Below are 113,927 nucleotides of genomic sequence, written 5' to 3' on the forward strand. Positions count from 1 at the left end.
GGGGGTCGTAGTGCCCCTTCCCGTCGCGGCCGTTGTAGGAGTCGGCCAGCCGGAGGAGTCCGTCGCCCGTGCCCTTGTGCTCCGCCTCGTCGAGTGCCGCCGTCAGGGTGGGCCAGCCGCTCTTCGAGTAGAGGGGGGCCACGATGCCGGTGACGGCGAGCGATTCGTTGAGCTCGCGCCCGGAGGAGGTCGGCAGCGGGTCCTGGTCGATCCGCTCCAGCAGCCGCGCTATCCGCCGGGTGCCGGCCGCCGGGTCCTGGCCGCGGTCCTTCAGATAGTTCTCCAGGGCCCGCTGGAATCCCGTCGCCTGATTGCGGGCGTGTCCCACCGAGTCGGCCGTCGGGTCGACGACGGCGTCCAGCACGACCCTTCCCACGGTCTCCGGGAAGAGGTGCGCGTAGGTCCCGCCGAGCTCCGTGCCGTACGAGATGCCGAAGTACGACAGCTTCTCGTCGCCGAGTGCCCGGCGGATCGCGTCCATGTCCCGGGCGGCGTTCACCGTGCCGACGTGGGCGAGCACCGCGGGGGAGAGGCGCTCGCAGCCCGCGCCGAAGTCCCTGCCGTCCTCGATGAACGCGGCCTCCTCCGCCGGGGTGTCCGGGGTCATGTCGATCTCCCGGTAGGCCGTCTCCTGCTCCTTGTCGCCCCGGCAGCGGACCCCCGCACTGGCCGCGACCCCGCGGGGGTCGAAACCCACGAGGTCGTAGCGGGTGTTGAGCTCCCTGTACGAAGCGGCGGCGCGCGGCAGGATGCCGACCCCTGAGCCGCCGGGGCCGCCGAAGTTGAACAGCATCGAGCCGAGCCGCTCGCTCTTCCTCGTGGCCGCCTTGCGGATCAGCGCGATGCCGATCGTCCTACCGTCCGGCCGTGCGTGGTCCAGGGGGACGTCGAGCGTGGCGCACCGCCAGGCGGGGCCCGGCGCGGTTCCGCCCTCGGGGGCGTCGCAGCGCTTCCAGTCCAGGGGCCGGGACGGGGCGGGCGCCCGGGACGAACCTCCTGAGGCTCCCGGCGAGGAGCCCTTGGACGACTGCGGTGGTGCCGGGCCGTCGTCGCACCCCGTGAGGACCGCCGTCGTCAGCAGCAGAGCCGCCCCGGCGAACGCCGCGCCTCCACGCGCCCGTCCATGTACGCGCATGTGCGCTTCCTCCCCCGTGCCCGAAGGCCAATGCCCGAAGGCCCCATGCCCGAAGGCCCCGTGCTCGAAGGCCGCCAGGCGGCGGCCGGACCGTCACCGATCCGTCCGTTCAACGAGCGGTCACTCGCAGACCGTTCCCGACTTCGGGACCTTCCCTTCGAGCAGGTAGGCGTCCACGGCCCGCTGCACGCAGGTGCTGCCGCCGTTGTACGCCCCGTGGCCCTCGCCCTTGTACGTCAGCTCGACCCCGACGCCCTTGCCGAGCTCGGCGGCCATCGCCTTCGCGCCGGCGTACGGCGTCGCCGGGTCCCCGGTGTTGCCGATCACCAGGATCGGGGCCGAACCGGGCGCGCTGACGTCCGGGGTGTCCCAGGCGCCCGCGACGGGCCAGCCGGTGCAGGCCATCAGCCCCCAGCCGAGGTAGTCGCCGAACACGGGGGAGGCCTCGCGGAATTCGGGGAGCGCCTTCCTGGTCTGCTCCAGGGTGAAGCGCTGCTTGGAGTCCGCGCAGTTGATGGCGGCGTTGGCGGCGTTCGAGTTGTCGTAGTGCCCGTCCTCGGACCGGCCGTTCAGAGAGTCGGCGAGAGCGAGGAGCAGGCCGCCGTTGTTGCCGTCCGCCTCGTCGAGGCCCTGCTCGAGCAGGGGCCAGGTCTCCTTGGAGTAGAGCGCCGACGCGATGCCGGTGGTGGCCTGGGTCTCGGTCAGCTTCCGTTCGCCGAGCCCCGGGACGGGCTTCTTCTCCAGCTTGGCCAGCAGAGCGACGATCCAGTCCTGGACCTCCTTCGAGGTGGCCCCGGGGAGCTTGCAGTCGTCGCGCTCGGCGCAGTCGGCGGTGAAGTTGTCCAGGGCGAGCTGGAAACCCTCCGTCTGGCCGAGTGAGGACTTCAGGGAGTCCTCCGTCGGGTCGACCACCGCGTCCAGGACGGCCCGTCCGACCCTCTGGGGATACAGGTGGGCGTAGACGCCGCCCAGTTCGGTGCCGTACGAGATCCCGAAGTAGTACAGCTTGTCGTCACCGAGCACCTGGCGCAGCAGATCCATGTCCCGGGCCGCGTTCGTCGTGCCGACGTAGGGCAGCTCGTCCCCGGAGTTCTCCTCGCAGTCCGCGATGTAGGACTTCTGGTCCTCGACGAACGCCTTCTCCTCCTCGGCGTCGTCCGGGGTCCCGTCCTGCTCGTAACGCTCGTCCAGTGTGCTGTCGTCCGAGCACTCGACGCCCTCGCTGCGGCCGACCCCGCGCGGGTCGAAGCTCACCAGGTCGTAGCGGGTGCGGAGCGCGTCGTACGCGGTGCCGAACGACGGCAGCGTGGCGACACCGGAGCCTCCGGGGCCGCCGAAGTTGAAGATCAGCGAACCGATCCGCCGGTCCTTGTCCCGGGCCGCGGCGCGGATGAGTGCCAGTTCGATGGTCCGGCCCTCCGGGTCCGCGTAGTCGAGAGGTACGTCCATGAAGGAGCACTCCCAGGACGTCCCGCCCGGCAGCGGTGAGGGGGACGTGCCGCTGCCCTGGGCCTGGTTGGGGGGCGGGCACGGCTTCCAGTCGAGCTTCTGGGAGGACAGCTTCTCCGCCGTCGCCGTGGGGGACGCCGTCGACGCGGCCGAGGGCCTTGCGCTCCCCGTACCTCCGTCGTCCCCGTCGTCCGAACAGGCGGCCAGGGGCAGCAGCACGGTGGCGGTGGCAGCGAGGGCGGCGGCACGCAGAGCGGGGGAGGTCCTCATGACCCCATCGTGCGGTGGGGCGCCGTGGACCGCGCGGGGCGTCGTCCATGCGAGTGGCGCGCCCTCGCGCGTACGTTCTAGAGCTCTTCCTTGCGGGTCAGCTGGTTGAAACAGATCCAGCCGGGAAGGACCGGCAGCCAGAGCGTCATCACGCGGTACAGCAGTACGGCCGGCGCCGCCACCTCCTTCGGCAGCCCCACGGCGATCAGACCCAGGGTCAGCGCACCCTCGACCGCTCCCATACCGCCCGGGGTGGGCGCCGCGGACCCGATGGCGTTGCCCGCGAGGAAGACCACCGCGATGCTGGCGTAGCTGAGCTGGGGGACGTCGGGGCCGCTGAACGCGCGGATCGACGCGTCGAGGCACAGCACGAACAGCCCGGTCAGCAGCAGCATGCCTCCGATGCCGGTGACCAGCTTCTGCGGGCGCTGCACCACGTCGAGCATGCGGGGGACGACACCGGCGAACAGTGACCGCACCCGGGTGACGACGAACTTCCGCAGGAACGGGATCGCCGTCACGACCAGCACGAGCACGGCGACCGTGAGCAGTCCCGCGATGACCGTCCTCGACGGGGTGAGCGAGTCCGGGGTCTTCTCCGTGCCGGTCAGATAACCGAACAGGGCGAGCAGCAGGATGTGGCAGCCGAGACCGAACAGCTGGGAGGCGCCCACGCTCGCGACGGCGAGCCCCGGGCGTACCCCGGCGCGTTGCAGAAAGCGCGTGTTCAGCGCCACACCACCGACCGCGGCCGGTGCCACGATCTTCACGAACGACCCGGCCACCTGTGCCAGCACGGTCTTCCCGAAGGGCACCCGTTCGGGCACGAAGCCGAGCAGGCTCATGGCAGCGGCGACGTAGCTCAGGGCCGAGAAGCCCAGCGCCGCCGCCACCCAGCCCCACTCCGCCTGCTCCACGACCGTGCCGAAGTCGGCCTCGGTGACCTGGGAGATCAGGAAGTACGCGGCGATGGAACCCGCGATGAAGCTGAAGAGGGTGCGCGGCTTGATGCGCTCCAGACGGACCGGCTCGACCGGCGCCTGCGGCCTGATCAGCAGCACCTGGCCGCGGATCTGGGCCAGCATGTCCTCCTCGCGGGCCTCTTCCAGCGCGTCGTCTATCGCCCGCTTCTCGGCCTGTTTCTCCGTGCGCAGCGACTTGCGGACGGCCTTGCGGTCGTTGGTATCCGCGCCGTGTTCCTCCGCCTTGTCCTGCTTCGCCGCCTGCGAGGCCTCCAGCACCGCCTCACGCTCGCGCTGCGAACGCTCCCGGGCGAGTCTGCGCAGCGTCGCCCGGGTGGAGCGGCTCAGCGCGATCGGCTGGAGCAGCGGCAGGCAGTCGGCGACGGCGTCGGGCCCGAGCACGGCGAGCGCCCCCTCGACGGCCCGTTCGGCGCCCACACGCAGACCGGTGGTGGTGAGCAGCTGGGCGACGTCCATGCGCAGGACCAGGTCACCGGCGGCGATCTCGCCACCCCGGAGATCGGTGACGAACACCGTGCCGGAACCGTCCACCAGAATGGCGTCCCCGGTGAGCCTGCGGTGCGCGATCCGGCGCGACTGGAGCGCCTTCACCTGCCGCCAGGCACCCCGCACGAGGTCGTCGGTGATCTCCTCGTCCTCCATCGCGTCCAGCGATCGCCCGCCGATGTGCTCGTACACGAGCATCACGGCGTCGGGGCCGAGCTCGGACGTGGCGATCAGCTTGGGCGCGTTGGCTCCGGCGGCGATCGCCGCGTACGCGAGGAGTGCCTCCTGCTCCAGGGCCTGGCGCAGGGACAGGATGGAGCGGCGCTGGGTGATGCTGCGCAGGGTGAGCCTGCGCCACACCCGGTAGAAGAACCCCTGGGCCTGCTGTTCGCGGTCGACGACCGTGACGTCCAGCGGTGGCCCGTCCTCCAGGGTCACCAGATAGCGGCGGCCCCGGTCGCTCTGGTCGATGTTGTCGGGAGCGTCCTCCGTGCGCATCGCGGCGACCGGACGGAAGCCGACGTGGCGCAGACCGGCCATCAGGTGCTGACCGGTCGGACGGACGTTCGGTGAGCCGACCGCGTACAAGGTGCCGTACGCCACGGTCCAGCCGATCAGCACGGTGAGGACGATCGAGAACGGGGTGGTGTAACCGCCGACCAGCATCGCGAAGGCGTCCAGGAGCAGCACCACCCACAGGACGACCCGCCAGCGCGGTCTGCGCGCCATCCCGACCGCTGTCATATAGGCGATGACGGGAGCGAGATAGCCGTGCACCGGGTCGGTGAGCGCGTCACCGGGCTGGGGCTGGGTCAGGGCGTCCCGGATCGTCCCGGACGCCGACCTGGCGACCCACAGGTCGGTGGCCAGGGTCACCCCGTGCGCCAGTACGGCGGCGAGCACCCCGTCCGCGATCCGCAGCCCGTCGCGTTTCACCAGACGCTCGATCGCGAAGGCGACCGGCACGAGCAGCACGGCGATGCTGGACACCAGGCCCGCGAGCTTGATCAGAAGATCGGGGGCCTGGTCCGTGCCCTTGGAGATGTCGTCCTCGAGGCCCGTGGTGGTCCCCTGGGCGAACGCGGCGATGGAGAACAGCAGAGCGATCGCGACGACCCCGACGAGGAGCCGCAGAAGATCGGAGGGGCGGTGGACCCGGGCGGGCAGCAGGGGCTCGTCGCCGGATACGCGGTCCGTCAGTCCCGTGCCGGCCGATGCCAGTGTCGAACCCGCGAGGTGCTTCCCGGACGCTCCGGGGGTCTCCTCCGACGTCCCGGGGGTCTTCCCCGACGCCCTGGGGGTCTTCTCAGCGTCGGGTGCACCTGGGGCGCCGGCACCAGGGGCGTCGGGCGCGTCCGGGCGCGGCTCGGCGTCAGAGGCGCCCGCCGCCTTCGGTGGCTGCACGCCCTGCTCCTTAGCCTCTGACGAATCTTCGTGTTCTCGTATCACCGGTCACCGCCCGCATGATGGTGGCACGGCCTGCAGACAGAGGGGGGCATCAGGGTGCATTGCGCGGGCGCGATGCGCAACATACGCGGCTTCGCCGCCCCGCGCGCGGTGTACGACCGGGACGACCCGGCACAGGCCCGGCTGTCGGTGGCGTACGGCAGGATGGGGCGGATGAGCGAAGACCGGACGAGAGGCAGCGGCCGGACCGGGGACGTCCCGCCCCGCCCCGTGACCGCCGAGCTGCCCGTCTACGCCGAGCGGGTCCTGGACGTGGCGGACCTGATCCCGCCCGGCCGGGTCATGACGTACGGCGATGTCGCGGAGTGGCTCGGTGACGGCGGGCCGAGACAGGTCGGCCGGGTGATGGCCCTGTACGGCTCCGCGGCGCCCTGGTGGCGTGTCGTGCGCGCCGACGGACTGCTGCTGCCGGGCCATGAACTGCGGGCGCTCGGCCACTACCGCGAGGAGGGCACACCGCTGAAAGTGCCCCCGCGCGCCGCGGAAGGGCATGTCCCGCGCCTCGACATGAAGCGCGCCAGATGGGACGGCGTGACCGGTGGTCCGGGCGACGAAGCTCACATCTGACAGCTTCCGCCATCGTGCCCCGCCGGGACAGGCGACCGGCCGGTGAGCGGGGCGCACCGGTGGGTCCGTATGTGACGGGCGACGCGCCCCACCGCCCGCTGTCCGCCTCGCCGCTGGCGTAGCGTCGTCCACACGCGGCACGCTCCGCTCCCTCATCCGTCCGTCCGTCTCCGTCACGACCGGGCCGCCCGCACCCGGGACCCGTCGGACACCCACCAGCAGGCGTCACACCCGGGCCGTCACCCCATGGCCGGCCACCGCGCAGACCCAGTACACCCACCAGGACCGGCGATCCACGTGAGCTCCTCCTTCACCACCCGGAACAGCCCGCACCGTCAGGCACGGCGGCGGGCTCCGGGCGCGTACCGGCTGGTGCGCACGCCGCCGGGATCCGTGGACCCCCCTCTCCTGGACGCGCCGCAGCGGGCCGTGGTTGACCACCGGGACGGCCCGCTGCTGGTCCTCGCCGGTCCCGGCACGGGCAAGACCACGACGCTGGTCGAGACGGTGGCCCGGCGTGTGGCCCGTGGGACCGACCCCGCGCGCATCCTCGTCCTCACCTTCAGCCGCAAGGCGGCGGTCGAACTCCGCGACCGGATGGCCGCCCGGCTCGGCGGCACCCGGGGCCCGCAGGCCACCACCTTCCACTCGTACTGCTACGCCCTGGTCCGCGCCCACCAGGACGCCGACCTTTTCGCCGATCCGCTGCGCCTGCTCTCCGGACCCGAGCAGGACGTCACCGTCCGTGAACTCCTCGCCGGACAGCTCGGCCTCGAGCAGGCGGGACTGGCCCATGTCCGCTGGCCGGACGAGCTGCGGGCGTGCCTGACCACCCGGGGCTTCGCCGACGAGGTGCGCGCGGTGCTGGCCCGCAGCCGCGAGCTGGGCCTGGGCCCGGACGCGCTGGCCGCCTTCGCCCGCCGCACGGGCCGCCCGGACTGGAGCGCCGCCGCCCAGTTCCTCGCCGAGTACCTGGACGTCCTCGACGCCCAGGGCGTCCTCGACTACGCGGAGCTGGTCCACCGGGCGGTCCTGCTCGCCGAACGGCCCGAGGTGGCGGCGGAGCTGGCCCGGAGCTACGACGTGGTCCTCGTCGACGAGTACCAGGACACGGATCCCGCCCAGGTGCGGCTGCTGCACGCGCTGGCCGGGAACCAGGGCGGCGCCGCGCCGGGCACCGGCGGCGGCCGGACGCTGATCGCCTTCGGCGACCCCGACCAGTCGATCTACGCCTTCCGGGGCGCCGACGTGAACGGCATCCTCGACTTCCCGGACACCTTCCGCCGTGCCGACGGCGCTCCCGCACCCGTCGGGGTCCTCACCACCTCCCGCCGTTCCGGTGCGAAGCTGCTCGAGGCCACCCGGCTGCTCACCCGCCGGATGCCGCTCACCCGCCTGCCCTCGGCCAAGGTCCGCGCCCACCGCGAGCTGTCCGCCGTACGCGGAGGCGGCCGTGTCGAGGCGTACACCTATCCGACGCCTTCGACCGAGCTGGAGAACATCGCCGACCTGCTCCGGCGCGCGCACCTGGAAGAGGGCGTGCCCTGGAGGGACATGGCGGTCCTCGTACGCGCCGGCGGACGTTCGATCCCGGCCGTGCGCCGGGCGCTCACCTCCGCGGGGGTCCCTCTGGAGGTGGACGGCGACGATCTCCCGCTCCGTCACGAGCCGGCGGTCGCCCCGCTCCTGACCGCCCTGCGCACCGTCGCCACGGCGGCCATGCACCCCGCCGCGCCCGAGGACCCGGACGACGGGGCCGGGACCGGCGGGGAAGCGCGCGGCCCGCTCGACACCGAGACCGCCCTCGCCCTCCTCACCTCGCCCCTCGGCTCCATGGACGCCGCCGACCTGCGCCGTCTCGGCCGGGCCCTGCGCGACGAGGAGCGGGCCGCCGGGAACCGCGTACCGCCGCCGTCCGGGGAACTGCTGGCCCGGGCACTCTCCGAGCCCGAGCGCCTGGCCACACACGATCCGGCGTACGCCCGCGGAGCGCAGCGGCTCGGCGCGCTCCTGCACAAGGCCCGTGAACTCCTGGAGAGCGGCGGCACCGCCGAGGAGGCCCTGTGGACCCTGTGGAACGGCACCCCCTGGCCCGGCCGTCTCGAGCGGGCGGCGCTGCGGGGCGGTGCGGGCGGCCGGAACGCCGACCGGGACCTCGACGCCGTATGCGCCCTCTTCGACACCGCGGCACGCGCCGAGGAGCGCACCGGCGGACGCGGCGCGCTCAACTTTCTGGAAGAGGTCGACGCCCAGGACATCGCCGCCGACACCCTGTCCCGGCGGTCCGTGCGGCCCGACGCCGTACGCCTGATGACCGCGCACCGCTCCAAGGGCCTGGAGTGGCGCCTCGTGGTCGTCGCCGGGGTCCAGGAGGGGCTCTGGCCGGACCTGCGCCGCCGGGGGTCGCTCCTGGAGGCGGACCGGATCGGGCGCGACGGCCTGGCCGAACCGCTCACCCCGGGGGCGCTCCTGGCCGAGGAGCGCCGCCTGTTCTACGTGGCCGCGACCCGGGCCCGTGAACGCCTGATCGTCACGGCCGTCAAAGCACCCGCCGACGACGGCGACCAGCCCTCCCGCTTCCTCACCGAGCTCGGCACCGAGCCCCGGGACGTCACCGGCCGCCCTCGCCGCCCGCTCGCGGTGGCCTCGCTCGTCGCCGAGCTCAGGGCGACGACCGTCGACCCCGCCGCCTCGGAAGCCCTGCGCGACGCCGCCGCACAACGGCTCGCCCGGCTCGCGGCGCTCACCGACGACGAGGGCCAGCCGCTCGTGCCCGCGGCCCACCCGTACCGCTGGTGGGGTCTGGACGAGCCCACCCGCTCCGAGGTCCCGCTGCGCGACCGGGACCGCCCCGTCGCGCTCTCCGGGAGCGCGCTCGACCAGCTGGCCAACAGCTGTGCCCTGCAGTGGTTCCTGGGCCGGGAGGTCAAGGCCGACGCCCCGGCGACGGCGGCCCAGGGTTTCGGCAACGTGGTGCACGTCCTCGCGGACGAGGTGGCCTCCGGACGCACGGGCGCCGACCTGGACGTCCTGATGGAGCGCCTGGACTCGGTGTGGGACGGTCTGGTGTTCGACGCGCCCTGGAAGTCGCAGCAGGAGAAGGACCAGGCGCGCGACGCCCTGGAACGCTTCCTGCGCTGGCACGTCATGGACCGCGGGGGCCGCACCCCCACGGCGAGCGAACACGATTTCGACGTCACCCTCGAAGCGGGCGAGTACGCCGTACGCATCCGGGGCTCCATGGACCGGGTCGAGCAGGACACCGAGGGCCGGGCGTACGTCGTCGACTTCAAGACCGGCAAAGGGGCGCCGACCAAGGACGAGGTGGCGTCACACCCCCAGCTCGCCGTGTACCAGCTGGCGGTCAGGGAAGGCGCCGTCGACGAGGTCTTCGACGGCCGCCGTCCCGACGCCGGCGGCGCCGAACTCGTCCAGCTGCGCCAGCCCGCCCCCAAGAAGGAGGGCGGGGACGCCCTTCCCAAGGTGCAGGCGCAGGAACCCCTCTCCGGGGAATGGGTCTCCGACCTGCTGGCCACGGCCGCCGGCCGGGTCCTGGACGAACGGTTCACCCCCACGACCGGCCAGCACTGCACCCACTGCGCGTTCAAGGCGTCGTGCAGCGCGCAGCCCGAAGGCCGGCAGATCATCGAATGACCGTTCCCGCCGGATCCGTGCGGGACCGCGTTGTCGGTGCGTCCGGTTAGCCTCTCTGGAGTGTCCTCGCGTATCACCGATCCCGAGCAGCTCAAGGAGCTCCTGGGGATTCCCTTCACCCCGGAGCAGACGGCCTGCATCACCGCGCCGCCCGCCCCGCAGGTGATCGTGGCCGGAGCCGGCTCGGGGAAGACCACGGTGATGGCCGCCCGGGTCGTCTGGCTGGTCGGGACCGGGCAGGTCGCCCCGGAGCAGGTCCTCGGCCTGACCTTCACGAACAAGGCCGCCGGTGAGCTCGCCGAGCGGGTCCGCCGGGCCCTCGTCGCCGCCGGGGTCACCGACCCGGACGTCATCGACCCGGACAACCCCCCGGGCGAGCCCAGCATCTCCACCTACCACGCGTTCGCCGGACGGCTCCTCACCGACCACGGCCTGCGGATAGGCCTCGAACCCACCACCCGGCTCCTCGCCGACGCCACCCGCTACCAGCTCGCCGCCCGGGTGCTGCGCGAGGCCCCCGGCCCGTACCCGGCTCTCACCCGGTCCTTCCCCACCCTCGTCAGCGACCTGCTGGCCCTGGACGCCGAGCTCGCCGAGCACCTCGTACGGCCGGAGCAGCTCGCCGAGCACGACACCGAGCTGCTCCACACCCTGGAGACGGCGAGGCTCACCAACGCCGAGCTGCGCAAACTCCCCGAGACGGCGGAGGCCCGCCGCGAGCTCCTCCAGCTGACCCGGCGCTACCGCGCGGCCAAGCGCAGCCGGGACCTCCTCGACTTCGGCGACCAGATCGCCCTCTCCGCCGAGCTGGCACTCACCCGGCCCGAGGTCGGTGCCATCCTCCGCGACGAATTCCGGGTGGTCCTGCTCGACGAGTACCAGGACACCTCCGTGGCCCAGCGGCTGCTCCTGGCCGCACTGTTCGGCGGGGGCGGCGGGGGCGGCGGGAGCGGCGGGAGCGGCACAGCGGGACACGCGGTCACCGCCGTCGGCGACCCGTGCCAGGCGATCTACGGCTGGCGCGGCGCCTCCGTGGCCAACCTCGACGACTTCCCGCACCACTTCCCGCACGCCGACGGCACCCCCGCCACCCGCTACTCCCTCAGCGAGAACCGCCGCAGCGGCGGCCGTCTCCTCCATCTCGCCAACGGTCTCGCCGAACCCCTGCGCGCCATGCACGAGGGCGTCGAGGCGCTGCGCCCCGCACCCGGAGCCGAGAGGGACGGCACGGTCCGGTGCGCCCTCCTGCGCACCCACGCCGAGGAGATCGACTGGCTCGGCGACTCGCTCGCCCACCTCGTGCGGACCGGGACGGCACCCGGGGAGATCGCCGTCCTGTGCCGGACCGCGGGAGACTTCCCCCGCATCCAGGCCGCCCTCGTCGCCCGGGACATCCCGGTCGAGGTCGTCGGCCTGTCCGGGCTGCTCCACCTCCCCGAGGTCGCCGACCTCGTCGCCGTCTGCGAGGTCCTCCAGGACCCCGGGGCCAACGCCTCCCTGGTCCGGCTGCTCACCGGGCCGCGCTGGCGCATCGGGCCCCGGGACCTCGCCCTCCTGGGGCGCCGCGCCCGCCTCCTCGTCCACCGCTCCACCGCCGGTGACGACGCCGACCCGGACCAGCGCCTGGCGGAGGCCGTCGAGGGCATCGACCCCGCCGAGGTGATCTCGCTCGCCGACGCCCTCGACACCTTCCTGGAGTCCGGCGGGTCCGAGGACGACCAGCTGCCCTTCTCCGCCGAGGCCCGCGTCCGCTTCGCCCGCCTCGCCACCGAGCTCCGCGACCTCCGCCGCTCGCTGGCGGACCCCCTCATGGACGTACTGCACCGGGTCCTCGCGACCACCGGCCTCGAAGTGGAGCTCTCCGCGTCGCCGCACGCCCTGGCCGCGCGCCGCCGCGAGACCCTCGCCAACTTCCTGGACGTCGCGGCCGGCTTCGCCGCGGTGGACGGGGAGGCGACGCTGCTCGCCTTCCTCGGCTTCCTGCGCACCGCCGCGCAGTACGAGAAGGGCCTGGACAACGCCCTGCCCGGCGGCGAGAACACCGTGAAGGTCCTCACCGCCCACAAGTCCAAGGGGCTGGAATGGGACGTCGTCGCCGTCCCCGGCCTCGTCGGCGGCCAGTTCCCCAGCACACAGTCCCGGGACGCGTGGACCTCGCAGTCCCAGGTCCTCCCGCACGCCCTGCGCGGCGACGCGGCCACGCTCCCCGCCCTCCACTCCTTCGACGCCAAGGGCCTCAAGGCGTTCAAGGAGGAGCTGAAGGCCCATCAGCACACCGAGGAGCTCCGCCTCGGCTACGTCACCTTCACCCGCCCCCGCAGGCTGCTGCTCGGCTCCGGTCACTGGTGGGGCCCGTCCCAGAAGAAGCCCCGCGGCCCGTCCGCCTTCCTGGACGCGCTGTACGAGCACTGCGCGGCCGGCTACGGCGAGATCGAGGCATGGGCGGACGAGCCCGGGGAGGACGAGGAGAACCCGGCGCTCCAGGAGAAGGACGCCGACCAGGCCTGGCCGCTCCCGCTCGACGACACCGCCATGGCCCGCCGCCGCGCCGCCCGGGACACGGTGCTGGCACACCTGGAGGCACTGGCGGCCACGCCCGTACCGGATGTGTACGAGGCGCAGGAACCGCCCCACGGCGCCGAGCACCCGTACGAGGACGAGCCTCCGTACGAGGACGAGCCTCCGTACGAGGACGAGCCTCCGTACGAGGACGAGTATGTGTACGAGGACGAGGTGCCGCCGTACGACGAGGCGGCCGCCCCGTACGACGACCCCTTCCCGGACGGCGAGCCCGTCGCGCCCACCGGGCGGGCCTCGTCGCCGGACGGCGGCCAGGGCCCGGACGGCGCCGGGCCGCCTCCGCACGGATCGGCCCCCGCCCCGCACGTCCCGGCCGCCCGTGCCCCGGCGGACGAGGCTCTCACCCCGGAGGAGTCCCGCGCCCTCGCCTCCTGGGACCGGGACCTCGACGCCCTCGCCGGTGAGCTGCGCCGCGCCCGCGCGGCCGTGCGCGACGTCGTCGTACCGGCCACGCTCTCCGCCACCCAGCTCCTGCACCTCGCCGACGACCCCGACGGCTTCGCCCGTGAGCTCGCCCGCCCCATGCCGCGCCCCCCGCAGCCCGCCGCCCGCCGGGGGACACGCTTCCACGCCTGGGTGGAGTCCCGGTTCGAGGAGCTGCCCCTGCCCATGCTGGGCCCGGACGAACTCCCCGGGGGCGACGAAAGCGACGCGGAGATCGCCGACGAGCGTGACCTCGCCGAGCTCAAGGAGGCCTTCGAGCGCACCGAGTACGCCCGGCGCACTCCGTACCGCGTCGAGACACCGTTCCAGATCACGCTCGGAGGCCGGGTGATCCGCGGACGGATCGACGCGGTCTACCGCACAGGGGACTCGTACGAGATCGTCGACTGGAAGACCAGCCGGCACCGCACGGCCGACCCGCTCCAGCTCGCCGTCTACCGCCTGGCCTGGGCCGAACTGCACGGGCTGCCGCTGGAGGTGGTCACCGCGACCTTCCTCTACGTGCGCACCGGGGAGACGTCCCGCCCCACCGGGCTGCCGGGCCGGGAGGAGCTGGAGAAGCTCCTGCTGGACGAGCCACCTCCCCAGGGCCGATAGGCTCATAAGTATGAGCGACACCCCGGACAGCGCCGTCCGTACGTACACCGAGCAGCACCGCGCGGCCTTCCTCGACGACCTCGCCGAGTGGCTGCGCATCCCGTCCGTGTCCGCCCAGCCGGAGCACGACGGGGACGTACGGCGCAGCGCCGAGTGGCTGTCCGCCAAGCTCGCGGAGACCGGGTTCCCGGTCACCGAGATCTGGGAGACCCCCGGCGCTCCGGCGGTCTTCGCCGAGTGGCCCTCGGAGGACCCGGACGCACCCGTCGTCCTCGTCTACGGCCACCACGACGTGCAGCCCGCTGCCCGCGAGGACGGCTGGAGCAGCGACCCGTTCGACCCGGTGATCCGCGACGGCAGGATGTACGGACGCGGCGCGGCCGACGACAAGGGCCAGGTGTTCTTCCACACACTGGGTGTCCGCGCCCACCTCGCCGCGACCGGCCGCACGACCCCCGCCGTTCACCTCAAGCTCCTGGTCGAGGGCGAGGAGGAGTCGGGCTCGCCGCACTTCCGCGCGCTGGCCGAGGAGCGGTCCGCCCGTCTCGCGGCCGACGCCGTGATCGTCTCCGACACCGGCATGTGGGACGAGAACACCCCCACCGTCTGCACCGGCATGCGCGGCCTGGCGGAGTGCGAGATCGAGCTGTACGGCCCGGACCAGGACATCCACTCCGGGTCCTTCGGCGGTGCGGTGCCCAACCCCGCGACCGCACTCGCCCGCCTCGTCGCAGCTCTCCACGACACGGAGGGCAGGGTCGCGGTCCCCGGCTTCTACGACGGCGTCGCCGAGCTCACCGAGACCGAACGCGCCCTCTTCGCCGAGCTGCCCTTCGACGAGGACGTATGGCTGCGCACGGCCGCCTCCCACGCCGCCGCGGGTGAGGCCGGCTATTCCACCCTGGAGCGCGTCTGGGCCCGCCCCACCGCCGAGGTCAACGGCATCGGCGGCGGTTACCAGGGGGCGGGCAGCAAGACCGTCATCCCCTCGTCCGCCCTGGCGAAGCTGAGCTTCCGGCTGGTCGCGGGCCAGGACCCGGAGCGGATCCAGGAAGCGGTCCGCACCTGGGCCGAGGCCCTGATCCCGGCCGGTATCCGCCACCGGATCACCTTCGCCCCCGCCACCCGCCCCTGTCTGACGCCTCTGGACCACCCCGCCCTCCAGGCGGTGGCCCGCGCCATGGGGCGGGCCTTCGGGACGAAGATCCTCTTCACCCGCGAGGGAGGCTCGGGCCCCGCCGCCGACCTTCAGGACGTGCTCGGCGCACCCGTCCTCTTCCTGGGCATCTCCGTACCGTCCGACGGCTGGCACGGCCCCGACGAGAAGGTCGAACTCGATCTCCTCCTCAAAGGCGCGGAGACCACCGCCCATCTGTGGGGCGAGCTGGCCGACGCACTCCGCTGAATCTCTGAACGCCCGATCCACCCCCGGGGGAGTAGGAAGCACCTGTGAGCACCTTCGACAACGCCACGGCAGACCGCCCGATCGGTCTCACCGCGCCCAGTGGCATCGACCGCGCGGCGCACCACCGGCTCGACGAGGCCTGGCTCGCCGCGGCCTGGAGCCACCCGACGACCAGAGTCTTCGTAGTCTCCGGGGGCCAGGCGCTCATCGACGACACCCCTGACGGCGGCACCGAGCTCGTCATGACACCCGCCTTCGAGGCGCCCGTCACCGAGACCCACCGCTACTTCCTGGGCACCGACGAGGACGGCGTACGCTACTTCGCGCTCCAGAAGGACTCCCTTCCGGGCCGCATGGACCAGTCCGCACGGCCCGCCGGTCTCCGCGAGGCCGGAATGCTCCTCGGCCCGCGTGACGCCGGACTGATGGTGCACGCGGTGGCTCTGGAGAACTGGCAGCGGCTGCACCGCTTCTGCTCACGCTGCGGCGAGCGCACCGTCATCGCGGCGGCCGGGCACATCCGCCGCTGCCAGGCCTGCGGGGCGGAGCACTACCCGCGTACCGACCCCGCCGTGATCATGCTGGTCACGGACGACCAGGACCGTGCCCTGCTGGGACGCCAGGTGCACTGGCCCGAGGGCCGCTTCTCCACCCTCGCCGGCTTCGTCGAGCCGGGGGAGTCGATCGAGCAGTCCGTGGCCCGCGAGGTTTTCGAGGAGGCCGGGGTCGTCATCGGCGAGGTCGAGTACATCGCCAGCCAGCCCTGGCCGTTCCCCTCCAGCCTGATGCTCGGCTTCATGGCGCGTGCCACCTCCTTCGAGATCGACGTGGACGGCGAGGAGATCGAGGAGGCCCGCTGGTTCTCCCGCGAGGAGCTGACCGCCGCCTTCGACTCGGGTGAGGTGCTGCCCCCCTTCGGCGTCTCGATCGCGGCGCGTCTGATCGAACTCTGGTACGGCAAGCCGCTCCCGCGGCCAGGCGGCATCGGCTGACGGCCCGGGCGGACACGACGACGGCCCCGGGGGTTCCGCCCGGGGCCGCTCGGACCGAGTACACGAAACCCCCGATCAGCTCCAGGCCGATCAGGGGTTGTGCGTGCGTCACGCCGTTCAGACGCCGAGCGCCTGCTTCACCTGCGCGAGGCTCGGGTTCGTCATGACGACCTCGGAGCCTCCCTCCGCGGGAACCACCAGAACCGTCGGAACCGTCTGGTTTCCGCCATTCGCCTTCTCGACGAAGGCTGCCGAGTCCGGGTCCTGCTCGATGTTGACCTCGGTGTACGCGATGCCTTCGCGGTCCATCTGCCCCTTGAGCCGGCGGCAGTAGCCGCACCACGTGGTGCTGTACATCGTCACAGTGCCCGGCATGTCGTCGGCGCTCCTTCGTCTTGTCCGTCTGAATGCGGGACCGTCCGCACGCGCACGTTCCCGCATGGAGGGAACGCACGGGACCTGACCACCATTCCCGTGCGGTCCCCGGCCGGTATGACGAACGGCACCCCCTGTGGACAACCGCCGCGGCGGTCCCTCACGACCTGGCAGCATGGCAGGGTGACAGCAGCAACGCATTCCACCCTCTTCCCACAGGTCCCTGACTCCGCGGACGCCGTGCTGGACGGGCTCGACCCCGAGCAGCGCGAGGTCGCGCTGGCCCTCGGCGGACCCGTGTGCGTGCTCGCCGGAGCCGGGACGGGCAAGACGCGGGCGATCACGCACCGCATCGCGTACGGGGTGCGTGCCGGGATTCTCCAGCCGACCACCGTGCTCGCCGTCACCTTCACCAACCGGGCCGCCGGGGAGATGCGGGGCCGGCTCCGTCAGCTCGGAGCCACGGGTGTCCAGGCCCGTACGTTCCACTCCGCGGCCCTGCGCCAGCTCCAGTACTTCTGGCCGAAAGCAGTCGGTGGCGATCTTCCACGCCTGGTGGAGCGCAAGGTCCAGCTGGTGGCCGAGGCCGCGGCCCGCTGCGGGGTCCGGCTCGACCGCAACGAACTGCGGGACACCACCAGCGAGATCGAGTGGGCCAAGGTCACCCAGACCGTCCCCGCCGACTACCCGGCGGCGGTGGCCAAGACCCAGCGCGACGTCCCGCGCGACCCGGCCGAGCTCTCCCAGATCTACGCGATGTACGAGCAGCTGAAGCGCGACAGGTCGGTGATCGACTTCGAGGACGTGCTGCTGCTCACCGTCGGCATCCTCCAGGACCGCCACGACATCGCCGAGCATGTGCGACGCCAGTACCAGCACTTCGTCGTCGACGAGTACCAGGACGTCAGCCCGCTCCAGCAGCGGCTCCTCGATCTCTGGCTCGGCGACCGGGACGATCTCTGCGTCGTCGGCGACGCCGGCCAGACGATCTACTCCTTCACCGGTGCCACCCCTGACCACCTGCTGAATTTCCGCACCCGTCATCCGGACGCGACGGTGGTCAAGCTGGTGCGCGACTACCGCTCCACACCCCAGGTCGTCCACCTGGCCAACGGCCTGCTGAGCCAGGCCCGGGGCCGGGCGGCCGAACACCGGCTGGAGCTGGTCTCCCAGCGGGACAAGGGCCCCGAACCCGTCTACACGGAGTACGCGGACGAGCCCGCCGAGGCCGAGGGCACCGCACGCCGGATCCGTGATCTGATCGCCGCCGGCGTCCCGGCCGGTGAGATCGCCGTGCTGTACCGGGTCAATTCCCAGTCCGAGGTCTACGAGCAGGCACTGGCGGACGCGGGCGTGCCCTACCAGCTGCGCGGCGCCGAGCGCTTCTTCGACCGGCCCGAGGTGCGGGAGGCGGGCGTCGCCCTGCGCGGTGCCGCCCGCGCGGGAGGCAACGACGCGCTGCTCGACGGCGCCGACGACCTGCCCTCAGAGGTGCGGGCGGTGCTCTCCACCAAGGGATGGACCTCCAAGCCGCCGGCCGGCTCAGGAGCGGTGCGGGACCGCTGGGAGTCCCTCGCCGCCCTGGTGCGCCTGGCCGAGGACTTCGAACAGGCCAAGCCGGGGGCGACGCTCTCCGATCTCGTGGCCGAGCTCGACGAGCGGGCCGCCGCCCAGCACGCGCCGACGGTCCAGGGTGTCACCCTCGCGTCGCTGCACTCGGCGAAGGGACTGGAGTGGGATGCCGCGTTCCTCGTCGGGCTGACCGAGGGCATGATGCCCATCGCCTACGCCAAGACGGACGAACAGGTCGAGGAGGAACGCCGCCTGCTGTACGTCGGTGTCACCCGGGCCCGCTTCCACCTCTCGTTGTCCTGGGCACTGTCCCGGTCGCCGGGCGGGAGGGGGAACCGCCGGGCGACCCGCTTCCTCAACGGGCTGCGGCCCGGCTCGGCCGCGCTCGGCACGCGGGGCGGCGCCGGGGGAGGAGGCGGCATCGACCGCGGCTCCCGCGCGGGCACGGGCGCCGCCGGCACGGAGAGGCCGGTCCGGGCCGGCCGGAGGGGCCCGGCCCGGTGCCGGGTCTGCGGCAAGACACTCACCGAGGCCGGCGAGATGAAACTGATGCGCTGCGAGGACTGTCCCTCGGACATGGACGAGGGACTGTACGAGCGGCTTCGCGAGTGGCGCGCGGACCGGGCGAAGGAGATCAGCCAGCCCGCGTACTGCGTCTTCACCGACAAGACACTGATGGCGATCGCCGAGGCCGCGCCGGTCAGCGAGGGGGAGCTCGTCGTCATCGCCGGTGTCGGAAACCGGAAGCTGACCAGGTTCGGGGCCGACGTGCTGGACATCTGTGCAGGTCGGACGGTGGGTCAGGAGCTCGGCGAGGGTGACGGCGACGTGTGAGGAAAACTCGTCGAAAAAATAGTTTGCGCCCACAGCAGTCATCACCATAGGTTCTTAACCACGGGAACAGCGACTTCTCTGAAGCCCTGACTCCGTGCTGTACTTATCCGAATACCGCAGGACCGGCCCCGGCCGGTCCCTTGAGACGCCGAGAGGAGGCGATTGTCGTGATCAGCATCATCAACACCATCAAAATGACCGATCCGTCGGTCGTCTCCACCTGCTCGCTCGGCCTCACCCGCTCTTCGGAGCTCTCGCTTCATGGCACCGGTGTGTCCGGCGTCTCCGTGGTCAGCCCGCTGTCCTTGGCGAGCCTGCCCGTGCGGGAGCGCAATGAGCGACCGACCGAGGCACCGGAAGCAGCAGTAGCGAAGGGACAGGCCTCGGCCTATGCCTTTGCGGCAGCCGCAGCCGGTGCCGGAGCCAAGAAGCAGACGACGCAGCACCACACGATGTGGGCCTTCCGTGGGCCTGAACCCTGGAGTGATCCAGCCTGAGAGCAATCAGGCCGGCGCCTTCAGGGCCGCGGAACCCCACTCGGGATCCGCGGCCCTTTTGTTTTGTCCGAACGGATGAGACGAGACGAAGGAGCCTCGGGACAGCAGGACCTGGTACCAGCCGCCAACCGGCCAACAGGCCGGCACGACCAGACGAGGACAACGCCACCGTGCAACTCGAGACGCACGCCCCGTCCGTACCGCCTTCCGACACGATCTCCCCGCCCGGCCTCACGGAGGACTCCACCTTGATCCCCCTCACCGCGCTCACCGCGCTCGACGACGCCATCGAGAACCTCGGCGTACCCGTCCCCTGTCGTTCCTACGACCCGGAGGTCTTCTTCGCCGAGTCCCCGGCCGACGTCGAGTACGCCAAGTCCCTCTGCCGGACCTGTCCGCTGGTCGAGGCCTGCCTCGCCGGCGCCAAGGAGCGGCGCGAGCCGTGGGGCGTCTGGGGTGGCGAGCTCTTCGTCCAGGGCGTCGTCGTCGCCCGCAAGCGGCCGCGTGGCCGCCCGCGCAAGAACCCGGTCGCGGCGTGACTCCCGGCCTGGGGGTCATGTCCCCCACACGAACGAAGCGCATCGGAACCATCGACCGTCCCCAGACCCATGACCCCCGGAATCAGGCACCAATGACCACCACGACGAGGGAGCCCGTCGGCTCCGCCACCCCGGACGTCACCATCATCGGCGCGAACGACTCGCGTCAGAACAGGACCCGCGAGATGCAACTCATCCCAGAAGCCCTGGCTCGTGCGCATATGCACGACCGCCTGAGGGAAGCCGAGGAGGGACGTCAGGCACTGCGCCTGGTGGCCGCCCGGCGGATGCAGCGCCGTGCGGAGCGTGCCTCGATGCGCGCCCGCCGCGCGCTCGCCATGGCCGTCATGCACTGACAGCCGAACCAGCAGTACGGCGCACCACGGCTGCCGGGCCACCGCTCGGCCCCTGCGGCAGCCACCCTCCCCATCAGCGGGGCCGGCCTGAACAGGCCGGCCCCGCAGTGCGTTGCGGCGCGCGCCGTCCGGGCGGCGGCGTTATCGTCGCGACGTGGACGAGGAGACCCATCACCCCGCGGATCCGGCCGACGGTCACGTGGCGTGTGCCCGCTGCGGCACCGTCGCCGACTCGGACCCACCGCCTCCGACGTGGCTCTGTTCCGTGGAGAACGGCGGACGCCAGTACTTCTGCGAGGATTGCGCGCGTACCCACATCAGGGCCATCGAGAGCAGGCTCGACTCAGCCTGGTGGTGACCCCGCTACACCTCGACCGCCTCCTCCTCGGCGCCGTCCTCGTCCGGTTCGTACTCCAGGAGGAACCCCGGCAGCCAGGACTCCAGTTCGTCGCGGAGACGGACCGTCGCCCCCAGCTGGCAGAGCACCCCGATCGTGCTCAGCGTGACCCGGTGTATCAGCAGGTACGAAGGCGGAAGGTTCAGCTGCTTCCCCAACTGGTGTGCCGGAGAACGCGGATCGGCGATCCGGGCGGCCTGGCTGCGCAGCCAGGAGCGGGTGAAGGTGAACTCTTCCGCCTGCGCCGGCTCGATGATGGGGATCAGGTAGTCGAGCACGGCGTCCGGTTCGAGATCGATCGACTCCTTCACGAAGCCGGCCTCACGCAGCATGGCGTAGACGGCGTCGGCGTCCCCGTCCAGCGTCATCCGCAGGGCATCGCCGATGGTCTGCGGCAGACCGCCCGGAAGCCGGTCCACCGTGCCGAAGTCCAGCACTCCCAGGCGCCACAGGTCCGCGTCCCCGCCGGGCCCGTCCGCGTCCCCGGCGGTCGCCTCCGTCGGGGGCAGCAGCCGGAAGTTGCCCGGATGAGGATCCGCGTGGAGCAGACCGGTGCGCGCCGGCCCCGAGAAGAGGAAGCGCGCCAGAAGCTGGCCCGCCCGGTCCCGCTGCTCCGTCGTGCCGTCAGCGATCACCTCCGACAGCGGAATTCCGTCGATCCACTCCGTGACCAGCACCTGTTCGGACTGGTGGACCACGCCCGGGATCACCACATCGGGATCGTCCTCGAACTCCGCCGCGTGCTCCTGCTGGGCCCGTGCCTCGAGCTCGTAGTCCAGCTCCTCGGACACCCGGTCGCGGAGCTCCGTGATGAGCGGCTTGATGTCCATCCCGGGGACGAGCGGACCGAGCAGCCGTGCGAAGCGGCTGAGTTGGGTGAGATCCGACAGCAACGCCTCACCGGCGCCCGGGTACTGAACCTTCACGGCGACGTCCCGCCCGTCGTGCCACACGGCGCGGTGGACCTGCCCGATCGACGCGGCGGCAGATGGCAGGTCCTCGAACTCGGTGAACAGCTCCCGCCAGTCCTCGCCGAGCCGCTCCGCCAGGACCCCGTGGACCGTGCGGGTCGGCATGGGTGGCGCCGCCTCCTGCAGCTTGGTCAGGGCCGCCCGGTAGGGCCCCGCGACATCTTCGGGCAGCGCTGATTCGAAGACGGACAGCGCCTGTCCGAGCTTCATCGCACCGCCCTTCAACTCTCCGAGGACCTTGAAGAGCTGGTCCGCCGTGCGCTGCTGGACCTCGCGGGCCACTATCTCGGCGGACTTCCCGCCGATCCGTTTGCCAAGACCCCATGTGGCACGGCCGGCGAAGCCGAGCGGCAGGGCTGCCAGCTTCGCGGTACGGGTGACCGCCTTCCGGGGAAGATCAGACATGTGCCCCTCCATTTCCCAGACTGCCGTGCGGCGTGCGTATCCGGCTCCGCTCCGGCGGCGGCGGTCACCCGGCCATTGTGTCCTGCGTGGCGCCGGCCGCGGAGGTGAGCTCCACCTCAGTGTGCCCGGCGGCACCGCAGTCGCAGTCGGGGTGGGGCTCCAGTCGCTCCGACCGCCAGTCCAGCATCGGCATGGCGGCCTCCCACCGCGCCCCCGTGCTGGCAGGCAGCTCTCCGTCGAGAAAGGAGAGTGCGTGGGCCGCGGCGAGGCCGGCCACGGCGGTCGCCACACCCAGATCGCAGGCCTGCACGCATGAGCGCCGCCCGGACCTCCACTGCGCGAGCATCCGTGGCCACTGGGGATCCGCCTCCGCGCGGCGCAGCGCCAGACAGCCCGCACAGCCGGTGCCTCCGGGCAGCACCAATGGCCCGACCACTCCGGTGGCTTCGATCACTCCCGCGTAGAGGTGCGGCGTACCCGAGGCGATCCACGGCGCGGCGGTATTCGGATCGGGGGCGTACACGGAGAGGCCGTCCCTGGGTGCCACCACGATCAGGGACAGCGCGGGTTCGCCCCGCGCCGGAGCCTCGGACGCTCCGCCCTGCCGCGGAGGGCCACCGACCGCGGACCTGCGCACCAACTGCCGTGCCGCCGTGTCACGGCGTTCGCCGACCGACGACACCGGGAGGCCGCCGGGCGCCACGTCCCAGGGCTCGGTGCGGCCCCCGTCGAGCACCTCGACGTGGCCCACCCCTGACCCGGACAGCACCGCGGCGACCGCCGCGCCGACCCTGCCCGCTCCGCGCACCTGCACCCGCATCGCACGCCGGGCCGCGAGCGTGCGCAGCCCGCCGCCGGGCGTCGGATGGACCACGGAGAGCGCCGCGGCGTCGGGGCGTTGCCGCTCGAGGGTCTCGGCCCGCCGGCGTAAGGCGTCGGCCTCGGGTCCGCCCGCATCCGGATCGTCCAGCAGACCTGCCTCCGTGAGGCGCGATACGAGAATGTCCACGTGACGGTCCGACAGATCCAGAGCCCTGGCCTCTTCGCGGAGCAGAGGAAGTCCGCGTGTTCCGTCGAGGAGTTCCAGAAAGCTTCCGGTGGCGATATCCATCGGCCCCAGCGTTACCGCGTGTGCGGGTGTCACGCCGAATTGAACGGTGTTCCGTCCACGCCAGGCGCGGCGGAGTGCGGGCTTCAGCATCGGATGCATGACTTCTCCCAGGTCGGTGTCGGGATCCGTTGCCAGAATGCAACATGGCGGCGAAACGGGCGGAAAGTTATCCACAGGCTGGGGTATTAGTCGTTCAAATGGTGCAAGCCGAGAAGTGGATCAACGTCGGACCGTCGAGGAGGCGGGACTTCCCGCACCGCCAGCGGGTAACGTCGAGTCGTGCCCGCCGACCCCTCTCCCGGTCTCGCCGGGGAGACCCCTGCGCGCAGCGCCGGACGCCAGCAGCGCAGCGCAGCCACCAAGCAGCCCCGCGCGTCGGTGACGAGCGCGGTCGAGGTCCGCAGAAGCGCCCGGCGCAGCAGAACGGTCTCCGCGTACCGCGAGGGCGACCGCACCATCGTGCTCATCCCGGCCCGGATGTCGGAGGCCGAGGAGCAGCGCTGGGTCGGTGTGATGCTCGACAAGCTCGCCGCGCAGGAGAGCAGACGCGTCATCGGCGACAGCGAGCTCGCCGACCGGGCCGAGCGGCTCTCCGGCCAGTACCTGGAGGGCCGGGCGCGGCCGGCCTCCGTCCGATGGGTGACCAACCAGAACACCCGTTGGGGCTCCTGCACCCCGGCCGAGGGCAGCATCCGCCTCTCGCACCGCCTGCAGGGGATGCCGGAGTACGTCCTCGACTACGTCCTCCTCCACGAGCTGGCCCATCTGCTGGTCCCGGGCCACGGGCCGCGTTTCTGGCGGCTCCTGGAGGCTTACCCCCGGACCGAGCGAGCGCGGGGCTATCTCGAAGGAGTCGTGGCGGCCGACCGGCTCCCGCATCTGCCCGCCGCCCGCGAAGAGTGACGTCGCCGATTCTGTACCGGGTCTGTACCGGCTTGGCTCGATGTCGTGGTTTGCGGTTAGCCTGACGCGACGCATTCACCTTCGGGATGGGGGACGGTCGTTACGCATGGCCAGGGAATTTCAGCGCGGCCACAAGGCCAAGATCAGTGATCTCACGTCAGGGACGGATCTGTACGTAGGTGTGCAGATCGCGGGCCCCGGCCTGACGTTCGACATCAGCTGCTTCGGTCTCGACGCCAATGAGCAGCTCTCCGACGACCGGTATTTCATCTTCTTCAATCAGCCGAAATCGCCGGAGGAGTCCATTCAGCTTCTCGGTGCCCAGGCCGGTGACACCGAATCGTTCCGCGTCACCCTCGACCGCATTCCGGCGAACATCCACAAGCTGTCCTTCACTGCGACTCTCGACGGTGCCGGGCAGATGTCGCAGGTCGGCCCCGGATACATCCGGATCGTCGCGGGCGGCGAGGAAGTGGTGAAGTACGCCTTCACGGGCTCGGAGTTCACCACCGAGCGTGCGGTCATGCTCGGCGACTTCTATCTCAAGGACGTCTGGCGGTTCGCCGCGGTCGGCCAGGGCTTCGACGGCGGACTCGACGCGCTGCTCAAGAACTTCGGCGGGGAGGTCGCCGAGGAGGCCCCCGCCGCGCCGCCCCAGGGCACCGCCCCCGCGTTCGCACCGCCCGCCCAGGCCTCCGCACCCCCTGCTTTCGGTGCTCCGGCCGGACCCCAGGCACCGCAGCCCGCACCGGCATTCGGCGCTCCGGCGGCACCGGCTCCCGCACCGCAGCAGCCGGTGCACGCCGCGCCGACCATCGCGGCCCCTATGGCGCCGGCACCGCACCCTCCCGCGCCGTACGGGCAGCCGCCCCAGCAGCCGCAGTTCGGACAGGTCCCGGGCCAGGGTGCTCCGCCCGTCGCCCCGCCGTACGGACAGCAGCCGCCGGCCGCGCCGCAGTTCGGCCAGCAGGCTCCGGGTCCGTTCGGCCAGCAGCCCCCCGGCATGCAGCCTGGTATGCCGCAGGGCGTACCCCAGGGTGTTCCCGCAGGTGGCGCGGGCCTCCAGGCCGCACTGCAGCCCTACAAGGAAACGGCCACCGGGCAGCGCTGGACCTCGCAGAACCAGCAGCTCATGCGCGTCGACCTCACGATGGGCGGCACACCGGTGCTGGCCCGTCAGGGCAGCATGGTGATGTATCAGGGCAAGGTCGACTTCGGCTACAAGGGAGCCGGCTTCGCTGGCCGCATGGTCGGTAACGCGACGGGCCAGGAGATGCAGCTGATGCGCTGCAGCGGCCGTGGCCAGGTCTTCCTCGCCGAGGACGGATCGCATCTGCATCCCATCGAGCTGCAGGGCGACGGCATCTGCGTCTCCGCCGAGAGCGTGCTCGCCTTCGACGAGTCCCTGCAGTACGAGGTCCGCAGGATCGAGGGCCACGGGATTCCCGGCGGCGCCCTCTTCACCATGCAGTTCCAGGGCACCGGCACCGTCGTCGTCAAGACCCACGGTGTGCCGGTCGTCCTGCCGGTCACCCCGACCACCTTCGCCGACTGCAACGCCGTCGTGGCCTGGTCGTCGGCGTCCCAGGTGATCATCTCCAGCCAGGTCCGGCTGCGCCGCAACGCGTACCCGGGGCACAGCGGGGAGACCGTGAACCTCCAGTTCCGGGGAGCACCCGGCAACTTCATCGTCGTCCAGCCCTACGAGGTCTGAGGGAGCCCGTCATGAATCAGCAGCTCGCGGGCTTCGCCCCGACCCCCGTCACGGCCCGCATGGAGAACCACGGCCGCACGATGCTCAAGGTCGCCATGGCCACCGGCCAGGACCTCTACGCCCGCACCGGCTCGATGGTGGCCTACGAGGGCTTCATCCAGTACGAACCGAACCCGCCGGCCGTCCGCCAGATCGCGTCCCAGTGGATCACCGGCGAGGGCGCACCCCTGATGAAGTGCGCCGGCGACGGACTGCTCTACCTCGCCGACTACGGCGCCGACGTGGTCGTCATCAATCTCAACAACGACTCGCTGTCGGTCAACGGCACCAACCTCCTGGCCTTCGACGGTCACCTCACCTGGGGCGTGGAGCGGGTCAAGGGACTCGCCAAGTTCACCGGCCAGGGCCTGTGGAACGTCGGGATCCAGGGCACGGGATGGGTCGCCATCACCTCGCGCGGCACACCGATCGTCGTCGACTGCGGGCGTGGCGAGGACGAGACGTACGTCGACCCCGACGCCCTCGTCGCGTGGTCCCCGAACCTCAAGGTGAAGGGCAAGCGCAGCTTCAAGGCGAGCTCGCTCATCGGGCGGGGCAGCGGAGAGGCGTACCAGATGGCCTTCTCCGGTCAGGGCATCGTCGTCGTCCAGCCGAGCGAGGACAGTACCGACCGCCTGCGGATCCGGAACTGAGCGGGGGAGAACACATCATGCAGAGTCCGCTTTTCAGCTACACGGAACAGCAGTCGCAGGACCGCTACACGGTCCAGAACCCGCAGCTCCTGCGGGTCGCGCTGACCGGCCACGACGACGTCCTCGCCCGTAAGGGCGCCATGGTCGCCTACCAGGGGCTCATGGAGTTCGACGGTGAGTACCAGTCGCACGGCCAGCGCCGCGCCCGCAGGAACACGGGTGAGGGCCTCGACCTCATGCGCTGCTCCGGTCAGGGCACGGTCTACCTGGCCAACCTCGCGCAGTACATCCATGTGGTCGACGTCGACCACGAGGGCATGACGGTCGACAGCGCCTACGTCCTGGCGCTGGACTCCTCGCTGCACACCGAGGTCATCGCGGTGGACAGCCAGTACGGGATCTCCGGCACCGGCAAGTACCAGCTCAACATCTCCGGGAGCGGCAAGGTCGCCCTGATGACCTCAGGCCAGCCGCTGATGATGCAGGTCACTCCCGAAAAGTACGTCAATGCCGACGCCGACGCGATCGTCGCCTGGTCGAGCGGGCTGCGGGTGCAGATGCAGGCCCAGACGCACTCCTCGGGAGTCTTCCGGCGCCGTGGCAACACGGGGGAGGGCTGGGAGCTGAGCTTCCTGGGCCAGGGTTTCGCCCTCGTCCAGCCGAGTGAGGTGCTGCCGCCGCAGAACGCCCAGATCGGCCAGGGGGCCGCGGCGCAGTTCGGTATGGGGCAGCAGGGCTCGCACGGACAGAACCAGAACAACTCCTGGAACTGAGCCGCACCGCTACGGCCGGGCGCAACGGGTGAGGGGCGGCTTCCCGCGGGAAGCCGCCCCTCACCCGTTGTCTAGCGGCCCTGCTCCAGCCGTGTGCGGGTGCTCGCCAGCAGCCGCTCGACCGAGGCGTCCGCCACCCGCGCCACCTCGTCGTAGGGGAACCAGCGCAGATCCAGGGACTCCTCGCTGATCCGCTCCACCGCCCCGGTCGACGCCGTCGCCGCGTACTGCACGTCGAGGTGCCAGTGGCACGGCCCCGGGATGGGATGCCGGTCCAGCCGCACGGGCCCGCCGGGCAGCAGGGTGAGCCCGGGGATTCCCGACTCCTCAGTGGCCTCGCGCAGGGCCGCCGCTTCCAGAGTGGTGTCCTGGGGCTCGCAGTGCCCGCCCATCTGCAGCCACATCCGCAGCTTCCTGTGCAGCGTCAGCAGGACCCTGCCGCGCTCCGGGTCGACGACCAGCGCGCTGGCCGTCAGGTGCCCCGCTCCGCACGCCTTCCACATGCCGTCGGGATGCCCGGCCAGATGGTCCAGGTACGTCCGGCGCAGCGCGGCCTGCTCCGTATCGCCGTCCTCGTAACCCTTGAGTACCGAAACCGCGTCGTCGTGCAGGCTCACCGGCCGGAGTCGTCCTTGCCGTCGCTCTTCGGGTCGTCGTCGCCGGGTTCGTCCTGGACCTGCTCCTCGGCGGCGGGCTTCTGCGGGCCATTCGCCGCTTCGCCGAGCATCTTGTCGAGCTCGGAGAAGTCCAGTTGCTCGTGGTGGACGAAGCCGTCCGGGTCGTCCAGGTCCTGGGCCGTCGGCAGCATGTCCGGGTGCTCCCAGAGGCCGTCGCGCCCGTCGACGCCCCGGGCGTCCGTGAGCGAGGCCCACAGCCGCGAGGCGTCCCGCAGCCGGCGCGGGCGCAGCTGGAGTCCGATGAGCGTGGCGAAGGTCTGCTCGGCGGGACCGCCGGAGGCCCGGCGCCTGCGCATCGTCTCGCGCAGCGCGTCCGCCGAGGTCAGCCGTGACTTCGCGGCCTCGTGCACCACCGCGTCCACCCAGCCCTCGACGAGGGCGAGAGCGGTCTCCAGACGAGCCAGCGACGCCTTCTGTTCCGGGGTGTCCTCGGGCTGGAACATGCCCTGCTGAAGAGCGTCCTGCAGTTGCTCGGGCTGGGACGGGTCGAACTGGCCGACGACGTCCTCCAGCTTGCTGGTGTCGACCTTGATGCCGCGCGCATAGGCCTCGACCGCGCCGAACAGATGCGAGCGCAGCCACGGAACGTGGGCGAAGAGCCGCTGGTGGGCCGCCTCGCGCAGCGCCAGATACAGCCGCACCTCGTCCTGGGGCACGCTCAGGTCCTTGCCGAACCGCTCGACGTTCAGCGGAAGCAGCGCCGCCTTGCCGGCCGGTGCCAGCGGGAGGCCGATGTCGGTCGAACCGACGACCTCGCCGGCGAGCACGCCGACGGCCTGCCCGATCTGCTGGCCGAACATGGCGCCGCCCATGGACCGCATCATGCCGATCAGCGGGCCGGCCATGGCCTGCATCTCCTCCGGCAGGACATCGCCCATGGCCAGGCCGACGCGCTCGGCCACCGGGTCCACCAGCTGCTGCCAGGCGGGAAGCGAGGCCTCGACCCACTCGGCGCGGCTCCACGCCACCGTGGAGACGGAACCCGAGGGCAGCGAGGTCACACCGTCGAGCCAGAGGTCGGCGAGACGCAGAGCCTCATCGACGGAGGCCCGCTCCGCGGGTCCGACACTCGCGTCCTTGCTGCCGTCGGTGGTGCCCTGCGACACCGTCTGGCGTGCGATCTGCTTGGCCATGTCCCAGTTGACCGGGCCGCCCTCGTAACTCAGCATCTGGCCGAGCTGCTGGAAGGCCGCACCCAGGTCGTTCGGGTTCATCGAGCCGAACATCGCGGCGAACGGGTTGTCGCCGCCCGCCCCGGGCGGGAAGCCGAACGGGTTCGCCGGCCCGCCCGAGCCCTGCCCAGCACCGGTGGGGTCCTTCTTCTTGCCTTCGTCGCCGTCTTCCGGCTCCTCCGGCGGAAGGCCGAATCCGAATGGGGTGTCACTCACGGGTTTCCTCGGCTCGTAGGGCCGCCGGCTCGAACCGACGGCGACTGCCCGACATCACCATCCAGCGTAGACACCGAAGACCGCTTGGGCCCTCAGTGCTCCGCCGGCTCCCGGCCTGCGGCAGGATGGACGCCACCTGGTACGTACGCGTCATTCGGGTACGTACTGAAGACAACCGCTGGAGACGCCCGGTGAGTTCCCCAGATCCGCAGGTTCGCGCAGCGCGAAACCTGACCGACCCCACGACCGAGAGCAAGCCCACGAAAAATCTTTCCCGGAACCGCGGCCCCGTCGTCGCGGTCACCGGTGCCGCGACCGGCGTCGGTGAGCTGCTCACCGCCCGTCTCGCCGCATCGGACGAGATCAAGCAGGTCATCGCCATCGACGAGCGCCGGGGGGACGTCTCCGAGGCCACGTGGCACATCCTGGACGTACGGGACCCAGCCATCGCCGAGAAGCTGCGCGGCGCTGACGTCGTCGTGCACATGGCGCTCGACCTCGACCTGGAGACCGACCCCGCGGCCCGCACCGCGTACAACGTCCGCGGTACGCAGACCGTGCTGACGGCGGCGGCGGCCGTGGGCGTCCACCGGGTGGTGCTGTGCACCTCGGCGATGGTCTACGGCGCTCTGCCCGACAACGACATCCCCCTCTCCGAGGACGCGGAACTGCGGGCCACGGCCGAGGCCACCGGTGTCGGAGACATGCTGGAGATCGAGCGGCTCGGCCGCCGAGCACCCCGTGCCCACCCCGGCCTCAACGTCACGGTCGTACGGCCCACGGTCCTGGTCGGCGGTACGGACACGGCGCTCACCAGGTACTTCGAGTCCCCCAGGCTCCTCGTCGTCGCCGGCTCACGCCCGGCCTGGCAGTTCTGCCACGTCGACGACCTGGTCAGCGCACTGGAGTACGCGGCTCTCGAAAAGATCGAGGGAGAGTTCGCGGTCGGCTGCGACGGCTGGCTCGAACAGGAAGAGGTGGAGGAGCTCTCCGGTGTGCGCCGGATGGAGCTGCCGTCCGCCGTCGCCCTCGGCGCGGCCGCCCGCCTCCACCGGATCGGTCTCACCCCGTCACCCGCGGGGGATCTCGCCTACACCATGCACCCCTGGGTGGTCAGTGTGAGCCGGCTCCACGACGCGGGATGGCGCCCGAGGTGGACCAACGAGGAGGTCCTGGCGGCGCTCCTGGAAGAGGTCGAGGGGCGCCACACCGTCGCGGGACGGCGGCTCGGCCGCAAGGACGCCACCGCAGCCGGTGCCGCGGGAGCGACCGTCGCGCTGCTCGGCACGGCGGCACTGGTCCGGCGGGCGCGCAAGGCCCGACGGCGTTTCTAGGCGGCCGTCGGCCCGGTCGGCCCGCCCGGGCGGAAGTCCCGATTCCCCCGCCTGGTAGGAGGCTCCAAGCGGACCGGCAGGCCACCGGTCGAAAACGCTATTCCGGGATGTGCCCGCCGTGCGGCACGATGGCCCCATGGCACGCACCCACGACCACCCCGGCGAGCAGGCTGCTCAGGACCCCATCCGGCTCCTGGACATCCGTGACACACCGCTGTCCGTCGACGAGATCTTCCGCGCGGTGGGGGACGACGCCGCGGGAGGCATGGCGCTCTTCGTCGGCACGGTGCGCAATCACGACGACGGGCAGGACGTCGGCTCCCTCGGATACTCCTGCCATCCGACCGCCGGCGACGAGCTCCGCAGAGTGGCCGAGAAGGTGGTGGCGGAGTTCCCGGTACGGGCTCTGGCCGCCGTCCACCGGGTGGGTGAACTGGGTGTGGGCGATCTGGCGGTGGTCGTCGCCGTGTCCTGCGCCCATCGGGGTGAGGCCTTCGAGGCCTGCCGCAAGCTGATCGACGACCTCAAGCACGAGGTCCCGATCTGGAAGCACCAGCGTTTCTCCGACGGCACGGAGGAGTGGGTCGGCGCCTGCTGAGCGCAAACCGCCCCAGGGGGCATCAGCCCCGATTTGCGTAACCGCACCCCTGCCATGAGCGTTGCTCCTGCAGGTGGTTAATCTTCTGATCGTCGGTTGCGGTCGCTCATGGGGTAGGGAGGTCGTGATGGCAGCACTCGCTTGGCTCTTGATTCCGCTTATAGCTGCTCTTGGCGCGGCGATATGGGGAGGGTGGGCAGCCCGCAATCGAACGACCGGCGACGTCACCGAACTCGCCGGCTACGCCAGGTTCCGTGAGGCGATGGAGAAATCGCACTCCGGTTCCGAGGCCGCCTGAGGCTCCGCAGCTGTACGCAGTTGCCAATTCCGCACCGCACCCGCTCCCCGTAGGCGCAGTCCGCGCAGCGAGCGAATCCGCGATGCCCCCGGCCCTTCCGGATCCCCCGCCGTCCGCCTCGTACGGACCGGCCCCGACGGTGCACTGACAGGCCGTTCCCGTACTGTCGTTCCATGCCACGCCGCACCGCGACGATGCTCGCCTCCACCCTCATCCTCATCGCGCTGCTCTGCGCAGGCGTGCTGATTCGTGTGCCGTACTCGGAGATGTCCCCCGGTCCGACCGTGAACACGCTCGGCGACGCGCGTGGCGAGCCGGTGCTGCACATCAGCGGGCGCAAGACGTATCCCACGTCCGGGAACCTCAACATGACGACGGTGCGCGTCACCGGTGCGGACTACGACATGAACATCGTCGAGGCCGTCTACGGCTGGCTGGCGCACGACAGTGTCGTCGTGCCCCACGACACCCTCTACCCGGACGGGAAGACCGAGGAGGAGTCGACGCAGGAGAACGCCGAGGAGTTCAGCCAGTCCCAGGAGAGCGCGAAGGTCGCCGCCCTGGAGGAGCTGAAGATCCCCGTCACCTCCCGCGTGGTGGTCTCCACGGTCGTCAAGGACAGCGCCGCCGAGGGAGTGCTGCACGCGGGCGACGTGATCAGGGCGGTCGACGGCAAGGCGGTCGAACAGCCGGAGGACGTCGCGAAGCTCGTCACGAAGCACAAGCCCGGCGAGGACGTCGTCTTCACGGTGATCCCGGCCAGGACCGCCGCCGCGGCGGAGAAGGCGGGCAAGGAGCCCGAGGGCTCCCGCGACGTCACCCTGACCACGCGGAAGGCACCCGAGGACCCCTCGAACCCCTCGGAGGACCGGGCGATCGTGGGAATCCAGGCGGGGACGGACCACACGTTCCCGTTCGAGATCGACATCAAGCTGGCCGACGTCGGCGGACCGAGCGCCGGACTGATGTTCTCGCTCGGCATCATCGACAAGCTGACCCCCGACAAGCTGACGGGCGGCAAGTTCATCGCCGGCACCGGCACCATCGACGACGACGGCAAGGTCGGCCCCATCGGCGGGATCAACATGAAGCTGGTCGGCGCGCGCGACGCGGGCGCCCGGTACTTCCTGACCCCGGACGACAACTGCTCCTCAGCGGCCTCCGACACCCCGGACGGCCTCACCCTGGTGAGGGTGAAGACCCTCGACGACGCCAAGAAGTCCCTGGAGAAGATCCGGGCGGGGGACACGACCGGCCTGCCGAGCTGCTCGAAGGGCTGAGAGGCAGCCGGCCGGCCCGGGACCGGGCGGAGGCCGACAGCCTCTGAGGCCGGCCCCCGCCGGAGGCGTCAGGACTCGAAGGTGGCCGCGAGTGCCTCGGCGAGCCCCGGAACCAGGCCCGCGCCGGTCAGGACCTCGGTGGGGGAGTCCTTCTCCCGCAGGCGCACGGCGGAGTCCCGTGCGCCGTCCCGCAGAACCGCCACGGTCATCCGCACCTCCTGCCGGTCGGGGTGCTCGGCGACCCACTTGGTCAGCTGGGCGTCGGACAGCCCCTCCGGCACGGACGCCTCCGCCGAGGGCGGCAGCATCAGCCGTTCGACGGTCATGGCGCAGCCGACCACGGCGTCCGGCCAGGCGATCGTGGCGAGGAACTCGTCCAGCGCGGTGCCGTCGGGCAGCTCCTCCTGCTCGACGGGGGTGAGGGTGGCGGTCGTGGAAGCGGTGTCGTCGAGACCGAGCTGGGCGGCGAGGCCGGGCTCGTGGGCGCGCAGCCGGGCGGTGTCGACGAGGGCGAACAGCCGGGCCGGCTGGTCCCAGCCGAGACCTGCGGCGTAGGCGTCGATTTCGAGGACGGCGACGGTGAGGGGGCTCGCGGCCATCGGAGGGCCTGAGGGGGAAACGTTGGGCATACCCAACATCCTGCCTCCTTCTGCCCCGGGAACGGGAACTAGGTAAAGCCTCAGTAAGTTGCATAGGTGGGCTCTACGATCGCTGGGCCTGCTTCACACGACCGCGAACTTCGAGGTGCGCACGTTGGCTTTCCAGATGCCGGACCGCGGCGGAGGCCCGACCGGGCCACGGATCAGAGTCGGCCGCCCGTCCCGGCGCGTCCGTACCCTGCTCATGACATTGGGTGTCCTGGCGGTTCTCGCCATGGCCTTCGTCATGTTCGCCGGGTTCTGGACGGACTGGCTCTGGTACAGGTCGGTCGCGTATTCGTCTGTTTTCACCACCACTCTGTGGACCAAGATCGGGCTGTTCCTCGTCTTCGGACTGCTGATGGCCGTCGCCATCGGTGTGAACATCTGGCTCGCGCACCGGCTCCGGCCGCCGCTGAGCGCGATGTCGCTGGAGCAGCAGAGCCTGGACCGCTACAGGATGAGCGTCGCCCCGTACAAGAAGTGGGTGCTGCTCGCGGTCACCGCTCTCGTCGGTCTGATCGCCGGCGCCTCCGCGTCCGGTCAGTGGCGCACCTGGCTGATGTACGTCAACGGCGTGCCCTTCGGGCAGAAGGACCCCCAGTTCAAGCTGGACGTCGCCTTCTACGCCTTCGACCTGCCGTGGTACCGCTTCCTGCTCGGATTCGGCTTCGCCGCGGTGGTGCTGTCCCTGATCGCGGCGGCGCTGACCCACTACCTCTACGGCGGGCTGCGGATCACCAGCCCCGGCGCGCGTGCCACGGGTGCCGCGACGGGTCATCTCTCCGTTCTGCTCGGCGTCTTCGTCGCGCTGAAGGCCGTGGCGTACTGGCTCGACCGGTACGGCCTGGCTGTGAAGTCCAGCGACTTCAAGGCCACGGACAACTGGACCGGTCTGCGGTATGTCGACGCCAACGCGTACCTGCCGGCGAAGACGATCCTCTTCTGCATCGCGGTCATCTGCGCCGTGCTGTTCTTCGCGACGCTCTGGCGCCGCACCTGGCAGCTGCCCGTGATCGGCTTCGGCCTGATGGTGCTCTCGGCGATCCTGATCGGCGGGCTCTACCCGGCGATCGTGCAGAAGTTCCAGGTCCAGCCGAACGAGCAGGCCAAGGAAGCGCCGTTCATCCAGAAGAACATCGACGCGACGCGCGACGCCTACGACATCGACGACGCGAAGGTCGACGACTACACGGGCACCAGCACGACCGATGACAGCACCAAGCTGAGGGCGAACGCTGACGCCGCCGCCAGTTACCGCGTCATGGACCCGAACGTCGTCTCGCCCGCCTTCCAGCAGCTCCAGCAGAAGAGGAACTACTACCAGTTCCCCAAGACCCTGGACGTCGACCGCTACAAGGGCGAGGACGGCAAGGAGCAGGACACCGTCGTCGGCCTGCGCGAGCTGAACCTCCAGGGCCTCCCCAAGAGGAACTGGATCAACGACCACTTCACGTACACCCACGGCTACGGCGTCATCGCGGCGCGGGGCACCACGACGGGCACCAACCCGGCGGGGTCCCCCGACTTCACGGAGTCGGGCCTGCCCACCACGGGCGAGCTGGGCAAGTACGAGCAGCGGATCTACTACGGCGAGAAGACCGAGCAGTACTCCATCGTCGGCGGGCCCCAGAAGGAGCTCGACTACGAGGAGGACGGCGAGAAGACCACCAGTTACGAGGGCGACAGCGGGATCAGTCTCTCCAGCGCCTTCAACCGGGCGGCCTACGCCGTGTCGTTCAGCGAGCCGCAGATCCTGTACTCGGGAGCCATCGGCGACGGTTCGCGGATCCTCTACAACCGAACCCCCAAGGAGCGCGTCGAGGCGGTCGCACCCTGGCTGACGATCGACGGCGACGCCTACCCGGCGGTCGTCGACGGCCGGATCCAGTGGATCGTCGACGCGTACACCACGACCAACGGTTATCCGTACGCCTCGCGTACGACGCTCGGTGACACCACGGCCGACTCGCTGACCACCAACCAGCGCGCGGTCGTCGCCCAGCAGAACCAGGTCAACTACATCCGGAATTCGGTGAAGGCCACCGTCGACGCGTACGACGGCAAGGTCAAGCTCTACGAGTGGGACACCGAGGACCCGGTGCTCAAGACGTGGCGCAAGGCGTTCCCCGGCACGGTGGAACCCCGGGCGGACATCCCGCAGGAGCTCATGGACCACCTGCGCTACCCGCAGGACCTGTTCAAGGTCCAGCGTGAGCTGCTGACGCGGTACCACGTCGAGAACCCCGCGCAGTTCTACAGCGGCAGTGACGCGTGGCAGGTGCCGGACGACCCGACCAACAAGGAACCCGGGTCCGTCCCGCCGTACTACCTGAGCATGAAGATGCCGGACCAGGACGCGCAGAAGTTCTCCCTGACCACGACCTTCACCCCCAAGGGGCGTCCCAACCTGGGGGCGTTCATGGCGGTGGACGCGGACGCGGCCAGCAAGGACTACGGCACGATCAGACTCCTGAGAGTCACCAGCACGGTCAAGGGACCAGGCCAGGTACAGAGTGAGCTCAACGGCAACGACGACGTCGCCGAGTTCGTGAGAAACCTGAAGGGCACCGACTCGGACATCGAGTACGGCAACCTGCTGACGGTGCCGCTCGACGGAGGCTTCCTCTACATCGAACCGGTGTACACGCGCGGTGGTACGCAGAACTATCCGCTGCTGCGCAAGGTCGCCGCTTCGTACGGGTCGAAGATCGTGTTCGAGAACAGTCTCGGCGAAGCGCTGAACGCGGTGTTCGGGGTCGAGGGCTCCGATACGACGACACCGCCGACCGAGCCGGACGAGCCACCGGGTGACACCACGGAGCCCCCGGCCACCGGGGACGCGGCTCTGAAGAAGGCCATCGCGGACGCCCAGAAGGCGTACACGGCCGGCGAGACGGCTCTCAAGGAGCAGGACTGGGAGGCCTACGGCAAGGCCCAGGCGGACCTCCAGGAGGCTCTCGAGCGGGCGGCGGCGGCTCAGCCCGACGGGGCAGGCGGCGCTGCTTCGAACGAAGGCGCCAAGAAGCCGGAGGGCGACGACCAGGGCAGTTGAGAAATGTTCACCCCGCGTCGTGGTACGGTTTGAACACAACGACGCGGGGTGGAGCAGCTCGGTAGCTCGCTGGGCTCATAACCCAGAGGTCGCAGGTTCAAATCCTGTCCCCGCTACTGAAAGGCGCAGGCCCGGATCCTTTGGGATCCGGGCCTTCGCCATGTCATGGGCCTTTTCTCAAGTTGTCGGAGTGAAGTGCGGTTCACGGGGCACGAGTTGGAGCCAGTCGTGTTTCACTTGTCTCTCTGTGGGCATGTCGACAAAACGCCGAAGTGACTTCACTGGCCGCGGTATACCAGGTGTACGCGGGTAGCAGGTGGTGCGACGATGGTATTTATGGGGGACAGGGCAACTCTGTTGGAGACAGGGCGGTTTGTGCAGCGACGCGGCCGGACGAGGGAAAGCACCGCAGATGCGGCATTCGCCGCTGCCCTGGCCGGGACCGCTGACATCGCCGACGGCGTCCGCGAGGACGCCGCCTTCACCGTGGACACCACCGGCACGGCCGATGCCGTCGAGAGCGCCGAGGCGGCCGGGGGCGCGGACACCACCGGGAGCGCGGACACCGGGGACGGCACGGATCACGCCGACGAGACCGAGGCCCGGCACCGGCGCGCCGCAGAGGCCGGCGACACGGCGTCGATGAGCGTCCTGGGCGCTCTCCTGCTGCGCCGTGGTGACCTGGACGGCGCCGAGGTCCACCTGCGTGCGGCTACCGCCGAGGGCGACCGGGCCGCGGCCAACAACCTCGGCGTGCTCCTGCACCAGAGGGGATACGCCGACGAGGCGGCAGGGTGGTGGCGCATCGCCGCCGTCGCCGGCTCCGCCGCCGCGGCGCACGCCCTCGGACGCCACTTCCGGGAGCGCGGGGACGAGCCCGCCGCCGAGTACTGGCTGTGCCAGTCCGCCGAACAGGGCCACGCACTGGGCGCGTACGCGCTGGCCGACCTGCTCGAGCACCGCGGTGACGCCGGGGCCGAGCGCTGGCTGCGCGCCGCCGCGGAGCAGGGGCACAGGGAGGCCGCGTACCGCCTGGCGCGGACGATCGAGCGCAACGCCGTCGGCGACGCCCACGACGCCTTCGGCCTGGGCCGTGTCGTGGGCGACGGCCGCAGGGGGCTGGACGCAGGTGCGCCGGTGAAGCCGGACAGCCCCGTCGCGGGCCCCGACTCGGGACGCGTCGGCGAGGCCGAGCAGTGGTACCGCCAGGCCGCGGCGCGTGGCCACCGTCGTGCCGCCCTGCACCTCGGCTCCATCCTCGAGCAGCGCGGCGAGCTGAAGGAGGCCGGCCGCTGGTACCTCACCGCCGCCAAGGACGGCGAGCCCCGTGCGGCCTGTGCCCTCGGTTTCCTGCTGCGTGACGCGGGCGACGAGGAGAGCGCGGCCGTGTGGTGGCTGCGGGCTGCTCAGGGCGGCGACGGAAACGCCGCCAATGCCCTGGGCGCCCTGCACGCGGCCAGGGGCGAGCAGCAGACCGCGGAGCGCTGGTACCGCGCCGCCATGGACGCCGGGGACGTCAACGGCGCGTACAACCTCGGGCTGCTCTGCGCCGCCCAGGACCGGATCCCGCAGGCCGAGCAGTGGTACCGCCGGGCCGCCTATGCCGGGCACCGGGAGGCCGCGAACGCGCTGGCCGTGCTGCTGCTCCAGGCCGGGGACGCGACCGGGGCCGAGCCCTGGTTCTCCAAGGCTGCGGAGGCCGGCAGCGTGGACGCCGCGTTCAACCTCGGCATCCTGCACGCCGGACGGGACGAGGACCGCACGGCGCTCGGCTGGTACCAGCGGGCGGCGGCGGCCGGGCACACCGATGCCGCGCTCCAGGTGGGCATGGCCCTGCTGCGTGACGGCGACGAGCGGCAGGCGGAGCGCCATCTGCGCTGCGCCGCGGGCGGTGGGAGCGCCGAGGCCGCCTTCCGGCTGGCCGGCGTCCTCGACCTGCGCCAGCCGGCACCGGGGCCTCCCGGGCTCGGGGAGCAGATGCCGGAGAAGACCGAGTGCGAGGAGTGGTACGAGAGGGCGGCCGAGCAGGGCCACCGCCGTGCCCAGGTCAGGGCCGGGATGCTCGCGGCCGCGCGCGGTGACATGGCTAGTGCCGCGCGCTGGTACCGCGAGGCCGCCGAGTCGGGCAGCCGCAACGGTGCCTTCAACCTCGGGCTGCTGCTCGCGCGTGAGGGCAGTGAGCGCGAGGCGGCCCTGTGGTGGAGCCGTGCCGCCAACGACGGGCACGGCCGCGCGGCACTGCGTCTCGCGCTGCTCGCCGCCCGCCGCGGCGAGCTGACCGAGGGGCAGCGCTGGTGTGCCCGGGCGGTCGAGCTGGGGCCGGCGGAGGTGGCCGAGCGGGCGGCGCGTCTGCTGGAGGCGCTGCACCAGGAGCTCACCGCGTGACGCCGGGGCCGGCCGGCTCGTGGGGCGCACGGGTGTCCGGCGAATGAATTTGCTCCGGCCGGTGTGGGTGCCGTAGTGTTGCACTCACAACGGCGCGGGGTGGAGCAGCTCGGTAGCTCGCTGGGCTCATAACCCAGAGGTCGCAGGTTCAAATCCTGTCCCCGCTACTGAAGAACGAGGCCCGGATCCTTCCAAGGATCCGGGCCTCGTTCGTATGCCTGTGCAAAGGCCGCCGCGGCGAAGCTCCGCCGGGCGCCGGGGGCTCAGGCCGTGGCGGAGCAGTTCGGACAGATGCCGCGGTAGGTCACCTCGACGTCCGAGACGGTGAAGCCGAAGCGCTCGTCGTCAGGCAGGTCGGCCAGCGGGTTGCCGGACGGGTGTACGTCCCGGATCGCGCCGCAGCGCCCGCACACCAGGTGGTGGTGGGGGCGGTGGGCGTTGGGGTCGTACCGCTTCGCCCGGCGGTCGGTGGTGACCTCGATGACCTCTCCGAGGGACACCATCTCGCCCAGCGTGTTGTACACGGTGGCACGGGAGATCTCGGGGAGCCGGTCGACGGCCTTCGCGTGGACCTCGTCCGCCGTCAGATGTACATGGTCCCCCTCGAGAACCTCGGCCACCACGCGCCGCTGTGCCGTCATGCGCCAGCCGCGTCCACGAAGTCGTTCCAGGAGGTCACTCATGGAGCCCAGCGTAACAGTGGAAGGGCCCGAGTCCCGAGTAGGTGTGACTTTAGATCCTTGCTTAACTTGGACTAAGTCCATTGTAGGATCATTTACGTACTGGCCAAGGACAGGCTGCGGCCGAGAAACACGCTGTGCAGGGAACGACGCTGTGCAGGACATGACGCAGGAGGCGCGCGTGACTCAGGGACCGCTCACCACGGAGGCCGGCGCTCCGGTGGCCGACAACCAGAACAGTGAGACCGCCGGCCCGGGCGGACCGGTTCTCGTCCAGGACCAGGCGCTTCTCGAGAAGCTCGCCCACTTCAACCGCGAGCGCATCCCGGAGCGCGTGGTGCACGCCCGCGGGGCCGGCGCGTACGGCACGTTCACGCTGACCCGGGACGTCTCGCAGTGGACCCGGGCGAAGTTCCTCTCGGAGGTCGGCAAGCAGACCGAGACCTTCCTGCGCTTCTCCACCGTGGCGGGCAACCTCGGCTCCGCCGACGCGGCACGCGACCCCCGCGGCTGGGCGCTGAAGTTCTACACCGAAGAGGGCAACTACGACCTCGTCGGCAACAACACCCCGGTGTTCTTCATCAGGGACGCCATCAAGTTCCCCGACTTCATCCACACCCAGAAGCGCGACCCCTACACCGGCTCGCAGGAGGCGGACAACGTCTGGGACTTCTGGGGTCTGTCGCCCGAGTCCACGCACCAGGTGACCTGGCTCTTCGGTGACCGCGGCATCCCCGCCTCGTACCGTCACATGGACGGCTTCGGCTCGCACACGTTCCAGTGGAACAACGAGGCCGGCGAGGTCTTCTGGGTCAAGTACCACTTCAAGACCGACCAGGGGATCAAGAACCTCACCACCGAGGAGGCCGTCCGCCTCTCCGGCGTGGACCCGGACAGCCACCAGCGCGACCTGCGCGAGTCCATCGAGCGCGGTGACTTCCCGTCCTGGACGGTGCAGGTCCAGATCATGCCGGCGGCGGAGGCGGCCACGTACCGCTTCAACCCGTTCGACCTGACCAAGGTCTGGCCGCACGCCGACTATCCGCCGATCGAGATCGGCAAGCTGGAGCTCAACCGCAACCCGGAGAACGTCTTCGCCGAGGTCGAGCAGTCGATCTTCAGCCCGGCGCACTTCGTGCCCGGCATCGGTCCGTCCCCCGACAAGATGCTCCAGGGCCGTCTCTTCGCATACGGCGACGCGCACCGCTACCGCGTCGGCATCAACGCCGACCACCTGCCGGTGAACCGCCCGCACGCCACCGAGGCGCGCACCAACAGCCGTGACGGCTACCTGTACGACGGCCGGCACAAGGGCGCGAAGAACTACGAGCCCAACAGCTTCGGCGGCCCCGCCCAGACGGACCGACCGCTCTGGCAGCCCGTCCCCGTCACCGGCGGCACGGGCAACCACGAGACGCCGCTCCACGCGGAGGACGACGACTTCGTACAGGCCGGCAACCTCTACCGGCTGCTGTCCGAGGACGAGAAGGTCCGGCTGATCGACAACCTCGCCGGCTTCATATCCAAGGTCTCGCGCGACGACATCGCCGAGCGCGCGATCGGCAACTTCCGTCAGGCCGACGGAGACTTCGGCAAGCGGCTCGAGGCCGCGGTCCAGGCCCTGCGCGGCTGACACGGGGCGCTTGCCGTAGGTGGTGGGCCGGATTCCCGGGAGGTGCTCCCGGGGGTCCGGCCCACTGTCGTCCGCGGGCCGGGGGTGCCGGTCAGAGGGCCATTTCGGCCCGGGGTCGCCGGGCCGGCGCCCAGCACCTGATGATGTCGCGCACCGAGACGATGCCGACGGGGCCGTCGCCGTCCAGCACGATCAGATGCCGGAAGCCGCCGTGCGTCATGGCCTCGGCGGCCTCCTCGAGGGTCCAGGCGGGAGAGGCGAAGACCACGTCGGTGGTGGTGTGGGTGGACGCGGTCTCGACATCGGGATCCAGTCCGGCGCCGACGGCGTCGAGGATGTCGCGCTCGGTGATGATGCCGAGACCGCAGGTGTCGGGGTCGTGGACGACAGCCGCTCCGATACGGCGGGCCGACATCAGCCGGGCCGCCTGCCGGAGCGTGTGGGCCGGGCCGATGGTGAGGACCAGGGTGGTCATGGCGTCGCGGACAAGCATGCGGGGAGCCACCTCCTTGAGTGAGCGATCCTGCGAAGCGGTCTTCGTGAGCCGATTCACAAGTTCACAAGTGGGGGGACTCTCAGAGTCGCACCCAGGAGGAGACTCAACAAGGGGGGCGCCCGCCGGGGATTGCGGGACGTGCCTCAGCAGCCCTCGGCGGCGTTCAGTAGCGCTGGTTGAGATAGCCCAGCAGCTCGTGGTGGAGCAGGCCGTTGGACGCCGCGGCGTTGCCGCCGCCCGGGCCGGAGACCCCGTCCAGGCTGGTGAACTGTCCGCCCGCCTCCTGGACGATGATCGCGTTCGCCGCCATGTCCCACAGCGAGAGCTCCGGCTCCGCGCAGATGTCCACCGAACCCTCGGCGACCATCATGTACGGCCAGAAGTCCCCGTACCCGCGCGTGCGCCAGACGGCCCGCGTCAGATCCATGAAGCCGTCCAGGCGGCCCTGCTCCTCCCAGCCGGTCATCGAGGCGTAGGCGAACGAGGAGTCCGCGATCCGCTCGACCTTCGACACGTGCAGCCGGGTCGCGGACGTCAGGCTCCGGCCGGAGAACGCGCCGGCGCCCTTCGCCGCCCACCAGCGGCGGTTCAGCGCGGGAGCCGACACCACACCGACCACGGGCTGGAAGCCGTCCTCGCCCGCCTCCATCAAGGAGATCAGCGTCGCCCAGACGGGGACACCCCGTACGTAGTTCTTCGTGCCGTCGATCGGGTCGACGACCCAGCGCCGCGGACCGGTGCCCTCGATCCCGTACTCCTCGCCGAGGATCGCGTCACGCGGGCGCGCCCGGTGCAGGTGCCCGCGGATCAGCTCCTCCGCGTGTTTGTCGGCCTCACTCACCGGGGTCATGTCCGGCTTCGTCTCGACCTTGAGGTCCAGAGCCTTGAACCGGTCCATCGTCGCCGCGTCGGCGGCGTCCGCCAGTACGTGGGCCAGGCGCAGATCATCGTGGTAGTCGGGCATGCCGTCACAGTATCCACAGCCACCCACCCGGGCTACACGGCCCCGTGCGGGACGGCCGCCCCGCACGGGGCCGTGCCCGCCGTGCGCGGGCCCTTGACAGTGCCACCGGGCGCCTCGACTCTGATGCGCAGGTCCCCGGCGTGGGAGGCGACGATGCCATCGGCGCGAGAAGCACTGCTGGACTCCGCACACTCGGCGCTCTCCACCCTTCCCTGGACGGCCGTGCGCATGGTCGACGTGGCGGCCCGGGCAGGGGTCTCCCGGCAGACCCTCTACAACGAGTTCGGCAGCAAGGGCGGCCTGGCCCGCGCGCTGGTCCGGCGGGCGGCCGACGGCTATCTGGCCGGCGTGGAGCAGGCGCTCGGCTCCGCCCGCGCCCGCGGGGAGGGGCCCGCGGAACTCGCTCGCTGGACGGTCCGGGCGGCTCGCGCGAACGTCCTGGTCAAGGCTCTCCTCACGGGCGTCTGGGGGGAGCACTTACCCGGACCGGGGGACCCGCCTGTCGGCAGGGGCACCGACGCGGTACCGCCCACGGCCACCGAGCTGCTCACGCTCGTCCGGGACCGGGCCGTGGCCGCGCTGGAGGGAGGTCCTTCGCCGCGCGACCCGGCGGAGCTGGAGCTGAGCTGCGAGATCGCGCTGCGGCTCGCCGTCTCCTACGCGCTGGTGCCGGCGCCGGCGCTCAGTGCGCGGAACCGGACAGCTGCAGACCGATCACACCGATGATCACCAGCGAGATCGACACCAGCTTGAGGGCCGAGACCACGTCGTCGAGGAAGACCATCCCGTAGATCGCGGTCCCCGCCGCTCCGATACCCGTCCACACCGCGTACGCCGGGCCGACGTCGAGCTTCTTGAGGGCCAGCGTCAGCAGGCCGAAGCTGCCGAGGGCGAACGCGCAGAACGCGATCGTCGGCCAGAGCCGGGTGAATCCGTGCGAAAGCTTCAGGCACACGGCGAAGCCGGTCTCGAGCAGTCCAGCGACCACGACCAGCAACCACGCCATCGTCAGGTGCCTCCCACGTAGGTGATGCTTCGTCTCGCTTGCGCGATTATGCCCTTACCAACCGTGTGAGGCCGCAAACGTGCGCGAGTCGGGCGGCGCCGCGGCTCAGTCGCCCTCGCGCCGCTCGCGGGTCGCCAGCAGCCTTCGCAGCGAGTCGAGCCGTGCCGGGTCGGCGTGCCCCTCGGCGACCCACGCGTCCAGGGCGCACTCCGGCTCGTGGCTGTCGTGGGTGCAGCCGCGCGGGCAGTTCTCCGTGCCCGGCTGAAGATCGGGGAAGGCGTTGATCACCCGGGAGGGGTCGACGTGGTGCAACCCGAAAGACCGTACGCCCGGGGTGTCGACCACCCAGCCGCGGCCGTCCGGCAGCGGCAGGGCGAGCGCCGACGTGGTGGTGTGCCTGCCGCGCCCCGTGACGGCGTTGACCACTCCGGTGGTCCGCCGCCGGTCCTTCGGCACCAGTGCGTTGACGAGCGTGGTCTTGCCGACCCCGGAGTGACCGACGAAGGCGGTCACCCGGTCGTTCAGCAGCTCCCGCACGTGCTCGGCGGCGTCCCCGTTCTCCAGCTCCTCGCGGCTGGTCACGACGTACGGGACACCCAGCGGGGTGTACGCCTCCAGGAGCTTGTCAGCCGAGGCGAGGTCGGACTTGGTCAGCACCAGGAGCGGAGTGAGCCCGCCGTCGTAGGCCGCCACCAGGCAGCGGTCGATCATGCGCGGGCGGGGCTCCGGGTCGGCGAGCGCGGTGACGATCGCCAGCTGGTCGGCGTTGGCGACGACCACTCTCTCGAACGGGTCGTCGTCGTCCGCCGTGCGGCGGAGCACCGACGTGCGCGCACCGATCCGCACGATGCGCGCCAGGGTGTCCTTGGCCCCGGAGAGGTCACCCACCAGGGAGACCCGGTCGCCCACCACGGCGGCCTTGCGGCCCAGTTCGCGGGCCTTCATGGCCGTCACCGTACGGTCCTCGACCAGACAGGTGAGCCTGCCCCGGTCCACGGTGAGGACCATGCCGTCCTGGGCGTCCTCGTGCTTGGGGCGTGTGTGTGTACGGGGCCGGTTGCCCTTGGGGTTGGGGCGGACGCGGATGTCGTCCTCGTCGGGGTTCTTCCCGTAGCGGCGCATGTCCTCAGACCCCGCGCCCGCCGGCCGGGGCGCCGAGCGCCCCGGACGAGACGCCGACGGCGCCGGAGGGTTCCCCGAGCATGCCGGTCCACATGTCCGGGAAGTCCGGCAGCGTCTTGGCCGTCGTGGCGACGTTCTCGATCTCCACCCCGGCGACGGCGAGGCCGATGATCGCGCCGGCGGTCGCCATGCGGTGGTCGTCGTACGTGTGGAAGGTGCCGCCGTGCAGCGGGCGGGGTTCGATCCGCAGGCCGTCGGCCGTCTCCGTGACGTCGCCGCCGAGTGCGTTGATCTCCTTGGTGAGCGCCGCCAGCCGGTCCGTCTCGTGCAGCCGCAGGTGGGCCACGCCGCTCAGGGTGGACGGGGAGTCCGCGAGGGCGGCGAGGGCCGCGATGCCCGGGGTCAGTTCGCCGACCTCACCCAGGTCGACGTCGATGCCGTGGACCGAGCCCGAGCCCGTGAAGGTCAGGCCACGCTCGGTCAGCTCGCATGCGCCACCCATTGCGGTGAAGATCTCGCGCAGCGCGTCACCCGGCTGGGTGGTCCGCAGCGGCCAGTCGGGGATGGTGACCCGGCCTCCGGTCACCAGTGCGGCGGCCAGGAAGGGCTGGGCGTTGGAGAGGTCGGGCTCGACGGTCAGGTCGCGGCCCAGCAGCGCGGAGGGAGAGACCCGCCAGACATTCGGCTCGCCGCCCGACTCCGGCTCGTCGACCTGGGCGCCGACCGAGCGCAGCATGTCGACGGTCATCCGGATGTGGGGCATCGAGGGCAGCGCCGAGCCCGTGTGCCGCACTTCCACGCCCTGGTTGAACCGGGGTGCGGACAGCAGTAGCGCGGAGACGAACTGGGAGGAGGAGGAGGCGTCGATGGACACCGGTCCGCCGTCCAGCGCGCCCGCCCCGTGCACGGTCAGCGGCAGCGTCCCCCGGCCGTCGTCGTCGATCCGGGCTCCCAGGGACTTCAGCGCGCCGATCACGCCGTGCAGCGGGCGCTCGTACGACCGAGGGTCCCCGTCGAAGTGGACCGGGCCGTCCGCGAGGCAGGCCACGGGCGGCAGGAAACGCATCACCGTTCCCGCGTTGCCGACGTCCACCCGCGCCGGGCCGTGCAGACCGGCGGGGATGACCCGCCAGGCCTCGCCCGAGCCGTCCGGGCCCACGCCCTCCTCGATGCCGACACCCATCGCGCGGAGAGCCTGCGCCATCAGGAGGGTGTCACGGGAGCGCAGCGGGCGCCGCAGCCAGCCCGGCTCGGAGGAGAGGGAGGCGAGGACGAGGGCGCGATTGGTGACCGACTTCGATCCGGGCACGGTGACGGTCGCGTCGACAGCCCCGGTCGCTCGAGGGGCGGGCCAGAGGGCAGGGTGCACGGAACTTTCGGTCATGCCCCTCACTTTAGTGGCTCAGCGCAATCCCAGATCCTGAACAAAAGGGAAGAAACCGGGGCGTAATACAAGGGTGGTACAGGCGGGTTCCCGACCGCGACACCCGGTCAGGCGTCCTCACAGCCCGAGGAGCCAGCGTCCGCCGCCGATCAGCGAGCAGAGCGACACGGCGTGGAAGAGGAAGAGCCAGATCGCGGCCGGCGCGTGCGTGAGCCGGGCGAGCTGGTCGGCATCGGAGTCGGGGGCGCCGCCGTACCTGCGCTTGGACTGCAGCTCGAACGCCGGGCGCACGCCGCCGAGCAGCAGGAACCAGACCACGGTGTACGCGAAGGCCGACTGGACGTCGGCCGAGGTCAGCCAGGACACCAGCAGGAAGGTCGTACCCGTGAGGATGACCGTCAGCGCCCCGTACAGATTGCGGATCATCACCAGCATCACCGCCAGCAGCGCCGTCGCCAGCCACAGGAGCAGGGTGATCCGGCCGTTGGTCAGCAGCCAGGCGCCGCCGAGGCCGAGGAGCGGTGGCGCCGTGTAGCCGGCCGCCGCGGTGAGGATCATGCCGATGCCGGTGGGCTTGCCGCGGCTGACGGTGAGGCCGCTGGTGTCCGAGTGCAGCCGGATGCCGGACAGCTGGCGCCCGGTGAGCAGGGCGACCAGGCCGTGCCCTCCCTCGTGCGCGATGGTGATCGCGTTGCGTGAGAGCCGCCATATGAGGTTCGGAACCACCGCGACGAGCGCCGCCGTGGCCGTGACGATCACCAGCCACTGCTCGGGCGCGGGCTGGGTTCCGAAGACGCGATCCCACAGATCGCCGAGGTCGGTGCTGTCCATGGTGAGGGCGGCTCCTTGAGGTGCTCGAGGGAATCGGCATCCACTCGACTGGCGGGTCGTGGCAGTCTGGCACTTATGTGCGGACGGTATGCAGCGAGCCGGCGGCCGGAAGATCTGGCCGGGCTCTTCGGCGTGGAGAAGTGGGAACCCACGGAGACCTTGGAGCCCGACTGGAACGTCGCGCCGACCAAGGAGGTCTACGCGGTTCTGGACCGTCCTGTTAAGGACGCGGACGATCAGCGGCCGGTTCGCCAGCTGCGCACCCTGAAATGGGGACTCGTGCCGTCCTGGTCGAAGTCGCCGGAAGGCGGCGCCCGCATGATCAACGCCCGCGCGGAGACCGTCCACGAGAAGCCGTCCTTCCGCCGCCCCTTCGTGTCGAGGCGCTGCATCCTGCCCGCCGACGGCTACTACGAGTGGGTCACGGGTGCGGACGAGCGCCGGCTGGAGGAGAAGGGCACGAAGAAGCGGCCCCGCAAGCAGCCGTACTTCGTGACGCCCGCCGACGGCTCCGTCTTCGCCATGGCGGGCCTGTACGAGTTCTGGCGCGACCGGACACTCCCCGACGACCACCCGGGGGCCTGGTGGGTGACCTGCTCGGTGATCACCACCGAGGCCGAGACGGCCCCGCTCGCCGTCGCCCCCGCCGAGGGACCCTCGTCGCTCTCCGACATCCACCCCCGGATGCCGCTGATGCTGACCCCTGACCGCTGGGACGACTGGCTCGACCCCTCGCACACCGGCATCGAGGAGCTGAAGGCGCTGCTGGAGCCGCCGCCCGGCGGGCTGATGCGGGCCTACCCGGTGGCCACCGCAGTCAGCAACGTCCGCAACAACGGCCCGGAACTCCTGGAGGAGCTGGCCGCGCCGGAGGAGAGCACGCTCTTCTGACCCGGCAGGATGGGGGCTGTGAGCCGTACTACAGCGACAGAGCGGAAGACCGAGAGCGTCACCACGGACGCCGGTGAGGCTAGGATCACATGGCTCCCCGCCAAGAGGGCCCGCCTGGTGCTCGCCGTCAGCCATGGTGCCGGAGGCGGCATCGAGGCCCGCGACCTCCAGACACTGGCCGCCGTGCTGCCGGGCCGCCGGGTGACCGTGGCCCTGGTGGAGCAGCCCTGGCGGGTGGCCGGGAAGAAGCTGGCGCCCGCCCCCCGGACCCTGGACACCGGCTGGCGGGGCCTGTGGCCGGCTCTGAAGGCCCCGGGGCTGCCCGTCGTCTCCGGGGGACGCAGCGCGGGGGCCCGGGTCGCCTGCCGTACGGCGGCGGAGCTCGGCGCCCGCGCGGTCCTCGCCCTGAGCTTCCCGCTGCACCCGCCGGGCAAGCCGGAGAGGTCCCGCGCGGACGAGCTGCTCGGCGCGGGCGTCCCCACCCTCGTGGTGCAGGGCGGCCGTGACCCCTTCGGACGGCCGGAGGAGTTTCCTCCCGGGGAGCACGGTCTCGTCGAGGTGCCGTACGCGGATCATGGCTTCGCCGTGCCGAAGAAGGCCCCGCTGACCCAGGATCAGGCGATGGACGACCTCGCCGGCGCGGTTGCCGAGTGGCTCGACGGGCTCTCCTGACGACGTCGTTCCCCTCACACTCCCGGCGCGCGCCCTCCCCCTGGGAATGCGCCGTGAGGGGCGGCTGTTGTGGCTGGTGTCGGTACAGCAACGTCGTACGTGGAGAGGGAGTCCGTCGCATGGGTTCGACCATCTGCCCGAGCCGCTCGAACGCCGCAGAACTGGAGTGGACGGTGCTTCACGCGGCCAAGAGCACTCCGGCGCGCGCCCCGGGCGGAGCCGATCGACAGCCCGCGCAGAAGCAAGGTCGACTATTCTCCGATGCGAGCGGGTCCGGTTTCGGCTCCGCCACATCGTTGGAGGAGGTGGGTCCGGTCACTGGGACCGACACAGGGACCGACGACGGCCGTGCGCAGGAGACGACTGCCGAGCGCAACGCGCGCTTCGAGCGGGACGCCCTCGGATATCTGGACCAGATGTACTCGGCCGCCCTGCGCATGACGCGCAACCCTGCGGATGCCGAGGATCTGGTGCAGGAGACGTACGCGAAGGCGTACGGCTCCTTCCATCAGTTCCGTGAGGGCACGAACCTCAAGGCGTGGATGTACCGCATTCTCACCAACACCTTCATCAACTCGTACCGCAAGAAGCAGCGCGAACCCCAGCGGAGCGCCGCCGAGGAGATCGAGGACTGGCAGCTGGCGCGTGCGGAGTCGCACATGTCCACAGGTCTGCGTTCGGCGGAGTCCCAGGCGCTCGACCACCTGCCGGACTCCGACGTGAAGTCCGCGCTGCAGTCGATCCCCGAAGAGTTCCGCATCGCCGTGTATCTCGCCGATGTAGAGGGCTTTGCCTACAAGGAGATCGCGGACATCATGGGGACACCCATCGGTACGGTCATGTCCCGGCTGCACCGGGGACGCCGTCAGCTGCGCGGCATGCTGGAGGACTACGCGCGTGAGCGCGGGCTCGTCCCGGCCGGAGCCGGTGAGTCGGACGACACGAAAGGCTCGGCCTCATGAGCTGCGGAGAGCCGCACGAGACGGACTGCTCAGAGGTTCTCGATCATCTCTACGAGTTTCTCGACCATGAGATGCCCGAGGGCGACTGCACCAAGTTCGAGGTGCACTTCGAGGAGTGCTCCCCGTGCCTGGAGAAGTACGGCCTGGAGCAGGCCGTGAAGAAGCTGGTCAAGCGCTGCTGCGGACAGGACGACGTCCCGGCCGACCTGCGCTCGAAGGTGATGGGACGGATCGACCTGATCCGTTCCGGGCACGCCGTGCCCGAGCAGGACGTGTCCGTGGGCGCCGACCGTCCGGCCACCGCCGAGTGACGGCTCTCCGCAGGCGCGCCGCGCGCTGAACCCCGGTCGTGTCACCCGAATGTGCTAATCCGGCCCGTTCGGGCCCCGCCCGAACCCCAACTCGCTAGCCTGGCGCCTCCATTGAGCAGGCTGGGGGGCGGGCGGTTCGGGTGAGGGGCACACCGGGGGCGGCACGCGTCCACATCCTGTGCGCGGCGGTCGGCGCAGTGATCTGCGCCCTTCCCGCGCTGTCCCCGGGGGCCGCCACGCCCTGGGGGACCCTCGCGCTCCTCGCCGCGCTCTACCTGGCCTGTGAACTTCCGGGCCGCTGCCCCTTTTTCGGCAGCTCCGTGCCGATCGGTGCCGGATCGTTCTTTCCCCTGCTGCTCGCCGCGGCGTTTCTGCTGCCTCCGTCCGCCGCCGCGCTCGTCGCCGTACCCGGCGCGCTCGCGGGCCGGGTGGAGCGACCGCCCGCCACGGCCCGCCGTGTCTGGCGGGCCGCCCAACTCGTGCTGACCGTGGGGGCCGCTTCATGGGCGTACGCGCGTCTGGGCGGCCCCGCCACGCTCGGCGGGGCCTCGGGAGGTGCCGCGCCCGATCTTCCGTACGCCCTCCTCCCGGCCTGTGCGGCGGCTCTCGTCTTCAGTCTGGTGCTGGCCGCGCTGGACGGCTCGATCCTCGTCACGGCCGAGCGCGTGGCCGTCAGGCACGCCTGGCGCGGACTGCCGGCCCGCTCCGTGGGGCCGCATCTGGTGCACGCGCTCGCGGGGCTGATGATGGCCGTCCTGTGGCACAGCTCCTACGGTCCGCTGTCCGCGCTGGTCGTCCTGCTGCCGATGTACATCTCCTGCTGGGTCTTCGCGCAGTACCACCGCCAGCACGCCGCTCACCGCGCCACCATCAGGGCGCTCGTCCAGGCCGTCGACATCAAGGACGGCTACACCCGAGGACACAGCGAGCGGGTCGGCCGCGCCTCCGAGCTGATCGCCCGCGAACTGGGCATGGAGGAGGACCGGATGGAAGCGCTCCGCTTCGCCGGCATCCTGCACGACGTCGGCAAGCTCGGCGTCCCCACCCGGGTCCTGCGCAAGGACGGGCCGCTCACCCCGGAGGAGCGCCGTGTCATCGAGCTGCACCCGGAGTACGGCCACGAGATCGTCCGGGGCATCGGCTTCCTGGACGAGGCGCGCGCCGCGATCCTGCACCACCACGAGCGGCTCGACGGCAGCGGCTATCCGTACGGCCTCGCCGGGGACAGGATTCCCGAGTTCGCCCGGGTCGTCGCCGTCGCGGACGCCTTCGACGCGATGACCTCGACGCGCTCCTACCGGCGCGGGCGTCCCGTCCCCGCGGCCGTGGAGGAGCTGCGGCGCTGCGCGGGGAGCCAGTTCGACCCGCGCATGGTCCGTGCGCTGGCGCGCGCCCTGGAGCGCCACGGCTGGTCCGCGGCGGCCAACACGGTCACCTCGGAGGAGGAGCCGGCCGGGCTGCCGCGGCAGCGGGCGGGGGCCCGGCCGCCCGCCACGGGATCGCCGGACCTGCCCGGGCAGACCCGGTGACCCCGCTCCACCCGTCGCCGGCCGTACTCACGGTCCGTGGCGCCGCACTGGTCCTCGCGGCCTTCGCGCTCGGGCACACCCTGTGGAACGGCGTCGTCGAGCCCGGCCACGCCCTCGCCTTCGGAGTCCTGGTCACCGTGGGTGAGCTGGCCCGCTGGGGCGCCCTGCCCGGTGAGCGGGAGCCCGCGCCGCTAGGGGCGGCCGGGGCACTGGCGTACGCGCTGCTCGGGCGCAGCGCGGGACAGGAGACGGCGCACGGCGTGCTCCAGGTGGTCACCGTCGTGGTGGCGGCGCAGCTGCTCGCCTCCGTGCCCCACATGGCGCGGGGCAGCGGCCCGGGGCCCGACCAGGCGGCCCGCCGTGTGCTGGCCGCGGCCTTCGCCGCCGTGTGCTTCCAGCCGCTCCACCACGCGGGCCTGTCGGAACGCTGGTTCGGCGAGGGGCCGTACTTCGCCCTCTTCCTGCTCGTGCTGCTGGTGCTCACCGCCCTCTGCGACGCCGTCCTCGCGGCTCTCACGGCCGGGACCTCCCGTCCGTACGGGCCGCAGCTCCGCGACGAACTCCGCGCGCTCAGCGGTATCGGTTCCGCGGTCTGCGCGACCGGTGCCGTGATGGCGCTCGGGGTCGCCGTCGCGGGGCTGTGGGCCCTGCCCGTCCTGTGCGTACCGCTGCTGCTCACCCAGGTCTCCTTCCGCAGGTACGCCGCGGTCCGTACGACGTACCGGCAGACCATCGCGTCGCTGGCCCGGTCCACGGAGATCGCGGGCTACACCCCGCACGGCCACGCCCGCAGGGTGGCCGGGCTCTCGACGGCCGTCGGGCGTGAGCTCGGGCTCACCGGCCCCGAGCTGACCGTGCTGGAGTACGCGGCGCTGATGCACGACATCGGGCAGCTCTCGCTGGTCGACCCGGTGGCGGACGGGGCCACGGCCGTTCTCCCGGCCGCCGAGCAGCGCAGGATCGCACTGCTCGGCGGGGCGGTGGTCCGTCAGACCGGTGTGGACCCCGCGGTCGCCGTGGTGGTGGAACAGCAGGCGGATCCTTACCGGGAACAGCAGACCTCCGCGCGGATCGTCCGTGCGGTCAACGCGTACGACGACCTGTGCGGGGAAGGCGTCAAGGGGTCCCTGCGGGCCCTGGAGCAGCTCAGGCTCGGCACCGGCCGCGACTACCAGCCGCAGGTGGTGGAAGCACTGGCCAGAGTCCTGGCGCGGGGCGGTCCGGCCCCGGTCGGGGCCGGGTAACCCATGGGTAATGAGCGAGCGTCCGGCCGGGCATGGTTGGATGCGAAGAGAGCGGAAAACGAGGGTGTCCAGTCGGGACAGGCGGGAATCGTGAGGATCTTCGGGAAGGTACGGCATCGGCCGTCCGCCTCTTGGCGGCAGGCCACGGACCGCGCGTTCACGCTGATCGGCGACGGCCGGTACGAGGACGCGGGGGCGCTGCTGACGCGCGCGGCGGACCTGGAGCCCTGGCTCTCCGAGTCCTGGTTCAATCTGGCGCTGCTGCACAAGTTCCGGCACGACTGGGAACAGGCGAGGGCCGCGGGCCTGCGCGCCGTCGCCCTGCTCGACCGGGAGTCCGGGGCCCCGGACTGGTGGAACGTCGGGATCGCGGCCACCGCGCTGCAGGACTGGCCGCTGGCGCGCCGGGCCTGGCAGGCCTACGGGCTGCGGGTGCCGGGCAGCGGTCAGCACAACGCGGCGGCCAACAGTGAGCCCACGGGCATGGAGCTGGGCAGCGCCGCCGTGCGGCTCTCGCCCGAGGGTGAGGCCGAAGTCGTCTGGGGCCGCAGGCTGGACCCGGCACGGCTGGAGGTGCTGTCGATCCCGCTGCCGTCCTCGGGACGGCGCTGGGGCGAGGTCGTCCTGCACGACGGTGTGCCGAACGGTGAGCGGATCACGGCGGCCGGTCCCTCGTACCCGGTCTTCGACGAGATCGAGCTGTGGGCTCCCTCACCCGTCCCCACCTGGGTGGTCCTCCTGGAGGCCGCCACCGAGGCCGACCGGGACGCGCTGGAGAAGCTCGCCTCGGACGCCGGATTCGCCGCGGAGGACTGGTCGTCCTCCGTGCGGCTGCTCTGCCGCGCGTGTTCGGAGAGCCGGATGGAGAGCGACGAGGGCGACGGCGAACACCTGGATCCGCACGACCACAGTGAGCCGGGCCACCCCGGGCCCTTGGGCCACCGCACCGCCGGTGACCTGTGGGTGCCGGAGCGTGAGTGCGGCATAGCGGCCCCGGCCGGGCTGGTGCGCGGCCTGCTGGACGGCTGGGTGGCGGACAGCCCGGACAGCCGCGAGTGGCGGGATCTGGAAGAAGTCTGCTGATTCGTGCCCGTAGGCTGTACGGGCACCGATTCAGGTGCGGGTACTCACGGGTTCAGGGTTGCAGGAAGGCGAACGGCGGACATGTCGCAGCAGGAGACGGACGAGCAGACCGGTGTGGACGACGAGGGATTCCTCGTGGACACCGAGGACTGCGAGGCGCGCGAGGCGGCGCACCGAGAGCGCGGCACGTCCCGCCCCATCACGGTGGTCGGTAACCCGGTTCTGCACAAGGAGTGCGCCGACGTCACGGAGTTCGACGACGAGCTGGCGCGGCTGATCGACGACATGTTCGCCAGCCAGCGGACGGCGCAGGGCGTGGGCCTCGCGGCGAACCAGATCGGCGTGGACCGCAAGGTCTTCGTCTACGACTGCCCGGACGACGACGGGGTCCGCCACGTCGGCGCGATCTGCAACCCGGTGCTGGAGGATCTCGCCCCGGAGCAGCGCAACCTCGACGACTCCAGCGAGGGCTGCCTCTCCGTGCCCACGGCGTACGCCGCGCTCGCGCGCCCCGACTACGCGGTCGTGCGCGGTCAGGACGCCCAGGGCAACGCGGTGAAGGTCCGGGGGAGCGGCTACTTCGCGCGCTGCCTCCAGCACGAGACGGACCACCTGTACGGCTACCTCTACATCGACCGGCTCTCGAAGCGGGACCGCAAGGCGGCGCTGAAGGAGATGGCCGAGGGCACCCCGCGCTACGAGGTCGTCCCGAACGACTGATTTCCCTCGCTGCACGGAGGAGGGCCCCGCCGCAGGTGGGGCCCTCCTCCGTGTCCGGAGGTGCGGGCGGACGAAGGGGCTTCGTGCGGGCGGACGAAGGGCATCCGTCAACCAGCGTTCCCCGTCGCGTAGTTGACGCGCGTCGACCCGTCCGCCAGGCTCGTCCCCACGCCACGCCTCTACGCCTCACCGTGCAGGGAGACCCCCATGCTCAGACGTACCGCACATCTGCTGCTCGGCCTTGTCATGACCATGGCCTTCGCCATCGGCGGAGCCGTCGTCACCGCGGGCACCGCGCAGGCCGACGGCTGTTTCACCTGGACCCGCACCCTGTCGTCCGGCGCCACCGGCAACGACGTCACCCAGCTCCAGATCCGGGTGGCCGGTTATCCGGGATACAACTCCGTGCTCGCCATCGACGGCTCCTACGGCCCCGCCACCACGGCCGCGGTCAAGCGCTTCCAGTCCGCGTACGGCCTCGCCGCGGACGGGGTCGCCGGGCCGGCCACGCAGAACAAGCTCTACGCGCTCCAGGACGACGACTGCACCCCCGTCAACTTCACCTACCCCGAGCTCAACACGTGCAACAGCACCTGGGCGGGCGGTGCGGTCGCCGCGGGAACGGCCAAGGCCAACGCCCTGAGCAGCATGTGGAAGCTGCAGGCCCTTCGGCACGCGCTGGGCGACCAGCCCCTCCGGGTCACCAGCGGCTTCAGGTCCACCTCCTGCAACTCGGCGGTCGGCGGAGCAACGAACAGCCGTCATCTGTACGGTGACGCCGTCGACCTCGGTTCCGGGCCGCACTCGCTGTGCACCATCGCCCAGCAGGCCCGTAACCACGGCTTCAACGGGATCCTCGGCCCGGGCTACGCCGGGCACAGCGACCACATCCACGTGAACCAGGGGCCGAGCCACTTCTGGTCCGCCTCGCAGTGCGGCATCTGAGCGTACGTACGCGGTGACCGCGCCTCGCGCGGCGAGCCCCGTCCGGGATGTGCGTCCGGACGGGGCTCCGTCGTGACAGAAAAGCGGGGACGTCAGGCGTTGCGAGCCCGCAAGGACGTCCCCCGCAGCGTCTGGACCGCGGCGCCGTCGGACGCCCGCTCCGCGAGCCTCAGCTGCGAGACGGCGTTACGCAGGATCAGCGACCCAGGTGCGGAGTCCAGCTGCCAGCGCTGGGTGCGTGCGGTCGCCGAGCAGGTCCCGAGCGAGAGCTCCGCCCCCACCTCCAGCGGTGCGCCCAGGTACTTCTTGCCGCGCGTGGCGTCCAGGCACAGGCCGTTCCCCGTGGAGCGGACCGTGTAGTAGCCGTCGTCGGTCGCCGTCAGCGTCCAGGCGGCGTCGCTGCCCCTGGCCAGCCCGGCTCCGCCGTCCGCCGCCGGGGCCAGCGACTCGGCGCCCGCGGTCAGCCGGTAGGTACCGTCGGGGAGCGGGGTGCGGTCGGTGTTCGACCAGCCGGGGGCGTGGCCCGCCTTCCGCGCCAGGGCTTCGAAACCGGCGTACGTCTCGCTGGGCTTCGGGCCGCCCCAGGTGGCCTGGGCGATGAAGCGCAACGGCATGAAGGCCTTCTCCTCGACCTCGTTCTCCGTTTCGGCGGACGCGGTGTCCGGCCACAGGCTGATCTTGGCTCCGGTGAGGTTGTCGGCGCCGGCGGGCAGTGTCTGCCCCTCGAAGCGCAGAGGCGTCCAGTCGCTCTCGTACAGCTTCCGGGTCTGCATGGTGTAACCGCCGCGCACCAGGTAGAGCGCATAGGCGGAGTTCATGACCGGGCGGCCCTCGGCGAGCAGGGCGGACGGCTGCTGGATGGCGCCGCCGCCGAGCCAGTGCTCGACGGTGATGTCACGGTCCAGCGGGACGACGGTGTTCCCGCCCAGCAGCCCGTCGTTCCAGATGCGCAGCGACCGGCCGTCGGCCTTCACATGTGCGTTGACCTGGTTGATGAAGTCGACGAACAGGTCGTCGGGGGTGGCGCCCTCACCGAACTTCGCGACCGCCGCGGACCCCAGCTGCGGATAGTCGGGGTAGGAGGAGCCGAGCATGTACTCGTCCGCGCCCATGTGCCAGACGTCGCCGCCCCACACGTCGAGCGCCTCGTCGACCAGGGAGGTGTAGTACTCCAGGGCCTCGGGCCGGGAGATGTCGAGTCTGGGCGGGGAGGCGGCACCGGACCTGTCCTTGAGCTGGAGCTCGGGGTGGTTCTCCAGGTAGGTGTCCATGTGGCCGGGGGAGTTGATCTCCGGGATCAGTTCGATGTGGTACTTCTTCGCCATCGCGACCAGGGTGCGGACCTGGTCCTTGGTGTAGTAGCCCCAGAACGCCGACTCCGGGTCGACGTCGCTCCTCACCTTGGCCTCGATCCAGAGCTGGTTGAGCTTCTGGGACGCCATGTCCTTCATCAGCCGCTCGAACCACGGGACGGAGACGTTGATGTAGCAGGCGCAGACACCGACCCCGCGCTCCCGGTAGGCGGGCACGTCGGTCGCCGAGCCCCGGGTGGCGCGGCCGTCGTCGTCGATCAGCTGGAGGACGGTCCGGGTTCCGTAGAACACACCGGTCGAGGTCGCGCCCGTGACGGTGACCTGGTCGCCCACCACCAGCCGGTATCCCTCCGGGCCCAGTTCGTCCTTCAGGGACGGGTCCTGGCGGAGCACGATGTCGCCGCGACGGTCCGCACCGGCGACGACCGGTGGCCGGGCCGCCAGCTCACCCGCGAAGCGGCGGGCGTCGGCGGCCGTGCGGGCGTCGGTTCTGCCCTGCGTGACGACCCGGGCCCGGTCCGTGAGGGTGAACTCCCCCTCCCCGCCCTGCCAGTCGCGCAGGGTGGGCAGCACCTGGGGCGGAGGAGCTGCGACCGGGCCCTCCTCGGCCACCGCGTCCTGCCAGGGCAGCAGGGCGGCGGCGAGCGCGGCCACCGCCGCCACAGCGGTCCTTCGTCCTGCCTTGTGTATGTCCATGCGCCAGACCATCGTCCGCCGGCCGGGCGGCAGTCCATGGACGGGCCAGGGCGGTGCTTGGACAATCGGCCGGACGCCGGATCACGTACGCATCAGGCGACTTCCGGCATCAGGGTCGGGCCGCGGAAGGTGCGGCGGTAGGCGTTGGGGGTGGTGCCCAGCGAACGCACGAACTGGTGGCGCAGAGCCGCCGCGTTCCCGAATCCGGTCTGTCCCGCGATCGTGTCCATGGTCTCGTCCGAGGTCTCCAGCAGGTGCTGTGCCAGCAGCACGCGCTGCCGGAGCAGCCAGCGGTACGGCGTGGTGCCTGTCTCCTGCTGGAAGCGGCGGGCGAAGGTCCGCGGTGACATGTGGGTCTGGGCGGCCAGCTGTTCGACGGTCATCTCCTGGTCGAGATGGCCCTCCATCCAGGCGAGCGTCTCGCCGACCGTGTCGCACCGGGTGCGGGGGAGCGGACGCTTGATGTACTGCGCCTGGCCGCCGTCCCGGTGCGGGGGGACCACCATGCGGCGGGCGACGGCGTTCGCGACGGCCGGCCCGTGTGCCTGGCGGACCAGGTGCAGTGCGGCGTCGATCCCCGCGGCCGTACCCGCCGACGTGATGACCGGGCCCTCGTCCACGTAGAGCACGTCCGGCTCCACACGGGCCTTCGGGAAGCGGCGGGCCAGTTCCTCGGCGTGCCGCCAGTGGGTGGTGCAGCGGCGGCCGTCCAGCAGCCCGGCCGCGCCGAGGACGTAGGCGCCGGAGCAGACGCTCAGCACCCGCGCACCGCGCTCCACGGCCCGGCGCAGGGCGTCCAGGACCTCCTCGGGGTAGGTCCGCTCCACGAAGCGGGTCCCCGCCGGTACGGCGATGAGGTCGGCCTCCTCCAGGCGGTCCAGGCCGTAAGGGGTGCTGATGGTGAACCCGGCGTGCGTCCGCAGCACCGGACCCTCGGCCGACACGACCGCGAAGTCATGGACCGGCAGCCCCTCGTCCGAGCGGTCGAGTCCGAACACCTCGCACAGGACGCCGAGTTCGAAAGGGTTGACCTCGTCGAGCAACAGGGCGGCGACATTCTTCAGCATGACGACAGTGTGGCAGCATTTCGATGGTGTGTGACAGTCCTGCCACTGCCGGAATCCGGGCGCGAGGACGACAGTAGAGCCATGAACACATTCCTGAGCTACCTGGCCATAGCCGCACTTTTCGCCCTCGTCCTGCTGCCCGCCCTCCTCGGCCTCGCACGGGAGCGCAGGATCGACCGCGAACTGAGGGACGCGCAACGGGGCCGGGGGGAAACACCCCCGGAAACGGCAGGCGCCGCGCAGCCGCTCACGGCCACGCGGCGCCCGTACATCAGGTCCTGGGCGCGGATCTAGAAGTCGTCGTCGAAGCCGACCGAGCCCTCCACCGCCACCTGGTACGCGGAGGGGCGCCGCTCGAAGAAGTTCGTCAGCTCCTGCACCCCCTGGAGCTCCATGAACGAGAACGGGTTCTCGGAACCGTAGAGCGCGGGGAAGCCGAGCCGGGTGAGCCGCTGGTCGGCGACGCACTCCAGGTACTGGCGCATCGACTCGGTGTTCATCCCCGGCAGGCCCTCGCCGCACAGGTCGCGGCCGAACTGCAGCTCCGCCTCGACGGCCTCCCGCAGCATGTCGGTGACCTGCTGCCGGAGCTCGTCGTCGAAGAGGTCCGGCTCCTCCTTGCGGACGGTGTCGACGACCTCGAAGGCGAAGTTCATGTGCATCGTCTCGTCACGGAACACCCAGTTGGTGCCCGTGGCGAGACCGTGCAGCAGACCGCGCGAACGGAACCAGTAGACGTACGCGAACGCGCCGTAGAAGAACAGCCCCTCGATGCACGCGGCGAAGCAGATCAGGTTGAGCAGGAAGCGCCTGCGGTCCGCCTTCGTCTCCAGCCGCTCGATCTTCTCGACCGAGTCCATCCACCGGAAGCAGAACTGCGCCTTCTCGCGGATCGAGGGGATCTCCTCGACCGCGTCGAAGGCCGCCGCACGGTCCTCCGGGTCGGGCAGATAGGTGTCGAGCAGCGTCAGATAGAACTGGACGTGCACGGCCTCCTCGAACAGCTGACGCGACAGGTAGAGCCGCGCCTCGGGCGAGTTGATGTGCTTGTAGAGCGTCAGCACCAGGTTGTTGGAGACGATCGAGTCACCCGTCGCGAAGAACGCGACCAGCCGGCCGATCATGTGCTGCTCGCCGGCTGAGAGCTTGGCGAGGTCGGCGATGTCGGAGTGCAGGTCGACCTCCTCCACCGTCCAGGTGTTCTTGATCGCGTCCCGGTAGCGCTCGTAGAAGTCCGGGTAGCGCATGGGACGCAGGGTCAGTTCGAAGCCCGGGTCGAGCAGGTTCTTGTTCTCGGACGTGGTCATTACTGGCAGGCCTCGCAGGACTCGGGGTTTTCGAGGGAGCAGGCGATCGCGTCCGCGTCGGGAGCCGTCGCCTGCTGTACGGGAACGGTGGCGGTGGCGGCCTTGCCGGACGCCGCGCGGGCGATCCGGGTCGCCGGGCGCGACCGCAGGTAGTACGTCGTCTTCAGCCCCTGCTTCCAGGCGTACGCGTACATCGAGGAGAGCTTGCCGATCGTCGGCGTCTCCAGGAAGAGGTTGAGCGACTGGCTCTGGTCGAGGAACGGCGTACGGGCGGCCGCCATGTCGATCAGGCCGCGCTGCGGGATCTCCCACGCCGTGCGGTACAGCGCCCGCACGTCCTCGGGGATCCAGGCGAAGCCCTGCACGGAGCCGCTCGCCTCGCGCAGCGCCTCACGGGTCCGCGCGTCCCAGACGCCGAGCCTCTTCAGCTCGTCCACCAGGTAGGCGTTGACCTGGAGGAACTCTCCGCTGAGCGTCTCGCGCTTGAAGAGGTTGGAGACCTGCGGCTCGATGCACTCGTACACCCCGGCGATCGAGGCGATCGTCGCCGTCGGCGCGATGGCGAGCAGCAGCGAGTTGCGCATGCCGGTCTTCGCGACCCGGGCGCGCAGTGCGTCCCAGCGCTCAGGCCAGTTCAGCTCGGTGTCGTAGTGGTCCGGGTGCAGTACGCCGCGCGCCGCGCGGGTCTCGGACCAAGCGGGCAGCGGGCCCGACCGCTCGGCGAGGTCGCAGGAGGACTCGTACGCGGCGAGCATGATCCGCTCGGAGATCTTCGTGGACAGCGCGCGGGCCTCGGGGGAGTCGAACGGGAGGCGCAGCTGGAAGAAGACGTCCTGGAGGCCCATCGCGCCCAGGCCCACCGGGCGCCAGCGGGCGTTGGAGCGGCCGGCCTGCTCGGTCGGGTAGAAGTTGATGTCCACCACGCGGTCGAGGAAGGTCACCGCCGTGCGGACGGTGGCGTCCAGCCGCTCCCAGTCGATGGTGCCGTCGGCGACGAACGCGCCCAGGTTGACCGAACCCAGATTGCAGACGGCCGTCTCGCCGTCGTCGGTGACTTCGAGGATCTCCGTGCACAGGTTCGAGGAGTGCACGACGCGGCCCGGCTCGGCGGTCTGGTTCGCCGTGCGGTTGGAGGCGTCCTTGAACGTCATCCAGCCCTGCCCGGTCTGGGCGAGGGTCCGCATCATCCTGCCGTACAGCTCCCGGGCCGGCAGGGTCTTGCGGGCCAGCCCCTTTGCCTCGGCGGCGCGGTAGGCGGCGTCGAACTCGTCGCCCCACAGGTCCACGAGCTCGGGGGCGTCGGCCGGGGAGAACAGCGACCACTCCGTGTCCGCGTCGACGCGGCGCATGAACTCGTCCGGGATCCAGTGCGCCAGGTTGAGGTTGTGCGTACGCCGCTGGTCCTCGCCGGTGTTGTCGCGCAGCTCCAGGAACTCCTCGATGTCCGCGTGCCACGTCTCCAGGTAGACGGCTGCGGCACCCTTGCGGCGGCCGCCCTGGTTCACCGCGGCGACCGAGGCGTCGAGCGTCTTCAGGAACGGCACGATGCCGTTGGAGTGCCCGTTCGTGCCGCGGATGAGCGAACCCCGGGCGCGGATACGGGAGTAGGAGAGCCCGATGCCGCCCGCGTGCTTGGAGAGGCGCGCCACCTGGTGGTAGCGGTCGTAGATCGAGTCCAGCTCGTCCAGCGGCGAGTCCAGCAGGTAGCAGGACGACATCTGCGGGTGGCGGGTACCCGAGTTGAAGAGGGTGGGGGAGGAGGGCAGGTAGTCGAGCCGGTTCATCAGGCCGTACAGCGCGGCCACTTCCTCCAGAGCCCGCTCGGAGGTGTCCTCGGCGAGCCCGGCGGCGACGCGCAGCATGAAGTGCTGCGGGGTCTCGACGACGTCGCGGGTGAGCGGGTGGCGCAGCAGGTACCGGCTGTGCAGAGTCCGCAGCCCGAAGTAGCCGAAGCGGTCGTCGGCGCCGTCGGCGAGCGCCTGGTCGACGAGCGCGTCGAGGGCGGCGGCGTGCAGCGTGACGAACTCGGCCGTACGGTCCGCGATCAGGCCCTCGCGATGTCCGACGGCGACCGACGCGGAGAAGGAGACAGCGCCCTGGCCGGCGGCCTCGTCCGCGATGGCCCGGGTGAGGAGCCGGGCGGCGAGCCGGGAGTAGGCGGGGTCCTCGGAGATCAGGCCGGCGGCGGCCTCGGTGGCCAGCGAGCGCAGCTCGGCCTCGTCCGACCGGGCGTTGCGGCCGCGCAGTGCGGCGGCGGCCACCCGTCCGGGGTCGGTGTCGGGCAGATCGGCGGTGAGGCCGGTCAGGGTCCGCAGCAGTGCGGTCCCGGGCGCGTCGGTCGTGCGGCCTTCGGATTCCGTGACTGAAACCGGGTCGGCTGGCGCGATGGTCACTGGGGCTATCCCTCGCTCGGCTCGGGGCCTGCGGGAGCGGGGCAGCCGGGCACGGCGGCGCCCGGGGAAGGGCAGCACGGCGCGCGGCGTCCACCGGCCCTCCGCGGGGCCCGGACGTATCGGCACCCGGTTCGGTCGAGCCGGGCGCACTGTCGACAGGTCTTCGGACTTCGGGATGCGGATAAGCACACCGATCACACCGTTGCGGGACAGTTCCGGATTCTCACCGGATTCCCCTGCGGCGACAGCGAGGTCGAGCATACATGTGGGGGCTCCCGATTGGAGAAGCCCCCACATCTTGTGTCGTGAAGGGTCAGAGCTCCAGGCGGAATGTCAGGAGCGCGAGGCCCGGCAGCGGGTACCAGTCCCGCTCCGGAGTCCGTACGAAGCCGAGGCGGCGGTAGATCCGATGGGCGCCCAGCATGGCGGACTGCGTCGACAGGACGATCCCGGAGAGCCCTCCGGCGGCCCGTGCCCGCTCGATACAGGCCCGTACGAGCGCCTCGCCCGCGCCCCGCCCACGGGCCTCCGGAGAGACGGCCAGCATCCGGAACTCGGCCTCGTCCTCCCCGGCGATGTCCGCCCACGGGGTGCCCGGCGCGACGTAGGTGACACCGCCCAGCAACCGGCCGTCGGCGTCCAGCGCGACCAGCACCTCGGCCTCGGCGGCCCGCCGCCCGACCGCGCGGAGCTGCTCCAGGTACGGGTCGTCGGCGCCGAAGTCCAGGAGTCCGTCGCCCAGATACGCCTGCGCGGTGATCTCGCCCAGCTCCTCGAACTGGGTGTGCCGGGCCGGCCTGATCGATACGTCCATGGGCGGCAGTCTGCCCCAGGCGCCGGGTGCGGCGCGCCCCGGTTTCGGAGGCCGACGGCCCCGGGAGCCCGGCCCTGACACGACTCCGTCCCGGCAGGGAGACCCTGCCGGGACGGACGTTCGTGCCTCGGAGCGACCGCTGTGGGATCAGTGGCCGCCGGGTGCACCCACCGTGGCCGGCGGGAGCTCGACCTTGACGCCGGGGTCGCCCGCGTCCGCCGTGTAGTCCGACGGGGAGGTCTCGTCCACACCGGCCGGCGCCTTCACCGCGTTGAGGACGACGGTCAGCACGAGCACGACGACGACGTTCAGCACGAACGCGGTGAGACCGATGTAGCCGATCTCGCCGAGCCCCGGGATCTCCTTCGAGGATCCGCCGAAGTGCTTCTGGGTCGGGCTGGCGACGCCGTACGCGGCCGCCGTGCCGTAGATCATGCCGACCGCCCAGCCGGCGATCAGGGCCCAGCGGTGGAACCACCGGGTGAAGAGGCCGCCCACCAGGGCCGGCATCGTCTGGAGGATCCAGATGCCGCCCAGCAGCTGGAAGTTGATCGCGACCGTCTTGTCCATGGTGAGGACGAAGGCGAGCGCGCCGACCTTGACCAGCAGCGAGACCAGCTTGGACACCTTGGTCTCCTGGGCCGGGGTCGCGTCCGGCTTCAGGAAGTCCTTGTAGATGTTGCGGGTGAAGAGGTTCGCCGCGGCGATGGACATGATCGCGGCGGGCACCAGGGCGCCGATGCCGATCGCGGCGAAGGCCACACCCGCGAACCAGTCCGGGAACATGTTCTCGAAGAGCTGCGGAATGGCGAGCTGGCCGTTGTCGACCTTGATCCCGGCCGCGATCGCCATGAATCCGAGCAGTGCCAGCAGACCCAGCATCAGCGAGTACAGCGGCAGGATCGTGGTGTTGCGCCGGATCACCTCACGGCTGCGGCTGGAGAGCGTCGCCGTGATCGAGTGCGGGTACATGAAGAGCGCCAGCGCCGAGCCCAGGGCCAGGGTGGCGTAACCCCACTGGCCGGAGACCCCGGGCGCGAGCCCGGCCACCGGTTTGCCGGCCGCCTCGTTGGCGGCGGAGAACTTCTCGCCGGCCGCGGCGAAGATGTCGTCGAACCCGCCCAGCTTGATCGGGATGTAGATGATCGCCACCGCGATGACCAGGTAGATCAGCCCGTCCTTGACGAACGCGATCAGCGCCGGCGCGCGCAGCCCCGAGGAGTAGGTGTACGCGGCGAGGACGGCGAAGGCGATGAGCAGCGGCAGGTCCTTGATGAACCAGTGCGTGTTCTCACCGCCGCCGACGCCCATGACGTCCAGGACGGCCTGGATGCCGACCAGTTGGAGCGCGATGTACGGCATCGTGGCGAGGATGCCGGTGACGGCGACCGCCAGCGAGAGCCCCTTCGAGCCGAAGCGGCCACGGACGAAGTCCGAGGTGGTGACGTAGCCGTGCTTGTGCGACACCGACCACAGACGCGGCAGGAAGGTGAAGATCAGCGGGTAGACGAGGATCGTGTAGGGGACGGCGAAGAAGCCGGCCGCGCCCGCCGCGTAGACCGCCGCGGGCACCGCGACGAAGGTGTACGCCGTGTAGAGGTCGCCGCCGAGCAGGAACCAGGTGACCCAGGTGCCGAACGACCGGCCGCCCAGGCCCCATTCGTCGAGGCTGGCCTCGTTCTCGGCCTTGCGCCAGCGCGCGGCCATGAAACCGATGACCGTGACGGCCACGAAGAAGAAGATGAATACGGCCAGTGCGATGCCGTTGACGCCGTCCTTCATGCTGACGCACCCCCCTTGCGGGCGCGCTGGTCACGCTGCCACAGCTTGTACGCGATCATGGTGAGAGCGGTCGAGATGAGCACCCACAGCATCTGGTACCAGTAGAAGAACGGGATGCCTATGAAGGTCGGATCGACCTTCGCGTACGACCCGACCCAGAGCATCGCCACGAACGGAGCTATCAGGCAGAGCCCGATGACCACCCTCATGGGTGTCACCGTCGGCGCTGTTGGTGGGTTCGCATCGGTATCTTCTGGCATGTGGCGACTCCGTCCCCTCGCTGATCACCTGGTGTAATGCGCAGGAAATCTAAGCGAATGCCCCGTCCACCGTCACCCCCGTCCGCATTGCGGTCCTGCAACGGTCCGGTGTCGCCCGAAATGCCTGATCCCCCTGCGTGTGCAGGGGGATCAGAGGTTTCGGGGCCCTGAAGGCGCTCAGTCCGCGGGACGCTTCAGACGGGCGACGAACTTGTACCGGTCGCCCCGGTACACCGAGCGCACCCACTCCACCGGTTCGCCCCCTCCGTCGACCGAATGCCGGGACAGCATGAGCATCGGGAGGCCGACGTCCGTGCCGAGCAGTCCCGCCTCGCGCGGCGTGGCGAGCGAGGTCTCGATGGTCTCCTCGGCCTCGGCGAGCCGGACGTCGTACACCTCGGCCAGCGCGGTGTAGAGCGAGGTGTACTTCACCAGTGAACGGCGCAGCGCGGGGAAGCGCTTGGCCGAGAGGTGGGTGGTCTCGATGGCCATCGGTTCACCGCTGGCGAGCCGGAGCCGCTCGATCCGCAGCACCCGGCCGCCCGTCGTGATGTCCAGCAGCCCGGCGAGCGTGTCGTCCGCCGTGACGTAGCCGATGTCCAGCAGCTGGGAGGTGGGTTCCAGGCCCTGGGCGCGCATGTCCTCGGTGTAGGAGGTGAGTTGCAGGGCCTGGGAGACCTTCGGCTTGGCGACGAAGGTGCCCTTGCCCTGGATGCGCTCCAGCCGGCCCTCGACCACCAGCTCCTGGAGGGCCTGACGCACCGTGGTGCGCGAGGTGTCGAACTCCGCCGCCAGGGTCCGTTCGGGCGGCACCGGGGTGCCGGGCGGCATGGTGTCCGTCATTTCGAGGAGATGGCGCTTGAGCCGGTAGTACTTCGGGACGCGTGCCGTGCGCGCTCCCGCACCGGTCTCGCTCGTACTGCTGCCCCCGTCGGCACCCATGGCCCGCCTTCCCGACTGCTGCGTTGCTGCCGTCACCGGCTCCTCCGTCTGTCGCGGCTCACATGGTGGCACGGTCCGGTCACGGGTCGTCGCCCTCCCTCAGGTGTCGGTCCGATAACGGACGCGAGTGCACTTCTTATACACCCTTGACACCCCTAAAGGTCTAGGCCAAGCTCCCGGTACTGGTCTAAACCATTAAAGACCAGGTCCCAGACCCACAGGTAGCGCCAGGCGTACGTCTTCGCGGTGGGCGGGGGGTTGCTGGTATCCCTGAGGAGGGTGTGGCATGAAGCGCAAGCTCATAGCGGCAGTAGGCGTCGCAGCGATGATGACCGGAATCGCGGCGTGTGGTGGGGACAGTAATGACAACGCTTCGAAGGACCCGAAGGACCGTACCGAGAGCCTGACGGTCTGGCTCATGGTCGACGCGCAGAGCACCTGGCCGGAACTGGTCAAGGACGTCAACGCGCAGTTCAAGAAGAAGTACCCGAAGGTCAAGGTCAACGTCCAGTACCAGCAGTGGGCGGACAAGGCCAAGAAGCTCGACACGGCTCTCGGTGGCGACAAGTTCCCGGACGTCGTCGAGCTCGGCAACACCGAGACGATGCAGTACATCCTCAACGGTGCCCTGGCCGAGATCGACCCCGAGAAGTACGACAACTCGGATACCTGGATCAAGGGTCTGAAGGACACCTGCACCTTCGAGGGCAAGCAGTTCTGCGTGCCGTACTACGCGGGCGCCCGTGTCGCGGTCTACAACAAGGACATGCTCAAGAAGGGCACGGGCAGCGACGCCCTCCCGCAGACCGAGGACGAGATGCTCGCCGCACTCGACAAGGTCTCGGCCGAGTACAGCAAGAAGGACAAGCGCTTCTCGTCCCTCTACCTGCCGGGCCGTTACTGGTACGCGGCCATGTCCTACGTCGCGGGCTACGGCGGCTCCATCGCCGAGTACGACGAGGGCGCGAAGGAGTGGAAGGGCAACCTCTCCTCCCCCGAGTCCCAGAAGGGCATCGAGCACTTCGTCAACCTGGTCAAGAAGTACAACAAGGCCGACCAGACCAAGGACGAGCAGGACCACGCCAACGTCATGGCCAACGAGAAGGCGGCCCTGATCTACGGCAACGGCTGGGAGGCCGGTTCCGTCGTCGACGGCGCCAACAACGGCAACCCCAAGCTCGAGGGCAAGATCGGCACGGCCGGCATGCCCGGCCCGAACGGCAAGGCCCTCCCGTCCTTCATCGGCGGTTCGGACCTCGCGGTGACCGCCAAGTCCAAGGTCACCGACCTGGGTGAGGAGTGGGTCTCCCTCTTCACCAGCGAGAAGTCGCAGGAGGTGCTCACCTCCAAGAACATCCTCCCGAACAACGAGAAGCAGCTCGAGCCGCTGAAGTCCAAGCCCGAGACGGCCGCCGTCGCCAACGCGGTGCCGGACGCCTGGTTCACGCCGATCGCGCCGGGCTGGACCTCCATCGAGAAGGAGGAGGTCCTGGAGAACATGCTTCTGGAGATCCTCAAGGGCGGTTCGGTCGCCGACGCGGCCAAGAAGGCCGACGACAAGATCAACGAACTGATCAACAAGTAGTCCCCGGGCCTTCGGCTCTCCAGGCGGGGGTCCGGCGAACACCGGGCCCCCGCCCCCTTTTTCTCAGGTAGAACGCCGTGATTCCCGGGTGCAGATCCCCGGAATCCCGATGGAAGGTCAGTCACGTGACTGCTGCCGACACCAAGGCCGCCGGTCCACCGGTCCCCGTACCGAGTGTCCCGGAGAAGACCGGGACCTCGCCCTCCGAGCAGGAAACCGCCGGGCCGCGCCCGAAGAAGCGGCGGAAGAAGGGGGAACTCCTCCCCTACCTCCTGATCCTGCCGGCGATCCTGGCGATCGCCGCCGTCTACGTCTACCCGCTGGTCAAGACCGTGATCATGTCCTTCCAGGACCTGGGACGGGCGGCCCTCTGGGGCAACGGCGAGGCCCCGTGGGTCGGCTTCGAGCAGTTCACCAACATCCTCGGCGACCCGGAGTTCTGGTCGGTCGTCGGGAGAACCGTCGTCTTCATGACCGTCTGCGTCGTGCTGACCATGGGTCTCGGCCTGCTCATCGCCCTGATGATGCTGAAGGTCTCCACCTGGGTGCGGCTCGTCCTCACGGTGGCGCTGATCGCCGCCTGGTCCATGCCGCTCATGGTTGCCGCGTCGGTCTTCCGCTGGCTCTCCGACTCCGACTACGGCCTGATCAACACGCTGCTCGCCGACATCACGGGCAACGAGGACCGGTGGCTCGGCCACAACTGGTTCCTCGACCCCTGGCAGGGCTTCGGCATCATCACGCTCCTGGTCGTCTGGGGCGCCATCCCGTTCGTGGTCATCACGATGTACGCCGCCCTCACCCAGGTCCCCAAGGAGCTGGAGGAGGCGGCCGCCCTCGACGGAGCCACCGCGTTCGGGGTCTACCGCTACGTGACCTGGCCCGTCATCAAGCCGGTCTTCACGATGGTCGCCACGCTCTCCGTCATCTGGGACTTCAACGTGTTCGGCCAGATCTGGCTGCTGCGCGGCAACAAGCCCGAGCCCGAGTACGAGACCCTCGGCCTCTACTCCTTCTCCAAGGCGTTCGAGTCCACCTCCTTCAGCCAGGGCAGCGCGATCGCACTGATCACCGTCCTGATGCTCTCCGGCGTCGCCGTGTACTACCTGCGCCAGCTGATCAAGACGGGAGAGGTCGAATGAGCGCCTCCACGCCCACGAACACGCCGGCCCAGGTCCTGCGGCCCGACCGCAGGAGGAACCGCCTCGGCTACAACATCCTGGCGCTGGTCACGGCCGGGATCATGGCCTTCCCGGTCTACTGGCTGATCGTCAGTTCGCTGCGCCCCAACCACGAGATCCGGTCCTACGACCAGACCCTGTGGCCGTCCTCCCTCACGTTCGACAACTTCGCGCGCGCGGTGAAGCAGGACAACTTCTCCACCGCCATCCAGTCGAGCCTCATCGTCTCGGTCACGGCCGTCGTCGGCGGCATGATCATCGCGACCCTCGCGGCCCTCGCCATCGGACGTTTCCGCTTCTTCGGACGGAAGGCGCTGATGATGGTCATGATCCTGGTCCAGATGCTGCCCCCGACCGCGATGCTGATCCCGATCTACCTCCAGCTCAACGCGATGGGAGGCATCGACGAGTACTGGGGCCTCATCGTCGTCTACCTGGTCTCCACGCTGCCCTTCGCGACCATCATGATCCGCGGATTCGTGATCAACATCCCCGTGGAGCTCGAGGAGTCCGCGATGGTGGACGGCTGCACCCGCATGCAGGCCTTCCGCCGGGTCATCTTCCCGCTGCTGGCGCCGGGGCTCGCGGCCGCGTCCATCTTCGCGCTGGTCAACGCCTGGAACGAGTACCTCTTCGCGTACATCCTGATCAACGACAACTCCAAGTACACGCTCAACGTGTGGCTGATGACCTTCACGACGGAACGCGGAACGGACTACGGGGCGCTGATGGCGGCCTCCACGCTCATCTCCATCCCGGTCGTCATCTTCTTCATGATCATCCAGGGGAAGATGGCTACGGGGCTCACCTCAGGCGCCGTGAAGGGATAACGCAGCCCCATGACCACCCTCGTATCCACCATGGACACCGTCACCCGCGACGCGCTCGCCGTGCTCCAGCCAGGCTTCACCGGGACGACCGCCCCGGACTGGCTCCTGCGCAGGGTCGGGGAAGGCCTGGCCTCCGTCGGGCTGTTCGGCCGGAACATCCACTCGCCCGAGCAGCTCTCCGCGCTCACCGCCCGGCTGCGCGCCGAGCGGGACGACGTACTCGTCGCGATCGACGAGGAAGGCGGCGACGTCACCCGGCTTGAGGTCCGCAACGGCTCGTCCTTCCCCGGCAACCTCGCCCTCGGCTCCGTCGACGACACCGACCTGACCCGGGCCGTCGCCCGGGAGCTCGGCCGCCGGCTGGCCGAGTGCGGGGTCAACCTCAACTGGGCGCCGTCCGCCGACGTCAACTCCAACCCGGGTAACCCGGTCATCGGCGTCCGCTCCTTCGGCGCCGGCACCGGGCTCGTCGCCCGCCACACCGCCGCGTATGTCGAGGGCCTCCAGTCCGCCGGTGTCGCGGCGTGCACCAAGCACTTCCCGGGGCACGGCGACACGGCGGTCGACTCGCACCACTCGCTGCCCCGCATCGATGTGGACCTGGACACCCTGCACGCCCGTGAGCTGGTGCCTTTCCGCGCGGCCATCGCAGCGGGTTCCAAATCAGTGATGAGCGCACATATCCTGCTTCCCGCACTCGACCCGACGCGGCCCGCGACTCTGAGCCCCCAGATCCTCACCGGTCTGCTGCGCGAGGAGCTGGGCTACGACGGGCTGATCGTCACCGACGGCATGGAGATGGACGCCATCGCCGGCACGTACGGCATCGAGCGGGGATCCGTCCTCGCCATCGCCGCGGGCGCCGACGCCATCTGTGTCGGCGGCGGGCTGGCCGACGAGGACACCGTGCTGAGGCTGCGCGACGCGCTGGTGACGGCGGTGCGGACCGGTGAACTGCCCGAGGAGCGGCTGGCCGACGCGGCCGCACGTGTACGGGCCCTCGCGTCCTGGACGCAGGGGGCCAGGGGGGCTGCCCCGGAGCCGGGCGCGGACACGCAGGAGGGGACCGCGCCCGGCCCCGGAGCCGACGTCGGGCTGGTCGCGGCCCGGCGGGCGGTGACGGTCACGGGCACCGCCGAGCCGCTGCGCGAGCCGGCCTACGTCGCGGCCTTCACCCCGGTGGCCAACATCGCGGTGGGCGACGAGACCCCGTGGGGCGTCGCGGCCGAACTGGCCCGGCTCCTGCCCGGCACGGAGACGGACACCTACAGCACCGCGAGTGCCTCGCCGGCCGTCGAGGTGCTGAGGGCGGCGGGGGAGCGGCGCATCGTCGCCGTCGTCCGCGACGTCCACCGGCACGCGTGGATGCGCGAGGCGCTGGACGGCGTACTGGCCGCCCGTCCCGACACGGTCGTGGTCGAGATGGGCCTGCCCTACGCGCCGCCCCGAGGCGCCCTGCACATCGCCACGCACGGCGCGGCGCGGGTCTGCGGGGTCGCGGCCGCGGAAGTGCTCACGGGCTCCTGAGCCCGGGGGAGCGACGCGTGAGGGCCGGGTCACCGTCACAGGTGCCCGGCCCTCACGCGTACGGGGTCCCTACAGACCCTGCCACCGCGGCTTCGCGGCATATGTGGCGCGGAAGTAGTCCGCCAGCTTCAGCTTGGACGCCGCCGCCTCGTCGACCACCACCGTGGCGTGCGGATGCAGCTGGAGCGCCGAGGCCGGCACGACCGAGGCGACCGGGCCCTCGACCGTCCGGGCGACCGCTTCGGCCTTGCCCTCGCCGGTGGCGAGCAGGATCGGGTGGCGCGACTCCAGGATGGTGCCGATGCCCTGGGTGATGACATGGCGGGGCACCTGCTCGATGTCGTCGTCGAAGAAGCGCGCGTTGTCGATCCGCGTCTGCTCGGTCAGCGTCTTGATGCGGGTGCGGGAGGCGAGCGAGGAGCACGGCTCGTTGAAGCCGATGTGCCCGTCGGTGCCGATGCCGAGCAGCTGGAGGTCGACGCCGCCGGCCTCGGCGAGCGCCTTGTCGTACTCCTCGCAGGCCGCCTGGACGTCCTCGGCGGTGCCGTCCGGGCCCATGAAGGACTTCTCGGACAGGCCGAGCGGTTCGACGACCTCGCGCAGCACGACCGAGCGGTACGACTCGGGGTGGCCCGCGGGCAGCCCGACGTACTCGTCGAGCTGGCAGATGCGGACGCGCGAGGCGTCCACGGCGCCGGAGCGGACCTTCGCGGTGAGGGCCTGGTAGATGGGCAGCGGGGTCGAGCCGGTGGCCACGCCGAGCAGGGCGTCGGGCTTGCTGCTCAGCAGGGACGCGATGGCCTCCGCGATCAGTTCGCCGCCTGCTGTGGCGTCCGGGACGATGACAACTTCCACGCTGTGCCTGCCGATCTGGAGAGTGGCGTCATGTGGTATAGACCAATCTGGAAGCCAATCTAGCAGAACGGCACGGCTGTGAGGTGAACCGTCCGCCGGTGGGTCATCGGTTGTCGCCCTGTCGGCGGACCGTCCCGGCCGCGGGGGGAGCGCCCCCGGAAACACCCGCGGGCCGCGGCGCCGGGACAGGACCCTCAGCCTGTCCGGCACCGCAGCCCGGAGCTGCGGGCCTGCCTTTCGGAACGGGCCGGGGCTCGCGCGCCCCGGTGCGCACATCTGCCGCGTTGTCGTCAGTCGCCGACGCTCCGCGCCGACTCCTTCCTCCGCCTTGCAGCTGCACGCACCGGACCCCGCTCGCTGATCCGGCCTGTTCCAAAAGGCAGGCCCTGCCTGGCCGGCGGTGTGCGGTGCCTCCGGCCACTGGAGGCACCGGCGCAGTCAGGGCAGAGAGCGCCGGTTACCTCGATCCGCTCTCCTGTGCGGGGAGAGCGGAGGTCTGTCTCGCAGGGGACACGTCCTGACCGTGTCACCCCTACGTGGTGCATTGTGGACTAGACCAATAGTCTGTGTCCATCCATGTGCGCGGACAATCTCCCGCCCGCGCACGCGCCCTCACAGTGTCACGTATCCGGGGACCGAACGGTTCGGAACCTCTTCGTCTGCACAGGTACGCTCGCCATGTGCCCTCCATGAACGACCTCGTCCGCCAGCACACAGCCCTGAGTGACACCGACCTCGAGTGGCTCCATCTGCTGGTCTCGGAGTGGCAGCTGCTCTCCGACCTGTCCTTCGCCGACCTCGTCCTGTGGGTGCCCACCCGCGACGGGACCCGCTATGTGTCCGTCGCGCAGATGCGGCCCAACACCGGCCCCACCTCCTACCAGGACGACATGGTCGGCCACCTCGTGCCGCGCGGCCGCCGGCCGCTGCTCGACGCCGCCCTGGACGAGGGCCGCATCGTGCGCGAGGGGGATCCGGAGTGGCGGGAGGAAGTGCCTGTCCGGGTCGAGTCGATCCCCGTGCGGAGAGAGGGCCGGATCCTCGGGGTCATCGCCCGCAACACCAACCTGCTCACCGTGCGCACGCCGTCGAGGCTGGAGCTCACCTACCTCCAGTCCGCCTCCGACCTGGCCCAGATGATCGCGGCGGGCTCCTTCCCGTTCCCCGGCCAGCAGGTCGACATGGACGCGTCGCCGCGCGTCGGTGACGGGCTGATCAGGCTCGACGCCGACGGCGTCGTGCAGTACGCGAGCCCCAACGGCCTCTCCGCCTACCACCGGCTCGGCCTGGCCTCGGACCTGGTCGGCCACAACCTCGGGGCGACCACCGCCGAACTCGCACCGTCCCGCGGCCCGGTCGACGAGGCCCTGGTCAAGGTGGCGAGCGGATACGCGCCCCGGGAGTTCGAGGTCGAGGGTGCCGGCGGGGTCATCCAGTTGCGCGCGATCCCGCTCAAGCCCAAGGGGGTGCGCATCGGTTCGCTGGTGCTGCTCCGCGACGTCACGGAACTGCGGCGTCGCGAGCGGGAATTGATCACCAAGGACGCCACCATCCGGGAGATCCACCACCGGGTGAAGAACAACCTCCAGACCGTGGCCGCCCTGTTGCGGCTCCAGGCGCGCCGGATGGACTCCGAGCGGGGCCGGGAGGCGCTCAACGAGGCGGTGCGGCGCGTCGGTTCGATCGCCATCGTCCATGAGACGCTGTCCCAGAATCTGGACGAGCGGGTCGAGTTCGACGAGATCGCCGACCGGGTGATCGCGATGGTCGCGGAGATCTCGCCCGGAAAGGTCACCTGCCGGCGCACGGGGCGCTTCGGGATTCTCGACGCGGAGGTGGCCACGCCGCTCTCCATGGTGCTGACCGAGGTGCTGCAGAACGCCCTGGAGCACGCGTTCACCGTGGCCGAGCAGGGCACGGTGGAGGTGTCCGCGGTGCGCGGCGGCTCACCGACCGAGGGCCGGCTGCTGATCACCGTGACGGATGACGGGCGCGGGCTGCCCGAGGGGTTCGACCCGCAGCGGGCCGGCAATCTCGGACTGCAGATCGTGCGGACCCTGGTGGAGGGTGAGCTGGGCGGCACCTTCGGCATGGTCCCGGCCCCGGAACGCGGCACGCAGGTGGTGCTCGACATCCCCGTACAGCACGACAAGTAGCGCGGCGGCGACGGCCGCCGCACAGCAGTGGGCCCGGACCGTTGTAACGGTCCGGGCCCACTGCGTGGTGCTCACGGTGCGATGCGCTTCGGGGGTACTGCGCGCTGCGACTCGAAGGCGGGGCTGTGCGTACGCTCTGTACGCGCCGCCTGGCTGAGGCTCGTTGTGGGGGGCGTCGGTCAGGCGCTGGCGTTACGCGCCCGGTTGCGAGCGGCACGGCGCTTCATTGCGCGGCGCTCGTCCTCGCTGAGGCCACCCCAGACGCCGGAGTCCTGGCCGGACTCGAGCGCCCACTGCAGGCACTGCTCCATGACGGGGCAGCGACGGCAGACGGCCTTGGCTTCCTCGATCTGCAGCAGCGCAGGACCGGTGTTGCCGATGGGGAAGAACAGCTCGGGGTCTTCCTCACGACAAACGGCGTTGTGACGCCAGTCCATGGCTGCTACCTCTCCTTGGTATTACATGCTGGTGCTTGTGAATGTGAACGCTTTCACGAATCCCCCCGCAGACGAAGGTCCGACGCCCAGATGAACTGGATGTGGTCCTGTTGTGGTGAGGAGGGGTTCTGGCTCTCAGTGGAGGCCGATGTTGCGGGCCGTCCCGATCGCCATGTAGAGATTCGCAAACCTCGGCGGCGGATACAACCCCTTCTGGAAAGTTTTTTTTGATTCCTCGGTGTCGACTAGGTCACAGCCGTACTTCTAAGGGGTGGGGGCCAGCCCAAACGTTCGAGTTAAAGGACTTTCGCCCCTTCTACTCACACAATCACACGCAGTGCACGGCGTACGCCTGTGAACGTCACGCTCGTACGCAGTCCCAGGTGGTCGCCGTCCATCTGGAAGGGCAGTGGAGCCTTGGAATGCAAGGTGAAGTCCGTGAGGTCGTGCAGGGACACGGCGTGCTTGCCGTGCGGGCCTCTCTCCGGGCTCGAAGTGAGCAGCTGAGTGGCGTACCGGGCGACGGCGGGGGTGGAGAGATGCTTCAGGCCGAGGACGTCCAGGGCGCTGTCGAAGGATGCCTTCGGGGAGGCGTATATCGGACGGTTCCCCAGGTAGGTCCAGGGTGCGGTGTTGCAGATTATCGACAGCGCGAGGTCGGTGACCGGGTCCTGTCCGGGGACCTCCAGCGTGATCATTCCGTTGCGCCGGTGCGGGTCGTCCATGAACTGCCGCAGCACCTGGCGCACGTACAGCGCATGGGTCGAGCGCTTGCCCCGCTCGCGTTTCTGTTCGACCCGGCCGATGACGCCCGCGTCGAAACCGAGCCCGGCGCAGAAGGTGAACCACCGGCCGGGGACGGCCTCGTCCGCCGTGCCTGGGGTGCCGGCCGCCAGGCCGAGCCCCACCGTGCGCTCGCTGCGGGCCTCGAGGGCGTCCAGGATGGCGCCCGTCGCCTCCACGGCGTCGTTCGGGATGCCCAGGGCCCGGGCGAAGACGTTGGTGGAACCGCCGGGGACCACGGCGAGGCTCGGCAGACCCTCCGGGTCCGGGCCGTCGTGGAGCAGTCCGTTGACCACCTCGTTGACCGTGCCGTCGCCTCCGAGCGCGACCACCAGGTCGATGTCGTCGGAATCGGCTGCCCGTCGCCCCAGGTCCCGGGCGTGCCCGCGGTACTCCGTGGTCACGGCCTCGATCTTCATCTCGCTCGCCAAGGCGTGGATCAGCACGTCACGCGTACGCGCGCTGGTGGTGGTGGCAGCTGGGTTGACCACGAGAAGTGCGCGCATGCCCGCCAGAGTACCTACCGCGCGGTACCTCCCTGAAGTCCCGATCCGCCGGGTCCACGCGTGGTCACTCAGAGTGATCCGTCCCCGTGCCATGTGCGCCGGCGCCCCGGCTTCGCGTTCGAGGGGCCGGGATGCGAATCTGAAAGGCGTGAGCACTCAGCAGAACACGCCCTCTCCGTCGCCCTCGGCCGGCCAGGAGAAGCCGGGGCGGATCGCCGCACTGGCCGGACTCAACGCGCTCGAAGGCGCGGCGCTCGCCGTCGGCGGGATCTACATGCTGGCCGTCGGTCTTTTCGGCCGGCCCGACAGCATCCAGCAGGCCGAGATGGGCGGACTCACGCTGGTGGCACTCGGCCTGATCCCGCTGTTCGCGGCCCGTGGCCTGCTGCGGCGCCGCAGCTGGAGCCGGGGCCCCGCTCTCATCACCCAGCTCATGGCGCTGCCGGTGGCCTGGACGCTGCTGCGTGCCCAGGGCGCCCTGATCCCGGCGGGCATCGCCCTCGCGGCGGTCGCAGTGACGGCGCTCGTGCTGTTGTTCGATCCCGCGACGACGGAGGCCCTGGGCATCCGTCGGGGGCCGCGGACGACCCCCGACGCCTGATCTGCCGCGCAGCGCGACCGGTCCTGCCGGCCGTGCCACGGCTCCGTACGCCCAGGGGCGGCTACTCCTCCACGAGCAGCCGCTCGCGCAGCTGAGCCAGCGTGCGGGCCAGCAGGCGGGAGACGTGCATCTGGGAGATGCCGACCTCCTGCGCGATCTGCGACTGGGTCATGTTGCCGAAGAAACGCAGCAGCAGGATCCGCTTCTCGCGGGGCGGGAGATCCTCCAGCAGCGGCTTGAGCGACTCGCGGTACTCGACGCCTTCCAGCGCCTCGTCCTCGGAGCCCAGTGTGTCCGCGACCGCCGGCGACTCGTCGTCCGTGTCCGGGACGTCGAGCGAGAGGGTGCTGTAGGCATTGGCCGATTCCAGCCCCTCCAGGACCTCCTCCTCGGAGATACCGAGGCGCTCCGCCAGCTCGTGCACGGTGGGGGAGCGGCCGTGCTGCTGAGAGAGCTCGGCGGTTGCCGTGGTCAACGACAGCCGCAGCTCCTGGAGACGCCGCGGGACCCGCACCGCCCAGCCCTTGTCCCGGAAGTGGCGCTTGATCTCGCCGACGACCGTGGGGGTGGCGTACGTCGAGAACTCGACGCCGCGGTCCGGGTCGAACCGGTCGACCGACTTGATCAGCCCGATCGTGGCGACCTGCGTCAGGTCGTCCAGCGGCTCGCCGCGGTTGCGGAATCTGCGGGCCAGGTGCTCCACGAGCGGCAGATGCATGCGCACCAGCCGGTTGCGCAGCTCGGCCTTCTCCGGCGACCCGTCGGGAAGCTCCCGGAGCTCGATGAAGAGCGCCCGTGCCCCACTGCGGTCGTGCGGATCGTGGTGCCCGTGCTCGCTCATCCGGCCCGCCCGCTCCGTCTGCGACTGCTCCGGCGCGGTCGGTCGGCCCTGCGCGCCTTCCGCCCCGCCTTCCGGATGCGGCCGGGCCTGCTGCTCCGGAAGGGCGGCCGGGCGCACCGGCTCCGACCGGATCGTCTCGTCCCGCACAGGACCGTCCCCGTTCCCGTCGCTCACGCCGGCCCGGGTCCCGCGCCGCGCTGTTTGTAGAGGCTGATGCTGACCGTACGGTCGTCGGCGACCGTGGAGTCGACCTTGCCGGCCAGTGCGGAGAGCACCGTCCAGGCGAAGGTGTCGCGCTCAGGGGCGCGGCCGTCCGTCGTGGGGGCCGAGACGGTCACCTCGAGGGAATCGCCGACGAGTCGGAAGACGCAGCTGAGGACGGAGCCGGGCACGGCCTGCTGGAGCAGGATCGCGCAGGCCTCGTCGACCGCGATGCGAAGATCCTCGATCTCGTCGAGAGTGAAGTCCAAGCGCGCTGCGAGGCCGGCCGTGGCCGTACGCAGCACCGACAGGTAGGCACCCGCAGCGGGCAGCCGGACCTCTACGAAGTCCTGGTTCCCGGGCTCGCCTGCGATCTGGGACACCCTCACCTCCAAGGTGGCACAAACTCGTTCGAGGCTCCGGGACGGGTGCCCGGGGCCATGCGGTGCGTCGTCGGTTCTGTGGTTCGGCGACGCTGTCGCGACCCATGATGCCGTGTCGCCGAGACCGCAAGCCGCTGATTACTCATGGTAGGCACATGAGTACACACAGTGGCTAGGGGTCTGCGGCGGTCAATTGCGAAGAACCGGCGCCGGTTTGACGTACCCAGACGTCAGACGATCGAACCGTCCACGAAGCACCAGCGCCAGCTCTCCGCGCATTCGAAGCTGCGCATCACCGGATGACCGGTCGCCTCGAAGTGCCCCGTCGCGTGCTTCAGCGGCGAGGAATCACAGCACCCGACGTGACCGCAGACGAGGCAGAGCCGCAATTGCACGGGATGGGTGCCGGCCGCCAGACACTCGGGGCAGGTGTCGCTGAGCGGGGCGGGTTCGGGGCGCGGCAGTTCGGATACGTGGAGGCACTCACTCATGATGGCCACGTTACGACGGGTGAGGTCGTTACGTCGGATGTGAGGACAGTGAGATGGACGCATTGCCGCTGGTGGCGCTGGTCGCGGCAAGCGCGGCGGTCGCGGGGGCCGCCCGCCGGACACCGGTGCCCCCGCCGCTGCTGCTGGTCGCCGCCGGTCTGCTGGCCTCCTACCTGCCGGGAGTGCCGAGCTACACGCTGGACGCGCACATCGTGCTGCCGCTGCTCCTGCCGCCGTTGCTCTACACGGCGGCGGTCGACAGCTCGTACCTCGATCTGCGGGCCAACCTGCGGCCGGTCGCCCTGCTCTCCGTGGGGTACGTGCTCTTCGCGACGGTCGCGGTGGGATGGCTGGCCTATCTCCTCGTCCCGGACCTGCCGCTCACCGCCGCACTGGTGCTCGGCGCGGTGGTCGCCCCGCCGGACGCCGTCACGGCCGCGGCGATCGCGCGCAGGGTGGGACTGCCCGCCCGGGTCACCACGATCCTGCAGGGTGAGTCCCTGGTGAACGACGCCACCGCGATCACCGCGTTCAAGGTGGCCCTCGCGGCTGCCGTCGGCGAGGGCATGAGCTGGGGCGCCGGGATCGGTGAATTCGTGCTGGCGTCGGTCGGCGGCATCGGTGTCGGCCTGCTGCTGATGGTGCCGCTGCACTGGCTGCGTACGCACCTCAAGGAGGCGCTGCTCCAGAACACCCTGTCGCTGCTGATCCCTTTCGTCGCCTACGCGGCCGCGGAGCGGGTGCACGCCTCCGGGGTGCTCGCCGTCGTGGTCGTCGCGCTCTACCTGGGGCACCGCTCCTGGCAGGTCGACTTCGCGACGCGGCTCCAGGAGGCGGCGGTCTGGAAGATGGTCGCGTTCGTCCTGGAGTCGGCGGTCTTCGCCCTCATCGGGCTGCAGCTGCCCTTCGTGCTCCGGGGGCTCGGCTCCTACAGCGTGTCCGAGGCCTTCGGATACGCGGTCCTCGTGTTCGTGGCCGTGGTCGTGGTGCGCTTCGTCTGGGTGTACCCGGCGACCTACCTGCCGCACTGGCTCTCCAGACGCATCAGGGAGCGCGAGGGGGAGCTCTCCTGGAGCTCGCCCCTGATTGTCGGGTGGGCCGGGATGCGGGGCGTCGTCTCGCTCGCCATCGCCTTCTCCATCCCCATGGTCACGCACGACGGGGAGGACTTCCCCGCTCGCAACCTGGTGCTCTTCCTGACCTTCACGACCGTCATCGGGACGCTGGTCGTCCAGGGGCTGAGCCTGCCCCTCCTGGTACGCGTACTGAAGCTGCCGAGGCGCAGCGAGCGGGCCGCGACGCTGGCCGAGGCGCAGGCGCAGAACGAGGCCTCCACGGCCGCCGACGCCTCGCTGGAGGCGCTGCTGGCCGATCCGCGCAACGCACTGCCCGATCCCCTCGTCCAGCGGCTGCGCGCCGTCATGGAACGGCGCCGCAACGCGGTCTGGGAGAGGCTCGGCGCGGCCAATCCGGTCACCGGGGAATCGGCGGACGACACCTACCGGCGGCTGGCGAGGGACATGATCGCCGCCGAGCGCGAGGTCTTCGTACGCCTCAGGGACGAGCGGCGGATCGACGACGAGATGCTGCGTGTCCTGCTGCGGCGGCTGGACCTGGAGGAGGCCGCCGCCTACCGGGAGTCGGACGGCGCGTGATCACGCCCCGGGCGGTTCCGGACGGCCCGTGACGACCGCGGTGACCGTGGAGCCCGGAGCGAAGGCGCCCTCCCCGGCCCTCACCGTCAGCCCGTACAGGAGTTTGGCCACGTAGAGCCGCTCGACGGGCAGGCCGTGGCGGTCCTCGAAGTCGTCAGCGAAGGCGTGCAGTTCCGGAGTGGTGCGGGCGTACCCGCCGAAGTGGAAGCGTTCGTCCAGGGACCACTGTCCGGTCGGGGCGCCGAAGGCCTCCCGCTGCAGATCGCGCACCGCCGCTCCCAGGAAGCCCCCACGCAGGACGGGGATGCCCAGGGCGCGCTGTCCGTGGCCGAGTCCGGCGGCCAGCCCCGCGAGGGTGCCGCCGGTGCCACAGGCGACGGCCACCGTGCCGGTCCGGCCGAGCAGCTCCCGGCCGAGCCCTGTGCAGCCCTGTGCGGCGAGCGCGTTGCTGCCGCCCTCCGGGATGACCAGGCACTCCCCGAAGAGGCCCAGCAGGCCTTCCAGGACGTCGGGAGAGGCCTTCGCGCGGTAGGTCGCCCGGTCCACGAAGTGCAGACGCATGCCGTCGGCCGCACACCGCGCGAGTGAGGGGTTCAGCGGACGGTCGGCCAGTTCGTCCCCCCGTACGACGCCGACGGTGGGGAAGCCCAGCAGGCGTCCGGCGGCGGCCGTCGCCCGGAGGTGGTTCGAGTAGGCGCCGCCGAAGGTGAGAACGGTTCGGCCGGCGGCGGCCCGGAGATTGAGGGCCAGTTTGCGCCACTTGTTGCCCGGGAGGTCCGGGTGGATCAGGTCGTCGCGCTTGAGGAGCAGCGTCACGCCGTGCCGCGCGAAGCGCTCGTCCTCGGCCGGCTGCAGGGGTGAGGGGAGCACCGGCTGCAGCCGGGAGAGGTCGAGCTCTTCGTCGGTCATGCCCTCATTGTCCGCCGCCCGGGGATCTCCTACTTCAGCCGGTCGTGGATGCGGTTGCGCATCCCCGTCATCGAGAAGCCGCGCGGGTCGACCTTGCCGGGCTGCCACTCGAGGTGCCCGATGACCGACGGAGCGTCCCAGCCGTGGAAGCGGCAGACCGCCGCCGCCGCCTTCTCGATGGCCTCGAGCTGGACGGCGGGCCACGGGTCCTTCCCGTCGCCGAGGTTCTCGCACTCGAAGCCGTAGAAGTGCCGGTTCCCGTCGGTGTTGGACTCGTTGTCCGACGGCAGGCGCTTCTCGGCGATGACGGCGCGCAGGACGTCGTCGTCGCCGAGCCCGGCGTGGTTGGCGCGGCCGTAGCCGACCAGGTGGACCCGGCCGTCCTTGGCGATCACCCCGTGGCAGAGGGGGCCCGGAAGCCCCGAGTAGCCGTCGCGGCAGATCTCGACGGTGCGGGCGGTCCCCTTCGTGACGGTGTGGTGGATCATCACGCCGTGCACCGGCCCCCAGGGGCCCTTGTGGTTGCGGTTGTGCGTACGCCAGTCGCCCACCTGGACGACGGTGAGCCCCTCGTTCTTGAGGGCCTTGAGGAAGTTGCTGGCGGACATCGGTGAGGACATTGCCGACTCCTTCGTTAGCGGGGGAGCGTGTCCGTACAGCGCTTGTACCGGAACACGAGGCTCCGGCAAACCTGTTCGAGCACTGTTCGCGTCGTGTGCGATTCGATCCGGACAGTCCGCGAGTGCCCCGGGCGAGCCGTGCTCAGTCCTGGGCGAGCCAGAGATCGGGGCCGAACACCTCGTAGTGGATGTCCGCCGACGCCACTCCCTTCGCGAGGAGTTGTGAGCGGACGGCGCGCATGAAGGGCAGCGGACCGCAGAGGTAGGCACGGGTGCCCGGGGCGACCGGGAGGCCGCTCAGGTCCACGGTGCCGGTGCGCCCGGCGGCCCGGCCGGGCTCCGGGTTCTCGTACCAGAAGTGGGCGGACGCTCCGGGGAGCACGGCGGTGAGCGCCTCGTGGTCCGTACGGAGCGCGTGGTCGGCCGGGGACCGGTCGCCGTGCACCACGGTGACGGGCGAACGGTGACCCTCCTCGGCGAGGTGCTCCAGCATCGACATGATCGGCGTGCAGCCGATGCCGGCCGAGGCGAGGAGCAGCGGGGCGTCGGAGCCGTCGAGCACGAGATCTCCGTACGGCGCCGAGACGCGCAGCCGGTCGCCCGCGCCCAGCCGGGCGTGCAGGTGCGCGGAGACCTCGCCATCCGGGCCGTCCGTGCCGCGTACCCGCTTGACAGAGAAGGAGCGCAGGGCGGCGCCGGGCGCCCCGGTGAGGCTGTACTGGCGTATCTGCCGGGCGCCGTCGGGGAGTTCCACCTGGACGGAGATGTACTGGCCCGGCCGGAAATCGGGGGCCGGTGCGCCGTCGGAGGGGGTGAGCCGGAAGGTGGCCACGTCAGGGGTGTCCTCGACGCGGGAGACCACCGTCCACTCGCGCCAGACATCACCCGCCGTCACGCCCCGCTGCGCGTAGAGCCGCTCCTCGATCGCGATCAGGGCGTTGGCCATCAGCCAGTAGACCTCGTCCCAGGCCGCGGCGACCTCGGGGGTGACGGCGTCGCCGAGCACCTCGGCGATCGCGGCGAAGAGGTGCGTGTGCACGATCTCGTACTGCGGGGCGGTGATGCCGAGCGAGGCGTGTTTGTTGGCTATGCGGCTCAGCATCACATCGGGCCGGGTGTCCGGGTGCTCGACGAGTTGGGTGGCGAAGGCGGTGATCGACCCGGCGAGCGCCTGGCGCTGTGTGCCCGAAGCCTGGTTGCCCCGGTTGAACAGGTCCCGGAGAAGCTCAGGGTGGGCGTCGAAGAGCTTCCGGTAGAAGAGGTCCGCGATGTCCCCGATGGCCGCCCCCACGGCGGGAAGTGTCGCTCGGACAGTGGCGGTCGACGTCTCGGAGAGCATCGGGTGACTCCTGGGGGTGAGGGCCCGCCGGATCGCGGCCGGGCAGATAACTGGTATATGAGATGCGTATTTTTGGGCGGGCGTGACCGCCTGTCGCGCGCAGTGGGGTGCGTGGGGGCGGGCGCGCGGCGGGTCAGCCGGGCGAGGGGCGGCCGCGGCTGATGCCCATCAGCAGCGGGCCGGTGGGGGAGGAGACGAGATCGCCGACCGTGAGCGGGTCGAGCGAGGCGTAGAACGCCTCCTCGGCCCGGCGCAGCGCGGAGCGGAGCAGGCAGGCGGAGCGCAGGGGGCACGGTGTGCCGCCCTCGCATTCGACGACCTCGCCCGGCCCCTCCAGCTGCCTCACCAGGGCACCGATCGAGGCCGCCCGGCCGGCGGTGGTGAGGGAGAGGCCTCCGCCGCGGCCGCGCCGCGCTTCGACCAGGCCGAGGTGCTGGAGGCGGGCGACGACCTTCGCCGCGTGGGTGTACGGCACCTGCATGGTGGCCGCCACCTCGCGGGTGGTCGGCGGGTCCTCGCCCTCCGCCGTGACGGTCAGGCGCATGAGCACCCGCAGCGCCACATCGGTGAATCGCGTCAGCCGCATGGCGGCAGCGTAGGTAAGTTGCATCGCGGATGCAACTTAGGGTGCCCGTCCGCCGTGGGAGGGGCCGCGTCATCATGGGAGGTGCGGCCCCGTGACGGATGCGGGGTGCGCGCGGGCAAGAGAGGTGGTCAGCGGCAGTGCCGAAGCCGAACGCAGCCGACGGGATACCGGCGGACAAGGTCATCACCGACCCGGACAGTCTGGGCCGCTACGCGCACGACGAGGCGGAGTGGGCCCCGGCCGGGCAGCCCCTGGCCGTCGTGCGGCCCCAGGACACCGAAGAGGTGCGGGCGGTCGTCGCGTACTGCGTCGAACACCGCATCCCGGTGATCCCGCGCGGGGCGGGCACAGGCCTCTCGGGCGGGGCCAACGCGGTGGACGGTGCCGTCGTCCTCTCCTTCGAGGACATGAACCGGATCCTGCGCATCGACCCGGTGGAGCGCATCGCCGTCGTCCAGCCGGGCGTCGTCAACGACGATCTGCGCGCCGCCTGCGCCGAACAGGGGCTCTGGTACCCGCCGGACCCGGCGAGCTCACCCTGGTCGACGATCGGCGGCAACACCGCCACCAACGCGGGCGGCATGTGCTGCGTCAAGTACGGCGTGACCCGCGACTACGTGCTCGGACTCGAGGTGGTCAACGGCCTCGGCGAGACCGTACGGGTGGGCCGACAGACCGCGAAGGGGGTGGCCGGGTACGACCTCTGCGGTCTGCTCGTCGGCTCCGAGGGAACCCTCGGCGTGATCACCGAGATCACCGTGAAGCTGCGCGGCGCACGGCCCGCGGAGCGCACCGTGGCGGGCTTCTTCGACTCCGTCGTCGCGGCCGGAGACGCGGTGAGCCGGGTGACGGCGGCGGGCATCGTGCCCTCGGCGCTCGAACTCCTCGACCGGCACTGCCTGAAGGCCGTCGACGAGTGGAAGAACATGGGCCTGTCGGCGGACGCGAACGCGATCCTGCTCGGCCGCGTGGACACCCCGGGAGCCGCGGGCGACGCCGAGGCGGAGGCCGTACGGGCCTGCTTCGCGGAGGCCGGCGCGGCCTGGGCCGAGGTCTCCACCGACCAGGCCGAGGCTGACGCCCTGTTCCAGGCCCGCCGGCTCGCCTACCCGGCGCTGGAGCGGCTGGGCCCGGTGCTCACCGAGGACGTCGTCGTGCCGCGCTCCCGGGTGCCGCAGATGCTCGCGCGCATCGAGGAGATCGCCGGCGCGCACGACGTCCTCATCGCCAACATCGCCCACGCCGGCGACGGGAACCTCCACCCCCTGATCATCACCGAACCGGGCGACGACGCCGCCAGGGCCCGTGCCCAGCTCGCCTTCGAGGACATCCTCGACGCCGCGATCTCCTTCGGCGGCACGGTCACCGGTGAACACGGCGTGGGCCTGCTGAAGATGGGCGGCATGGACCGCGAGGTCGGCCCGGTCAACCTCGCCATGCAGCGAGCGGTGAAGGCGGCCCTGGACCCGCACGGCATCCTCAATCCGGGCAAGGTCGTCGTGTCGGGGGCACCGCTGGCGCACCGAACGGGCCGCTCTACCGAAGAGGTTCACTGAGTTCGACGGCGCGCAGGGCCGCCGCGAGCGACTGCTCGTCGCCGAAGTGCATGGCCGTGTCGGTCAGCTTGATGACGTGCTCGTCGCCGTGGGCCAGGGCGCGTTCCATGACCTCTTCGGGCGCGATCCGGCCCGGCGGTACGTAAGCCACCGGGGCGTCCGGCGCGTACATGGCGGTCACCGCCGCGGACGCGGTCCAGGCCGCCCGGAGGCTCGGCACCCACAGGGCCTCCGGGAGCGCGGGGAGGGTCCGCAGGACGGCGTTGGGGGCCGTGGCCGCGTGGACCAGCATCGTCTCCTCGCCGTGGCCGTGGGTGGCGTACCGGTGGGTGGCGGCCCGGACCAGTTCGGTGAGCCGGCGGCGCGCATCGGCGGGGTCCGTCACCCCGGCGGCCCACACCGGCAGGCTCCTGACCCTGCCGAGCCGGGCGGGGAAGCCGCCTTCCCGCTGGTCGACGGGCGCCACCGCGTCCAGGGCCGCGGCGGCGCTGCCGGCGCCGGGCGCGGGGGCGAGGCCGGTGACGGGGTGGTGGCGGGCCGCCCAGTATCCGAGGCCGTGGGCGAGTTCGGTCAGACGCGGCCCGGTCTCCTCACCCGCCAGGAGCGTGCGCACGGCGTGGCCCACGCGGATCACCGGATGCGTCGATCCGCCGTACATGCCGGGCAGGAGGCGGGGCCACCACAGCGTGAGCACCTCGCGCCAGGGGTGGTCGGCGAGCTCCCGGCCGAAGTAGCCGATCCAGTCGGCGGCGCGGCGCGGGTCGCCCAGTGCGGAACGCCAGTCGGCGTCCGTGACCGGCTCCACGCCGGCCGGGAACTCCTCCAGCCTGGAGGCGTACAGGTCGAGCCAACGGTGCACGGCGGAGGACCGGCCGTTGGCGGCGAGGGCCTCCACGGCCATCGGCGCGTGGTTGGTGAGCCGCCCGAGCCGCTCGGGACCCGAGATGTGCAGCCGCTGGAGGGCCTCGTCGAGAGTGCCTGTCGTATCCATGGCGGGAACGCTAGGCGCCCGTGCGCGGCGCCGTAACGGGCGGAGGACCGGACGCGGAGTGGGCCGGAGTCCTAGGACCAGGGCCCTGAGCGCCCTGCATCCGGCCGGGCCCGGCCCTGCTGATCCGGCCCGGTCCGGGCTGAATGCCTGCGCCTGGTGTGGGCAACGTTCCCGCCCCAGGCCCGAATAGTCACACTCTTTTGTGTAATAGCGCGCCGTGTCCCCGGCTGGGAGTCTTCTTCTCGCAGGTCAGCCCATGATCGAGAGGATGTCGGATGTCCGTTGGTGAAGAGGTTCGCGACACGCAGCCGCCGCAGCAGAGTCTCGGCACAGCGGCTGCGCGGAACCTCGCGACGACGACCAAGTCCGCCCCGCAGATGCAGGAGATCACCTCGCGGTGGCTGCTGCGCATGCTTCCGTGGGTGCAGGTGCAGGGCGGCACATACCGGGTGAACCGGCGACTGAGCTACTCCGTCGGAGACGGCAGGGTGACCTTCGTCCAGACGGGCGACCGGGTCACGGTCATCCCCGCCGAGCTCGGTGAACTTCCGGCCCTGCGCGATTTCGGTGACGAGGAGGTGCTGGCCGAGCTGGCCCGCCGGTGCGAACAGCGCGACGTCGCGGCCGGCGAGGTGCTCGTCGCGTCGGGCGAGGCGGCGGACCGGGTCCATCTGCTGGCCCACGGCAAGATCGAGAAGATCGGGGCCGGGCCGTACGGAGACGAGACGGTGCTCGGAGTCCTCGCCGACGGCGCGTACTTCGGCGACCAGGTCCTGCTCGACGGCGACGCCACCTGGGAGTACACGGCCCGTGCCGTCACCGCCTGCACGCTGCTGACCCTTCGCCGGTCGGACGTGCTCAACCTCGCGGCCCGGGCGGACTCGCTCCGCGACCACCTCGCGGGACTGCTCGCCATCCCGCACCAGCGGACCAACCGCTACGGCGAGGCGGAGATCGACCTGTCCGCGGGACATGTGGGGGAGACCGTCGTCCCGCACACCTTCGTCGACTACGAGTCGGCGCCCCGTGAATACGAACTGAGCGTCGCCCAGACCGTGCTGAAGGTCCACAGCAGGGTGGCCGACCTCTACAACCAGCCGATGAACCAGACCGAGCAGCAGCTGCGGCTCACGGTCGAGGCGCTGCGCGAGCGCCAGGAGCACGAGCTCATCAACAACCGGGAGTTCGGTCTGCTCAACAACTGCGACTACGGGCAGCGTCTCCAGCCCCACGACGGAGCGCCCGGCCCCGACGACATGGACGAACTCCTTTCGCGGAGGCGTGGATCGAAGCTGTTCCTCGCCCACCCGCGCGCCATCGCCGCGTTCGGCCGCGAGTGCAACAGGCGCGGTCTGGTGCCGGAGAGCGTCGAGGTCGGCGGGCACCACGTGCCGGCGTGGCGAGGGGTGCCGATCTTCCCGTGCAACAAGATCCCGGTCACCGACGCCCGCACCACATCGATCATCTGCATGAGGACCGGTGAGGCGGACCAGGGCGTCATCGGGCTCCAGCAGAGCGGCATCCCGGACGAGATCGAACCGAGCCTCTCGGTCCGCTTCATGGGCATCGACGAGCAGGCGATCATCTCGTACCTCGTGACCGCGTACTACTCCGCCGCCGTCCTCGTGCCGGACGCCCTGGGTGTCCTGGAGAACGTGGAGGTGAGCCGCTGGCGGTGACGCTCCCCCGGGCCCGGGCGGCGGTACCGCCCGGGCCCCGGCAGGCCCGAGGCCGCGATCAAGGCGCCCCGAGGCGCCCGGAAGGAGTGACCGTGACCATGACCAGTACGGATGCCGCGATGGAGGGGCACAAGGCCGCCGCGCTCCTGGAGCACACCCGAAACACCGTCGACCCGCACCTCCGGGCGGCCGTCGAGACGCTGCCCGGGGCGATCCGCCGCGTCGCCATGTATCACTTCGGCTGGCAGAACGCCGACGGGACGCCCGCCTCCGGGCAGGCAGGCAAAGCGATCAGGCCGGCGCTCGTCCTGGCCTCCGCCCGTGCGCTGGGAGGGGACCCGGAGGCGGCGATGCGGGCGGCCGTCGCCGTCGAGCTCGCGCACAACTTCACCCTGCTCCACGACGACGTCATCGACGAGGACACCACCCGGCGGCACCGGCCCACGGCCTGGGCGGTGTTCGGTGTGCCGGACGCAGTCATCACGGGTGACGCCATGCTCTCCCTCGCCCTGAGACTGCTGGCGGACGACCCGCATCCGGCATCCGCGCACGCCGCGGTGCGGCTCTCCACCTGCGTCATCGAGCTCTGCGCGGGGCAGCAGGCCGACTGCGCCCTGGAGGACCGCGGCCCCGACGACGTCACGCTGGACGAGTGCCTGGCCATGGCCATGGCCAAGACGGGCGCTCTGCTCGGCTGCGCCTGCGCCCTCGGCGCGCTCTATGCCGGCGCGGGGGAGCGGGCGGTCCGCGCCATGGACGGCTTCGGCCGGGAAGCCGGTCTCGCGTTCCAGCTCATCGACGACCTGATCGGGATCTGGGGGGACACGGACCGCACCGGCAAACCTGTCGGGGCGGACCTGACCGCGCACAAGAAGTCCCTTCCGGTGGTCGCGGCGCTCACCTCGGACACCCCGGCCGCCGCCGAGCTCGCCGCGCTCTACCGGGGGGCCATGAACACGCCGGGGGAGGTGAGTGGTGCCGCCGACGCGGTCGACCGGGCCGGCGGGCGTGACTGGGCACAGACCGCCGCGGCCGACCGGATGGCCAGAGCGGTCCACCACCTGTCCCGCGCGGTGCCCGCGCCGGCCGGGGCCGGAGAACTGCTCGCCCTGGCCGAATTCGTCACCCGCAGAACGCACTGAACCAGGCCGCCCGTGACCGGCCCGGAGGGCCAACTCTAGGATTCCGTAGGTCGGTTGGCACCAATCACGGGACGAAGGGGGCGGGGCGGTCATGGGCGTACGAGTGCGGCGGGCGGACCAGCGGGACAGGGATCAGGTCGTACAAATCCTGGAGGAGGCGTTCCACCACGATCCGGTGAGCAGCTGGGTCTTTCCCGACGAGGAGCACCGGCGTGCGGTGCACGGGAGGTTCCTCGGCGTCTTCGCCGACATCACGCTGGAAGAGGGCCGTGTCGACCTCCTGGAGGACGGCACGGCGGTGGCCCTCTGGCTCTCCGTGCCGGCGGGCGCGCCGGAGGAGGGCGACGACACCCCCGCGCTCATGCGGGAGACCGCTGATCCCGACAACGAACGGGCCGAACTGGTGGGGAGGCTGACCGGCGCCGTCCACCCCCACGACCGCGCGCACGAGTACCTGCTGATGATCGGTGTCTCCCCGGAGCGCCAGGGGGAGGGGATCGGTGAGGCGCTGATGAGGGGGGTCCTGGAGCGGTGCGACCGGGAGGGGACCCCCGCCTATCTGGAGGCGAGCAGCGAGCGCAGCCGCGGTCTCTACGAGCGGCTCGGCTTCACCTTCATGGGGAGGACCGTCGACCTCCCCGAGGGGCCGCCGATGTGGCCCATGTGGCGTGAACCGCAGGCCGGATGACCGGGGCCCCGTCATCGGAAGCACGGAAGGGGAGGGTGCCACAGGGCGTGCGCCGGGGCACGGGCTACAGTCCCTGCTCATGACAGATGAGTCGTGGGCAGGCTGGTACCGGGACCGCCATGGTTCCGAGGCCGTCATTCTCACCACGGACGGACAGCAGCTCCGTATTCGCGTCCGGGGCACGGACTTCGAGGGCGCGAGCTTCGACGGTCTGGGCCCCGTGGCCGGTGTGCCGGTTCCGGAGGGGCTGTTCGGGCTGGTGGACGGCGTGCTCGACGACTGCGTCCTGGAGTGGGACCTCCCGCTCCCGGTCCTCGTGTCCGGGACGGTCCGTCAGGCGACGCTCAGCTGTCTGCTGTCCCTGCGCAGGGCGGATCCGGATCTGTATCTCGCCCTCCATCTGGACGGGGCGGTCTACGAGTCGAACCGTGCCGAGGGCGACTTCGCGGCCGCGCTGGCCACGGTCCAGCGGATGCTTCCGCCGGGCATGCATCTGCAGACGTGCATAGCCTGTGCCTTCTCCGACTACTTCCCGGTCCCGGTCCGCGGTCTCTCCGGCGGGCTCGCCTGCTTCCGTGGCGCGAAGGACGCCTACCGCGACGTGGCGGGCGGGGACGACCTCGCGGGCCTCTGGGACCGGCGTACGGGATTCGTCCAGGAGATATGGAGCTGCCGGGAGTTCGAACCGCGCCCGGCGCACGGCGCCGGCACGGGCCACCGGGGTGCCTTCCCGCTCGAACTCGCCTGACCCGCCGCCGAAGCCGTGGGGGCCGCCCCGCTTCCGCGGAACGGCCCCGTGCCGGGCGGCCCCGGTGTCAGGACGTGGTGCGGGCGAGAGCCGCGAGACCGTTCTGCCAGAGGGAGTTCACCCGCGAGCGCTCCGTGGCGTCCGGGTACGCGTTCGTGCAGGACGTGCCGGGACCGCCGCCCGACATGAGCTCGCTGCACGGCCCGGTGTAGTGGTCCGGAAGCCCCAGCACGTGCCCGGTCTCATGAGCGGTGACCCGGGTCGAGTTGTACTGCTGGTTCTGGGCGTAGTCGAGGAAGATGAATCCGCTGCCGTGCCCGTCCGTGCTCGCGTACGAACCCCGGGAGTCGTTGCCCTCGCGGTAGTCGAAGTCGGCGTTCGAGCCCTCCTGCAGCTTGACGTTGCTGACCGAGCTGTTCCAGATGCTGGTGCTGCTGGCTATCTGGCTGCGGAAACTGGGGGCGTTGGCGGTGCTGTAGACCACGGTGACCGCCTGGGCGCCCGGGTTCGCGGCCCGCTTCTCGGCGACCGACTTCATGACGGCGTCGAAGAACGCCTTGTTCGCGGCGGCGTTCTCGCTCGAACCGGCGTACGCGGCGTAGCCGGACTGCGCCGCGGGCACGGTGGCCGTGGACGCGGGGGAGGGAGCGGCGGCGACCGCGGGGGTGGTGCCGAGCGACGCGGCGAGGCCGAGTCCGAGACCGGCCACGGCCGACATGACGGCTGTCCTGGATTGTCTCATGGGGGGTGTTCTCCTGCCTGTCCGAAGAACCCCGTCCGGAGACGGACGGGGAACGGGTGGGGGGTACGGCAAGAGTGTCGGGGCAGCCGGGCCCGCAGCGGATGATGTCAACCGGCGATAGCACCGCCCTATCACCGGGACAGGAAGCACACAGAATCAGCACGTGCCGGTCGCCCCGACACCCCCTGAATCGGCCCGGTTGGTGGCGGTTGGGGCATCTGGTGCTCGGCGTGCGAACAGCCATACCCTCGCCGTCATGGAGCTCGAGGTGAGGCACCTCAGGGCGCTCTGCGCCATCGCCGACACAGGCAGCCTGCACCAGGCCGCACGGCAGCTGGGCGTCAGCCAGCCCTCGTTGACCACCCAGCTCCAGCGGATCGAGAAGACCTTGGGCGCGGAGCTGTTCCGCCGCGGGAGGACCGGCTGCCGGCCGACCCTCCTGGGACGTTCGGTCCTCAGCCGCGCCCGCCCTCTGGTGGACGGCATGTCCGCCCTGGTCGGCGCCGCGACGGCGGAGGCCGCGGCCGCGCGGGCCGGCGGCCCCGGCCTGCGGATCGGATCCACCGCGAGCCGGGTCATCGGCGGCTGGCTGCGCGGACTGCGGGTGCGGCTGCCCGGCACCGACATCTCGCTCCGTGTCGACGTGTCGGCCCGGGCGCTGCTCGGAGCGGTGGCGGCCGGCCGGCTCGACGTGGCCTTCGTGCACGAGGTGGAGGGCTGCCCGCTCGCCGTTCCGGACGGACTGGTCCAGCGCGTACTCCTGGAGCGCGAACCGCAGTTCATCTCCCTGGCCCGGGACCACCCGGCGGCCGGACGGCCGGTGGTGGACCTCGACGACCTGGCGGGCGACCGGTGGATGGTCGACCCGTCGGTGGACGGTGAGTGGGACGGTGTGCGCCGGGTCCTCGGCGCCGCGGGTCTCGACCCGCCCGTCCTGCACGGCGACTACCTCACCGCGGCCTCCCTCGTCGTCCTCGGCGAGGCGGTCGCCCCCTGCCAGCCGACCTCCGGCCCCCGCGAGGACATGGCGATCCGCCCCCTGCGCGGTGACCCGCTGGCGGTCCGTCTGCTGCTGGTCTCACGGCCGGGCGCGGACATCGACGCCGTGTACGAGGAGCTGGAGGCGGCCTACCGCGACGCGGCACGGAGGGCCGAGGAGTACCACCGGTGGCTGCTGCGCCACCGCAGCCCCCTCGCGCACACGTCCTGAAGCGGAGAGTTCCCCGTTCTGCCGACAGCGACGTCCCGTTTCCTCCGGTCCTCCGGCTGGCACGATCACCTCATGAAGCTCTTGATGCTGGGCGGCACGGAATTCGTGGGACGCGCCGTCACCGTCGCTGCTCTCGAACGCGGTTGGGAAGTCACCGTCCTCCACCGCGGACATCACGCGGCGCCGGCCGGGGCCCGGTCCCTGACCGGCGACCGGACGACGGGCGGGGCGGGCCTCGCCGTACTCGCCGACGGCGCCTGGGACCTCGTGGTCGACACCTGGAGCGGCGCTCCGTCCGCCGTGCGGGACGCCGCCCGGCTGCTGTCGGACAGGGCCGGCCACTTCACCTACGTCTCCAGCAGGTCCGTCTACGCCTACCCCGCCCCGGCCGGGCTGACGGAGGACGGGCCGCTGGTGGACGGGGCGTCCCAGGACGCCGGAGCTGACGTCCCGTACGCCCTGGCCAAGCGCGGCGGGGAGCTCGCGGCGCTCGACGCCTTCGGCGACCGGGTGCTGCTCGCCAGGCCCGGGCTGATCCTCGGTCCCGGGGAGAACATCGGCCGTCTGCCGTGGTGGCTCACTCGGACGGCCCGGGGCGGAGAGGTCGTCGCGCCGGGGCCGCCGGACGCCGCGCTCCAGTACATCGACGCCCGCGACCTGGCCGACTGGCTGCTGGACGCCGCAGAGGGGGGCCTGTCCGGGGCGTACAACACCGTGAGCCACCCGGGGCACACGACCATGGGTGAGCTCCTGGACACCTGTGTCCGTGTCACCGGCTCCCGCGCCCGACTGCGCTGGACCGACCCCGGGGTGCTCCTCGCGGCGGGCGTGGAGCCATGGACGGACCTGCCGGTCTGGCTTCCCGCCGGAGAGCTCTACGACACCCTGCACCAGGGGGACGTGACCAAGGCGCACGCCGCCGGCCTGCGCTGCAGACCCGTCGGCGAGACCGTCGCCGACACATGGGCCTGGCTGCGCGAGCTCGGAGGGACCGTCCCGCACCGGCCGGACCGCCCCGCCGTCGGTCTCGACGCGCGAACGGAGGCGAAGCTCCTGGCCGCGCCCGGCAGCCCTTAGCGTGACCCCATGACCGAACAGCTGCTGCACCTGACGGAAGAGCCCCTGTGGGAGGCCGCCCGCAGAGCGGGGACGTACGAGATGTCCACCCGGGGCCGCACCTTGCGGGAGGAAGGATTCATCCACTGCTCGCTGCCCCATCAGCTCCCCGCCGTGGCCCGGGCGTTGTACGGGTCGGAGGACGACGGTCTGGTGGTCCTGGTCATCGACCCCGCCCGGCTCCCGGCACCTGTCCGCTACGAGGCCATGGAGCCCGGCGGCGAGGAGTTCCCGCACGTCTACGGACCGCTGCCGGCGAGCGCGGTCGTGGAGGTTCGCCGCTGGGCAGGTCCCCCGGTGGCGGAGGACGGTGAGGCGGGATGATCAGCCCTCTCGTAGCGGTGACCGGCGCGACCGGGGCCGTGGGTGGCCGAGTCGCCGCCCGGCTGGCCCGGACCGGCGTCCCCGTGCGCCTCCTCGGCAGGGACCCCTCACGGCTGCCCCGCCTGCCCGGCACGGTCGCCGCGCCCGCCGCCGCGTACGGCGACGGCGAGGCGATGCGCCGCGCGCTCGACGGTGCGCACACCCTGTTCCTCGTCTCGGCCCACGAGAGTCCCGGCCGGGTCGCGGAGCACACCACGGCGGTGGACGCGGCCCTCGCCGCGGGCGTCGAACGCATCGTGTACGTGTCGTTCCTCGGAGCGGCACCGGACGCGACGTTCACGTTCGCGCGCGACCACTGGCACACCGAGGCGCACATCAGGATGACCGGCGTGCGCCACACGTTCCTGCGGGACTGCTGGTATCTCGCGGCGATCCCCGCGATGACGGGCGCCGACGGGGTCCTGCGCGGTCCCGGCGGCGAGGGGCGGGTGTCGGCGGTCGCGCACGACGACATCGCGGACTCGGCCTCAGCCGTCCTGCTGGACGAGGGGACCACCCACGACGGCGCGACGTACGACCTCACGGGCCCCGAGGCGTTCACCCTGGCGGAGGCGGCCGACGAGCTGAGCCGGCGTACCGGCCGCACCATCCGGTACGTGGCGGAGACCAGGGAGGAGGCCTACGCCTCCCGCGCCCACTACGGAGCCCCGGAGTGGGAAGTGGCCGGCTGGGTCACGTCGTACGAGGCGATCGCGGCGGGCGAGCTGGACACCGTCTCGGACGCCGTCCCCACCCTCACGGGCCGCCCCGCCCAGGGGCTGGCGGCCTATCTCCAGGAGAACCCGGACAGCTACAGCCACCTCCTGCCGGGCTCCTGACACGGTCCGCGCCGACAACGACCGCACCCGGCCCGCCCCACCCCCGTAGGGGAAGCGGCGGACCGGGTGCGGTCGTTGTCGGCCTCGCGGAGGAGGACCGCAGGTCAGGCCTTCTTGGTCTCCCAGAAGATCTTGTCGATCTGGGCGATCAGGTCCAGAGCCTTCTGGCCCGTGGCCGGGTCGTTCGAGCCCTTGGCCGCGGAGAGCGCCTTCAGGGTGTCGTTGACCAGCTGGTGCAGCTCCGGGTACTTCTCGAAGTGCGGGGGCTTGAAGTAGTCGCTCCAGAGCACCGAGACGTGGTGCTTCGCGAGCTCGGCACGCTGTTCCTTGATCAGAACGGCGCGCGTGCGGAAGTCCGCGTCCTCATTGGCCTGGTACTTCTCCTGGACGGCCTTGACGGACTCCGCCTCGATGCGGGCCTGGGCCGGGTCGTACACGCCGCAGGGCAGGTCGCAGTGGGCGCTGACCTTCACCTTGGGGGCAAACAGGCGGGAAAGCATGGAGCTGTCCTTCCTCGTGATCGTCTTCTCAGGTGGGACATTACTCCGTAGGAAGCCTGTTTTTGCGGCTGCCCCCTAGGGCTTAGGCCAAAAGTCCGGGTGAGGATGAGACCGGCGGCCGAAATACGGAGCGGTGCGCGCTGCCGTGTACCGGAGGATGGACCAGGAGGTGCCACAGATGCCGGAACCGGCACAGGAACCATGGAGCGGGCGGGCGGCGCGTAAGCCGTTCCAGGTGGTGGAGGTGACGGGGCCGTCGATGGTGCCCACGCTCTACCACGGCGACTGGCTGCTCGTGCAGCGCGGGGCGCCGGTGCGCCCGGGGGACGTGGTGATCCTGCGTCATCCGCTGCAGCAGGACCTCCTGGTCGTCAAGCGGGCCACCGAGCGACGCGGCAGCGGCTGGTGGGTGCTGGGTGACAACTCGTACGCGGGCGGGGACAGCACGGATTACGGGACGGTGCCCGAAGAGCTCGTACTGGCCCGCGTCCGGGCCCGCTACCGGCCGCTGAGGAAGGATCAGCGGTCGGTGTTCGGGCTGCTGGGCTGGGCGGTCTCCGCCGTGCGCCGCGTCTCGCCGGAGCGGTCCGCCTCCAGCCGCTTGCGGGCCCGGTAGGCCGCAACGTTGGCGCGGGTCGCGCAGCGGTCGGAGCAGTAGCGCCGCGAGCGGTTGGTCGAGGTGTCGAGGTAGGCATTGCGGCACGGAGCCGCCTCGCAGAGGCCGAGCCGGTCCACGCCGTGCGTGGTGAGGTGGAAGGCGAGGCCCATCGCCGCGATGGCGGCGAAGCCGGCCGTCGCGTTCGACGGGTGATCGGCCAGGTGCATGTGCCAGTCCGGCTTGCCGTCCTCGTCACGGGTGTCGTGGCCGGAGATCTGCGGGTTGACCGGGAACTCCAGCAGCAGCGAGTTGAGCAGGTCGACCGCGAGCGTCTCGTCGCCGCCGTCGGCCGCCTCGAACACCGCGCGCAGCCGGGCCCGCACGGAGCGGAAGCGCGTCACATCGGCGTCCGTGGCACGCCGGGCCGCCTGGGCACTGGGGCCGAACAGCTCGCGGATGCAGTCGACGGTGGTGAGGGAGTCCTTGTTGCGGCCCGGCTCCTCGGTGTTGACCAGACGCACGGCGTAATCCGAGTAATAGGCCAGTTCCACTTGTAGTCCTTACGGCGTCGGTCTATGGTCGCTGTGTCGACCAGTGTAATGGTCGGGGGTGACCACTGAGTATTACGTGGAGGATGGGATGGCGGAGACGGCTACGGGCACCGACTGGCAGTCCTGGCAGGCGAGCTGGGACCGGCAGCAGGAGTGGTACATGCCGGACCGTGAGGAGCGGTTCCGGGTGATGCTGGACATGGTCGAGGCCGTCGTGGGGCCCGAACCGAGAGTGCTCGACCTGGCGTGCGGTACGGGCAGTATTACGGACCGGCTCCTCAAGCGGTTCCCCGAGGCCACCAGCACCGGTGTCGACCTCGACCCCGCGCTGCTCGCCATCGCGCGTGGGACCTTCGAGGGGGACGACCGGGTCACCTTCGTGACCGCCGACCTGAAGGACGCCGCCTGGACCGAGCGGCTTCCGCACACCTCGTACGACGCCGTGCTCACCGCCACCGCCCTGCACTGGCTGCACAGCGAGCCCCTCGCCGCCCTGTACGGACAGATCGGCGGACTGGTCAGGGACGGCGGGGTCTTCATGAACGCCGACCACATGATCGACACCGGCACCCCCCGCATCAACGCCGCCGAACGCGCCCACCGGCACGCGGCCATGGACCGGGCCAAGGCCGAGGGGGCCGTGGACTGGCGCGAGTGGTGGGCCCTGATGGCCAAGGACCCGGTCCTCGCGGGGCCCACCGCCGAGCGGTTCGAGATCTACGGCGAGCACGCTGACGGCGACATGCCCTCCGTCCACTGGCACGCCCGTACCCTCCGGGAGGCCGGCTTCGGCGAGGCACGCGCGGTCTGGGCCTCCCCGTCGGACAGCCTGGTCCTCGCCGTGAAGTAGGGCACTCACGGCCGGCCGCCGGGAACGGCGGAGAGGGCGGTACGGACCTGGTCCGTACCGCCCTCTCCGCCATCCGCGACGGTGCTACAGCACCTTCGACAGGAAGGACTTCGTCCGGTCGTGCTGCGGGTTCGTCAGGACGTCGCGCGGGTGGCCGGACTCGACCACGACGCCGTCGTCCATGAAGACCAGCGCGTCGCCGACCTCGCGGGCGAATCCCATCTCGTGCGTGACGACGATCATCGTCATGCCTTCCTCGGCCAGGCCGCGCATGACGTCCAGCACGTCGCCGACCAGCTCGGGGTCGAGCGCCGACGTCGGCTCGTCGAAGAGCATCAGCTTCGGTTCCATGGCCAGGGCGCGGGCGATGGCCACCCGCTGCTGCTGTCCGCCGGAGAGCTGGGACGGGTAGTTCTTCGCCTTGTCGGACAGCCCGACCCGGTCCAGCAGCCGCTCCGCACGGGCGCGGGCGACGGCCTTGGCCTCGCCCTTGACCTGGATCGGCGCCTCCATGACGTTCTCGATGGCCGTCATGTGCGGGAACAGGTTGAAGCGCTGGAAGACCATGCCGATGTCCCGGCGCTTCAGGGCGACTTCGCTGTCCTTGAGCTCGTAGAGCTTGTCGCCCTTCTGCCGGTAGCCGACCAGGTCGCCGTCGACGTACAGCCGCCCGGCGTTGATCTGCTCCAGGTGATTGATGCACCGCAGGAACGTCGACTTGCCGGAGCCGGACGGGCCGATCAGGCAGAAGACCTCACGCGGAGCGACCTCCAGGTCGATGCCCTTGAGGATGTGCGCGGGGCCGAAGGACTTGTGTACGCCCTCGGCCTTCACCATGGCGCTCATGCGGCGCCTCCCTTCGGGCGGCCCAGCGAGAGCATGTTGGCCCTGATCCTCTGGAACGGGGTGTCCGGCAGGCTGCGGCTGGAGCCGCGCGCGTAGTACCGCTCCAGGTAGTACTGGCCGATGCTGAGCATCGAGGTGAGGATCATGTACCAGGCCGCGGCCAGGAACAGCATCTCCACGGTGGCACCGGAGGTCTGCGAGACGTTCTGGGTCGAACGCAGCAGTTCGGTGTACTGGACGGCGACCGCCAGGGACGAGGTCTTCAGCATGTTGATGACCTCGTTGCCCGTGGGCGGGACGATGACGCGCATCGCCTGCGGTACGACGATCCGGCGCAGCGTCTTCCCGTGGCTCATGCCCAGGGCGTGCGCCGCCTCCGTCTGGCCCTCGTCGACCGACTGGAGACCGGCCCGGCAGATCTCCGCCATATACGCGGCCTCGTTGAGTCCGAGCCCGAGCAGCGCGCAGAGGAACGGCGTCATGAAGGACGACCACTCGTCCTTGTAGATGGGCCCGAGGTTGATGTACTCGAAGACGATGCCGAGGTTGAACCAGACCAGCAGCTGTACGTAGACCGGGGTCCCGCGGAAGAACCAGATGTAGCCCCAGGCTATGGAGGTCGTGACCGGGTTCTTGGAGAGCCGCATCACGGCGAGCACGATGCCCAGCACGACACCGATGATCATCGAGAGGACCGTGATGATGACGGTGTTCTTGACTCCTTCGAGGATCTGGTCGTCGAAGAAGTAGTCCGGGATCGCGTTCCAGTTGATGTCGCCCTGGGCGAACGCGTAGACGAGCGAGGCCAGCAGGCCGAGCGCGACGACCGCGGAGACGTACCGGCCGTAGTGACGTACCGGGATGGCCTTGATCGCCTCCGGCCCCGCCGACGGGGTGGGCGGGGTGTCCGCCGGGGCCGCCTTCTTTATGTCAGTCACAGATGTTGCCTTTCAGCGCCGGTCTCCGGTCAGGACCCGCCGTTGATCTTCGCCTCGGTGACCGCGCCGGCCTGGACGCCCCACTTGTCGATGATCTTCCCGTACTCGCCGTTCTTGATGACCGCGTTCAGGGCCGCCTCGATGGCCTTGGTGAGCTCGTCGTTGCCCTTGGCGACAGCGATGCCGTACGGGGCCGCCTCGACCTGCTCGCCGACCAGCTGGAAGTCCTTGCCGCCGCCCGAGGTCTTCACCGCGTACGCGGCGACCGGGAAGTCGGAGGAGCCCGCGTCGGCGCCGCCGCCGCGCAGCCGGGTCTGGGCCTCCAGGTCGTTGTCGAACGCCTGGACGGAGATCTTGCCCTTGCTGCCGCACTTGGCGCTCTCGGCCTTGGCGAGGTCGTGGGAGACCGTGCCCCGCTGCACGACCAGCTTCTTGCCGCAGAGGTCCGACCAGGTGCTGATGCCCTTGTCGTCGCCCTTCTTGGTGTAGATGGAGACGCCGGCGGTGAAGTAGTCGATGAAGTCGACGCCCTCGCCGACCTTCTTCTTCGTCTCGGAGTCGACGCCCTCCTGGCGGTCCTTCGTGTCGGTCATGGCCGACATCGCGAGGTCGTAGCGCTTCGAGCGCAGACCCGTGAGCAGCGTGTCGAAGGTGCCGTTCTCGAAGACGAACTTCACGCCGAGCTGCTTGCCGAGGGCGTCCCCGAGGTCGGGGTCGATGCCGACCGTCTTGCCGGACTCGTCCTTGAACTCGACCGGCGGGTAGGCGATGTCGGATCCGACCTTGATCTCGCCCTTGTCCTTGACGGACTGGGGGAGGAGGTCGGCGAGCGGCGCCTTCTCGGTGGAGGCCGCGCCCGACTCCTTCTTGCTCGCGCTGTCGGTCTGGTCGCCACAGGCGGTCAGCAGCAGGGTGCCGGCGACCGCGACTGCGCAGACCGCGGCAATCCGGGACTTCGCGGTCGTACGACAGAGGGTGCTTGCGGTCATGATCGGAATCCTCCGGCAGTGAGGGGATGCTGGTGGGGTGGGTGCGCACGCACCTTCGAGTGCCGCCACCTCGTGTGATTAGGGCATCTTGCCATTCGGACTCACCCAATCAGGGGGCCGGTCATGTCAAAATCGGGTAACGGGCGACCCCCGAACCTCAACGGACGGATACCGCAAGGCCGGACCATCTGCTGGAAAGTGCGTGCCCCTCCGGAGAATCTCCGGTGCGTCTCGACCTACGGACGGCCTTTGTGGGCCTTAGTGGACTTGTCCAGATATTCGGCTATGAGTCATGTCACCGAGTCGATACCGACTCGTAAGAGGCCCGGTCCGTCCGGTAAGAAAGACCTTTACACCCCTCATCCGGGGCTCAGGGCGCGTGTGCGGCGCGCCCGCGCGTATGTGTCTCCCCTGCCGGAGCGGTCCAACCGCTCAGTGCCGGGAACGTACGCGGTGCCCGCCCACCCCTCCTCAACCAGGAGTGGCCACCCTCAACTGATGAAGACTTAAGGGGTCAACACAATGGCAGCGGAGATCGTCAATCCTCGCAGCGACAGCAAGACACACGGCGAGGCCGGTGCGGCAGGGCTCAGCAGTGCGGACGAGCCCTTCGATCCGGCCTTCGCCCTCCACCGCGGCGGGAAGATGGCCGTGCAGGCCACCGTCCCGATCCGCGACAAGGACGACCTGTCCCTCGCGTACACGCCCGGCGTCGCGAAGGTGTGCAGCGCCATCGCCGAAAATCCCGAGCTCGTCCACGACTACACGTGGAAGTCGCAGGTCGTGGCCGTCGTGACGGACGGCACTGCCGTCCTCGGCCTGGGGGACATCGGTCCCGAGGCCTCCCTCCCGGTGATGGAGGGCAAGGCGATTCTCTTCAAGCAGTTCGGCGGGGTCGACGCGGTGCCGATCGCGCTCGCCACGACCGACGCGGACGAGATCGTCGACACCGTCGTGCGCCTCGCGCCCTCCTTCGGCGGGGTGAACCTGGAGGACATCTCGGCGCCCCGGTGCTTCGAGATCGAGCGCAAGCTCCAGGAGCGTCTCGACATCCCGGTCTTCCACGACGACCAGCACGGCACCGCCGTGGTGACCCTCGCGGCTCTGCGCAATGCGACGAAGCTGTCCGGCCGGACGCTCGGTGATCTGCGCGCCGTCATCTCCGGCGCCGGCGCGGCGGGTGTCGCCATCGCGAAGTTCCTGCTGGAGGCGGGCATCGGCGATGTCGCCGTGGCCGACCGCAAGGGCATCGTCAGCGCCGACCGCGACGACCTCACGGACGTCAAGCGCGAGCTGGCGGAGATCACGAACCGCGCCGGCATCACCGGCTCCCTGGAGACGGCGCTGGCCGGCGCCGACGTCTTCATCGGGGTTTCCGGCGGTACGGTCCCCGAGCCGGCCGTGGCCTCTATGGCACCCGGCGCGTTCGTGTTCGCCATGGCCAACCCGAACCCCGAGGTCCACCCCGACGTCGCGCACAAATACGCGGCCGTGGTGGCCACCGGGCGGTCGGACTACCCGAACCAGATCAACAACGTGCTGGCGTTTCCCGGGATCTTCGCGGGCGCGCTGCAGGTGCGTGCCTCCCGGATCACCGAAGGCATGAAGATCGCCGCGGCGAACGCCCTGGCGGATGTCGTCGGTGACGAGCTGGCCGCCGATTACGTGATTCCGTCGCCGTTCGACGAGCGGGTCGCTCCCGCCGTCACCGCCGCGGTGGCCGCGGCCGCCCGCGCGGAGGGTGTCGCGCGGCGCTGACGCCGAGCGGGGTGTGGGAGCGGGGTCCGCCGTGCGGGCCCCGCTCTCCCCGTCCCGCTGCTGGTGGCGGTGCACGTGCGGCGCGGCGCGCGTCACACTCTCGGACGGTTACGTCACGACGCGTCACGGCCTATCGTCATGGCCATGTTCGCCGCCTACGCCGCACGCATCGACCGTGACCAGCCCCTCGACGGCCTTGAGCTGGGCGAACGCCCCTCACCCGAGAGCCGCCCCGGCTGGACCACCGTCCAGGTCAGAGCCGCATCGCTCAACCACCACGACCTCTGGTCCCTGCGCGGTGTGGGCCTCGCCGAGGACAAGCTGCCCATGATCCTCGGCTGCGACGCCGCAGGCATCGACCAGGACGGCAACGAGGTCGTCCTGCACTCCGTCATCGGTCAGACGGGCCACGGTGTCGGCCCCGACGAACCGCGCTCCATCCTGACCGAGCGCTACCAGGGCACGTTCGCCGAGCAGGTCACCGTGCCCAGCTGGAACGTGCTGCCCAAGCCGAAGGAGCTCACCTTCGAGCAGGCCGCCTGCCTGCCGACCGCCTGGCTGACGGCGTACCGGATGCTCTTCACCAACGCCGCCGTACGGCCCGGGGACTCCGTCCTCGTGCAGGGGGCGGGCGGCGGTGTGGCCACCGCCGCGATCGTGCTCGGCAAGGCCGCCGGGCTCCGGATGTTCGCCACCAGCCGCGACGAGGCCAAGCGCAAGCGAGCCGTCGAACTGGGAGCCGTCGAGGCCTACGAGCCCGGCGCCCGGCTGCCGAAGCGTGTCGACGCCGTCATCGAGACCGTTGGAGCGGCGACCTGGTCCCACTCGGTCAAGTCGCTGCGGCCCGGCGGCACCCTGGTCATCTCGGGTGCCACCAGTGGCGACCGGCCCTCGCACGCGGAGCTGACCCGGATCTTCTTCCTGGAGCTCAAGATCGTCGGCTCCACGATGGGCTCCAAGGACGAGCTGGAGGACCTCCTGTCGTTCTGTGCGGCCACCGGTGTGCGGCCCGTGATCGACGAGACCCTGCCGCTGGACCGGGCCCGCGAAGGCTTCGAGCGGCTCGCCGCCGGAGATCTCTTCGGGAAGATCGTGCTCACCACGTCGTGAGGCGGCAGGTCACGGAACTGCTGACGCCGGAAGGGCTGTTGCTGAGGCCCTGGCAACCCGACGACGCCCCGGCCGTGCTCCGCGCTTTCGCGCCGGAGGAGATGGCGCGTCAGGCGGGACGGCCCGTCACGACCACCGCCGAGGCGCTGGAATGGATCGCGGGCCGGGAGGGGGAGCGGGCGGCCGGTACCGGATACACGTGGGCCGTCGTCCGTGACGGCGCCGCGCTCGGATCGGTGGCCGTGACGGCGGTGAACCACGTCCACGACACCGGCTGGGTCTCGTACTGGACCACCGAGGCGGCGCGCGGCACAGGCATCGCCGCCGCGGGCGTGCGCGCGCTTGCCCGCTGGGCCTTCGAGGGTCTGAGCCTCCACCGGCTGGAACTCGGGCACCGGACGAACAACCCCGCCTCCTGCGCCGTGGCCGTGCGGGCCGGCTTCGCCGTGGAGGGCATCGAGCGGGAGAGGTTGCGCTACGGGGACATCCGGTACGACGTGGAGCGCCACGCGCGCCTCGCCACCGACGATGTCAATCATGGTTGACAGCGGTCTAGTGTCAACGTAAGTTGACATCATGACCGAAGCAACGGATCTCGCCGCGCGTGCCGGCGACCATGACCCCCGCGTCGGGCTGCGGGCGGTGGCAGCGCTGCGAAGGCTGCTCGAACAACTCGAAGCCGTCCAGGTGAGGAGCGCCCGCGTCCAGGGCTGGTCGTGGCAGGAGATCGCTGCCGAGCTGGGTGTCAGCAGGCAGGCCGTGCACAAGAAGTACGGGAGGCATTGATGTTCGAGCGATTCACCGTGGGAGCCCGGGCCACCGTGACCGGCGCGGTGACCCACGCCGAGCGGGCGGGAGCCGACTCCGTCACCGAGGAGCACCTCCTGCTCTCCTTGCTGGACCAGGAGGGCAGCCGGGCGTCCTTCGCCGTCACCGCCCTCGGACTCACCGACCGGCGCGCCTCGATGGAGGCCGCGCTCGGTGAGGCCCGCCGCCGAGGCGGGCTCACAAGGGCCGACACGGAGGCACTCGCCGGCATCGGTATCGACATCACCGAGATCGTGGCCCGGGTCGAGGATGCCCACGGCGAAGGAGTCCTCGCGGCTGATCGCGGGAACAGACGCTGGTGGTCCGGACGCCGAACCTTCACGGGCGGCGTCAAGGGCATCCTGGAGAAATCCCTTCGCATCGCCCTCGGCCGGCGCGACCGCTTCATCGGTGAGGAGCACCTGCTGCTGGCCCTGACCGCCTGCCCGGGCGTCGTCGCCGATGTGCTCGCCGACCACGGTGCCACCTACGCGACGGTGGAACGCGCGCTGTACGGCGACGGCGGGCAGGGCCGGGCCCGGGCGAGCTGACCGCCGGGCGGCACGGCGGCCCGGCCCGGGGTCTCCTCCGGCCGGGCCGGGCACGGGGTCAGGGTGTGCCGGAGGTGCCCTTCTCCTCGTCGGCCGGGGACCGCAGCAGAGAGCCGATGCGTGTCGCGGCCGAGGCCAGATGACCTCGGGCCTCCGACAGCTGGGCCTCGGTGACGCCTTGGTCCCGGGCCGCGTCACGGATGTCGTCGCGGAAGCGGTCCAGCAGGCGGTCCAGGTCACGGGCCGGGTCACCGGTGGTCGTGGCGTCGGCGGCCCACTCGACGTCCGGCTCCTCGGGCGCCGGGCGGCTGTATACCGGCCAGGCGCCGGTCCTGGCGAAGTTGCCCAGCTGGCCGGTGATCTCGGCCAGCCCGTCCCGAACCCCCGCGGGCCAGTCGCCCCGCGCGAAGTGCTCCTGGACCTGGCGCGCGGCGTTCTGCATCTGCTCCCGCGCCTTCTCGTGCGCCTCCTGGGCCTGGCGGCGGGCCTGGTCCGCGTCCTCACGGGCCTTGCGCGACTCGTCCTTCGCCCTGCGGGCCTGTTCCTTCCACTCCTGCTTGGCCTTGCGGAGCTCCTCCTTCGCCGTGCGCCACGCCTCCTTGTCCCCGAAACCGGGGTCCCAGCCGCCCTTGCCGCCGCCGGAGGAGTGGCGGGACTCGGAAGCCGCCGCGCGCATCTCGCTGCGGAGCTGGCCTGCCGCTCCCCGCACGTCGTCACGGATCTCGGCAGCCAGTTCGGAGACGGACTCGCGGATCTCCAGCTCCAGATCGGCCAGTTCGCCCCCGCGGCCCGCCAGCTCGGCCCGCCCGGCGTCGGTGATGGAGTAGACCTTGCGGCCGCCCTCGGTCGCATGGGTGACCAGGCCCTCGGCCTCCAGTTTGGCCAGCCGCGGATACACGGTGCCCGCCGACGGGGCGTACAGCCCCTGGAAGCGTTCCTCCAGGAGCCGGATCACCTCATAACCGTGGCGCGGGGCCTCGTCCAGCAGTTTGAGGAGGTACAGGCGCAGACGGCCGTGGGCGAATACGGGAGCCATGTCAGAGCACCTTTCCGGTCGGCTCGGCGTCCTGGGCGGGTGGGCGGCGCAACAGGGCGATCGAACCCGAGACGGTGGTCGCCTTCAGCTTCCCCCTGCCCGCGCCCAGTGTGCCGGTGATCTTCTTCGCGCCCCACTGGCCGCCCACACGCAGGTCCTCGAAGGCGTTGGAGACGGTCCCGCTCGCGGTGTTCGCCTCGACCCTCGCGTCCGCCGGGTGCGGAAGCCGGATGGCGATCTCGCCGGATACCGAGGTCAGTCTGATGTCCGTCGGCTTCGGCGAGGTGTCGAGATCCAGCACCATGTGGCCGGTGACGGACTCCGCCCGGACCGAGGTTCCGGCGCCCTCGACGATCGTCAGATCGCCCGACACGGACTGGAAGCGCAGGTCTCCGGTGACGGTCTGGGCCTCCAGGCTGCCGGACACCGTCTCGGCCCGGACGACCCCGGAGAGGCCTACCAGGGTGCTGTCCCCCGAGATGCCGCGCAGCTCCGTGCGGCCCTGGATCCCCGAGACGACCGCCTCGGCCCCGATGACACCGACCTCCACCGTGGCGCCGGCCGGTACGGCGAGCGAGACCGCGGCGCTGCGGCGGGGTCCCCTGCGGTCGAGCCAGGTCAGAAGGCCCTGCCACGGCAGGTCCTCGTAGGTGACGGTGAGGGTCCCGCCCTCCAGGGTCACGACCAGTGGGGGCCCCTCTATTTCGGACACCTCCAGCCGGGCGGTCGGTTCGTCGGTGCCGACGACATTGATCATGCCGTCGACGATGCGCACGTTGAGTGCTGTCACGGGGTCGTCGAAAGTGAGCTTCTGGGGCTCGGCGACGGTCCACGTCGGCTCAGGCATGGATCTGACCTCCCACTGGGTGGCGCGACGCAACATATCGCGTCTTCCGAGAACACGATATATCGCGGATCGGGGAAGTCAAGGGACGGCCGAAACGGGTGCTGGTGGGAGAGTGGAGGCGGGCGGCAAATGGTTCATACGCGAGCAAATTGACCTAGCGTGTGGTGCATGACCGCGACATCCGTGGGCGCCCTGCTTCTCTGCCGCGCCGATCCCGAGACCGTACGGCCCGTGGCCCATCTCCTGCGGGAGCGCATGCTGCTCGTGCCCGCGGGGGACGGCTGGAGCGTGCTCGTCCCCGAAGGGAAGCCCTGGCGGAAGGACGTCCACGAAGGCCACGGAGGAGCACCGGCCGACGTGCCCCCGGCGGCCGACGGAGGTGCCGAGCCCGTCGACCGTGTCGTCGGCGGCTGGGCCACCGCCCTCGCCGTGGGCTCCACCTGGCCGGTGCTCGCCCTGTGGTGGGACGGCGACCGCTCCGGCTACACCCTCGCCTCGGGCTTCCGCCGCCCGGTCGGCTACACCTGGCTCGCCGACGGCACCCCGGCCGCCGAGGAGGAAGCCATGCGGACGTCCGCCCTCAGGCTGGGCCTCGACCCCGTCACGGACGTCCAGGCGCTGGAGGCCCTCACCCGCGAGGACCCGGGAAGCGACGCCGACGCCCGGCTGCGCGGACTGCTCGCCGTACTCACCCGGGCGGGGGTCGGCCTGCCGCCCGGTCTCACGCCCGGCGAGCCCGCCGACCGGCTGCGTTCGGTCGCCGGGATCCACCCGGAGGCGGAGCAGATCGAATGGGCCGGCTGGCGCGACGCCGTGCGCGTGGAACTCGACGCCGTCGAGAGCGGCAGCCTCGGCCCCTGGGTGCTCGGCCCACGGGCACGCGCCGTGGCGGCGGGTCAGGTCGCCGCCGGGCTGCCACTGACCCTCTGGGGCGCCCGTCGGCGCAGCGGCGGCTGGATCGCCGCGGGCCTCGTCCTTCTCGTACAGGGCCTTCTGGGGCTCGCGTACAACCGCTTCAGGGGCGCGGGCGGCGGGAAACCCGGACGGTGACTGCCGGCTACTCGTCCTCGTCCTCGTCGTCCAGGCGGGCCAGCCAGGTGGCGAGGCGCTCGACGGGGACCTCGAAGTCGGGGTTGAGGTCGACGAACGTACGGAGCTGCTCGGCGAGCCACTCGAAGGTGACCTCCTCCTCGCCGCGCCGCTTCTCCAGTTCCTCGATGCCACGGTCCGTGAAGTACATACGACCAGAATAACGAGGCCGGAAAGCCCGAGGGCCCGGCCCCGCGAGATGCTCGCGGGGCCGGGCCCTTCGATGGCGTACAGCCGCTGATCAGGCCTCGAAGACCTCGGAGACCAGCTGCGCCTGCTCGGCCTGGTGGCGCTTGGCCGAGCCGACCGCCGGGGACGAGCCGTGCGGACGCGAGATGCGGCGCAGGCGCTCACCGTGCGGGACGTCGGCGCCGACGGCCAGGTCCAGGTGGTCGATCAGGTTGAGCGCGATGAACGGCCACGCACCCTGGTTCGCCGGCTCCTCCTGGGCCCAGAGGTACTTCTCGGCGTTCGGGTACTTGGCGATCTCGGCCTGGATCTCCGCACCCGGCAGCGGGTACAGGCGCTCCAGACGGATGATCGCCGTCTCCGTGTCACCGCGCTTCTCGCGCTCGGCGTCCAGGTCGTAGTAGAGCTTGCCGGAGACGAAGACGACCTTGCGGACCGCCTCGGCCTTGACCGACTCGTCACCGATGACCGGACGGAAGCCGCCGGTGGTGAACTCCTCCACCTTCGAGGCGGCCGCCTTGAGGCGCAGCATCGACTTCGGGGTGAAGACGATCAGCGGCTTGTGGTGCGGGTTGTGCACCTGCCACCGCAGGAGGTGGAAGTAGTTCGAGGGGAGGGTCGGCATCGCGACCGTCATGTTGTCCTGCGCGCACATCTGCAGGAAACGCTCCGGGCGTGCGGACGAGTGGTCCGGGCCCTGGCCCTCGTAGCCGTGCGGGAGCAGCAGGGTGACGCCGGACGTCTGGCCCCACTTCTGCTCGGCCGAGGAGATGAACTCGTCCACGACGGTCTGCGCGCCGTTGACGAAGTCACCGAACTGGGCCTCCCAGATGACCAGGGACTCCGGACGGGCCAGCGAGTAGCCGTACTCGAAGCCCATCGCCGCGTACTCGCTGAGCAGCGAGTCGTAGACGTTGTAACGGGCCTGGTCGTCGGAGAGGTAGAGCAGCGGGGTGTAGTCCTCGCCGGTCTTCTGGTCGACGAGAACGGCGTGGCGCTGGCCGAACGTGCCGCGGCGGGTGTCCTGGCCGGCGAGCCGGACCGGGGTGCCCTCCATGAGCAGCGAGCCGATGGCCAGGGTCTCGCCCATGCCCCAGTCGATCGTGCCGTTCTCCACGGAGGCGGCGCGGCGCTGCATCTGAGGCAGGAGGCGCGGGTGCACGGTGATCCCGTCGGGGATGTTCACCTGCGACTCGGCGACCAGCTTCACGACCTCCGAGGACACCGCGGTGTTCACGGAGACCGGGAACTCCGCCTGCGCGTCCGGGACATGCGGCTGGGACGGCGCCGAGGTGGCCTCGCGGACCTCCGCGAACACCTTCTCCAGCTGGCCCTGGAAGTCCTGGAGAGCCTGCTCGGCCTCTTCCAGCGTGATGTCGCCGCGACCGATGAGGGACTCGGTGTAGAGCTTGCGCACCGAGCGCTTCTTGTCGATCAGGGTGTACATCTGCGGGTTGGTGAACTCCGGGTTGTCGCCCTCGTTGTGACCGCGGCGGCGGTAGCAGATGAGGTCGATGACGACGTCCTTGTTGAACGTCTGCCGGTACTCGAAGGCGAGGCGCGCGACACGCACCACGGCCTCCGGGTCGTCGCCGTTGACGTGGATGATCGGCGCCTCGATCATGCGCGCCACGTCCGTGGCGTACATCGAGGAACGCGAGGACTCCGGGGCGGCGGTGAAGCCGACCTGGTTGTTGATCACCACGTGCACGGTGCCGCCGGTGCGGTAACCGCGCAGCTGCGACATGTTGAGCGTCTCGGCGACGACGCCCTGGCCCGCGAAGGCCGCGTCGCCGTGGAGCGCGACGGGCAGGACCGTGAAGTCCGTGCCGCCCTTGTTGATGATGTCCTGCTTGGCGCGTGCGATGCCCTCGAGGACCGGGTCGACGGCCTCCAGGTGCGAGGGGTTGGCGGCCAGCGAGACCTTGATCTGCTCGCCGTCCAGACCGGTGAAGGTGCCCTCGGCGCCCAGGTGGTACTTGACGTCACCGGAGCCGTGCATCGACCGCGGGTCGAGGTTGCCCTCGAACTCCCGGAAGATCTGCGCGTACGACTTGCCGACGATGTTCGCCAGGACGTTCAGCCGGCCGCGGTGGGCCATGCCGATGACGACCTCGTCGAGGCGGGCCTCGGCGGCGGAGTCGATGACCGCGTCGAGCAGCGGGATGACGGACTCGCCGCCCTCCAGCGAGAACCGCTTCTGGCCGACGTACTTGGTCTGCAGGAACGTCTCGAACGCCTCGGCGGCGTTGAGGCGGCGCAGGATCCGCAGCTGCTCCTCGCGCTCCGGAGCCGGGCGCGGACGCTCCACCCGGTCCTGGAGCCACTTGCGCTCCTTCGGCTCCTGGATGTGCATGAACTCGATGCCGGTGGTGCGGCAGTACGACTCACGCAGGACGCCGAGGATGTCGCGGAGCTTCATCATCGTCTTGCCGGCGAAACCGCCGACCGCGAAGTCCCGCTCCAGGTCCCACAGGGTGAGGCCGTGCTCGGTGATGTCCAGGTCGGGGTGCTTGCGCTGGCGGTACTCCAGCGGGTCGGTGTCGGCCATCACATGACCGCGGACCCGGTAGGAGTGGATCAGCTCGAAGACCCGCGCGGCCTTGGTGACGTCGTCGTCGTGCGAGGCGTCGATGTCCTTGAGCCAGCGGACCGGCTCGTAGGGGATGCGCAGCGCCTTGAAGATCTCGTCGTAGAAGTCGTTCTCGCCGAGCAGCAGCTGGGACAGGACGCGGAGGAACTCGCCGGACGCGGCGCCCTGGATGACCCGGTGGTCGTACGTCGAGGTCAGGGTCATGACCTTCGAGATGCCCAGCTTGTTCAGGGTGTCCTGCGAGGTGCCCTGGAACTCCGCCGGGTAGTCCATCGCGCCGACGCCCATGATGAGGCCCTGTCCGGGCATCAGGCGGGGCACCGAGTGGACGGTGCCGATGCCGCCGGGGTTCGTCAGCGAGGCGGTGACCCCGGAGAAGTCGTCCATGCCGAGCTTGCCGACGCGGGCCCTGCGGACGATGTCCTCGTAGGCCTGCCAGAACTCGAAGAAGTTGAGCGTCTCGGCCTTCTTGATGGCCGCGACGACCAGCTGGCGGTCGCCGTTCGGCTTCACCAGGTCGATGGCCAGACCGAGGTTGACGTGCTCGGGCTTGACCAGGGTCGGCTTGCCGTCCTTCACCGCGAAGGAGTAGTTCATCGACGGCATGGCCTTGAGGGCCTGCACCATCGCGTACCCGATGAGGTGCGTGAAGGAGATCTTCCCGCCGCGGGCGCGCTTCAGGTGGTTGTTGATGACGATGCGGTTGTCGAAGAGCAGCTTCACCGGCACGGCGCGGACCGACGTGGCCGTCGGCAGCTCCAGGGAGGCGTTCATGTTCTTCGCGACGGCGGCCGACGGGCCGCGCAGCGTCACGTACTCCGGGCCGGCGGGGGCCTCGGCCGGGGCATCCGTCTTCGCGGGTGCCGGGGCCGCCTTCGCGGGCGCCGCCTTCGCGGGAGCGGCGGGAGCGGCCGGTGCCTTCGCCGGGGCCGCCGGAGCGGCGGCCGCGGGCTTGGCAGGCGCCGCGGCCGGAGCAGGCGTCGCGGCCTGTGCCGGAGCGGTGTTGTTCACGGTGTTCGCGGCCGGGGCCGGGGTCACCGCTCCCGCAGGTGCGGGGACAGGCTTGTCCGCCGTGCCGGTCGTACCCGGCTTGTAGTCGGCGAAGAAGTCCCACCAGGCGCGGTCGACCGAATTCGGGTCCTGGAGGTACTGCTGGTAGATCTCGTCGACGAGCCACTCATTGGGGCCGAAAGCTGCTGCCGGGTTGGACCCGGAGCCTGCTTCTTGATCGGTCGAGATGCTCGAGTTACTGGGGGACTGAGACGACACGGCGGCAACCGCCCTCTTCCGCTTCACAAGGTGATGGACAGCGGAAATCAAGGCTACGCCTCCCGAGCCGTTACGTGCAGGCCGGGCCGGTCTTCGTCGTGCACATCACATCTGAAGGCGGGTTTCGGCGCATGAAATGGCGGGAAACAAGCAGGGTTCCGCTGCCCTTCGGGTACGCGAGGCCTGCGCTCAGGCCCCCTGGACCGTATCTCTTTCCCGGACGGTAGGGAGAACGGGGCCCTCCGCTTCGAACGCGAGGTCAACCGTGCGCCTGGGCGTTCCCCGGAAGGGTGACCTGGATTCGGCAGCCGCGGGCGGATTCGGCCACGCCGATGCGGCCGCCGTGCAGATCCACCGCCCAGCGGGCGATCGCGAGCCCGAGCCCCGTACCGCCGTCGGAGCCCGGCCCGTGCGGGGAAGGCGCCTGGCCGCGGTTGAAGCGCTCGAAGACCCGGTGGCGCTCCGCCTCCGGGATGCCCGGGCCTTCGTCGACGACCTCCAGCTCCAGCGACTCGGGGTACTCCCCGCGCCGCGCCAGCACGGTGACCCGCCCGTGCGGCGGGCTGTGCTTGACGGCGTTGTCGATGAGGTTGGCGACCACCTGGTGCAGGCGTTCCGCGTCCGCGTACGCCGTCAGCTCGGGCGGCGACACGTCGAGGTGCAGATGGACGTCCGTACGGGAGTGGTTGCCCGAGCCGGAGGAGAGCCGGCGCTGCGAGGCGGCGAGATTGGCCTCCTTCAGCACGCCCGACAGGTACGGCCAGACCTCGAAGCGGCGCGCCTTGATCGCCACCACGCCGTTGTCCAGCCGGGAGAGGTCCAGCAGGGTCTCCACCAGTCTGCCCAGGCGTTCGGTCTGTTTCAGCGCCGTACGCATCGTCTCGGGATCGGCGGCGGACACCCCGTCCACCACGTTCTCCAGGACGGCTCTGAGCGCCGCGATCGGTGTGCGCAGCTCATGGGAGACGTTCGCCACCAGCTCCTTGCGGTGCCGGTCCTCCGCCTCCAGATCGTCCGCCATGCGGTTGATCGTCTGCGCCAGGTCGCCGAGCTCGTCACGCCGCCCGGCGCCGCTCACCCGCCTCGTGTAGTCGCCGTGCGAGATCGACCGGGCGACGGCGCGCATCTCGTCCAGCGGCGCGGTCAGGCCGTGCGCCACGAACTGGGTGATCAGCAGGGTCGCGATCACCGAGAAGACCGTGATGAACCGGAATTCGGTCCTGGTCCGCAGGGCGACGATCAGCAGTCCGGTCGTGATGAACACGGAGACCACCACGAGCGTGCCCAGCTTGGCCTTGATCGAGAAGGGCCGCAGTCCCGAGCCGGGCGGCGTCATGGCGCTGGTGTCTCCAGGGCGTAGCCGACGCCGTGCACGGTACGGATCCGCTCGGCGCCGATCTTCCGGCGCAGAGCCTTGATGTGACTGTCGACCGTACGGGTCCCGGAGGCGTCCGCCCAGTCCCAGACCTCGGCCAGCAGCTGCTCCCGGGACAGCACCGCGCGCGGTGTGTTGGCCAGGCAGACCAGCAGGTCGAACTCGGTCGGGGTGAGGTGGACGTCGTCGGCGCGCACCCTGACGCGGCGCTGCGCGTGATCGATCTCCAGCTCGCCGAGGCGCAGGATGCCGCTGCGCGGCGTCACCGCGGCCAGCGCGGCCCGCTCGACCCGGCGCAGCAGGACGTGGACCCGCGCCGCCAGCTCCCGCATCGAGAACGGCTTGGTCATGTAGTCGTCGGCGCCGACCCCGAGCCCGACCAGCATGTCGGTCTCGTCGTCGCGTGCGGTGAGCATCAGCACCGGCACGGGGCGCTGAGCCTGCACACGACGGCAGACCTCCAGGCCGTCGAAGCCGGGAAGCATGATGTCGAGCACCATCAGGTCGGGCTGCCACGCCTCGGCCGCGTCCACGGCCGCGGGCCCGTCCAGTGCGGTCTGCACCAGGAAGCCCTCGGCCCGCAGCCGGGCGGAAATGGCGTCGACGATTGTTGCGTCGTCCTCTACCACCAGCACCCGGCGCTGAGCCCCGGGGGTGGCCGCGACGCCGTTGTGGGTGGTGTGTGTCTGTTCCATCGCCCCGCCCCTGCCCGTTCTCGCGGAGGCCATTCCCCCGGAGGCACGGTTATCGCTTGTGGATTTCGTCGGTGATCCCTTGTGCCGGTCAGCAGCGTAAAGGCACAAGGCGCCTCTCGGCTACGCAGGGTGTTGTCCGTCGTGAAGGTGTTACCCACGGGAAAGGAGACGGATCGGCGGACTTGTGCCTCTGATCCGTGGGTGGGGCGGGGCCGTGGATACCGGGTGGGGGTTCAGCCGTCCCGGAGTGCGAGATGGACCACGTCCGGCACACCTCGGGCAACGGCTACTTCTTCGGTCCTTACCGCGTGGAATCCGGCATTCCGCAGCGCTTCACCGAACTCGGCGGAGGGCTGCGCGGACCAGACGGCGAGGACTCCACCGGGCGTCAGACGTGCGCGGCAGGCCGCGAGACCGGCAGCTGAATAGAGGTTTCCGTTGTCCTGGGTGACGGTCCAGTCGGGGCCGTTGTCGATGTCCAGGCACAGCGCGTCGTAACGCTCCGTGGTCGTACGGAGATGGGCCACGAGGTCCGTACGGAGGATCTCGGTGCGCGGATCGGAGAGCGCCGCCCCGGAGATCCGGCCGAGCGGTCCGTCGAGGTGCCAGTCCACGATGGCCTGCTCCCGCTCGACGACCGCGATCCGGCCCCAGCGTGGCTCGGCGGATGCCCGCACCAGCGAGAAGCCGACCCCGAGACCGCCGATCAGCACCGAGGGGTCCTGCCTGCCGACGGGCAGCGCGGCGAGGGCCGCGTCGATCAGCAGCCGCTCGGAACGCCCGTCGGAGGTGTCCATCAGGAAGCATCCGTTGGCGATGATCTCGAAATTGTCGCCGTGCTCGCGCAGGACGACTTCGCCGAACGGCCCTTCGCGCCGGTCGAGGACGACGGGGCGGTGGGTGTCTGG

General features: G+C 70.8%; 104 protein-coding genes, 2 tRNA genes and 1 riboswitch (2 of these 107 only partly in view). Of the genes, 58 read left to right on the top strand and 48 right to left on the bottom strand.

The features are described 5' to 3' along the window. The 3 genes from OG379_RS25575 to OG379_RS25585 all read right to left on the bottom strand — a co-directional run. A protein-coding gene (locus tag OG379_RS25575; protein ID WP_405665354.1) for an alpha/beta hydrolase crosses the window boundary here: on the bottom strand, positions 1-1,135 show its 5' portion. The gene continues 416 nt to the left of window position 1, outside the view; the window shows 1,135 of its 1,551 coding nt (coding positions 1-1,135); it begins with the start codon at positions 1,133-1,135; its stop codon lies beyond the left edge, outside the window. A 120-nt stretch (positions 1,136-1,255) separates the two neighbouring features. Beyond that, positions 1,256-2,854 carry an alpha/beta fold hydrolase gene (locus OG379_RS25580; protein ID WP_405665355.1) on the bottom strand — a complete coding sequence of 533 codons (1,599 nt, stop codon included), beginning with the start codon at positions 2,852-2,854 and terminating at the stop codon, positions 1,256-1,258. 77 nt (positions 2,855-2,931) lie between these two features. Beyond that, on the bottom strand, positions 2,932-5,727 hold the full coding sequence (locus OG379_RS25585; protein WP_405665357.1) for a lysylphosphatidylglycerol synthase domain-containing protein: 2,796 nt from the start codon (positions 5,725-5,727) through the stop codon (positions 2,932-2,934). Positions 5,728-5,943: 216 nt separating this feature from the next. Here OG379_RS25585 and OG379_RS25590 point away from each other — a divergent pair, with 216 nt between their 5' ends. From OG379_RS25590 to nudC, 5 genes are all read left to right on the top strand, one after another. Next, positions 5,944-6,357, top strand: a complete 414-nt coding sequence (locus tag OG379_RS25590) for an MGMT family protein (protein ID WP_405668643.1) — start codon at positions 5,944-5,946, stop codon at positions 6,355-6,357. Between the two features lie 297 nt (positions 6,358-6,654). Beyond that, a complete protein-coding gene (locus OG379_RS25595) occupies positions 6,655-10,011 on the top strand; it encodes an ATP-dependent helicase (protein WP_405665358.1) in 3,357 nt (1,118 codons plus the stop codon). A gap of 60 nt (positions 10,012-10,071) precedes the next feature. Next, positions 10,072-13,632 (top strand): UvrD-helicase domain-containing protein, encoded by a 3,561-nt coding sequence (locus tag OG379_RS25600; RefSeq protein WP_405665359.1) that lies wholly within the window; start codon positions 10,072-10,074, stop codon positions 13,630-13,632. 10 nt (positions 13,633-13,642) lie between these two features. After that, positions 13,643-15,037 carry a dipeptidase gene (locus OG379_RS25605; protein ID WP_405665360.1) on the top strand — a complete coding sequence of 465 codons (1,395 nt, stop codon included), beginning with the start codon at positions 13,643-13,645 and terminating at the stop codon, positions 15,035-15,037. A 44-nt stretch (positions 15,038-15,081) separates the two neighbouring features. Then, positions 15,082-16,029 carry an NAD(+) diphosphatase gene (gene nudC, locus OG379_RS25610; RefSeq protein ID WP_393763364.1) on the top strand — a complete coding sequence of 316 codons (948 nt, stop codon included), beginning with the start codon at positions 15,082-15,084 and terminating at the stop codon, positions 16,027-16,029. A gap of 117 nt (positions 16,030-16,146) precedes the next feature. On the opposite strand, the gene OG379_RS25615 is transcribed toward nudC, so the two are convergent. Then, a complete protein-coding gene (locus OG379_RS25615; protein WP_405665361.1) occupies positions 16,147-16,404 on the bottom strand; it encodes a mycoredoxin in 258 nt (85 codons plus the stop codon). A gap of 183 nt (positions 16,405-16,587) precedes the next feature. Here OG379_RS25615 and OG379_RS25620 point away from each other — a divergent pair, with 183 nt between their 5' ends. From OG379_RS25620 to OG379_RS25640, 5 genes are all read left to right on the top strand, one after another. Beyond that, positions 16,588-18,810 (top strand): ATP-dependent DNA helicase UvrD2, encoded by a 2,223-nt coding sequence (locus tag OG379_RS25620; RefSeq protein ID WP_405665362.1) that lies wholly within the window; start codon positions 16,588-16,590, stop codon positions 18,808-18,810. A 167-nt stretch (positions 18,811-18,977) separates the two neighbouring features. Next, the gene (locus tag OG379_RS25625; RefSeq protein WP_393763369.1) at positions 18,978-19,307 is read left to right on the top strand and encodes a hypothetical protein; all 330 of its coding nucleotides are present in this window, start codon (positions 18,978-18,980) and stop codon (positions 19,305-19,307) included. Positions 19,308-19,477: 170 nt separating this feature from the next. Continuing rightward, complete coding sequence (locus tag OG379_RS25630; protein ID WP_033298139.1) at positions 19,478-19,846, top strand: WhiB family transcriptional regulator; 369 nt, start codon at positions 19,478-19,480, stop codon at positions 19,844-19,846. Then, complete coding sequence (locus tag OG379_RS25635) at positions 19,843-20,202, top strand: hypothetical protein (protein ID WP_405665363.1); 360 nt, start codon at positions 19,843-19,845, stop codon at positions 20,200-20,202. The genes OG379_RS25630 and OG379_RS25635 overlap by 4 nt, the downstream gene beginning before the upstream one ends. Before the next feature lie 154 nt (positions 20,203-20,356). After that, positions 20,357-20,560: a hypothetical protein gene (locus tag OG379_RS25640; RefSeq protein ID WP_393763373.1), complete on the top strand. Its 204-nt coding sequence runs from the start codon at positions 20,357-20,359 to the stop codon at positions 20,558-20,560. Positions 20,561-20,565: 5 nt separating this feature from the next. Here the strand turns inward: OG379_RS25640 and OG379_RS25645 are convergent, their stop codons facing one another. Then, the gene (locus OG379_RS25645) at positions 20,566-21,975 is read right to left on the bottom strand and encodes an ABC1 kinase family protein (protein ID WP_405665364.1); all 1,410 of its coding nucleotides are present in this window, start codon (positions 21,973-21,975) and stop codon (positions 20,566-20,568) included. A gap of 64 nt (positions 21,976-22,039) precedes the next feature. Continuing rightward, a complete protein-coding gene (locus tag OG379_RS25650; RefSeq protein WP_405665365.1) occupies positions 22,040-23,185 on the bottom strand; it encodes a TOMM precursor leader peptide-binding protein in 1,146 nt (381 codons plus the stop codon). A gap of 180 nt (positions 23,186-23,365) precedes the next feature. Here OG379_RS25650 and OG379_RS25655 point away from each other — a divergent pair, with 180 nt between their 5' ends. From OG379_RS25655 to OG379_RS25670, 4 genes are all read left to right on the top strand, one after another. Further along, positions 23,366-23,989 (top strand): M48 family metallopeptidase, encoded by a 624-nt coding sequence (locus OG379_RS25655; RefSeq protein ID WP_393763379.1) that lies wholly within the window; start codon positions 23,366-23,368, stop codon positions 23,987-23,989. 106 nt (positions 23,990-24,095) lie between these two features. After that, positions 24,096-25,703, top strand: a complete 1,608-nt coding sequence (locus OG379_RS25660) for a TerD family protein (protein ID WP_405665366.1) — start codon at positions 24,096-24,098, stop codon at positions 25,701-25,703. 11 nt (positions 25,704-25,714) lie between these two features. Further along, positions 25,715-26,395: an AIM24 family protein gene (locus OG379_RS25665; RefSeq protein ID WP_393763383.1), complete on the top strand. Its 681-nt coding sequence runs from the start codon at positions 25,715-25,717 to the stop codon at positions 26,393-26,395. Between the two features lie 17 nt (positions 26,396-26,412). Continuing rightward, complete coding sequence (locus tag OG379_RS25670; RefSeq protein ID WP_405665367.1) at positions 26,413-27,168, top strand: AIM24 family protein; 756 nt, start codon at positions 26,413-26,415, stop codon at positions 27,166-27,168. 71 nt (positions 27,169-27,239) lie between these two features. On the opposite strand, the gene OG379_RS25675 is transcribed toward OG379_RS25670, so the two are convergent. Both OG379_RS25675 and OG379_RS25680 read right to left on the bottom strand, forming a co-directional pair. Next, positions 27,240-27,785: an NUDIX hydrolase gene (locus OG379_RS25675; RefSeq protein WP_405665368.1), complete on the bottom strand. Its 546-nt coding sequence runs from the start codon at positions 27,783-27,785 to the stop codon at positions 27,240-27,242. Further along, positions 27,782-29,233 carry a zinc-dependent metalloprotease gene (locus tag OG379_RS25680; RefSeq protein WP_393763389.1) on the bottom strand — a complete coding sequence of 484 codons (1,452 nt, stop codon included), beginning with the start codon at positions 29,231-29,233 and terminating at the stop codon, positions 27,782-27,784. Before OG379_RS25680 ends, OG379_RS25675 begins: the two co-directional genes overlap by 4 nt. 191 nt (positions 29,234-29,424) lie before the next feature. Here OG379_RS25680 and OG379_RS25685 point away from each other — a divergent pair, with 191 nt between their 5' ends. The 4 genes from OG379_RS25685 (at position 29,425) to OG379_RS25700 (ending at position 32,743) form a co-directional block, all read left to right on the top strand. Further along, positions 29,425-30,567 (top strand): SDR family oxidoreductase, encoded by a 1,143-nt coding sequence (locus OG379_RS25685; protein WP_405665370.1) that lies wholly within the window; start codon positions 29,425-29,427, stop codon positions 30,565-30,567. Positions 30,568-30,703: 136 nt separating this feature from the next. Continuing rightward, positions 30,704-31,165 carry a molybdenum cofactor biosynthesis protein MoaE gene (locus OG379_RS25690; protein ID WP_104788926.1) on the top strand — a complete coding sequence of 154 codons (462 nt, stop codon included), beginning with the start codon at positions 30,704-30,706 and terminating at the stop codon, positions 31,163-31,165. A gap of 127 nt (positions 31,166-31,292) precedes the next feature. Next, on the top strand, positions 31,293-31,463 hold the full coding sequence (locus OG379_RS25695) for a hypothetical protein (RefSeq protein WP_393763394.1): 171 nt from the start codon (positions 31,293-31,295) through the stop codon (positions 31,461-31,463). 173 nt (positions 31,464-31,636) lie between these two features. Next, positions 31,637-32,743, top strand: coding sequence for a PDZ domain-containing protein (locus tag OG379_RS25700; protein WP_405665371.1), 1,107 nt, complete (start codon positions 31,637-31,639; stop codon positions 32,741-32,743). A 68-nt stretch (positions 32,744-32,811) separates the two neighbouring features. Here the strand turns inward: OG379_RS25700 and OG379_RS25705 are convergent, their stop codons facing one another. After that, positions 32,812-33,381, bottom strand: a complete 570-nt coding sequence (locus tag OG379_RS25705; protein ID WP_401618741.1) for a PPA1309 family protein — start codon at positions 33,379-33,381, stop codon at positions 32,812-32,814. 127 nt (positions 33,382-33,508) lie between these two features. Between OG379_RS25705 and OG379_RS25710 the strand changes: the two genes are divergently transcribed. From OG379_RS25710 to OG379_RS25725, 4 genes are all read left to right on the top strand, one after another. Beyond that, entirely contained in the window at positions 33,509-36,436 is a 2,928-nt protein-coding gene (locus tag OG379_RS25710) for a UPF0182 family protein (RefSeq protein ID WP_405668645.1), read from the top strand. Positions 36,437-36,478: 42 nt separating this feature from the next. After that, positions 36,479-36,552 (top strand) — tRNA-Met (locus OG379_RS25715). A gap of 211 nt (positions 36,553-36,763) precedes the next feature. Next, positions 36,764-38,821: a sel1 repeat family protein gene (locus OG379_RS25720; protein WP_405665372.1), complete on the top strand. Its 2,058-nt coding sequence runs from the start codon at positions 36,764-36,766 to the stop codon at positions 38,819-38,821. A 93-nt stretch (positions 38,822-38,914) separates the two neighbouring features. Continuing rightward, positions 38,915-38,988, top strand: a tRNA-Met gene (locus tag OG379_RS25725). A 96-nt stretch (positions 38,989-39,084) separates the two neighbouring features. Here the strand turns inward: OG379_RS25725 and OG379_RS25730 are convergent. After that, positions 39,085-39,504 carry a Fur family transcriptional regulator gene (locus tag OG379_RS25730; protein WP_362933548.1) on the bottom strand — a complete coding sequence of 140 codons (420 nt, stop codon included), beginning with the start codon at positions 39,502-39,504 and terminating at the stop codon, positions 39,085-39,087. 178 nt (positions 39,505-39,682) lie between these two features. Between OG379_RS25730 and OG379_RS25735 the strand changes: the two genes are divergently transcribed. Next, on the top strand, positions 39,683-41,134 hold the full coding sequence (locus tag OG379_RS25735; RefSeq protein ID WP_405665373.1) for a catalase: 1,452 nt from the start codon (positions 39,683-39,685) through the stop codon (positions 41,132-41,134). 91 nt (positions 41,135-41,225) lie between these two features. Here OG379_RS25735 and OG379_RS25740 read toward each other — a convergent pair whose 3' ends face one another. Together OG379_RS25740 and hisN are read right to left on the bottom strand one after the other, a co-directional pair. Next, positions 41,226-41,627, bottom strand: coding sequence for a cyclic nucleotide-binding/CBS domain-containing protein (locus tag OG379_RS25740; RefSeq protein WP_393763404.1), 402 nt, complete (start codon positions 41,625-41,627; stop codon positions 41,226-41,228). A gap of 166 nt (positions 41,628-41,793) precedes the next feature. Further along, the gene (gene hisN, locus OG379_RS25745; RefSeq protein WP_393763406.1) at positions 41,794-42,594 is read right to left on the bottom strand and encodes a histidinol-phosphatase; all 801 of its coding nucleotides are present in this window, start codon (positions 42,592-42,594) and stop codon (positions 41,794-41,796) included. Between the two features lie 153 nt (positions 42,595-42,747). On the opposite strand from hisN, the gene OG379_RS25750 reads away from it, so the two are divergent. Next, positions 42,748-43,320: a TetR/AcrR family transcriptional regulator gene (locus tag OG379_RS25750; RefSeq protein ID WP_405665374.1), complete on the top strand. Its 573-nt coding sequence runs from the start codon at positions 42,748-42,750 to the stop codon at positions 43,318-43,320. On the opposite strand, the gene OG379_RS25755 is transcribed toward OG379_RS25750, so the two are convergent. The 4 genes from OG379_RS25755 to OG379_RS25770 all read right to left on the bottom strand — a co-directional run bounded on the left by OG379_RS25755 (position 43,277) and on the right by OG379_RS25770 (position 46,937). Then, a complete protein-coding gene (locus OG379_RS25755; RefSeq protein ID WP_104788939.1) occupies positions 43,277-43,600 on the bottom strand; it encodes a multidrug efflux SMR transporter in 324 nt (107 codons plus the stop codon). The two genes, OG379_RS25750 and OG379_RS25755, sit on opposite strands and share 44 nt — an antisense overlap. A gap of 105 nt (positions 43,601-43,705) precedes the next feature. Next, positions 43,706-44,722: a ribosome small subunit-dependent GTPase A gene (gene rsgA, locus OG379_RS25760; RefSeq protein WP_393763412.1), complete on the bottom strand. Its 1,017-nt coding sequence runs from the start codon at positions 44,720-44,722 to the stop codon at positions 43,706-43,708. 4 nt (positions 44,723-44,726) lie between these two features. Then, positions 44,727-46,106, bottom strand: a complete 1,380-nt coding sequence (gene aroA / locus OG379_RS25765) for a 3-phosphoshikimate 1-carboxyvinyltransferase (RefSeq protein ID WP_393763414.1) — start codon at positions 46,104-46,106, stop codon at positions 44,727-44,729. 117 nt (positions 46,107-46,223) lie between these two features. Continuing rightward, complete coding sequence (locus OG379_RS25770; RefSeq protein WP_405665375.1) at positions 46,224-46,937, bottom strand: M50 family metallopeptidase; 714 nt, start codon at positions 46,935-46,937, stop codon at positions 46,224-46,226. Between the two features lie 75 nt (positions 46,938-47,012). Between OG379_RS25770 and OG379_RS25775 the strand changes: the two genes are divergently transcribed. The 9 genes from OG379_RS25775 to OG379_RS25815 all read left to right on the top strand — a co-directional run bounded on the left by OG379_RS25775 (position 47,013) and on the right by OG379_RS25815 (position 55,294). After that, complete coding sequence (locus tag OG379_RS25775; RefSeq protein WP_405665376.1) at positions 47,013-47,828, top strand: SOS response-associated peptidase; 816 nt, start codon at positions 47,013-47,015, stop codon at positions 47,826-47,828. A 9-nt stretch (positions 47,829-47,837) separates the two neighbouring features. Beyond that, complete coding sequence (locus tag OG379_RS25780) at positions 47,838-48,500, top strand: alpha/beta family hydrolase (RefSeq protein ID WP_405665377.1); 663 nt, start codon at positions 47,838-47,840, stop codon at positions 48,498-48,500. Between the two features lie 305 nt (positions 48,501-48,805). Further along, positions 48,806-49,462, top strand: coding sequence for a sigma-70 family RNA polymerase sigma factor (locus tag OG379_RS25785; protein WP_187281824.1), 657 nt, complete (start codon positions 48,806-48,808; stop codon positions 49,460-49,462). Further along, the gene (gene rsrA, locus OG379_RS25790) at positions 49,459-49,773 is read left to right on the top strand and encodes a mycothiol system anti-sigma-R factor (protein ID WP_393763422.1); all 315 of its coding nucleotides are present in this window, start codon (positions 49,459-49,461) and stop codon (positions 49,771-49,773) included. The genes OG379_RS25785 and rsrA overlap by 4 nt, the downstream gene beginning before the upstream one ends. Positions 49,774-49,913: 140 nt before the next feature. Continuing rightward, the gene (locus OG379_RS25795; protein ID WP_405665379.1) at positions 49,914-51,302 is read left to right on the top strand and encodes an HD-GYP domain-containing protein; all 1,389 of its coding nucleotides are present in this window, start codon (positions 49,914-49,916) and stop codon (positions 51,300-51,302) included. Next, complete coding sequence (locus OG379_RS25800; RefSeq protein ID WP_405665381.1) at positions 51,299-52,546, top strand: HD-GYP domain-containing protein; 1,248 nt, start codon at positions 51,299-51,301, stop codon at positions 52,544-52,546. Before OG379_RS25795 ends, OG379_RS25800 begins: the two co-directional genes overlap by 4 nt. Before the next feature lie 90 nt (positions 52,547-52,636). Continuing rightward, positions 52,637-53,629 carry a tetratricopeptide repeat protein gene (locus tag OG379_RS25805; protein ID WP_393763428.1) on the top strand — a complete coding sequence of 331 codons (993 nt, stop codon included), beginning with the start codon at positions 52,637-52,639 and terminating at the stop codon, positions 53,627-53,629. A gap of 81 nt (positions 53,630-53,710) precedes the next feature. Beyond that, on the top strand, positions 53,711-54,349 hold the full coding sequence (gene def / locus OG379_RS25810) for a peptide deformylase (RefSeq protein WP_356716796.1): 639 nt from the start codon (positions 53,711-53,713) through the stop codon (positions 54,347-54,349). Between the two features lie 207 nt (positions 54,350-54,556). Then, positions 54,557-55,294 (top strand): D-Ala-D-Ala carboxypeptidase family metallohydrolase, encoded by a 738-nt coding sequence (locus tag OG379_RS25815; RefSeq protein ID WP_401618782.1) that lies wholly within the window; start codon positions 54,557-54,559, stop codon positions 55,292-55,294. 92 nt (positions 55,295-55,386) lie between these two features. Here OG379_RS25815 and OG379_RS25820 read toward each other — a convergent pair whose 3' ends face one another. After that, positions 55,387-57,303 carry a family 20 glycosylhydrolase gene (locus OG379_RS25820; protein ID WP_405665383.1) on the bottom strand — a complete coding sequence of 639 codons (1,917 nt, stop codon included), beginning with the start codon at positions 57,301-57,303 and terminating at the stop codon, positions 55,387-55,389. 92 nt (positions 57,304-57,395) lie between these two features. Then, positions 57,396-58,370: a GlxA family transcriptional regulator gene (locus OG379_RS25825; RefSeq protein ID WP_405665385.1), complete on the bottom strand. Its 975-nt coding sequence runs from the start codon at positions 58,368-58,370 to the stop codon at positions 57,396-57,398. Positions 58,371-58,451: 81 nt separating this feature from the next. Between OG379_RS25825 and OG379_RS25830 the strand changes: the two genes are divergently transcribed. Further along, positions 58,452-58,664 (top strand): hypothetical protein, encoded by a 213-nt coding sequence (locus OG379_RS25830; RefSeq protein WP_405665387.1) that lies wholly within the window; start codon positions 58,452-58,454, stop codon positions 58,662-58,664. Here the strand turns inward: OG379_RS25830 and OG379_RS25835 are convergent. From OG379_RS25835 to OG379_RS25860, 6 genes are all read right to left on the bottom strand, one after another. Next, positions 58,661-59,677 (bottom strand): ribonucleotide-diphosphate reductase subunit beta, encoded by a 1,017-nt coding sequence (locus tag OG379_RS25835; protein ID WP_405665389.1) that lies wholly within the window; start codon positions 59,675-59,677, stop codon positions 58,661-58,663. The genes OG379_RS25830 and OG379_RS25835 overlap by 4 nt on opposite strands. Next, entirely contained in the window at positions 59,677-62,070 is a 2,394-nt protein-coding gene (locus OG379_RS25840) for a ribonucleoside-diphosphate reductase subunit alpha (RefSeq protein WP_405665391.1), read from the bottom strand. The genes OG379_RS25835 and OG379_RS25840 overlap by 1 nt, the downstream gene beginning before the upstream one ends. A 136-nt stretch (positions 62,071-62,206) precedes the next feature. Continuing rightward, positions 62,207-62,343, bottom strand: a riboswitch (cobalamin riboswitch). Positions 62,344-62,383: 40 nt separating this feature from the next. Continuing rightward, positions 62,384-62,884, bottom strand: a complete 501-nt coding sequence (locus OG379_RS25845; RefSeq protein ID WP_405665393.1) for a GNAT family N-acetyltransferase — start codon at positions 62,882-62,884, stop codon at positions 62,384-62,386. A 147-nt stretch (positions 62,885-63,031) separates the two neighbouring features. After that, positions 63,032-64,666 (bottom strand): monocarboxylate uptake permease MctP, encoded by a 1,635-nt coding sequence (gene mctP, locus OG379_RS25850; RefSeq protein WP_405665395.1) that lies wholly within the window; start codon positions 64,664-64,666, stop codon positions 63,032-63,034. Further along, positions 64,663-64,926 carry a DUF3311 domain-containing protein gene (locus tag OG379_RS25855; RefSeq protein ID WP_393763445.1) on the bottom strand — a complete coding sequence of 88 codons (264 nt, stop codon included), beginning with the start codon at positions 64,924-64,926 and terminating at the stop codon, positions 64,663-64,665. The genes mctP and OG379_RS25855 overlap by 4 nt, the downstream gene beginning before the upstream one ends. Before the next feature lie 177 nt (positions 64,927-65,103). Continuing rightward, complete coding sequence (locus tag OG379_RS25860) at positions 65,104-65,868, bottom strand: GntR family transcriptional regulator (protein WP_393763594.1); 765 nt, start codon at positions 65,866-65,868, stop codon at positions 65,104-65,106. A gap of 286 nt (positions 65,869-66,154) precedes the next feature. Here OG379_RS25860 and OG379_RS25865 point away from each other — a divergent pair, with 286 nt between their 5' ends. The 4 genes from OG379_RS25865 to OG379_RS25880 all read left to right on the top strand — a co-directional run bounded on the left by OG379_RS25865 (position 66,155) and on the right by OG379_RS25880 (position 70,991). Next, positions 66,155-67,453, top strand: a complete 1,299-nt coding sequence (locus OG379_RS25865) for a sugar ABC transporter substrate-binding protein (RefSeq protein WP_405665398.1) — start codon at positions 66,155-66,157, stop codon at positions 67,451-67,453. Positions 67,454-67,578: 125 nt separating this feature from the next. After that, complete coding sequence (locus tag OG379_RS25870) at positions 67,579-68,595, top strand: carbohydrate ABC transporter permease (RefSeq protein WP_393763449.1); 1,017 nt, start codon at positions 67,579-67,581, stop codon at positions 68,593-68,595. Continuing rightward, the gene (locus tag OG379_RS25875; protein WP_393763451.1) at positions 68,592-69,464 is read left to right on the top strand and encodes a carbohydrate ABC transporter permease; all 873 of its coding nucleotides are present in this window, start codon (positions 68,592-68,594) and stop codon (positions 69,462-69,464) included. The genes OG379_RS25870 and OG379_RS25875 overlap by 4 nt, the downstream gene beginning before the upstream one ends. 9 nt (positions 69,465-69,473) lie before the next feature. Beyond that, positions 69,474-70,991 (top strand): glycoside hydrolase family 3 protein, encoded by a 1,518-nt coding sequence (locus OG379_RS25880; protein WP_405665401.1) that lies wholly within the window; start codon positions 69,474-69,476, stop codon positions 70,989-70,991. A 69-nt stretch (positions 70,992-71,060) separates the two neighbouring features. Here the strand turns inward: OG379_RS25880 and nagB are convergent, their stop codons facing one another. Continuing rightward, a complete protein-coding gene (gene nagB / locus OG379_RS25885) occupies positions 71,061-71,846 on the bottom strand; it encodes a glucosamine-6-phosphate deaminase (protein ID WP_405665403.1) in 786 nt (261 codons plus the stop codon). A 689-nt stretch (positions 71,847-72,535) separates the two neighbouring features. Here nagB and OG379_RS25890 point away from each other — a divergent pair. Continuing rightward, a complete protein-coding gene (locus OG379_RS25890; RefSeq protein WP_393763597.1) occupies positions 72,536-74,002 on the top strand; it encodes a sensor histidine kinase in 1,467 nt (488 codons plus the stop codon). A 179-nt stretch (positions 74,003-74,181) separates the two neighbouring features. Here OG379_RS25890 and OG379_RS25895 read toward each other — a convergent pair whose 3' ends face one another. Both OG379_RS25895 and OG379_RS25900 read right to left on the bottom strand, forming a co-directional pair. After that, on the bottom strand, positions 74,182-74,439 hold the full coding sequence (locus OG379_RS25895; RefSeq protein WP_003953983.1) for a WhiB family transcriptional regulator: 258 nt from the start codon (positions 74,437-74,439) through the stop codon (positions 74,182-74,184). A gap of 320 nt (positions 74,440-74,759) precedes the next feature. Beyond that, positions 74,760-75,728 carry a diacylglycerol/lipid kinase family protein gene (locus OG379_RS25900; RefSeq protein WP_405665405.1) on the bottom strand — a complete coding sequence of 323 codons (969 nt, stop codon included), beginning with the start codon at positions 75,726-75,728 and terminating at the stop codon, positions 74,760-74,762. A 148-nt stretch (positions 75,729-75,876) separates the two neighbouring features. Here OG379_RS25900 and OG379_RS25905 point away from each other — a divergent pair, with 148 nt between their 5' ends. Beyond that, complete coding sequence (locus OG379_RS25905; RefSeq protein WP_393763459.1) at positions 75,877-76,329, top strand: hypothetical protein; 453 nt, start codon at positions 75,877-75,879, stop codon at positions 76,327-76,329. A gap of 61 nt (positions 76,330-76,390) precedes the next feature. Here the strand turns inward: OG379_RS25905 and OG379_RS25910 are convergent, their stop codons facing one another. The 3 genes from OG379_RS25910 to OG379_RS25920 form a co-directional block, all read right to left on the bottom strand. Next, complete coding sequence (locus OG379_RS25910) at positions 76,391-77,344, bottom strand: RNA polymerase sigma factor SigF (RefSeq protein WP_405665407.1); 954 nt, start codon at positions 77,342-77,344, stop codon at positions 76,391-76,393. Beyond that, positions 77,341-77,754, bottom strand: a complete 414-nt coding sequence (locus OG379_RS25915) for an anti-sigma regulatory factor (RefSeq protein WP_014154139.1) — start codon at positions 77,752-77,754, stop codon at positions 77,341-77,343. Before OG379_RS25915 ends, OG379_RS25910 begins: the two co-directional genes overlap by 4 nt. A gap of 230 nt (positions 77,755-77,984) precedes the next feature. Next, complete coding sequence (locus OG379_RS25920; protein WP_405665408.1) at positions 77,985-78,245, bottom strand: UBP-type zinc finger domain-containing protein; 261 nt, start codon at positions 78,243-78,245, stop codon at positions 77,985-77,987. A gap of 53 nt (positions 78,246-78,298) precedes the next feature. Between OG379_RS25920 and OG379_RS25925 the strand changes: the two genes are divergently transcribed. After that, entirely contained in the window at positions 78,299-79,900 is a 1,602-nt protein-coding gene (locus tag OG379_RS25925) for a Na+/H+ antiporter (protein WP_405665410.1), read from the top strand. Here the strand turns inward: OG379_RS25925 and OG379_RS25930 are convergent, their stop codons facing one another. From OG379_RS25930 to OG379_RS25945, 4 genes are all read right to left on the bottom strand, one after another. After that, positions 79,901-80,809, bottom strand: a complete 909-nt coding sequence (locus tag OG379_RS25930; protein WP_405665412.1) for a 1-aminocyclopropane-1-carboxylate deaminase/D-cysteine desulfhydrase — start codon at positions 80,807-80,809, stop codon at positions 79,901-79,903. It lies immediately after the preceding gene. Positions 80,810-80,838: 29 nt separating this feature from the next. After that, a complete protein-coding gene (locus OG379_RS25935; RefSeq protein ID WP_393763468.1) occupies positions 80,839-81,429 on the bottom strand; it encodes an N-acetylmuramoyl-L-alanine amidase in 591 nt (196 codons plus the stop codon). A gap of 142 nt (positions 81,430-81,571) precedes the next feature. After that, positions 81,572-82,768 (bottom strand): globin domain-containing protein, encoded by a 1,197-nt coding sequence (locus tag OG379_RS25940; protein WP_405665414.1) that lies wholly within the window; start codon positions 82,766-82,768, stop codon positions 81,572-81,574. A gap of 133 nt (positions 82,769-82,901) precedes the next feature. Beyond that, a complete protein-coding gene (locus OG379_RS25945; protein ID WP_401618841.1) occupies positions 82,902-83,354 on the bottom strand; it encodes an RrF2 family transcriptional regulator in 453 nt (150 codons plus the stop codon). Positions 83,355-83,452: 98 nt separating this feature from the next. Between OG379_RS25945 and OG379_RS25950 the strand changes: the two genes are divergently transcribed. After that, on the top strand, positions 83,453-84,910 hold the full coding sequence (locus OG379_RS25950; protein ID WP_405665416.1) for an FAD-binding oxidoreductase: 1,458 nt from the start codon (positions 83,453-83,455) through the stop codon (positions 84,908-84,910). On the opposite strand, the gene OG379_RS25955 is transcribed toward OG379_RS25950, so the two are convergent. Continuing rightward, positions 84,891-85,901: a questin oxidase family protein gene (locus tag OG379_RS25955; RefSeq protein ID WP_405665418.1), complete on the bottom strand. Its 1,011-nt coding sequence runs from the start codon at positions 85,899-85,901 to the stop codon at positions 84,891-84,893. The two genes, OG379_RS25950 and OG379_RS25955, sit on opposite strands and share 20 nt — an antisense overlap. Before the next feature lie 275 nt (positions 85,902-86,176). Between OG379_RS25955 and OG379_RS25960 the strand changes: the two genes are divergently transcribed. The 4 genes from OG379_RS25960 (at position 86,177) to OG379_RS25975 (ending at position 90,158) form a co-directional block, all read left to right on the top strand. Continuing rightward, positions 86,177-87,580, top strand: a complete 1,404-nt coding sequence (locus OG379_RS25960; protein ID WP_405665420.1) for a family 2B encapsulin nanocompartment shell protein — start codon at positions 86,177-86,179, stop codon at positions 87,578-87,580. A gap of 98 nt (positions 87,581-87,678) precedes the next feature. After that, positions 87,679-88,722: a family 2 encapsulin nanocompartment cargo protein polyprenyl transferase gene (locus OG379_RS25965; RefSeq protein ID WP_405665422.1), complete on the top strand. Its 1,044-nt coding sequence runs from the start codon at positions 87,679-87,681 to the stop codon at positions 88,720-88,722. 91 nt (positions 88,723-88,813) lie between these two features. After that, a complete protein-coding gene (locus tag OG379_RS25970; protein WP_405665424.1) occupies positions 88,814-89,410 on the top strand; it encodes a GNAT family N-acetyltransferase in 597 nt (198 codons plus the stop codon). A gap of 79 nt (positions 89,411-89,489) precedes the next feature. After that, positions 89,490-90,158 carry a DUF6304 family protein gene (locus OG379_RS25975; protein WP_405665426.1) on the top strand — a complete coding sequence of 223 codons (669 nt, stop codon included), beginning with the start codon at positions 89,490-89,492 and terminating at the stop codon, positions 90,156-90,158. A 67-nt stretch (positions 90,159-90,225) separates the two neighbouring features. Here the strand turns inward: OG379_RS25975 and snpA are convergent, their stop codons facing one another. After that, a complete protein-coding gene (gene snpA / locus OG379_RS25980; RefSeq protein ID WP_405665428.1) occupies positions 90,226-90,900 on the bottom strand; it encodes a snapalysin in 675 nt (224 codons plus the stop codon). A gap of 256 nt (positions 90,901-91,156) precedes the next feature. Here snpA and OG379_RS25985 point away from each other — a divergent pair, with 256 nt between their 5' ends. The 4 genes from OG379_RS25985 to OG379_RS26000 all read left to right on the top strand — a co-directional run bounded on the left by OG379_RS25985 (position 91,157) and on the right by OG379_RS26000 (position 94,428). Beyond that, positions 91,157-92,110, top strand: a complete 954-nt coding sequence (locus OG379_RS25985; protein WP_405665430.1) for a LysR substrate-binding domain-containing protein — start codon at positions 91,157-91,159, stop codon at positions 92,108-92,110. Positions 92,111-92,194: 84 nt separating this feature from the next. After that, positions 92,195-93,187 (top strand): NAD-dependent epimerase/dehydratase family protein, encoded by a 993-nt coding sequence (locus OG379_RS25990; protein ID WP_405668647.1) that lies wholly within the window; start codon positions 92,195-92,197, stop codon positions 93,185-93,187. A 9-nt stretch (positions 93,188-93,196) separates the two neighbouring features. Beyond that, on the top strand, positions 93,197-93,550 hold the full coding sequence (locus OG379_RS25995; RefSeq protein WP_393763490.1) for a DUF952 domain-containing protein: 354 nt from the start codon (positions 93,197-93,199) through the stop codon (positions 93,548-93,550). Then, a complete protein-coding gene (locus OG379_RS26000) occupies positions 93,547-94,428 on the top strand; it encodes an SDR family oxidoreductase (protein WP_405665432.1) in 882 nt (293 codons plus the stop codon). Before OG379_RS25995 ends, OG379_RS26000 begins: the two co-directional genes overlap by 4 nt. A gap of 104 nt (positions 94,429-94,532) precedes the next feature. Here OG379_RS26000 and sodN read toward each other — a convergent pair whose 3' ends face one another. Continuing rightward, positions 94,533-94,928, bottom strand: a complete 396-nt coding sequence (gene sodN / locus OG379_RS26005) for a superoxide dismutase, Ni (RefSeq protein ID WP_033298259.1) — start codon at positions 94,926-94,928, stop codon at positions 94,533-94,535. Positions 94,929-95,106: 178 nt separating this feature from the next. On the opposite strand from sodN, the gene sodX reads away from it, so the two are divergent. After that, complete coding sequence (gene sodX / locus OG379_RS26010) at positions 95,107-95,544, top strand: nickel-type superoxide dismutase maturation protease (RefSeq protein ID WP_405665434.1); 438 nt, start codon at positions 95,107-95,109, stop codon at positions 95,542-95,544. Here sodX and OG379_RS26015 read toward each other — a convergent pair. After that, the gene (locus tag OG379_RS26015) at positions 95,448-96,077 is read right to left on the bottom strand and encodes a CGNR zinc finger domain-containing protein (protein WP_405665436.1); all 630 of its coding nucleotides are present in this window, start codon (positions 96,075-96,077) and stop codon (positions 95,448-95,450) included. The two genes, sodX and OG379_RS26015, sit on opposite strands and share 97 nt — an antisense overlap. Before the next feature lie 88 nt (positions 96,078-96,165). Between OG379_RS26015 and OG379_RS26020 the strand changes: the two genes are divergently transcribed. Beyond that, a complete protein-coding gene (locus tag OG379_RS26020; RefSeq protein WP_405665438.1) occupies positions 96,166-96,927 on the top strand; it encodes a class I SAM-dependent methyltransferase in 762 nt (253 codons plus the stop codon). Between the two features lie 84 nt (positions 96,928-97,011). On the opposite strand, the gene OG379_RS26025 is transcribed toward OG379_RS26020, so the two are convergent. Genes OG379_RS26025 through OG379_RS26035 form a run of 3 tightly spaced genes read right to left on the bottom strand, consistent with a single transcriptional unit; the run spans position 97,012 to position 99,700 of the window. After that, positions 97,012-97,773, bottom strand: coding sequence for an amino acid ABC transporter ATP-binding protein (locus OG379_RS26025; RefSeq protein WP_401618882.1), 762 nt, complete (start codon positions 97,771-97,773; stop codon positions 97,012-97,014). After that, complete coding sequence (locus OG379_RS26030) at positions 97,770-98,711, bottom strand: amino acid ABC transporter permease (protein ID WP_393763501.1); 942 nt, start codon at positions 98,709-98,711, stop codon at positions 97,770-97,772. The genes OG379_RS26025 and OG379_RS26030 overlap by 4 nt, the downstream gene beginning before the upstream one ends. Positions 98,712-98,740: 29 nt before the next feature. Continuing rightward, positions 98,741-99,700, bottom strand: coding sequence for an ABC transporter substrate-binding protein (locus tag OG379_RS26035; protein ID WP_393763503.1), 960 nt, complete (start codon positions 99,698-99,700; stop codon positions 98,741-98,743). Between the two features lie 522 nt (positions 99,701-100,222). On the opposite strand from OG379_RS26035, the gene OG379_RS26040 reads away from it, so the two are divergent. The 5 genes from OG379_RS26040 (at position 100,223) to OG379_RS26060 (ending at position 103,926) form a co-directional block, all read left to right on the top strand. Continuing rightward, entirely contained in the window at positions 100,223-101,458 is a 1,236-nt protein-coding gene (locus OG379_RS26040; protein WP_393763505.1) for an NADP-dependent malic enzyme, read from the top strand. A 144-nt stretch (positions 101,459-101,602) separates the two neighbouring features. Then, positions 101,603-102,568, top strand: coding sequence for a zinc-binding dehydrogenase (locus OG379_RS26045; protein ID WP_405665441.1), 966 nt, complete (start codon positions 101,603-101,605; stop codon positions 102,566-102,568). Continuing rightward, a complete protein-coding gene (locus OG379_RS26050; RefSeq protein WP_405665443.1) occupies positions 102,565-103,113 on the top strand; it encodes a GNAT family N-acetyltransferase in 549 nt (182 codons plus the stop codon). The genes OG379_RS26045 and OG379_RS26050 overlap by 4 nt, the downstream gene beginning before the upstream one ends. 31 nt (positions 103,114-103,144) lie before the next feature. Further along, a complete protein-coding gene (locus OG379_RS26055; RefSeq protein ID WP_033298277.1) occupies positions 103,145-103,354 on the top strand; it encodes a sigma factor-like helix-turn-helix DNA-binding protein in 210 nt (69 codons plus the stop codon). Continuing rightward, entirely contained in the window at positions 103,354-103,926 is a 573-nt protein-coding gene (locus OG379_RS26060) for a Clp protease N-terminal domain-containing protein (protein WP_405665445.1), read from the top strand. Before OG379_RS26055 ends, OG379_RS26060 begins: the two co-directional genes overlap by 1 nt. Before the next feature lie 58 nt (positions 103,927-103,984). On the opposite strand, the gene OG379_RS26065 is transcribed toward OG379_RS26060, so the two are convergent. Further along, positions 103,985-104,962: a helix-turn-helix transcriptional regulator gene (locus tag OG379_RS26065; RefSeq protein ID WP_405665447.1), complete on the bottom strand. Its 978-nt coding sequence runs from the start codon at positions 104,960-104,962 to the stop codon at positions 103,985-103,987. A 1-nt stretch (position 104,963) separates the two neighbouring features. Continuing rightward, entirely contained in the window at positions 104,964-105,809 is an 846-nt protein-coding gene (locus OG379_RS26070; RefSeq protein WP_405665449.1) for a DUF4097 family beta strand repeat-containing protein, read from the bottom strand. 168 nt (positions 105,810-105,977) lie between these two features. On the opposite strand from OG379_RS26070, the gene OG379_RS26075 reads away from it, so the two are divergent. Continuing rightward, positions 105,978-106,859: a hypothetical protein gene (locus OG379_RS26075; protein ID WP_405665451.1), complete on the top strand. Its 882-nt coding sequence runs from the start codon at positions 105,978-105,980 to the stop codon at positions 106,857-106,859. Between the two features lie 7 nt (positions 106,860-106,866). Here OG379_RS26075 and OG379_RS26080 read toward each other — a convergent pair whose 3' ends face one another. The 5 genes from OG379_RS26080 to OG379_RS26100 all read right to left on the bottom strand — a co-directional run. Further along, the gene (locus OG379_RS26080; RefSeq protein ID WP_003961784.1) at positions 106,867-107,049 is read right to left on the bottom strand and encodes a DUF6104 family protein; all 183 of its coding nucleotides are present in this window, start codon (positions 107,047-107,049) and stop codon (positions 106,867-106,869) included. Between the two features lie 90 nt (positions 107,050-107,139). Continuing rightward, positions 107,140-110,949 carry a multifunctional oxoglutarate decarboxylase/oxoglutarate dehydrogenase thiamine pyrophosphate-binding subunit/dihydrolipoyllysine-residue succinyltransferase subunit gene (locus OG379_RS26085; protein WP_405665452.1) on the bottom strand — a complete coding sequence of 1,270 codons (3,810 nt, stop codon included), beginning with the start codon at positions 110,947-110,949 and terminating at the stop codon, positions 107,140-107,142. Between the two features lie 259 nt (positions 110,950-111,208). Further along, positions 111,209-112,285, bottom strand: a complete 1,077-nt coding sequence (locus OG379_RS26090; RefSeq protein WP_393763522.1) for an ATP-binding protein — start codon at positions 112,283-112,285, stop codon at positions 111,209-111,211. Next, positions 112,282-113,019 (bottom strand): response regulator transcription factor, encoded by a 738-nt coding sequence (locus OG379_RS26095; protein ID WP_014154105.1) that lies wholly within the window; start codon positions 113,017-113,019, stop codon positions 112,282-112,284. Before OG379_RS26095 ends, OG379_RS26090 begins: the two co-directional genes overlap by 4 nt. 233 nt (positions 113,020-113,252) lie before the next feature. Further along, positions 113,253-113,927 carry the 3' portion of a spermidine synthase gene (locus OG379_RS26100; protein ID WP_405665454.1) on the bottom strand. Its footprint extends 9 nt past the window's final position, so 675 of the gene's 684 nt are visible here — the last part of the coding sequence; its start codon lies off the right edge, out of view; the stop codon is at positions 113,253-113,255.

It is taken from the genome of Streptomyces sp. NBC_01166, from assembly GCF_045039765.1.
Classification (GTDB): Bacteria; Actinomycetota; Actinomycetes; order Streptomycetales; family Streptomycetaceae; genus Streptomyces.

Coding starts and splice junctions, on each gene's coding strand:
- OG379_RS25985 (WP_405665430.1), top strand. CDS start 91,157: ATGGAGCTCGAGGTGAGGCACCTCAGGGCGCTCTGCGCCATCGCCGAC.
- OG379_RS25940 (WP_405665414.1), bottom strand. CDS start 82,768: ATGCTCTCCGAGACGTCGACCGCCACTGTCCGAGCGACACTTCCCGCC.
- OG379_RS25700 (WP_405665371.1), top strand. CDS start 31,637: ATGCCACGCCGCACCGCGACGATGCTCGCCTCCACCCTCATCCTCATC.
- OG379_RS26060 (WP_405665445.1), top strand. CDS start 103,354: ATGTTCGAGCGATTCACCGTGGGAGCCCGGGCCACCGTGACCGGCGCG.
- OG379_RS25960 (WP_405665420.1), top strand. CDS start 86,177: ATGTCCGTTGGTGAAGAGGTTCGCGACACGCAGCCGCCGCAGCAGAGT.
- OG379_RS26025 (WP_401618882.1), bottom strand. CDS start 97,773: ATGAGCGCCATGGTGAAGGCCGAGGGCGTACACAAGTCCTTCGGCCCC.
- OG379_RS25825 (WP_405665385.1), bottom strand. CDS start 58,370: ATGCTGAAGAATGTCGCCGCCCTGTTGCTCGACGAGGTCAACCCTTTC.
- OG379_RS25605 (WP_405665360.1), top strand. CDS start 13,643: ATGAGCGACACCCCGGACAGCGCCGTCCGTACGTACACCGAGCAGCAC.
- hisN (WP_393763406.1), bottom strand. CDS start 42,594: ATGCCCGACTACCACGATGATCTGCGCCTGGCCCACGTACTGGCGGAC.
- OG379_RS25830 (WP_405665387.1), top strand. CDS start 58,452: ATGAACACATTCCTGAGCTACCTGGCCATAGCCGCACTTTTCGCCCTC.
- OG379_RS26020 (WP_405665438.1), top strand. CDS start 96,166: ATGGCGGAGACGGCTACGGGCACCGACTGGCAGTCCTGGCAGGCGAGC.
- OG379_RS25890 (WP_393763597.1), top strand. CDS start 72,536: ATGAACGACCTCGTCCGCCAGCACACAGCCCTGAGTGACACCGACCTC.
- OG379_RS25995 (WP_393763490.1), top strand. CDS start 93,197: ATGACCGAACAGCTGCTGCACCTGACGGAAGAGCCCCTGTGGGAGGCC.
- OG379_RS25900 (WP_405665405.1), bottom strand. CDS start 75,728: ATGCGCGCACTTCTCGTGGTCAACCCAGCTGCCACCACCACCAGCGCG.
- rsrA (WP_393763422.1), top strand. CDS start 49,459: ATGAGCTGCGGAGAGCCGCACGAGACGGACTGCTCAGAGGTTCTCGAT.
- OG379_RS26065 (WP_405665447.1), bottom strand. CDS start 104,962: ATGGCTCCCGTATTCGCCCACGGCCGTCTGCGCCTGTACCTCCTCAAA.
- OG379_RS25740 (WP_393763404.1), bottom strand. CDS start 41,627: ATGCTTGTCCGCGACGCCATGACCACCCTGGTCCTCACCATCGGCCCG.
- OG379_RS25650 (WP_405665365.1), bottom strand. CDS start 23,185: ATGCATCCGATGCTGAAGCCCGCACTCCGCCGCGCCTGGCGTGGACGG.
- mctP (WP_405665395.1), bottom strand. CDS start 64,666: ATGAAGGACGGCGTCAACGGCATCGCACTGGCCGTATTCATCTTCTTC.
- OG379_RS25730 (WP_362933548.1), bottom strand. CDS start 39,504: ATGAGTGACCTCCTGGAACGACTTCGTGGACGCGGCTGGCGCATGACG.
- OG379_RS25705 (WP_401618741.1), bottom strand. CDS start 33,381: ATGTTGGGTATGCCCAACGTTTCCCCCTCAGGCCCTCCGATGGCCGCG.
- OG379_RS25835 (WP_405665389.1), bottom strand. CDS start 59,677: ATGACCACGTCCGAGAACAAGAACCTGCTCGACCCGGGCTTCGAACTG.
- OG379_RS25815 (WP_401618782.1), top strand. CDS start 54,557: ATGCTCAGACGTACCGCACATCTGCTGCTCGGCCTTGTCATGACCATG.
- OG379_RS25770 (WP_405665375.1), bottom strand. CDS start 46,937: ATGGACAGCACCGACCTCGGCGATCTGTGGGATCGCGTCTTCGGAACC.
- OG379_RS25950 (WP_405665416.1), top strand. CDS start 83,453: ATGCGGGGTGCGCGCGGGCAAGAGAGGTGGTCAGCGGCAGTGCCGAAG.
- OG379_RS25875 (WP_393763451.1), top strand. CDS start 68,592: ATGAGCGCCTCCACGCCCACGAACACGCCGGCCCAGGTCCTGCGGCCC.
- OG379_RS25935 (WP_393763468.1), bottom strand. CDS start 81,429: ATGTCCTCACCGATGTCCGCCAGCAACTTCCTCAAGGCCCTCAAGAAC.
- OG379_RS25690 (WP_104788926.1), top strand. CDS start 30,704: ATGGCACGCACCCACGACCACCCCGGCGAGCAGGCTGCTCAGGACCCC.
- OG379_RS25660 (WP_405665366.1), top strand. CDS start 24,096: ATGGCCAGGGAATTTCAGCGCGGCCACAAGGCCAAGATCAGTGATCTC.
- OG379_RS25750 (WP_405665374.1), top strand. CDS start 42,748: ATGCCATCGGCGCGAGAAGCACTGCTGGACTCCGCACACTCGGCGCTC.
- OG379_RS26040 (WP_393763505.1), top strand. CDS start 100,223: ATGGCAGCGGAGATCGTCAATCCTCGCAGCGACAGCAAGACACACGGC.
- OG379_RS25975 (WP_405665426.1), top strand. CDS start 89,490: ATGACAGATGAGTCGTGGGCAGGCTGGTACCGGGACCGCCATGGTTCC.
- OG379_RS25925 (WP_405665410.1), top strand. CDS start 78,299: ATGGACGCATTGCCGCTGGTGGCGCTGGTCGCGGCAAGCGCGGCGGTC.
- OG379_RS25920 (WP_405665408.1), bottom strand. CDS start 78,245: ATGAGTGAGTGCCTCCACGTATCCGAACTGCCGCGCCCCGAACCCGCC.
- OG379_RS25590 (WP_405668643.1), top strand. CDS start 5,944: ATGAGCGAAGACCGGACGAGAGGCAGCGGCCGGACCGGGGACGTCCCG.
- OG379_RS25860 (WP_393763594.1), bottom strand. CDS start 65,868: ATGGGTGCCGACGGGGGCAGCAGTACGAGCGAGACCGGTGCGGGAGCG.
- OG379_RS25970 (WP_405665424.1), top strand. CDS start 88,814: ATGGGCGTACGAGTGCGGCGGGCGGACCAGCGGGACAGGGATCAGGTC.
- OG379_RS26035 (WP_393763503.1), bottom strand. CDS start 99,700: ATGACCGCAAGCACCCTCTGTCGTACGACCGCGAAGTCCCGGATTGCC.
- OG379_RS25755 (WP_104788939.1), bottom strand. CDS start 43,600: ATGGCGTGGTTGCTGGTCGTGGTCGCTGGACTGCTCGAGACCGGCTTC.
- OG379_RS25670 (WP_405665367.1), top strand. CDS start 26,413: ATGCAGAGTCCGCTTTTCAGCTACACGGAACAGCAGTCGCAGGACCGC.
- rsgA (WP_393763412.1), bottom strand. CDS start 44,722: ATGCGCCGCTACGGGAAGAACCCCGACGAGGACGACATCCGCGTCCGC.
- OG379_RS26095 (WP_014154105.1), bottom strand. CDS start 113,019: ATGGAACAGACACACACCACCCACAACGGCGTCGCGGCCACCCCCGGG.
- OG379_RS26070 (WP_405665449.1), bottom strand. CDS start 105,809: ATGCCTGAGCCGACGTGGACCGTCGCCGAGCCCCAGAAGCTCACTTTC.
- aroA (WP_393763414.1), bottom strand. CDS start 46,106: ATGACCGAAAGTTCCGTGCACCCTGCCCTCTGGCCCGCCCCTCGAGCG.
- OG379_RS25645 (WP_405665364.1), bottom strand. CDS start 21,975: ATGTCTGATCTTCCCCGGAAGGCGGTCACCCGTACCGCGAAGCTGGCA.
- sodX (WP_405665434.1), top strand. CDS start 95,107: ATGCCGGAACCGGCACAGGAACCATGGAGCGGGCGGGCGGCGCGTAAG.
- def (WP_356716796.1), top strand. CDS start 53,711: ATGTCGCAGCAGGAGACGGACGAGCAGACCGGTGTGGACGACGAGGGA.
- OG379_RS25820 (WP_405665383.1), bottom strand. CDS start 57,303: ATGGACATACACAAGGCAGGACGAAGGACCGCTGTGGCGGCGGTGGCC.
- OG379_RS26090 (WP_393763522.1), bottom strand. CDS start 112,285: ATGACGCCGCCCGGCTCGGGACTGCGGCCCTTCTCGATCAAGGCCAAG.
- OG379_RS26075 (WP_405665451.1), top strand. CDS start 105,978: ATGACCGCGACATCCGTGGGCGCCCTGCTTCTCTGCCGCGCCGATCCC.
- OG379_RS25695 (WP_393763394.1), top strand. CDS start 31,293: ATGGCAGCACTCGCTTGGCTCTTGATTCCGCTTATAGCTGCTCTTGGC.
- snpA (WP_405665428.1), bottom strand. CDS start 90,900: ATGAGACAATCCAGGACAGCCGTCATGTCGGCCGTGGCCGGTCTCGGA.
- OG379_RS25780 (WP_405665377.1), top strand. CDS start 47,838: ATGGGGGCTGTGAGCCGTACTACAGCGACAGAGCGGAAGACCGAGAGC.
- OG379_RS25880 (WP_405665401.1), top strand. CDS start 69,474: ATGACCACCCTCGTATCCACCATGGACACCGTCACCCGCGACGCGCTC.
- OG379_RS25865 (WP_405665398.1), top strand. CDS start 66,155: ATGAAGCGCAAGCTCATAGCGGCAGTAGGCGTCGCAGCGATGATGACC.
- OG379_RS26080 (WP_003961784.1), bottom strand. CDS start 107,049: ATGTACTTCACGGACCGTGGCATCGAGGAACTGGAGAAGCGGCGCGGC.
- OG379_RS25990 (WP_405668647.1), top strand. CDS start 92,195: ATGCTGGGCGGCACGGAATTCGTGGGACGCGCCGTCACCGTCGCTGCT.
- OG379_RS25855 (WP_393763445.1), bottom strand. CDS start 64,926: ATGCCAGAAGATACCGATGCGAACCCACCAACAGCGCCGACGGTGACA.
- OG379_RS25895 (WP_003953983.1), bottom strand. CDS start 74,439: ATGGACTGGCGTCACAACGCCGTTTGTCGTGAGGAAGACCCCGAGCTG.
- OG379_RS25845 (WP_405665393.1), bottom strand. CDS start 62,884: ATGGACGTATCGATCAGGCCGGCCCGGCACACCCAGTTCGAGGAGCTG.
- OG379_RS26055 (WP_033298277.1), top strand. CDS start 103,145: ATGACCGAAGCAACGGATCTCGCCGCGCGTGCCGGCGACCATGACCCC.
- sodN (WP_033298259.1), bottom strand. CDS start 94,928: ATGCTTTCCCGCCTGTTTGCCCCCAAGGTGAAGGTCAGCGCCCACTGC.
- OG379_RS25775 (WP_405665376.1), top strand. CDS start 47,013: ATGTGCGGACGGTATGCAGCGAGCCGGCGGCCGGAAGATCTGGCCGGG.
- OG379_RS25665 (WP_393763383.1), top strand. CDS start 25,715: ATGAATCAGCAGCTCGCGGGCTTCGCCCCGACCCCCGTCACGGCCCGC.
- OG379_RS26000 (WP_405665432.1), top strand. CDS start 93,547: ATGATCAGCCCTCTCGTAGCGGTGACCGGCGCGACCGGGGCCGTGGGT.
- OG379_RS25615 (WP_405665361.1), bottom strand. CDS start 16,404: ATGCCGGGCACTGTGACGATGTACAGCACCACGTGGTGCGGCTACTGC.
- OG379_RS25955 (WP_405665418.1), bottom strand. CDS start 85,901: ATGGATACGACAGGCACTCTCGACGAGGCCCTCCAGCGGCTGCACATC.
- OG379_RS25945 (WP_401618841.1), bottom strand. CDS start 83,354: ATGCGGCTGACGCGATTCACCGATGTGGCGCTGCGGGTGCTCATGCGC.
- OG379_RS25965 (WP_405665422.1), top strand. CDS start 87,679: ATGACCAGTACGGATGCCGCGATGGAGGGGCACAAGGCCGCCGCGCTC.
- OG379_RS25720 (WP_405665372.1), top strand. CDS start 36,764: ATGGTATTTATGGGGGACAGGGCAACTCTGTTGGAGACAGGGCGGTTT.
- OG379_RS25580 (WP_405665355.1), bottom strand. CDS start 2,854: ATGAGGACCTCCCCCGCTCTGCGTGCCGCCGCCCTCGCTGCCACCGCC.
- OG379_RS26045 (WP_405665441.1), top strand. CDS start 101,603: ATGTTCGCCGCCTACGCCGCACGCATCGACCGTGACCAGCCCCTCGAC.
- OG379_RS25710 (WP_405668645.1), top strand. CDS start 33,509: ATGCCGGACCGCGGCGGAGGCCCGACCGGGCCACGGATCAGAGTCGGC.
- OG379_RS25930 (WP_405665412.1), bottom strand. CDS start 80,809: ATGACCGACGAAGAGCTCGACCTCTCCCGGCTGCAGCCGGTGCTCCCC.